Here is a 113114-nt window from a genome sequence, read left to right as displayed (position 1 = left end):
CGCCATTCTGCTCTACCTCGCCGAGAAGTTCGGCCACTTCCTGCCGAAGGACCCGGCCGCCCGTACCGAGGCACTGAACTGGCTGTTCTGGCTGCAGGGTTCGGCCCCCTATCTCGGCGGCGGGTTCGGGCATTTCTACGCTTATGCGCCCGAGAAGTTCGAATATCCGATCAACCGCTTCACCATGGAGGTGAAGCGCCAGCTGGACGTGCTGGACCGGGAACTCTCCGCTCGCCGGTACCTCAGTGGCGACGATTACACCATCGCCGACATGGTCACGTTTCCCTGGTATGGCAATCTGGTGCTGGGCCAGGCTTATGGCGCGGGCGAGTTCCTGCAGGTCGAAAGCTACAAGAATGTTCGCCGCTGGGCCGACGAGATCCTCGCGCGTCCGGCCGTCCGGCGCGGGCGGATGGTGAACCGCACCTGGGGCGACCCGGCCGGACAACTCCACGAGCGCCACGACGCGTCGGACTTCGATCTGAAGACCCAGGACAAGCTGGCGCCTGAAAACGCCGCCTGAAACGACCGATCAAGACGGCCCGGTCTCTCGTCGAGGCCGGGCCTTCGCGCGCCTGTCCAGTGAGCCTTCCCGGGCGGGAGCGACGCGCTGTTGCTTATCGCGGGTGCATCCAGGGGAACGTGATGTGGCAACCGCAGCAAGCCGGAATCAGTCGTCCCACTCGATCCCGAACGTACTGACGAGATCCCTTACTTGCGTGTCGGTCAGCCCGATCGGGTTGGCGCCGCGAGTGAGCAGGGCGAGCCTGGCCGTCTCCTCCAGTTCCTCGATGGCGCAGACCGCGGCCTCGAGATCCTTTCCGGCGACGACCGGTCCGTGGTTCGCGAGGAGCACGGCGGAGCGCCGGCCGCCAAGGCTCCGGACCGCGTCGCCCATGGCCGGGTCGCCGGGACGGAAATAGGGGAGCAGCTTGACCTTGCCGAGGCGCATCACGGAATAGGCGGTCAGCGGCGGCAACAGGTTGTCGGGATCCCCGCCGGGCAGGAGCGACAGCGCGACCGAATGGGTTGCATGCAGGTGCACCACGGCGCCGGTCCGTTCGCCGCGGGTCCCGTAGAAGGCGCCGTGCAGCGGCATTTCCTTCGTCGGCGCGTCGCCCGCGACCAGGCGGCCCGCGGCATCGAAGCGGCTCAGCCGGTCGGGGTCGAGGCGCCCGAGGCTCGCGCCGGTCGGCGTGACCAGCAGGCCACCGTCCGGACAGCGGGCCGAGATGTTGCCGGACGCCCCCCCGGTCAGGCCACGCTCGAACAGCGAGCGGCCATGACGGCAGATCTCCTCGCGGAGGCGGGCCTCCTCGCTCACGCCAGCATCCCGAGAGCCTTCGCGAAGAAATCCTCCGACCCGAAGTTCCCCGACTTCAGCGCCAGCGCAAGATCGGGGCCGTCGACGGAACGGGTCCAGGGAACGCCGGGGTCGATCTCCTGGCCTATCGTCAATTGCCGGACCCCGAGCGCGGCCATGACGGCGCCGGAGGTCTCGCCGCCAGCCACGACGATCCGCCGGGCGCCGGCGCCGACAGCGGTTTCGGCGAGCCGGGCGAGGGCGGATTCCACCAGGCTGCCGGCGCGTTCCCGGCCGAGCTTCCGCTGCAGGAGTTCGACCAGATCCGGCGTGGCGGAGGAATAGACGAGCAGGGGACGCGATCCGAGATGATCCCGCACCCAGGCGCAGGCGCGGTCGATCTCCGCCGGATCCTCGTGCAGGCGTCTGGCATCGATCTGCAGGTGCGGCATGACCGCTCGTGCCGCTTCGACCTGGGCTCGGGTCGCCGCCGAACAGCTCCCCGCCACGACGATCGCGGGGCCCGCAGGCGCCTCGATCGCGGCCTCCCGGGCCGGGCCCTGCAGCAGACCCCGGGCGCGCCATGCCGCCGGCAGGCCGAGGGCGACGCCCGAGCCGCCGGTGACCAGCAGGCTGTCGGCCACCGCGGCGCCGATAACCCGAAGGTGACCGTCGCTGATGGCGTCAACGATCATCAGGCGCCTGCCGGCATCGGCGGCCGCGCGCAGCGCGTCGGCGACGGCTTCGGCGCCGGCCTCGACCGTCTCGCAGGAAACCAGCCCGACCGGCCCCCGGCTCTGTCGCTGGAGCACGGCCACGAGGTTGCTGTCGAGCATCGGCGTCAACGGATGGTCGCGCATGGGCGAGTCGGAGAGCAGCCGGTCGCCGATGAAGAGATGCCCGCGATAGACGCTTCGCCCGTTGGCCGGGAAGGCGGGGCAGGCGATCGCCAGTGGCGCGCCGAGCGACTCGAGCAGAGCCTCGGCGACCGGGCCGATATTGCCGCGGTCGCTGGAATCGAAGGTCGAGCAATACTTGAAGAAGAACCGCCGGGCGCCCGCCGCCCGCAACCAGTCGAGGGCTGCCAGAGACCAGGAAACGGCCTCCGCCGCCTCGACCGTGCGCGATTTCAGGGCGACCACGATGGCGTCCGCCTCCGGTGCCGGGGCGCATGCCTCGGGCAGGCCGTTCACCTGCACCGTGCGCATGCCTTCGCGTGCCAGCATCAGCGCCAGGTCGGTGGCCCCGGTCAGATCGTCCGCGATACAGCCGAGCAGCACGGTCAGCGCCCCGTTCCGGCGACCGGCCGGGCCGGACCCTGATCGAGCCGCAGCACGAAGTCAGGGCCGCCGGCCGGAGGATCGAAATAGCTGAAGACCAGCGGGTCGTGTCCGGGGATGACCAGCGACGGCTTGTCCGCAAGCGATTGAATGCGGCGGAAGCCATCCAGCATGGCGGCGAGATCGACGACGATGGGGAACGGTTTCGCGCGAAGGAAATTCTCGTAGTAATGCGAGGCGTCGGAGGCAAGGCAAAGCCATCCGGCCTCGGTCCGGACACGCACGACCTGCAATCCCCGGGTATGTCCGCCGATGCGGTGGATGCTCACCCCCGGCGCGACGATGCCGTCGCCGTTGTGGAACTGGACCCGGCCCTCGAACAGCCGCCGGACCATCTGGCAGGCATGTTCCGCGGTGAACGGCTTCCGCAGGTGCTCATGGCACATGCAGGGTCCGGTGACGAAGGCCATCTCCGTTTCCTGGATATGGACCGTCGCCCGGGGAAAGCGGTCGAGCGCGCCAGCATGGTCATAATGCATGTGTGTGATGATCAGGTTTTCGACGGCCATCGGGTCGATGCCGACGGCGGCAATCGCGTCGCCCGGGTCGCGCAGGATGGGGCGGCCGCGGCGCTCGCCCTCGCTCCGGTCATAGCCGGTATCGACGACGATGACACCGGCCGACGACTTCAGGATCCAGATGAAATAGTCCATGGCGTGGGGCGTCGCGTGGTCGTCATCGAGAATGAAGGAGTCCTGACGTGTGCGCCCGTTGCGTTCGGCGTATTTGACCGCGAATACCTGCCAGACGACGTCCATTGCAGCCCCTCCCGCGAGATCCCGCGCCATTTCCGGCGTGCCCCCTTCGCCCTTGTCAGGCAAGCCCGGCGGGCGGCGCCACATGGCTGTTCAGCCAATGACGTATACATAATAAAATTCATTGTCAATTCTCCCGCGCCCGCATATACAAGGATCGGTTCGGCCCACGGACCATCCCGAGGGAGTGGAAGTTCAAGAAGGCAGAGCGCAATCGAGCATGACAGGCGGATCGCAGCGTACGGGCAACCGGCAGAGGGATGTACCGGATCTCGTCGTTGCCGGCATCGGTGCCGGATATTTCAGCCGCTTCCATTATGACGCGTGGCAGCGCATCGAGCACTGCCGGCTGATCGCGGTCGCCGACGTCGACCTCTCACGAGCCCGCGCCGTGGGGGTGGGAGCCTATGACGATCCCGCCCGGATGCTGCGCGAACTGCAGCCGGACGTCGTCGACATCGTCTCTCCTCCCGAAACCCATTTCGACATGATCGCCCTGGCGATCGAGGCCGGTGCCAAGGCGATCATCTGCCAGAAGCCCTTCTGCGGGGACCTGGAGACAGCCGGACGCGCGGTCGCGCTGGCCGAGACCGCCGCGGTGCCGCTGATCGTGCACGAGAATTTCCGCTTCCAGCCCTGGTATCGGCGCATCCGCGAGGAGATCGCTTCCGGCCGCCTCGGCGAGGTCCTGCAGGTGACCTTCCGGCTCCGTCCGGGCGACGGGCAGGGGCAGGATGCCTATCTCGACCGGCAACCCTATTTCCGGCACATGCCGCGTTTCCTGCTGCACGAGACCGGTGTCCACTGGATCGACACCTTCCGTTTCCTGCTCGGCGAGCCGTCCAGCGTTTACGCGGATCTGCGCCGCCTCAACCCGGCTGTCAGGGGCGAGGACGCGGGCTATTTCGTCTTCGGCTACGACAATGGCGCCAGAGCGCTGTTCGACGGAAATCGCCTGCTCGACCATGCCGCCGCCGACCGGCGTTTGACCATGGGCGAGTGCTACGTCGAGGGCACAGGCGGCGAGATCCGTCTGCTCGGCGACGGCGGGCTTGCCGTCCGGGAGCATGGCGCCGCTGCGTGGCGGCCCCTGGCGGAACCTCCGGAAAGCAAGGCCTTCGGCGGGGACTGCGTCGCCGCCCTGCAACGCCACGTCGTGGCCGGCCTTCTCCACGGGGAGACCCTGGAGAACCAGGCGGCTCCCTATTTGCGGAACATGCGGATAGAGTCGGCGCTGTACGAATCAGCGGAACGTGGCCGGAGGATCGAGCTGAATTCATGAGACAGAGCGAAGCATCCCGCGCCGGGGCCGGGCGCGCCCCTGTCGGCGCGGCCCAATCTCCTTCGCAGACACAGCGCGCACTTGTCGCTCTCAGGGAGATGATCGTCAGCAACCGCCTGCCGCCGGGATCGAGCTATCTCGAGTCCGAGCTCGCCGAGATGCTCGACATGTCCCGGACCCCGGTACGGGAGGCCGCCGTCATGCTCGAGGCGCAGGGCCTGGTGGAGATCCGCCCGCGGCGCGGCGTGCGCATTCTGCCGCTGTCGACGCAGGACATGACCGAGATCTACGAGATCCTGACGGAACTGGAGGGGCTGGCGGCGCAACAGGCCGCTGCGCGCAAGCTATCGAAGAAGGAAATCGCGAACGTCGAGGGGGCCCTGAACGAAATGGATGCCGCGCTCGCGACCGACGATCGGGATCGCTGGGCGGCGGCCGACAAGCGGTTCCACGACCTGCTTGTCGCCATGTCGGGCAATCGCCGCCTGCAGGCCCTGGTGGAATCATACAACGATCAGGTTCACCGGGCGCGCATGCTGACGGTTCACCTGAGGCCGTCGCCGACCCGATCGAACAGTGATCACAAGGCCCTGTTCGAGGCCATCGTGGCGGGTGATCAGAAGCGGGCCCGGGCCCTGCACACGGCCCATCGCAAGGAAGCCATGCATCTCATCATCGACCTGCTGCAGAAGCACGGCTTCCATCAGGTGTAGCGGGCCAGTGGCTGCCGCGCCGCGCCCGGCCCGGATCGGCGCCCGGGCTTCCGCGATCGCCTACCTGAAATACTCGACCAGGGTCATCGTCGTCGCCGGGACGTAGGTCACGAGCATCAGCGCGCAGATCGCGACGAGGTAGAGCGGCATCATCGACCGGGCGATCGAGAGAACCCCCACACCGGAAATCCGCGAAGCGACGTAGAGGGTCGCGCCGACCGGTGGCGTGAAGAGACCGACCGCGACGTTGCAGGTCATGATGACGCCGAGATGGACCGGGTCGACGCCGAAGCTGATCGCGGTGGGAACGAACAGCGGTGCCGTCAGCAGGATCGCTGGAACCGGGTCCAGCACCAGTCCGAGGATCAGCAGAACGACATTCACCAGCAGCAGGAAGGTGATCTGATCGGACGACACCGCCTCGACGAAGCGGACCAGTATCTGGGGCATCTGCTCCAGGGTGATTAGCCAGCCAAGCACGCTGGTCGCGCCGATCACGACCATCACGATCGCGCTGGTGACGAAGGAATCGATGATTAGCTTCGGCAGGTCCCGCAGCGAGAAGTCGCGGTAGATGACCACGGTGACAACGAATCCGTAGACCACCGCGAAGGCGGCCGCCTCGGTCGGCGTCATGAAGCCGCTGAAGATCCCGCCGAGAATGAGGATCGGCATGAACAGCGCGGGTGCCGAAGCGATGAAGGTGCGCCACAGTTCCCGCTTGGATACCATGCGGCCGCCCGGATCGCACCCGGTCTTCTTGCCGACGTAATAGCAGACGGCCATGAAGAACAGGCCGAAGATCAGGCCCGGAATGATGCCGCCGATGAAGAGGTCGGCAACCGAGACATTGGCGACGAAGCCGTAGATCAACATCGGGATCGATGGCGGAATGATGATCCCGACCGTGCCGGCGGCGGCGACCAGGCCGCCGGCGAACGACCGCTTGTAGCCCTGTTTTGCCATGTTCGGGATCATCACCGACCCGATGGCCGCGGAATCGGCGATGGCCGAGCCCGATATGCCGCCGAACAGCATGGAGGCGCCGACAACGACGAAGCCAAGCCCGCCCGGCAGGAATCCGAAAGCGGCCCGAGCGAAGTCGATGATGCGTTGTCCCACGCCGCCGCGGCTCATCATCTCGCCGGCGACTATGAACAGGGGGATGGCGATGAAATGGATCGGTTCAACGCCGCCGATGAAGTTGAGATAGACGGCCTGCAGCGGATAGCCGAGGTCGAAGACGAAGATCGGGACGACCGCCGTGATGAGGATTGCCCAGACCAGCGGGATCCCGAGGAAGACGCTGACCAGGAAGAGCGCGCATACGAACAGGAGGATCATTCGAAGTCTTCCCAGTCATTCGCATCCGGCCCGGCGGAGCCGGCGAAGACGCCGGATTTCCGGGCCCGCAGATCGATGAGGAAATTCACGACGTGGAACAGCAGGGTGACGCTCATGCCGACCGGAAGGGAGGCATAGTGCAGGCCGACCGGCCAGTAGAGCACCGTCGTGAGCTGCGCCCAGGTATGCGCCGAGATATTCACCCCGTTGACGATCATGCTGCACAAGAGAACCGCGATGAGCACGTCGATGGCCACCGTGAGCGGCCAGTGCAAGGGCGCTGGAACAAGGTTCGAGACGACCTCCGTGACGCGCATGTGGGCGCCGCGGGCCGAGGCGGCCGCGCAACCCAGAAAAGTCAGCCACAACAGAAGGAACTGGACGACTTCCAGCGACCAGGAGAGGTCGAAACCGGCCGCGCCACGGAGTACGGCGTTGACGAAGACGATGATAACGATGGCAAGCCCGCCGATCGCCAGCATGCCGTCGATGACCATGGATAGCTGCCTGAGGGGAGCCGGATAGCGGCCTCGATAGTCCATAGCCTTGCATACTCTCCGGAGAAGCGACGCGGGAATGGATGTCGATGCGGTCGAGGGGTTGCGCCGCGACTATGCCGCCGATGGACGCAACCCCTTCGTCACACTCAGTTCGCCGGGAATTTCTTGCGAACTTCAGCCGCCTCGGCAAGGACTTCGTCGACCGCGTCGCCATAGACGCCTCGGGCCTTGTCGTAGACCGGGGCGACCGCATCGCGGAAGGGCCCGATCTCGGGCTTCGTCACTGTCGCGCCGGCGGCCTTCATCTCGTCGAGCTGCGAGTCGACCGACTGGCGCACCAGATTGCGGCTGAAAGCGGCGGCTTCCATCGCTGCCTTGCGGACCGCTTCCTTGTCGGCATCGGAGAACTTCTGCCAGGTCTTTTCCGCCACTGTCAGCGGAAGCGGGCTATAGACGTGCCGGGTCAGGGTGATGTTCGGCGCCACTTCGTAGAAGCGCAGGGAACGGATCGTGTCGACCGGGTTCTCCTGGCCGTTGACCGTTCCCTGCTGAATGGCCAGGTAGACGTCCGTGATCGGCATGACGACGGTCTGGAAGCCGATCGCTTCCATCGTCCAGCGGATCATGTCGTTGGGGAATACCCGCATCTTCTTGCCCGCCGCGTCGGCCGGCGAAGTCAGCGGCATCGTGGTGGTGAAGCTGCGGAACCCGGCTTCCCACGTCGAGAGGACGCGGAAACCCTTCGATGGAAGTTCGTCAAAGCGCGCCTGCAGCCATGGGGAGTTGTCGTAGAAGTCCCAGCCCTGCTCGTAGGTGTCGACCAGGAACGGCATGGCCGTCAGGTTGAGCGCCGGCAGGTGGGTCGCATAGCTGCCGGTCGCCGTCACTGTGAAGTCGATGCCACCGAGCTGAAGCTGCTCGATCGCCTTCGGGTCGTTGGCGAGCTGTCCCGCCGGGAAGATCCTGATCTCGTACCGGCCGTCAGTGTAGGTCTTGACCTTTTCCGCGAATACCTCGGCGGCGGCCTGTCGCGAGCCGCCGGGATTGTCGGTATGGCTGAATTTGAGAACGGTCGCGGCATCCGCAACCGAGTACGCCGACAGGGCTGCGCAGAATACTGACGCCGCGATCGCCGCGCTGCGGGCCTTTCTCAAGTTTTGTTCCAAAGACATCGTTCTCTCCCTTGTTATTTCTTCGCGGCGGAGCGCTGCCGTGCGAACGCCGCCCTCTTATTTGGTTGATGGTCGAACTGTGGTATGGGCCGCGGAACCAGATAATAAATGCAATTGCGCATCTGTCAACGTATGCATTAAAGTTCCCGACACGGGCGGAGCGACAGGCGCCGCGCGCCCGGACCGAGAGGTTCGGACCGATCCAGGATGACTGACAGAAGGACCGCCGCGATGAGCGTCCCGCACTACCGCGTTTCTGTAATCAAGGGAGACGGCATCGGCGTCGATGTCGCCGAATCCGCCCTCGCTGTCGCCGAGGCGGCGCAGCGCCGGGTCGGGGGATTCGCGCTCGATCTTCGACCGATCCGTGCCGGTGCGCGGTATTTCGCCGAAACGGGTCGCGACGTGGAGCCGGGCGGGGAAGAGGCGGCGGGCGAGGCGGACGCCATCTTTCTGGGCGCCATCGGGTGGCCGGAGATCCGCCATCCTGACGGGACCGAGATCGCGCCGCATCTTCGCCTGCGCGAACGGTTCCAGCTTTATGCCGGGGTCCGGCCGGTCAGGGCCTATCCGAACGCCCCGCGCCGGCTTGCCGATCCGCGCGCCGCCAATATCGATCTGGTCATCGTGCGGGAGTCCACCGAGGGGCTTTTCTATTCCGCCGCCGTTCATGGCCGCAGTCCCGTCGTGACCGACGACGAGGTTCAGGACGTGCTGCGGATCACTCGGCCGACGACCGAGAAGCTTCACGATTTCGCCTTCGGCCTGGCGCGGAAGCGAAAGGCGCGCGGCGGTGTCGGCCGGGTCACCTGCGTGGACAAGGCGAATGTGTTCAATTCCATGGCCTTCTTTCGCCGGATCTTCGACGAGCGCCGGGCGGACTTCCCCGATATCGAGGTGTCCTACAATTACGTCGATGCCCAGGCGCTCGACCTGGTCCGCCGGCCGTGGGAATTCGATGTGATGGTCACGGAGAACATGTTCGGCGACATTCTCTCGGATCTCGCCGGGGGACTGGTCGGCGGCATGGGCATGGCCGCCTGTGGCGAGATCGGCGAGGCGCACGGACTGTTCCAGCCGGCACATGGTTCGGCGCCGGACATCGCCGGGCGTGACATGGCTAATCCGATGGCGGCAATTCTGAGTGCCGCCCTCATGCTCGATTATCTCGGGGAGAAATCGGGAAACCGCTCGCTTGCGGCGGCGGCGGCGGTCATCGACGGGGCGATCCTCGACGGGTTCACCGCCAACGAGCTCCGGCCGATGGAATTCGGCGGCAACATGGGGACGCGGGACGTGACGCGGCGGCTCATCGAGAGGATCGAGGCCGGCCCGCGCGCCGCGGCCCGGGGCTGAAAGGGGCAGTCATGTACGTCGTCACCGTCCTGTTTGTCGTTGCGCCGGAGCATCGCAAGCGCTTTCGCGCGGCGATGGCCCGGCAGGCCGAGACGTCGCTCGGCCAGGAGCCGGGCTGTCTGCAGTTCGACGTCTGTCATGATCCGGCCGAGCCTGAATCCTGCTTCCTCTACGAGGTCTACGCGGACGAGGCGGCATTCCGGAGGCATCTCGAAAGCACCCATTACAAGGCGTTCGCCGAAACCGTCGACGGCTGGGTTGCCCGGAAGAGCGTCAAGACCTATGAGCGGGCCTGGCCGAAGCCCTAGGCTGGGGCGGATGGGGCGCTCGCGCTGATCCTGTAGAGTTGTTGGAACCGGAACGGTAGCCAGCCCGGCTCCTTGCGACCTTCCGCGCCGTGTCGCCGGCGGGTCAACCGCGGTCAGTCGTCCGCCACCAGGGGATGGGGAGTGTCGGTCGTCGTTCCGCCGCTGCCGTAAGGCCGCGTGATGATCTCCAGGAGATGACCGTTCGGGTCATCCCAATAGACCCCGCGGCCACCGTCCCAGCGGTTGATCCGGTCTTCGTCGCGGCGACCCGGGTCCGCCCAGTAGGGCAGGCCGCGGTCGCGGATACGGCGGAAGATCGCGTCGAACTCCGCCTCGCTCACCAGGAAAGCATAGTGCTGCGGATGGATATCATCCTCCGCCGCGACGAAATCCAGCGAGGTATCGCCAATCCGCACGATGGCGAACGGTCCCACGGTTTGCGGTGACGGCAGGCCGAGGATCTCGCTCAGGAACCGGGCGGAACCGTCGCGATCCCGTGCCGGGACGATCGTATGGTCGAGATGGATGGTCATGGCGCTGTCCTCGTCGTTCTCCCTCGTGCTTCGTCGTGCAACGTTGCCTCAGCTCAGCACGGAAACACCACTCTCGCTTCATGGTTCGCCTGAAACGATCATTCCAGCCGGCTGGCTCACGTTTTTGCGAACTCCGCCGAAAGTGATTGCCGATTCATAAAAGTTCCGTTTAACTGGATGACGTCCCGTGAAATGGAACGAAATCGTTGACAGAGACGCATGGATTCTTAGGTCGGGTTGCGGCGGTCCTCGAGGCCGTGAGCGGCATGCCGCAAGGCGCGACGCTGACCGATGTGATGGCGATGAAGGGGCTTCCGAAAAGCACCGCCCACCGCACCATCAATGCGCTTGTCGATATCGGGTTCCTGGAGCCGGGGCTGGACGCCAGGCACTACCATCTGGGTGCGCGCCTTCTCCGCCTGCTGCATCTCGGTTGCGAGAACGACGTCATCGGCCAGCTGATCGACGCGCCCTTGCAGCGGCTGGCGGATGAAATGGGCGAGGCGACCATTCTTTCCCGGTTCCGCGGCAGCGAGAGTATCGAGATCGCGGTTCTGCGGGCGCCGAAAGAGTCACGGACCAGTTTCGTACAGGTGCAGCTCGGGCCGACGCCGAACCACGCCTGCTCGACGGCCAAGTCGATCCTGGCATTCCAGGCGGTCGATGTCGTCGAGCGCTGCCTCGCCGGCGATCTGTACCGTTACACCGATTCCACCACGACATCCCGGGAAGCGCTGTTGAGCGAGTTGGCCGAAGTCCGGACCAACGGCTACTCGGTGTGCGACCAGGAGATTGATCTCGGAGTCTACAGCATCGCCGTACCGGTCGAGACCCGGCCGCTCGGCGTGATCTACAGCCTTGCTGTCGTCGGCCCGGCGGAGCGAATGAAGAATCGCGATACGAAGACGATCGTCGACGGCCTGATGGTGGCTGCGCGGAATGTCCGTTCCGTCCTCGGCAGGGCCGGGCTGGAACTGGGTAGCGAATCTGGAACCGTCCGATAGAGGCGGATTTTTTTTGCCAAGCTCGAGGAGCGTTGATCTTGGAGCGGCCGGTGAGGCTGTGCGTATAGGAGTGGAAAGCAGATGACAGGCAATCGAGGCGGTTTGATCGGTGAAGAGCAGGTGCGCGCCTACCAGGAGGACGGCATCGTCTGCGTGCGCCAGGCCTTCTCCGCAGAAGAGGTCGACTTTCTGCGCGATGTCGTGACGCGCGACATGGCGGCGCCGAGCCGGATGGGGCGCGAGGCGACACGGGACGGCAGCGGCCGGTTCTTCAGCGACACCTTCGTCTGGAAGCATATCCCCGAACTCGAGGGTTTCCTGCGCACAAGCGCCGCCGCCGATCTCGCCCGTGCCCTGATGAAGGCGGAAAAGACCAACCTGCTGTTCGACCAGTTCCTGGTCAAGGAGCCGGGAACGTCGACGCCGACCGTCTGGCATCACGACATGCCCTACTGGCCGGTCAACGGCGATCAGGTCTGCACCATCTGGATCGCGCTCGACCCGGTCACCAGGGACAGCGGCGCGGTCGAGTATGTGAAGGGCTCGCACCGCTGGGGCCAGCGCTACAAGGCAGAGGCCTTCATCGACAAGGATCTCTACAAGGAGGACCTGCCGCCGGTGCCGGACATCGAGGCGATGCGCGACACGCTGAGCTTCGCCCAGTACGAGATGGAGCCCGGCGATTGCACCCTGCACCACGGCCTGACCGTGCACGGCGCTCCCGGCAACAAGCGGAGCGACCGCGCCCGGCGGGCCTATGTCATCCGCTGGACCGGCGACGACGCCTATTACTATCCGCGTCCCAACCTGCAGCCGATGCTGGAAGATCCCGGGATCGCGCCGGGTGGCCCGCTCGATTGCGACCTCTTCCCCGTCATGCGCGGCTAGGCGGTACTTCTTCGGGAACGATACCCAACCAGTGATCCGGTGCGACCGACGCCGCCTTCGGGGGAGACAGCGTGAGCTACAACTTCAATTTCACGCCGATTTGGAACAACTTCGACCTGTTGCTCCAGGGCGCGTTGGTCACATTGCAGCTATCGGCGACCACGATGGTGTTCGGCCTTCTGGTCGGACTCGTCGGGGCCTCGCTGAAGCTGTGGGGCCCCCGGCCGGGGCGCTGGATCGCAACCGGCTACGTCGATTTCATCCGCAACACGCCGCTGCTGGCGCAGCTCTTCATCGTCTACTTCGGCCTGCCCAGCCTTGGCGTGCGAATTTCGGCCGAGACGGCGGCGGTCATCGGCCTGACGATCTACATGGGCGCCTATGCGACCGAGATCGTGCGGGCGGGGATCACCGCGATCCCGAAGAGCCAGATCGAGGCCGGCCGCTGCCTCGGGATGTCGCACTGGCAGGTCTTCCGCTACGTGATCGTCTTTCCCGCGCTGAAGACGGTCTATCCCGCGCTCACCAGCCAGTTCGTGCTGCTGATGCTCGGGTCGAGCCTGGTCTCGCTGATCTCGGCCAAGGAACTCTTCCATGTCGCGGCCTATCTCGACTCGCGGACCTTCCTGCCGTTCGAGATCTACCTGGTCGTCTCGCTGATGTATCTCGCCATGTCCCTCGGTTTCCGGGTCCTGTTCCGGGTCGTCGGTCACTTCGCCTTTGCAAAAACCTGAACGGGGACCCGGATCGTCATGTTTCGTGATTTCGGAGTGGACGAGGTTGGCCTGCTGCTCAAGGGCGCGCAGTGGACGGTGCTTCTCTCGTTCATCGCCTTCATCGGCGGCAGCATTGTCGGGCTCGTCGTCGCCGCCGTCCGCGTCGTCGGGCCGCGTTCGCTGAACGCGCTGGCCACAGGCTACATCCAGGCTGTCCAGGGCACGCCGCTGCTTGGCCAGATGTTCCTGTTCTTCTTCGGCTTCAGCATCATGGGCCTGGAGGTTTCGGCCTGGGTCGCGGTGTCGGTGTCGCTGATCCTGTTCTCGGGCGCCTTCCTGGGCGACATCTGGCGCGGCTGCATCCAGGCCATTCCGCAGACCCAATGGGAAGCCTCTTCCTGTCTCGGCCTCGGGTTCTTCCAGCAGATGCGCTACGTGATCCTGCCGCAGGCGCTGCGCATTGCCATTCCGCCGACGGTCGGCTTCTTCGTCCAGATCATCAAGAACACCTCCCTGGCCGCGGTCGTCGGCTTCGTCGAGCTGCTGCGCGCCGGCCAGATGGTCACCGCGGCGACCTTCAAGCCCTTCACCGTCTATCTCGCGGTCGCGCTGATCTACTTCGCGCTCTGCTATCCGCTCTCGCTGTGGAGCCGTCACCTTGAAAGGAAGCTCAATGTCGCTCATTCGCATTGAGAACGTTCACAAGAGTTTCGGGGATCTGGCGGTCCTCAACGGGGTCTCGCTGGATATCGAGGAAGGCGAGATCGTTACCATCATCGGGCGCAGCGGATCCGGCAAGAGCACGCTGTTACGCTGCATCAATGGCCTGGAGAAGGTCCAGTCCGGCGAGATCTGGGCCGACGGCGTCCAGGTGAACGATCCTGCGACCAACCTGCGCCTGCTGCGGCAGCGGCTCGGAATCGTCTTCCAGAGCTACAACCTGTTTCCGCATCTGACCGTGGAGCGCAACATCACGCTGGCGCCGCAGGTCGTCCAGAAGCGTGCCGCGGCAGACGTTCGCCAGGTCGCCGTGGACGTGCTGCGGCAGGTCGGCCTCGAAAGCAAGATCGACGCCTATCCGATCCAACTTTCCGGCGGCCAGCAGCAGCGCGTTGCGATCGCGCGCTCGCTCGCCATGGCGCCGAAGGTGATGCTGCTCGACGAGATCACCTCGGCGCTCGACCCGGAGCTGATCGGCGATGTTCTCAAGGTGCTCGAGGATCTCGCCCGGCAGGGCATGACCATGGTCCTGGTGACGCACGAGATGGGTTTCGCCCGGCGGGTCTCCAGCCAGGTCGTGTTCATGCACGAAGGGCGGGTCTGGGAATCGGGCCCGCCGGACCGGATTTTCACCAAACCTGAAACGCCTGAACTGGCCACCTTCATCCAGTCGGTTCTCTGAAAGGCGTCAGAACAGTGGGCAGGGAACGTACCCACCCCAACTAGCAGAGAGGAGCTACGCGTGAAGTACAGTCTGAGTAAGTTCGGCGCCATTGCCGCCGCGGTCGTGTCATTGGCCGTTGGAGGACAGGCCGCGGTTGCCAAGTCGACCCTTCATGAGGTCATCGACCGGGGCAAGGTCATTGTCGGCGTGCCGGTCGACTCCCCGCCGTTCGGCTTCATCGACGAGAATGGCGAGCCGGCCGGCTTCGACATCGATCTCACGAAGCTTCTCGCCAAGCAGCTTGGCGTGGAACTCGAGATGGTGCCGATGACCTCGATCAACCGGATTCCCTACCTGCTCACCAACAAGGTCGACGTGCAGGTCAATCTTTTCGGCGCGACGCCGGAACGGGCCAAGCAGGTCGCCTTCACGTCACCCTATTCGGGCCTGATCATCGGCGTTTACGGCCCGGCGGACGTCAAGGTCACCTCGCCGGAAGAGGTCGGTGACTACCGCATCGCCGTCGGTCGCGGCACGACGATGGATCTGACGCTCTCCGAAATGGTGCCGGACGACAATATCGTTCGCTACGAGGACGAGGCGACGACCATGGCGGCCGTGTTTACCGGCCAGGCAGACATGTGGGCGGCGGTCAACATGCATGTGATCAACGCCAACAAGAAGAACGCTGACCGGAAGATGGAGCTCAAGTTCGTCATGCGGCGGGCGCCGGCCTCGATCGGCCTCAGGCAGGGCGATCCGGACTGGATGCGGTGGCTGGAGACCTTCGTCTATTACAACAAGATCAACGGCGAACTGCAGAAACTGCATCGCAAATGGCTCGACGAAGACCTGCAGAAGGATCTTCCCTCCTTCTGATCGCTACCACGGACGGCCGGGGCGCGACCGCGTCCCGGCCGTTTCCGCGAGATTTTCCCGCTTTTCCATCCAGGACCCGATCATGACCTCCGAGCCCATCGAGTATTTCTATTCCGTGCGTTCGTCGTTCACCTATCTGGGCGCGGCGCGGCTCAATGCGCTTGCAGCGGAATTCGGGCTCAGCGTCGTGCATCGACCGGTCGACCTGCGGGAACTCGTCGATCGCCTGAATTCGGTCGATGACGCCCGCCCGGCCGACCGGCACTATGCCGGGGCCCGGGTGCTGGAGAAGAGCCCCGTCCGGGAAGCCTATACGCGCGCCGAGTACCGGCGCTGGAGCCGCAGGCTCGGGATCCCGATCAACGTTGATCCGGCCCATCACTACGGCCCCCGCGAACTGGCGTCGGGCGCCGTGATCGCGGTGCAGCGGCGCGGCCTCGACGCCGGCGCGATCAGTCATGCCATTCTCGAGGCCCTGTGGCGGGATGACCGCGACATAGCCGACCGGGCGGTCATCGCCGAACTTGTCGATGGCCTGTCGATCGGGGTCGGGGGTGAGGAAATCTGCACCGAGGCCATGACCGCCGACATCCAGGCCGAACTCGCCGCGAATACCCGGCTTGCGGCCGAGAAGGGCGTCTTCGGCTCACCGAGCTATTTCTACCGGGGCGAACTGTTCTTCGGCCAGGATCGGCTCGATTTCCTGCGCGATCTTGTTGCCGGCAAGACCGAGCCGCTTGTGCTCGCCAGCCAGCTCGACTAGCGCCGCGGACCGGATCAACGATCCGGCGCCGGATCCCAGTCCGGACCGAAATCGGGCTTGACCAGCCGCCCGTCCGGGCGGGCCAGTGCGTGGATCCGGCGCATGTCCGGGTCGCTCAGTCGGAAGTCGAAGATATCGAAATTCGACCGCGCATGGTCTTCGCTGGCGGTCCGCGGGATCGCCGCGACGCGGTCCTGCTGAAGCAGCCAGCGGAGGGCGATCTGACCGGCGTTCTTGCCGTGCTTCTCGCCGATCTCGGCGAGCACCGGGTCGGCGAATATCTTGCCCTGGGCGATCGGGCAATAGGCGGTCAGCGCCATGTCGTGGCGTGCCAGCGTGCCGAGTACCGCGGACTGGTCCAGATAGGGATGGTATTCGACCTGGTTCATCACGAGCGGCGCATCCGATAGCGCGGCCGCCTCGTCGATCAGCCGGGTCGTGAAATTGCTGATCCCGACATGCCGGGCGAGCCCGCTGGCAAGGACCTCGTTCAGGGCGCGGATCGTCTGCGCGAGCGGGATTTCGGCGTTCGGCCAGTGCAGCAAAAGCAGGTCGACATAGGGCTGCTTCAGCAGCGCCAGCCGTTCGGCGGCCGCTTTCTGAAAGACACCGTCGGCGAAATTGTCGGGCCAGATCTTGGTCGTCAGCCAGATATCGTCCCGGGCAATACCGCTTTCCGCGATGCCGCGGCCCACCTCGGCCTCGTTGCCATACATCTGCGCCGTGTCGATATGGCGATAGCCGATCTCGAGGGCGCTCCGCACCAAGTGCGTGGCCTCCTTTCCGGCCAGGCGCCAGGTGCCGAAACCGAGCGCCGGGATCGAGATCCCCTGCACGGAAATGGTCTGCATGCGATATGATCCTTATAGGTAACGGGCGAGTATCAAGGTGGAGAGTACGCTGTGCCCCTGCATTTCGAATCGGCAGAATTCGCGTCCCGAAAGACCCGCGCAATAGAAGAAATGGGGCATGAAGGTCTCGAAGCGCTACTCATGTTCCGGCAGGAGAGCCTTTACTATCTGACCGGTTGCGATGGCTCTGCCTATTGCCGCTTCCAGGTGCTCTTGTTGCAGGATAACGGCGACCTCGCACTTCTTCTATACGAGATCGATCTGCCGCAGGCACGCCTGACATCCGGAATCGATGATATCCGCTGCCTGCCCTGGACGGCCACGGCCGATCCGGCGGGCGCGCTCGCCGACGTCCTGCGGGAGAAGGGGCTCGGCGGAAAGCGCGTCGGCATCGAACTCGACGCCTGGGGCATCAACGCGGCGCTCTGGGCAGCGATCGAGCGGACATGCGGAGAGCTTTGTCGTCTTTCCGACGCGTCGCGCCTGATCGACCGGTTGCGCGTGGTGAAGAGCGCGGCCGAGATTGCCTGTGTACGGCAGGCGGCGGCGCTTGCCGACGATTCGCTGGCGGCGGCGATCGCCGAAACCCGTGCCGGTGCCGACGAGGGCGCCATCGCCGCGGCGATGAGCGGTGCGGTGCTGGCCGGCGGCGGCGATCTCGCCAACGGCTTCGTCATGGGGTCCGGTCGTTCGGCGCTGCTGGTGCGCGGCCATGCGGGATACCGAACGCTGGACGCGAACGATCAGTTGCAGCTCGAGTTCGGCGCCGCCTATCGGCGCTATCATGCCTGCCTGATGCGGGTGCTTCTCACCGGCCGCGCCGGGGCGCGCCAACGGGCGATGTTCGACGCCTGCGCGGAGGCGATCGCGGCCTGCCAGGACGCCTGCCGGCCGGGCGCCACGGCCGGCGATATCTTCGACGCCCATGCCCGTGTCTTCGACGCCGCCGGCTACGAGGCCTATCGCCTGAAAGCCTGCGGCTACAGCCTCGGGGCGACCTACGGGGCGACATGGATGGACTATCCGATGCTCTATTCCGGCAACGACGCGCCGGTCCTGCCGGGCATGGTCTTCTTCATGCACATGATCCTGGTCGACCACGACCGCGGGCTCGCAATGTCGCTGGGCGAGACCGCGCTGGTCACGGAACGGGGCTGCGAGACGTTGACCCGCATGCCGCGCGAACTGGTGGAGGCCTAGAGGATGGCGGATATCGCACATTTCCCGCCGGCGGAATTCGCCGCCCGGCAGGCGCGGGCGGTCGCGGCGATGGCAGAGGAGGGGCTTGATGCCCTCGTGCTGTTCAAGCAGGATAGCCGCTATTACCTGACCGGTTACGATTCCGGGGCGCATACCTATTTCCAGTGCCTGCTGCTGACAGGGGACGGGGACCTGGCGCTGCTGTCGCGCTTGCCGGACCTGCGCCAGGCGCGCATCACGTCGGACATTCCCGACATCCGGGTCTGGCTGGACGGGCAGGGACAGGGGCCGGGCGAGATGCTCCGCGATCTGCTGGCCGAGAAGGGGCTCGCCGAGAAGCGGCTCGGCGTGGAACGGGACTGTTTCGGCATGACGGCCTTCGTCTGGCGACAGCTGGCCGAGGCCTGCGGCGGGTTCTGCGACCTGGTTGACGCCTCCCGGCTGGTCGATGGCTTGCGGGCTGCCAAGACCCCGGCCGAGATTGCCCTGACCCGTGCCGCCGCCGCCCGCGCCGACCAGGCGATCGCGACGGCCCGAAGTCTCGCCCGGCCGGATGTGGAGGAGGCCCTGATCGTCGGCCGCATGCAGGCGGACATGCTGCGCGCGGGCGGGATGCCGGCGGCGTGGGAACCGGTGATCGGCTCCGGCCCCGAGGCGGCCGCGCCGAACGGTCATTCGGGGCGACGGGTGCTGGCGGAGGGAGATCCGCTGTTCCTCGGCCTTGCCGGATCGTCGCTCCGCTATCATGCGGGGATCGCGCGGACACTGGTCCTGGCGCCGCGGGACCGCGCGGGGCGGGAACTGTTCGAACGGGTCCGCGCGGCCCAGGAAACGGCCGCCGGCCTGTTGCGGCCGGGGGTCGTGGCCGGCGATGTCGCGGCCGTCGACGCTGGCGACGGCGTCCGCGTATCCGGGCACGGGCTGGGCGCGATCTATGCGCCGAGCGAGGCCGACTGGCCCTATCTTCGGCCCGGCGAAGACGCCTGCCTGCCGGCAGGCGCCTGCGTCTACCTGGAGGCGGCGATCCGCGATCTCGCGGGCAATCGCGTCATGGTGCTGGGCGACAGCTTTCTGGTCGGCGAGGCCGGGGCCGAGCGTCTGACCCGGGCGTCGCAAGCGCCCGAGATCGACGGGTAGCAAGCGAACCGGTCCGGGCGGCCGGTGCCGCCCCGGCCGTGGATCAGGCGACCGCCGCCCGTGCGCGACCGAGCCGGGCGACCCAGTCGCCGACGGCGGCGCGGGCGGCCTCGGGCGTGGCCGGCTCCGCCTCGCTGAAGCGGGCCCGGACAGCCCGCAGGACATGCGGACGCAGGCCGGGCTCGACGTCGAAAACCGCGAGCGCCAGGGCGACGCTTGCCTGCTCGGGCCAGACCTTTTCGAAGGTCCGGCGGCCGTCGCCGAGATCGAAGGCGCCGGCCCGTGCCTTGCGCCCGTCGCGTATCCGCGCCCGCAGGGCGTCGGTTGCCGCGTCATCGACCGCGTCATCGACGATGGTTACGCCGTAGTCGCGCGCGGCGCTTTCGAGGCTCACGAATCCGTCCCGCACATCCTCCAGGACCCGCGCCGGATCCCGCTCCAGCGGGTCGCCGAAGCCGCCGCCGGACGGGGTGATGAGGCGCAGCACGTCGCCCTGCCTGAGGTCGAGAACCTTGACCTTGCCGAGTTCTTCCGGGGCATCGCCGTCCGGGTTGAAGATCGCGGTGCCGGAGGTGCCGGCCGTGCCGCCTTCGAATCCCCAGGGCGCGAAGACGGTCCTGTCCAGACCGCGGACGGTGATCACCGCCTCGACGTCGCCGTTCTCCATGTCGGTGACGACGCCGCCGCCGCCCCGCGTCCGGCCCTTGCCATGCAGATCGGTTCCGAGGCTGTAGCGGCGCATGATCAGCGGCGTTTCGATCTCGACATATTCGAACGGCGCGCTTCTGAGGAAGGCGATCGGTATGTCGGTGCCGTCGATACCGTCCAGCCCGGCGCGGGCGCCGGAGCCGCCGACGATCGGTTCGACGACGCTGACCCGGCGCAGGCCGGTCGTGTGATCGCGTCCCGAGACGGAGATGATGCCGGCCTGCCCGGCACCGGCAGCGGCAAGGCCGCCCGGCACGGCCTGCGCCAGGCAACCGAGGATCACGTCATACATCCGCATCGCGGTGACCCAGCGGTTGCCCATCGCCGCCGGGAATTCCGCGTTCATGATCGTGCCCTTGGGCGAACTGGTGCGGATCGGCCGCATGATCCCGCCGTTCATCGGGATGTCCGGGACTCGGGTATGGATATAGTTGGTGAGCGCCAGGCAGAGGAACGGATGCACGCCGCTGCTGCTAGTGAAATTGAGGGCGTACTGGACCTGCGGATCGCTGCCGGCGAAGTCGATCGAGGCCTGGTCGCCGGCGATCTTCAGGGCGGCGTGGAGGAAGATGAACTCGCCCGGTGAATAGCCCTCCAGATAATCGCTGAAGGCATATTCGCCGTCCGGGATCTCGGCGATGACGCCGCGCGCCTTCAGTTCCGCGAAGTCGAGCACTTCCTCGATCCCGGTCTGGAATTCATCCTCGCCATAGCGGTCGCAGAGCTCGTTGACCCGACGATCGAGCGTCTTCATGCCGGCCAGCATGGCCTTGATGTCGCCCCAGATCAGGTCGGGAATCCGGGAATTGTCGAGAAAGACGTTGAGCACGTCGCTGTTCAGGACGCTCCGGTCGTAGAGCTTCACCGCACGAAGCCGGATGCCTTCCTGGTAGACCTCGGAATTGACCGGTGAAATGCTTCCCGGCACCGCGCCGCCGATGTCGGAGGCATGGATGAACGACCACGCATGGCAGAGCAGCCGGCCGTCGCGGAAGATCGGGCGGATCAGATGCACGTCCATCGTATGCGTGCAGAGGCCCTGAGTGCCGAAGGGGTCGTTGGTGATGATCACGTCGCCGGGCGCCAGGTTGTCCTCGCCGATCAGGTCGACCGTCGTGCGGATGTTCTGCCCGACGCTGGTGGTCACCCCGCTCAGTCTCGGAAAGGCGAAGAAATGGCCGTCTCGTGTCGCCAGCGCGCACTGGAAATCCTGTGTCTGCTTGACGTAGGTCGTGTGCGCCGTGCGATAGGCGATGGAGGCCGCTTCCTCGGCGATCGCAGCGAAGCGGTTCTTCATGATCTCGGTGCGTACGGGGTCCATGTCAGCGCTCCATCGTCAGCATCAAATCGCCGAAGCGTCCCACTTCGGCGTCGTATCCCGGCGGCACCACGATGGTGGCGTCGGCCTGCTCGATGATTGCCGGGCCCTGCAGGCGGTCGCCGGCGGCGAGATCTTCGCGCGCGAAGACCGGCGTTTCGGCAACCGGCCCGGTGCGGAAACGGACCGCGCGGGTCCGCTTCGGCGCCGGCGGCGCGGTCCCGGCGGCGAGCGTCGCGGTCGCCTCGGGCCGTGCCATTGTCGCCACCAGCGTCAGCCGCAAATCGGTGAATTCGACGGGCGCGGTCGGATCGGAATGGCCGAACAGGCGCTGGTGTTCCGCGTGGAACGCCTCGGCGATCGTCGCCATGTCCGGCTGGTCGAGCGCATTCTGCGGCAAGGGCGCGGTGACCTGGAAGGACTGGCCCAGGTAGCGCATGTCCGCCTGCGGCATGTAGGCGACCGACTCGGTCGCATGGCCATGCGTCTGCGTCTCGAGCCAGCGGTCTGCTTCGCCTTTCAGGGCCGCGAAGATCGTCCGCACCCCGGATTCGTCGGGGGTTGCGCCATGCACGCTCTGCACCAGATCGTGCCGCAGTTCCGAGACTAGGCAGCCAAGGGCGCAGAAGACCGACGGCGTGCGTGGCACGATGATCCGGCGGATGCCGACTTCCTCGGCCAGCAGCGGGCCGTGAATGCCACCGGCGCCACCGAAGATCATCAGGCTGAGATCGGTCGGGTTGACGCCGAGCCGGGCGAGGAAGGGCAGGACGCTTGCCAGCATGTTCGAGGTGGCGACCTTGATGCAGGCCTCGGCGGTGTCGGCGACGGACATGCCGAGGGTGGCCGCGATCGGTCCGAAGGCCTGCTCCGCCAGGTCGGCGCGCATCGGCATACGCCCGCCCAGCAGCGAATCCGGGTTCAGATAGCCGGACAGCAGATAGGCGTCCGACAGCGTCGGTTCGGTGCCGCCGAGGCCGTAGCAGGCCGGACCGGGGGTTGCGCCGGCGCTGCCCGGGCCGACCTTGAGCACGGGTCCGTCCATGCGGACGAGCGAGCCGCCGCCGGCGCCGAGCGCCTCGATCGCCGTGACCGGCATCATCAGCGGGAAATCGCCAACCCGCGATTCGGTGGACGTCATGGCCTGGCCGTCGCGGATCAGGGACATGTCGGTGCTGGTCCCGCCCATGTCCATCGTCAGCACGTCGCCGCTGTCGAGCGCGCTTCCGAGATAGCGCGCCGCGCTGACGCCGGCAGCCGGGCCGGAAAGCAGGGTATGGACCGGGAAGCGGCGTGCGTCGCCCGCCGCCATCACGCCGCCGTTCGACTTGGTGATGAACAGCCGGGCGTTGCCGAGGCGCTTCTCCAGGTAAGTCTCGATTTCGCCGATATAGCCGTCCATGACCCGGCGAACGAAGGCGTTCAGCAGGGTCACGATGGCGCGTTCATACTCGCCTTCCTGGGGCCAGACCTCGTGCGAGGCGATGATCTCGACATCGGGGGCCGCCGCCCGGGCAGCGGCGAGGGCTGCCTGTTCGTGCGCCGGGTTCCGAAAGGCATGCAGGAAGCAGATGCCGATCGCCTCGACCCCCTGGGCCACGGCCGTCTTCACGGCGCGCGCCACCTCGTCGGCCTGGAGCGCGCGGTCGATCGAACCGTCGGCCAGGATACGCTCGTCGATCTCGAAGACATGCCTGCGCGGCACCAGCGGCAGGGGGCGCTGGTTGAAGATGTCGACCGGGCGGTCGAGCCTGAGCCGGCCGAGGCCGAGCAGGTCGCGAAAACCCCGCGTCGTCAGGAAGGCCATGCTCGGGCCGCGGCGTTCGATCACCGCGTTCGTGCTGACCGTGGTGCCATGGACGATCGTCACCGGGTCGTCCGGTGCGATCCCGTGGCGGGCGATGATGTCTTCCAGGCCGTTGATGACCGCCTGCGCGAACTCCGGCGGGGTCGACGGAACCTTGTGCGTGGCGATGCTGACATAGCCGGCGGCATCGCCCTGCCAGATGGCGAAATCGGTGAAGGTTCCGCCGATGTCGATGCCGATACGCGTTTCATTCCTGGGCATGCTACTCACCTGATGTTCGGGCCCGGTCGACCCGAAGCCTGGAAGAATAAGTGGATTGTCCGAAGGGTGGGGACGTCAGGCTCTCTCGCAGATATCGAGGATCGAGCGGGTGTAGATCTCGATCATGTCGAGATAGTCCGGTATGTCGACGCGTTCGTCCGGCATGGTGTTGTACTTGCCGCCCGGCCCGCAGACGATGCCCTCCATGCCGGCGCGGTGCAGCAGATGCGCCGCGTCCGTGCCGTAATAGCAGTAGGGCCGGATCGGGCCGGTCGGCAGGGCGCTGCCGCGAACGGCGCGGTGGGCGGCATCGACCGTTCGGACGATCCGGGCATCCTTCGCGACCTCGAACGGCAGCATGCTGATCCGGTGACTGCCGAATTCCTTCCTTACCTCGGCGCGGAGCCCGGGGAAGCGCCGCTGCAGATCGTCGAGCAGCGAACGCAGGTCGGCGAGCACGCCGTCCTCGTTCTGGCTTGGCGCATAGCGGGCGGTCCCGACGAGCCGGGCGAAGTCCGCGACCTGCGGTGGCCGCCAGTCGTGGAAATCGGGGGTGAGGGAGCCGCGGAGCACGCCGACATTGGCCCGGTTGACCGTCCGGTGCTCGTCGTTCGCCGCGCCGGAAAAGGTGATCGCGGCGATTCGCGGTGCCAGGTCGCAGGCGGCGAGTATCGCGTCGACGGCTTCCTCGCGCTTCGAGATATGGCGGGTGATGCCGCGCAGCTCGATCGCGAAGTTGAAGGCGCCGGCATGGAGTGTCAGGCCGTTCAGGTCGGTCGGTTCCATGTTGATGAAATAGTCGGCGCGCACGCCCTGCTCGATCGCGGCGACGGTGCCGATGCCGCCCTGCAATTCGCCGACGACATATTCCAGGACGATGTCGCCCTTCAGCCGCACGCCGCTGTCGAGCAGGGTCTTGACCGCCATGAAGGCGGCCGCGTCGCCGGCCTTCATGTTGGAAACGCCGATGCCGTAGATGAAATCGTCGTCCTGTAGCCCGCCCCAGGGGTCGACGGTCCAGTCGTCGGTCGCCGGATTGGTGTCCAGGTGGCCATTGAAGAGCAGGCTGGCGCCGCCACCTTCGCCTTTCAGCCGGCCGATCGCGTTGAACCGTCCGCCTTCGACAGGCTGCAACTCCGCCGCCATGCCGAGCGACCGCATCCGCTCGACCATGTGCCGGGCCAGGGCTTCCTCGCCCGGCGTACCGGAGTAGCTCTTGTGGCGGATCATGCCGGCGAGGAAGTCGAGTGCCTCCTTGCGCTCGGCGATCGGTATCGATGACCCGGTGCTGTCCACCATAAAACCCCCCAGTTCATGGTCCCGGCTGCCCTTCCGAATGGTCGATGGGCCGTCCGGGGTGTCCCCGCGTGATGCGAGGATACGGGGTTATTGACAGGCCGTGCAAGCGATCGTACCGTATATGGAACATGGTTGCTGTATATGGAACAAAAAATAAAACAGCACCGGACGGGGCGATAAACAGGGCAGGCAGTCGACCGGAGTCATGAGCTCACTCGAAAACGGCATTCGCATTCTTCAATGCTTCTCGGCGGAGCGGTCGGAACTGCGCGTGTCGGAAGTGGCCGAGCACCTGGGACTACCCAAGAGCACGGTCTCGCGGCTCATGAAGACCCTGGCCGAATCCGGCCTGATCGAACCCGATCCGAAGCGGCGCGGTTACGGGCCGGGCATTCTCGCCTTCGAACTCGGCAACTACTTCCAGAAGCGGCTGAAGCTTCTCGATCTCGTCGATGAGGCGCTGAGCCGGCTGGTCGACGAGTATCATGCGACGGGCTATATCGGAGTGCTGAACGGCGCCGACATCGTTCTGATCCGGGTGCGGCAGGGCTCCTATCCCGTGCGCTTGGTCCTCGAGCCGGGATATCGTGGCCAGGCCTTCGCGACGACGATTGGCCGGGTCCTGATGGCCCGCCTGCCGGATGCGGAAGTGCGCGCGCTTCACCCCGATCCGCTCAGCCACCCCGAGGCGGAATACGAGACCGATATCGACAGCCTGTTGTCGGACCTCGCGAACATTCGCCGGGACGGCGTGGCCGCGACATTCAACACGAACTTTTCCGGCTTCTGTGCCATCGGCTGTGCTGTCGAAAGTGCGGACGAGCCGCAAGCCGTGGCCTTCTCGCTCTCCTTTCCGACATCGGCCGCCGATGACGAGATAATCAAGAGAATGAAGAAGAGCATGCTTGTCGAGGCTTGCGAGATCGGACGTCGTGTAAAAGACAAATATTGGCAGGAATTCAGAAGTGTTCCGGAGTTCGACTCAAAAATCGTCGCTGTAGACGGCACAAGATATACCGGGCGAATAGGTTCGATTCCCTGAATTCGGGGTGAGTGATTCAGGGGTTTAAGCTCAACACCAGGCAACAACGGGAGGCCACAAGTAATGAGCAACTATCTGAAGACCTTGATGGATCGTCGGCGCTTTCTCGAAAGCACCGCCATGACCGGGGCGGGCGCCGCGGCGCTGGCCGGCTTCGGCTCCAGCGCCGCCCGCGCGGCGGGAGGCGAGTTGCATATCCTGTTCGCCGGCGGGACCTGGCAGAAGTGGTTCACGGAGACCTTCGTCGACGATTTCGCGAAGGCCGAGGGTGCAAACATCGTCTGGAAGACGGGCCTGTCGTTCGAGCCGCTGGTGATTGCCCAGCGCCGACGCCCGCAGTGGGATCTCATCCACCAGAACCAGAACACCTCCAGCCAGCTCGGCGCCATGGACGCGGTTATCGAATGGACCGAGGACATGATCCCGAACCTGAAGGACATCCACCCGTCCTTCCGCTATCCCTACCTCGCGGGCAAGATCCACACGCCTTACGGCCTCGTGGTCAATACCAAGCGGGTGAAGTCGCCGATCACGAAATGGGCCGACCTGTGGAATCCGGAACTGAAGGGCAAGGTTGCCTTCCCGGCCTGGAACTGGATGGGGCAGGAAGTCTTCCACGCCATCAACCAGCTCGAGGGCGGCTCGCCGGACAATGTCGATCCTGGCATCGCCAAGCTGAAGGCGCTCTACACCGATAACGCGGCGCTCACGATCGAGAACGTGGAGCATACGAAGCAGCTTCTCGTCGAGGAAGAGGTCTGGGTCGCGCCGTATTTCGGAGCCCGTACCGAGCAGGCCGCGGCGGCCGGCGCACCGGTCGAGTTCGTGGTGCCGGAAGAGGGCGGCCTCAGCTTCATCTGGAACACCGCGATCATCAACGGCCGTCCGAAGGAAAGCACGGAGCTGGCGGCGAAACTCGTCAACTACTCGCTTGATCCGGAACGGCAGATCGCCTTCTCGCGACTGACCGGCTATCCGCCGACCAATATCCAGGCGATGAAGAACCTGCCGCCCGACCTGAAGCGTCTCGAGCTGACCGACGAGCAGGTCGAGGGTCTCGGCAAGATCCAGCGCGAATTCGACTACATGGCGATGTTTGCCTATCGCGACGAGATCAAGGATCGCTGGAACAAGGAAGTGCTCGGCAGCTAGCAGCCGAACATTCCCCACTACTGTTAAGTAATCTCCATGGCGGGGGGTCGACCGGTGGCGAATGCAGTTCTTCAGTTGAAGAATATTACCAAGAAGTACGGCAATACGCTCGGCGTAGGCCCCGTCGAATTCGACGTCGAGAAGGGTGAGTTTCTCACCCTTCTCGGCCCGAGCGGCTGTGGCAAGACGACCACGTTGCACATCATCGCCGGACTGTTGTTCCCGACCGAGGGAACGGTGCTGATGGAAGGCCGCGATATCACCAAGGTCGACCCCCCGTACCGGGACATGGGGCTGGTGTTCCAGAACTATGCCCTGTTCCCGCACAAGACGATTTACGACAATGTTGCCTTCGGACTCCGGATGCGAAAGGTGCCGAAAGCCGAGATCCGGGAACGGGTAATGCGCGTTCTCGATGTCGTCGGCCTTCCCGGGGTCGAGGAGCGGCTGCCGAGCCAGTTGAGCGGCGGGCAGCGGCAGCGGGTCGCCCTGGCGCGTGCCGTGGTCATCGAACCGACCGTGCTGCTTCTCGACGAGCCGCTGTCGAACCTTGACGCCGTGCTGCGCAAGCGCATGCGCCTGGAACTGCGCGATATCCAGCAGAAGCTCGGCATCACGACGATCTTCGTGACCCACGACCAGGACGAGGCGTTCGAGATGTCGGACCGCGTCGTGCTGATGAACCGGGGCCGGATCGAGCAACTCGGCCCGCCCGAGGAAATGTACGATCTGCCCGATACCCGTTTCGCGGCGGAGTTCATCGGCGAGACGAACCTGATCGAGGGCCGGGTGGTCAGCGCCAACGGCTCGCTCGTCAATATCGAGATTCCCGGCGGCATCCGCATGGACGCCCGCAAGGGCAACCGCGATTTCGGTGTCGGCGACGACGTCTTCCTCATGGTGCGGCCGGAACGGGTCGATATCCGCGACAAGGTCGAGGGCGAGACGGGCATGGCGGCCAGCGTCGCCAAGCGGGTTTTCTCCGGCGACCTGATCACCTTCACCCTGACCACCAGGGACGGGATCGAATTCGTTTCAACGAAGCCGAGCGTCGAACGCTTCCGGCATCTCGGGCCGGGCGACGACGTCTGGGTGGTGCCCGAGGACTGCCGCGTCCTGCCGAGGGACAACTGACATGCGGACCGGCGGCGAGAAAGCCTTTTCCCGCATCATGCTGGGACCGATCACGATCCTCTATGTCCTGTTCCTGCTGGCGCCGATCAGCTTCTTCCTGCTGATGAGCCTGTTCAAGTACGACGCCTTCAACATGTATGCGCCGGTCGTCACGGGCGAGAATTTCGCCCGCCTGCTGTTCGACGGCTACTACCAGACGATCATCCTGCGGACCCTGAAGATCGCCTTCCTGACCGCGTTTTTCAGCCTCGTGCTCGGTTATCCGCTGGCTTATTTTCTGGCCCGCACGAAATCCGCCTGGCGGGGCGTGCTGATGTTCCTGGTGATCGCGCCGCTGATGACCGGCGTGATCGTCCGGACCTACGGCTGGATCGTCCTGCTCGGCCGCGAAGGTGCCGTCAACAAGGTGCTGATGACGCTCGGCTTCCTGTCAGAGCCGGCCACCATTCTCGGGACCGAACTGGCGGTGCTGCTGGCACTCGTCCACATCCTGATGCCCTACATGGTCTTCCCGTTGTTCTCATCCCTGGCCTCGCAGGACCCGGATGTCGAGCGCGCCGCGAGCACGCTTGGCGCGGGCCGGGTGCGGACCTTCATCGAGGTGACCCTGCCGATGAGCCGGTCGGGGATCATCATGGGCGCCGCCCTGGTCTTCACGCTGACCGCGGGCTCGGTGGTGACGCCGGCGCTGCTGGGCGGCAAGGACGTCCAGATGATCGGTCAGCAGATCTACGAACTCGTCACCTCGACGCTCAACTGGCCGCTCGCTTCTGCGACCGCGTTCGTTCTCGTGTTCTGCCAGTTCTCGATCATCTTCCTGTATTTCCGCGGAGGACGCAGCCGTGCGCAGTAACGCCAGCGAAACGATGCCCGGCGACGACCGCCGTGGCTACACGAAGGGCACGATCTCCCAGCCGACGATGGAGTTCGGATACTTGCGCCGGGTATCGATGGGTATCCTGGTGACCGCGATCTACGTCTTCCTGCTGTCGCCGATCATCATCGTCGTCTTCACCTCCTTCAATCCGACGACCGCGAACACCTTTCCGCCGAGCGGGTTCTCGTTGCGCTGGTACGGCGCATTCTTCGAAAGTTCGGGTTTCACCTCGGCCTTCCAGTTCAGCCTCTGGCTCGGCCTGATCGCCGCCGTCGCGGCAACGGTGATCGGCTTCTTCACCGCCTACGGAATCACCCGGTTCCTGACGAAGAAGCGCGAGCTTGGCCAATCACTGGCGATGCTGCCGGTCATGATCCCGCATATCCTGATCAGCATCTCGCTGCTGCTTCTGCTGACCGTCCTGCCGATCCCCGAAATGACGGCGCTGATCGTCGGCCACACCATCATCTGCCTGCCGTTCACGATCGCCGGCATCACGGCAAGCCTCGAGGGCGTCGACAAGCAACTCGAACTCGCGGCCCTCACCCTCGGCGCCTCGCGCTTCCGCGTTCTCGTCGAAATCGTCATTCCGCTGATCGCGCCCGGCATGCTGTCGGCGCTGATCTTCGCCTTCATCATTTCCTTCGGCGACGTCTATATCGCGCTGTTCCTGTCGGGCCCCGGCATGACGACGCTGCCGATCGAGATCTTCTCGTACATGCAGTGGGAAAGTACCCCGGTGATCGCCGCGATCACGACCTTGCAAATCCTGATGATTGTCGTGCTCGGCCTGGTGATCGAGCGGCTGGTCGGGCTGCGCAAGATCATGCGCGTCTGACTCCGGCCTTCCGAATCACGCCGGCCCCGCCGGCGGTCTTGAAATCCAACACGTAGCGATTGGGACATGAACATGAAAACCATAAGCGTCGGCACCGCGAAATCCACCGGGCCGGGCATCGTCAAGGGAACCCTGCGGGTCGGCAGTCATCCGGACGGCGATCCGGTCGAGATCCCGGTGATCATCGCCCGGGGTGAGACCGACGGGCCGGTGCTCTGGATGCACGGTTGCGTCCATGGCGACGAATACTGCGGCACCTTCATCATCCACGAACTGATGCGGAGCCTCGACCCGAAGAAGATCAAGGGCACGGTCGTCGCCCTGCCGATCCTCAACCTGACGGCGTTCCTGAAGAACCAGCGGATGAGCCCCTACGAGGCGTTCGGCGGCGGCGACCTGAACCGCTGCTTCCCCGGCAAGGTCGACGGCTCGGTCACCGAACAGATGGCCTACGCGATCTACACGCCGCTGAAGGAATATGCCGACTACCTGATCGACTTCCACACCGCCTTCACGCCCGACACCCGCTGGCAGCTGTTCTCGAAGCGCGACGGCAAGGTTGGCGAGATGGCCGAGAAGATGGCGCGCGCCTTCGGCTTCGATTCCACCCTGCCGGCGCCGGCCGACATCCTCCAGGGCGCGGCCATGCAGGTCGCGGCGAACGACGGCATTCCCTGCCTCATCGTCGAATCCGGCGGCATGGGCGCCGGTTTCGATCGCGCCACGCTGGAGGACGGCGCCGAACGCCTGCGCAACGTGATGCGGGCACTCGGCCTGATGGACGGCGCGGTGACCGATTACGGGCCGCTTACCTATTTCTCGAACTTCGCCTGGGTCTCGACGACCGGTGGCGGGCTCTACGAGCCACTCGTCAAGTGCGGCGACCGGATCGAGAAGGGGCAGGTGCTCGGCACCTACTTCAACACCTTCGGAGAGAAGATCGGCGAGGCCAAGGCAACGCACGGTGGCGTGGCGCTGGCCATCCATCCGGGGCCGACCATGCCGCAGGGAGCGACCCTCATTCATATCGGTCTGGATCCGCGCAAGGTCTGACGCAGGCTATTCCGGCGGTGCGGCCTCGAGGGGCCGCCCGTCGAGGGGGAGGATGACAATGGACGAAATTCGCTTGGGCAGCGCGGTATCCACCGCGCCCGGGATTGCTACCGGCAAACTGAAATTCGCGGATTATCCGGACGGACGACCGATGGAGACCCCGGTGGTCATCGTTCGTGGCGCGAAGCCCGGCAAGACGCTCTGGGTGCATGGCTGCGTACACGGCAACGAGTATTGCGGCACCTTCATCATCCTGAAGGCGTTGCGCGCCCTCGACCCGGCAGCGATGTCGGGCACGGTCATCGCGCTGCCGGCGCTCAACATCACCGCGTTCCACCGCGACCAGCGGATGAGCCCGTTCGAGGGCTATGGCGGCGGTGACATGAACCGCTGCTTTCCCGGCGATCCGAACGGCTCGCTGACCATGCAGATGGCCCATCACGTCTACAGCAACCTGAAGAAGCACGCCGACGTGTTCCTCGATTTCCACACGGCGATGACCTCGGACGTGCGCTGGGCGCTTTATGCCGACATGGGTGGCAAGGTCTCGGAAACCGGTCGCGGCGTGGCCCTTGCCTGGGGCTTCCACTCGACGCTGGCGACGCCGCCGCACCTGCTGGCCGGCTCGGCCATGATGACGGCGGCGAAGGACGGCATCCCGGGCTTCATCGTTGAATCGGGCGGCAAGGGCTTCTCCTTCACCAAGGAAGGCGTCGCCGACGGGGCCGAACGCTTCGCCAATGTCATGCGTCACCTCGGCATGCTCGAAGGCAAGGTCGTCGATTACGGCGGAATCGCGGACTTCGCCGATTTCGCCTGGGTAACGGCGCCGCGCGGCGGCCTGTTCATCCGCGCCGTCAACTGCGGCGATGCCCTCGAGGTCGGCACCGTGCTCGGGCATTTCTACAACATCTACGGCGAGCCCGACGGCGTTGCCGAGAGCCCGCACAAGGGCACCGTGCTCGCCATTCATCCAGGCCCGATCATGAACAACGGGGCGACCCTGGTTCATATCGGCCTCAACCCCCGGGAATCATGACATGACGACAACGGCAATCATCGGCGGTCTGCTGGTTGACGGCACCGGTGCCGACCCCGTGCCCGACAGCGTCGTCGTCATCGAGGACGGCCGCATCACCTTCGCCGGCAAGAAGAACGGCAAGGCGATGCCGCGCGCCGACCGGGTGATCGAGGCCAACGGGGCCAGCGTCATGCCCGGCCTGATGGACGTGCATGTGCATATCTCGCTCAGCGCGCCGTCCGACCTGCTGAAGGAAATGACCGCGCGCCCGGTGGGCGAGGCGGCCTTCGAGGTTGCCAACAACCTGGCCGACACCGTTGCCGGCGGGGTGACGACCATCCGCACCGTCAGCGACCTTGCCCACCTCGACATCGCCGCCCGCAACGCGATCGCGCAGGGCAAGATCGTCGGCCCGCGCATCCATCCCTGCGGCAAGGGCCTGACGACGACCGGCGGGCACGGCGACATCATGCCCTGTTGGCTCTGCCAGTCGCATGGCGACATTTCCGAGATGGTCGACGGGCCCGACGCGATCCGCAAGGCGATCCGCGTCCAGGCAAAGACCGGCGCCACCTGGATCAAGCTGTTCCAGACCGGCGGTGTGGTCGATCCGCATGGCAGGATCGAGGCCGAGGAATTCATGCCCGACGAGTTCGACACGGCGGTCTCGACGGCGACCACCATGGGGCTGCCGGTCGCCGTGCATGCGCATAACAAGACGGCGATCCTGCGCAGCATCCGCGCCGGATGCCGCTCGATCGAACACGGCATGCATTTCGACGAGGAGTGCGCCGAGGCGGCCCGCGAGCATGGCACCTTCCTGGTGCCGACGCTGACCGTGATGGACCGCATCATGGTGCACGGCGCCCAGGCCGGAATCGCCGACTTTATGATCGCCAACGTCCGCGAGCGGACCACGAAGCATCATGAATACGTGAAGTATGCCTATGACATCGGCGCCAATATCGCCTGCGGGACGGATGCCGGGTCGCTGCTGACGCCGCACGGCTCGGCCGGCCGCGAGGTCGTGCAGTTCGTGAAATGCGGCCTCGACCCGGTTCAGGCGATCGAGGTCTCGACCCGGAACACCGCCAAGCTGTTGAAGGCCACCGATGTCGGCACGGTCGAGGAGGGCATGCTCGGCGACGTGATCGTCGTCGAGGGCGACGTGGTCTCCAATGTCCGCGTCCTCGAGGTGCCGGGCAACATGCGACATGTGCTGATCGCCGGACAGGAAGTCGCCGCCGGCGGCCGCGCCTTCCGCCACTGAGAAACCCGCAGGGAGTATCGATTATGACGGACAGCCAGAATTTTTCAGTGGGTACGGCAAAGGCCGAGGCCGGCAAGTGGACGACCGGCACGTTGACGCTCGGACATTTTCCGGATGGTCCGATCACCACGCCGGTGAACATCGCCTGCGGCGGGAAACCCGGCCCGGTGCTGTGGGTGCAGTCGGCGATCCACGGTACCGAGATCGGCGGCGCGCTGGGTATCCTCAAGCTCTTCAAGGAGCTCGACCTGAGCCAGATGAGTGGCGCCATCGTCGGCATCATGGCGGCCAATCCGGGCGCCTTCCGGGGCTATACCCGAAACACCCCGCTGGACGGCGAGAACATGAACCGGCTGTTCCCGGGCGATCCGGACGGTCCCCATTCCCGGCAGTCGGCGAACGTGCTGTTCCAGACCGCGATGGAGGTCGCCGACGCGGTGATCGACACCCATTCCGGCGGTGACGGGGCGGTCGTGCCGTTCTACGGCCTCTACTGGGACGACGGCTCGCCGGCCTCGAAGACGTCGGCCAAGCTTGCGCGCGCGGTCGGCTCGCCGGTCGTCTGGCGGTCCGGCGACGACTGGCTGAAGGGGGCAATGTTCGTCAACGTGACGCTGCGGGGCAAGCCGGCGGTAATCGTCGAATGCGGCGGCGGCGGCGCCATGCCGGAAGAGCATATCGACAATTTCCGGGGCGCCGTGAAGGGCGTCGCGCAGACGCTGGGGATCCTGCCCGGCGAGGCGCCGACCTTTCCGAAATACACGGAAGTCACGGAGTGCGAACTCGTCTTCAACCGCCAGGGCGGCTATTTCCTGCCGAAGGCGGAGGTCGGCGACATCGTCGAGAAGGGTACTGTCATCGCCGAGATCATGGATGTCTACGGCAATATCGTCGAGGAGATCCGATCCCCGAACGGACCGGCCTATCTGGCGGCCCTGATCCGGCCCTATTACCCGGTCTATTCCGGATCGATGTGCGCGGAATGCAACCTGGTGGTTTCCCGATAACCGGCGGACCGCCTGCAAGGGCCGCACACGGAGGACGTGACAATGACAATCATGGAACAGCGCCACGGCACGATCGCTGTCGGAACCGCAAAGGCAGAGCCCGGCAAGATCACCCGCGGCGAACTGCTTCTCGGCCATTTCCCGGATTCCCCCATCACCTCGCCGGTCATGATCGCTTGCGGGGCGAAGCCCGGGCCGGTGCTGTGGGCACAGGGCTGCATCCACGGGCCGGAAATCGGTGGGCCGGTGGCCCTGCAGCGGGTCCTTAACGGGATCGACCTGACGACGATGAGCGGCACCATCGTCGCCGTCATGCTGGCGAACCCGAACGGCTTCCGGGAATATTCCCGGAACACGCCGCTGGACGGCGAGAATCTGAACCGCATCTTCCCCGGCGCGCCGGCCGGTCCGCACAGCCAGCAGACCGCGCATTACCTCTTCGAGGCGGCGAGCGCGGTTGCCGATGCCATGCTGGACCTGCATTCCGGCGGGGACCGGTCGCTGGTGCCGTTCTACGCGCTGTACCGGAACGACGGTTCGGCAGCGGCCCGCAAGTCCCATGAGCTGGCCGAGGCGGCCGGCACGCCGGACATCTGGGCGTCGACCGATGGCTGGCTGAAGGGCGCCATGTTCACCAACATGACGGCGCGCGGCATCCCTTCGCTGATCATCGAATGCGGCGGTGGCGGCGGCCTGCCCGAAGCCCATGTGAAGAGCTTCGAGACGGCGATCACCGGCATTGCGACGGCGCTCGGCATCCTGCCGGGCAAGGCGCCGCGCCAGGGCAGCTACCGGGTCATGGACAATGCGCTGCTGGTTTACAGCAAGCTCGGCGGATTCTTCGAGCCCGCGGTCGAGGCCGGCGAGGTGGTCGACGAGGGCCAGGCACTCGGGCGACTTCTCAATCCCTACGGCGACGTCATCGAGACCGTGACATCGCCGATCGGACGCGGCTGGATCGGTTCGATCCGGAAACGCTACATGCCGGTCTATTCGGGCGACCAGATCGCCGAGGTGATCGCCGTACTGGAGGATTGAGGCAAGCCTGTCAGTCGCCGGCGGTCGGGCGCGCCTCCCGCAGTTCGACCAGCGTGCCATGCGTCGCGGCGGCGTCGAGAACGACGATCCGCGTGCCGTCGCGATCGGGCGCCGGCTCGGTCGAGCCGAACGGCCGGGCGCCCTGTTGCAGCAGGCTGTCGCGTGCTTCCTCGAGATTCTCGACCTCGAAGGCGAGGTGGTTGAGCCCACCGGTCGGGTTCAGCGCGAGGAAGCGGGCGGCATAGCTCTTGTCGTCGAGCGGCTGGGTCAGCTCGATCAGGCTGTTGTCCAGCGTCACGTAGGCCATCCGGTAGTTCCGGACAGGCACGTGAAACGGTTCGGAGATTTGTGCGCCCGGGATCGAACGATAGGCTGTCAGGGCGGCGGCGAGATCGGGTACAACGAGCCCGACATGATGAAGGCGAAGCGACATGTTTCGATCCGTGGTTCCGGCTGCGGCGACGGATCGGCAATCTATCACGCAGTGGCTACATCCGATACGACATCGCTCCGCACGGGCATGGTCTACGGGGCGACAGACTGGACGGTTAGAGGAGTTCCGCTATGACGGATATCAAGACGACTTTGAAGGCGCTGGGACTGGATGCATCGACGCTGCAGAAGGGCGAGCTGGAGATTGTCACGCCCGTCGACGGCAGCGTCATTGCCCGGGTTCCCGCCACCCCGGTCGGCGAGGTCGGCAATGTCGTCGCTCGGGCGCAGACGGCGTTCGAGGCCTGGCGGACCGTTCCGGCGCCGCGCCGCGGCGAGCTGATCCGCCTGTTCGGCGAGGAACTGCGTCGCCACAAGGACGATCTCGGCCGGCTCGTGACGTTCGAGGCGGGCAAGATATTCGAGGAGGGCAAGGGCGAAGTCCAGGAGATGATCGACATCTGCGACTTCGCCGTGGGCCTGTCGCGCCAGCTTTACGGGCTGACCATCGCCTCCGAGCGGCCCGGTCACCGGATGATGGAAACCTGGCATCCGATCGGTCCGGTCGCGGTGATCAGCGCCTTCAATTTCCCGGTCGCGGTCTGGTCGTGGAATACCGCGCTCGCCATCGTCTGCGGCGACCCGGTGATCTGGAAGCCGTCGGAGAAGACGCCGCTGACCGCCTTCGCCTGTGCGAAGCTGTTCGAGCAGGCGGTCAAGAAGCTCGGCGATGTACCGGCGAACCTCGTCCAGGTGGTGGTCGGTAAGGCCGACGTGGGCGAGGCGCTGGTCGACGACCCGCGGGTTCCTCTGGTCAGCGCGACCGGCAGCTGCCGCATGGGCCGCGCCGTGGCGCCCCGCGTCGCGGCCAGGCTGGGCCGCAGCCTGCTCGAACTCGGCGGCAACAACGGCATGATCGTCGCGCCCTCGGCCGACCTCGATCTGGTGGTGCCCGGCACGGTGTTCTCGGCGGTCGGCACGGCCGGCCAGCGCTGCACCTCGCTCCGTCGCGCCTTCATTCACGAGGATGTCTACGACCAGCTCGTGCCGCGTCTGAAGAAGGCCTACGGCAGCGTGCGGATCGGCAGCCCGCTGGAGGCCGGCACGCTGGTCGGCCCGCTGATCGACGGGCGGGCATTCGAGTCCATGCAGGCCGCCCTCGACCAGGCCCGCGCCGACGGCGGCAAGGTCACCGGCGGCGAACGGGCGTTGCAGGATCGCTTCCCGAACGCCTGGTACGTGTCGCCGGCGCTGGTCGAGATGCCGTCGCAAACCGAGATCGTCCGCACCGAGACCTTCGCGCCGATCCTCTACCTGATGAAGTATCGCGAGCTGGATGACGCGGTCGCGCGGCACAACGACGTGCCGCAGGGCCTGTCGTCCTGCATCTTCACCACCGACCTGCGCGAGGCCGAGGCATTCATGTCGGCGGCCGGCAGCGATACCGGCATCGTCAACGTGAATATCGGACCGAGCGGCGCGGAAATCGGTGGCGCGTTCGGCGGCGAGAAGGAAACCGGCGGCGGGCGCGAGTCCGGCTCCGATTCCTGGAAGGCCTACATGCGCCGGGCCACCAACACGATCAACTATTCCCGCGAACTGCCGCTGGCGCAGGGCATCAAGTTCGACCTCGGAGACTGAACCGGGCAGGGATCTGTCACCGGTCACGGTGGGCACGGGCGGTGGGGCATCCTCGCCGCCCGTTTCCGTTTCGCCGCTGCAAGCCCGCCCGGAGCGACCCGGTTCAGCGGTTGGCCGCGTCCGATGCCGTTCGTCGCGCGATTGCGGCGTCCAGGTAGGAACGGATCTCCGCGTCGCTGTTCAGGCGTTCCCGGGGATTGGGGACCGCCGTCGCGGTACCGGTCACCGGATCCCACTCGACCGGGCCGTAGCGTCCCCGTGACGGGTCGCCGCTGAGCACGACCTCGTAGGAGTCTCCCTGGTTGTAGTGCCAGAACTCCCACGGATAATCGACGAAGCCATGGCGCTTCATGAGCGCCGTGATCTCCTGACGATTGGCTTTCGCCGCGTCGCTGACGAAGGGCGAACGCATCGGCGTCTTGACGCTGAACTCCAGGTAGGGCGCGCCGCGGTCGACTTCCTCGCCGCTGTCGCGGTGGACGACAGATATGTCCATCGCGGTGCCGCTGATATGGGTGCCTGCCATCGGGCAGTAGGCAATCAGTGCCAGCAACCGGCGGAAAATGAACGCCGAGTCCGGCATGACGCCGTCGGTTTCCCAGAGGACGATTTCGAGGGCCGCGTCGAACAGCTCGGGCGTCGCCTGGAGCTTCTTCTGGATCAGCGGCGTCCGATAGGCATCCTCGACCTTCAGGACCCAGCCGCGATCGTTCATCTCGCGCGCCGCCCCGATGAACGCGGGGATGAGTCCACGACGCAGGTAGAATTGCCGTTCCATGTCCGTGGCGATCGGCTTGTCGCTGAACAGCACCTCGACACCCGCCTCGTCGGCCGATTCCCTCAGGCCCCCGAACGGTTCCAGGTGGTCGGAAATGGTGACGTCGCTGGCTCTCGACATGAAGACGGCGGCGTCTTCCATTGCCGAGGTCCAGTAGTCCTTCTCGCGGGCATTCGTCTCACTCATCTCAGCCGTCTCCAGACAATCGGGTCGATGCGCGGCAGGCGCCTGCCGGTACCGCGTGCGTGCGATCCTGTGGAATTAACAGATATATCAGTTCTATTCAGAAATGCAGGAAGTAGATTGACATGTCAAACTTCAACTGACACGCTTGCTTGCGGAATTGGTGGAAAAGCAATCGCTTAGCTGGGCGGTTGCTGCCTAACAACGCGCGCTTGCCGTGCTTTCGAGGAGACCACGATGATTGCCAAGCTGGGCCTGCGATTACTCCAGAGCGCCTTAATCCTGTCGACCCTGGCGGCCGTGCCCGTCCATGCCGCCGATCCTGTCCCGATCCGGGTCGCGAACCCGGCCGCGGACGACGATCCGATCGGTATCGCCGCCGCGAAATTCGCCGAGCGGGTGAAGGAACTGGCCGGCGACGCGGTCCAGGTCCGGGTCTTCTCGCGCAGTGTGCTGGGTAACGAGAATGTCGCGCTCGAGGCGACGATGGCCGGCAACATCGATGTCGATATCGTCAGCAACTCGGTCCTGCGCGGCGTCGTACCCGAACTCGCGGTTCTCGACGTCCCCTATGGCCTGTCGAGCCCCGAGCATGCCTGGCGCGTCCTTGACGGCGATATCGGCAAGTCCCTCGCGGAGAGCGTGCAGTCCAAGGGCCTGAGGCTCGCCGGCTGGGCCTATGCCGGCAGCCGCTGCATGATGACCCGGGACAAGGCAGTCAGCAGCCCCGACGACGTGGCCGGGATGAAGCTCCGGGTTCCCAACAACCCGACCTATGCGAACATTGCCAAGGCCTGGGGGGCGATCCCGACGACGGTCGGCTGGCCCGAGACCTATCTTGCCCTCTCGCAGGGTGTGGTCGATGCCATCGAGACGGCGCCGGGCCCGTCCTTCGACCAGAAGCACTACGAGGTCGCGAAAAACCTGATACGGACCGATCACCTGATCTATTTCCACATCTGGGTGATTTCCGAGCAGTCCTGGAAGTCCTGGCCGGAGGCCGTGCAGAAGGCTGTCTTCACCGCGGCACAGGAAGCCGCGATGTACAATCGCGGGCTGCGCCTGGAACAGGAAAAGGGCGTCTACGACGAGTTCGCGGCCAAGGGCGTCACGGTGATCGTGCCCGACCGCGAGAAGTTCGCCGCGCGGCTGAAGGATGTCCAGGCCTCGGTGGCCGACGAGCTCAAGCCGATGCTCGCGCGGATCCAGGCGGTCAAGTAAGGCCGTTCCGGGATAACCGCTTTCGTACTGTCGACCAGGCAGGATAGGCGAAATGAATGCACTCCAGGCGCTCTCGGACCGGATGGCCGATCTCGTTCGCACGATTGCCGGGATTCTGCTGGTTGTCGTGGCGACCTCGATGATCGTCGTGATCGCCGGACGTTACGTCGGGTTTGCCACGGCCTGGGCCGATGAGGTTGCTCGCATCACCTTTGTCTGGTGTGCCTGCCTGGGAGCAACCTCCGGCCTTCATCGCGGGCTGCATTTCGTCGTGTTCCAGATTGCGACTGTCCGGAACGAGACGCGGCGGCGGCTGCTCGAGACCCTGTCGCTGCTGATCATGTTCGCGCTATGCGCCATTCTTGCCTGGTCGACGACGAAGTCGATCCCGGTCGCCAGCCTGTCGATGCTGCCGGCGCTCGACGTCAGCAACGCCTGGTTCCATTCGGCGGTGACCTGTTTCGCGCTTCTTTCGCTGTTCTTCATAACGGCCAAGGCCGTTCTCGTCTGGCGTCGGGCCTGAACGGGCGCGGGCAGGGGATCCCACGATGGAAGCCATACTGATCATCGCCGCGGCGGTCTTCACGCTCGCGATCGGCCTGCCGATCGGTTTCATGATCCTGCTGGTCTGCGTGATCCTGATCGCCAACGATCCGTTCGTGAACATGGGCGCGATGCCGGCGATCTTCGTGCAGGGCCTCGATTCCTTCATCCTCATCTCGATACCGCTGTTCGTCCTGGTCGGCGTCATCATGAATTCGGGCGGCATCACCCACCGCCTGATGGAGGTCGCCGTTGTCCTCGTCGGCCATCTCCGGGGCGGTATCGCGCAGGTCAACATCGTTGCCAGCATGATCTTCTCCGGCATGTCCGGGTCGACGACATCCGATGTCGCCGGCCTCGGCCGGATGGAAATCCCGATGATGGTCAAGTCGGGATACAGGCCGGAGACCGCCGCCGTCGTGACCGCCGTCTCGGCCACGATCGGGCCGATCATTCCGCCCAGCGTGCCTTTCATCCTCTACGGCGCCCTGACCAGCACGTCGGTCGGCAAGCTCTTCCTGGGGGGCGTGATACCCGGGCTTCTGCTCGGGATCTGCCTGATGGTCGTGGTCGCGATCCTCGCCCGGAGCGGCCGGATCGCGACAACCGGCATGTCCGACCGGCGGCCGCCGATCCGGCAGATATTGCGCGCGGTGCGGGACAGTTTCTGGGCGCTGCTGACGCCCTTCATCCTGGTCGGCGGCATCGTCACGGGCTACTTCACGCCGACCGAAGCCGCGGGCGTCGCCGTGGTCTACGCGATCTTCGTGACAGGGTTCATCTATCGCTCGATCAATCTCCGGCAACTCTTTGCGATGTTTTGCGAATCCGCCGAGATCGTCGGCGTCATCATGCTGATGGTCGCGGCCGCGAACATTTTCGGCTGGCTGATCACCCAGGCCGGGCTGTCCGACATGATCATGGATTTCGTGACGGCGACCGGGCAGGGGCCGATGGTGACGCTGCTCCTTGTGACCCTTCTGCTGCTCGTCCTCGGCATGTTCATCGAGGCCACCTCGATGATCATCCTGCTGTCGCCGATCCTGTGGCCGCTGGTCCAGCAGACCGGGGTCGATCCGGTTCATTTCGGCGTCGTCTTCACGCTGAATATGATGATCGCGGTGATCACCCCGCCGATCGGGATCTGCGGCCTCATCGCGTCCGATATCGCCGGCGTCTCGATGCGCCGCTATGCGGTCGAGCTTCTGCCTTATGTCGGCGCGATGATCGCCTTCATGCTTTTTATTCTCTTCGTTCCGGAAATCGTTACATTCCTGCCCAATGTCTTTTTCCCGTAAGCGATCATACCGAAGGTTCGCTTCATTCCTTATCGTGCTGTAATTCCTGTGATATTCGAGTGGTAGATGAACGCATCGAAGCAGACGCTATGTGACAAGGCCTATGCGATCCTAGAGGATCTGATCGTCTCCCGGAAGCTGGAGCCCGGCTCGAAGGTCACCGAGGAGCAGCTTTCGAAGCGGATCGGCATCGGCCGCACACCGATCCGCGAGGCACTGCAACTGCTTGCCCGCGACGGCGTCGTCGAGATCCGCCCGCGCTCTGCCAGTGTCATCCTCGACATGACGATCGAGCGGAAGCGGCAGCTTCTCGAGGCCCGCGGGGCGATCCAGGAGCAGACCGTCCGCTATGCCTGCCGGCGCGCCGATGTCGATCAGCGGACGAAGATGCTGCTGCTTGCGCGCGCCGTCGAGGACGCCGGGGCGATCGGCGATATCGAGCTTTACCTGCGGATCAGCCGCGACATTCACAACATCCTGTGCGAGGCGGCACGGAACGAGTTCCTGTCACGCTTCATGCACAGCCTCTACACGCTGTCGAGACAATTTGCCTATACCCACCTGATGGCCGGCGAGGGCGACATGCAGCGCTTCGCGGCGAGCCATTCCGGCATTCTGCGCGCCGTCGCCGCCCTCGACGAGGAGGCGGCGGTCGCCGCCTCGGAGACCATGATGCGGTTCATGCAGGAATTCGTCGACCAGATGCAGGACGACGACGGCGTGGCCGCGGTGGACCAGCTGGGTCGGGCGGGCCGGACCGGCTAGCGCCGCCCCTGCTGACATCGTCGCCCGTATCACGCCGCCTCGTTGGTTCGCCCGAAGGCCATCGTCGCCAAAAGGGCCTGTCCGGCTGACCGTGCCGGCGCCCTTGTGGACGCCGGCATCGACAGTCAGTCGGCGCGTGGCGGTTGCCTTCCGAACAGATACTTGAGCAGTGCGGCGATGCCGAGGACGAGCAGCAGCAGGACGAGCAGCCACAGGATCCCCATGCCCCACATCATGGCGCCGCCCATCGAGTCCATCATGTCAGCGCCGCCCATCGGATCCGCTCCTGTTTCCGGGTGCCTTGTTCATCGTCTCGACCCTTTCTATTCGACCGAATAGAGCTGCGGCCGGCCGTCGCCGATCGCATAGATCGTGAACGGCTCGGTCTTGGTGCCGCTCATGCCGGGCGACCCCATGGGCATGCCGGGCAGGGTCACGCCCTTGATGTCGGGACGCTCTTCGAGGAGCCGGTTGACCGTCTCGACCGGCACGTGGCCACTGACCGCATAGCCATCGACAAGGGCCAGGTGGCAGCCCTGAAAGGCATCGGGAATGCCCGCCGCCCGGCTCATGGCGGTCAGGTTCTCGGTCGGCTTGACGGTGACCGTGAAGCCGTTCTCACGCAGGTAGTCGGCGTAATCCTCGCAGCAGCCGCATTGCGGGGTCTTGTAGAGCGTGACGTCCTCGGCGAGGGCCGGGCGGCCGATTGTCAGGTAGGCCGTGCCGGCCAGGGCAATGGCGACGATGGCCATGATTGTCTTGTGCATGTTCCAGTTCCTGTTGGCGTGTCGGACCGCATCGATCGTCGGGATCGACGTCGCGGTCCCGGATTCGGGAAAAGCGGGTGGGCCGCAGACTGCCGAGGCGATGCCGGTCGGGCAGGCGGCGGATCAGGCCAGTGGTCTGGGCGGGGCAAGATCCGGCCGACAATGTCGTCCGCTCGCGCGATCGCCATTTCGGGTGGCGCGCGTGAGCGAGAATGTCGGGACGCCGAAGGGGTCGTCGTCGATCACGCCGGCGAACGGCGACGAGGCACAGGCGGCGTCGCAAGCCGCGTCGGCGTCGTCGTCCATATGCCCCGGCCCGCAATCGGTGCAATCGGCCATGTCCATGCCGCCGCCGGCAAGGGCCATCCTGATCGACATCGCCGTGGCGTCGGCCGCATGCGTGATCATCCCGGTGGCGAGAACGGCCAGCAGGGCGAGCAGGAGGATGCGGAAGCGTCCGGACATCCGGTGATGGTAGGGCACCTGTCTCGTGGCTGTCCATGCGACAAATGTTGCCGCCGGACGCGCCAGGGAGAGCATTAGCCCGCGTCTTCCGGCCGGTCGTCGTCTCCGGTGTAATATTGCGGGAAATGGCGCTTCACGACGGGGCTGTCCAGCGCCCAGGAATGACAGCCGTCGAGAAAGAACGGTTTCTTCGGCGCCGGTTCGCCGTCACCGGTCTGCGGCGCATCCCACTGGACGGGAAAGGTCTGGAAAGCCACCGTCGCGATCCCGAACAGCATCTCCTTCAGATGCGTGCAGCCCCGTGTCCCGCCGAGGTTGAGCTGCAGCGTCCGGCGCCAGTCACGGCCGAGGCGGGCGCCGATCAGGCCCTGCGCACCGGCGCCGGCCGCCCCGCAGAACGCGAAGGGAACGGCATCCATGCCGATCTCGACTTCGTGGATCTTCATCTCCTTGTCGATGGTGACCCGCGCAAGCATATTGTGCACCGGCTCGCCGGGCGCCATCAGTCCGCGCTCCCGATCCTGAAAGGGTGATGCCTTCTCGTCGCGCAGTTCTCCCTCGATATCCCAGAGCCCGTCCTCGCGCTCGAAACTCCGGTAGACGATGGTGCGCTGGTGGCTGGGGCGCCGGGAAACCGGCTCGGATAATGACATGGTCGTTCCTCGGGATGGTGGATGCGCGGGCTTTCCCGCTCGCCATGGCGGGACGTCGCCGACTGCTTGCGCCGAAACGTGACACGGCACCGGCCGCGCGCCAAGCCGGGCCACCATACACGCTGATCCCGCGCCTGGCGACGGGCGCTTCCGCACGGCGTTGCCCGCGTCTTGTCGTTGCCAGGGCGCTCGGATATGTCTCGCAAGGGCAGAGCGTTGAAGGAGGTGCGGCATGAGCTGGCTACCCGATCAGGATCCCGTCCCGGGCGACAGGCGAAGTTGCGACGCGCTCGAGATGATCGTCGTGCCCCGGGCGCGCAGCATCGGCGATTTCGATGTCCGGCGCGCCTTGCCTTACGCCAGGCGCCGGATGGTCGGACCGTTCGTGTTCCTCGACCAGATGGGGCCGGTTCGGCTGGCGCCCGGTCGGGGCATGGACGTTCGCCCGCATCCGCATATCGGACTGGCCACGGTCACCTACCTGTTCGGCGGCCAGGTCATGCATCGGGACAGCGCCGGCCATGTACAGGAGATCACGCCGGGGGCGATGAACCTGATGACCGCCGGTCGCGGCATCGTCCATTCTGAGCGGACGCCGGATTCCGCCCGCCCGGACGGGCCGTCGATGTTCGGCCTGCAAAGCTGGATCGCCCTGCCGGAGCGGCATGAGGAGACGACGCCTGCCTTCGAGCATTTCCCGGCCGGCGACCTGCCGGTGGTCGAGTCCGCGGGCGTCGCCGCCCGTGTCATCGCCGGCTCGGCTTTCGGCAAGACCTCGCCGGTCGGGCAACTCTCCGACTGGTTCTATGTCGAGGTCACGGCCGCCGCCGGCGGCAGCATTCCGCTCGACCCCGATCACGAGGAGCGGGCCATCTATCTCGTTGACGGCGGGATCGAGATTGCCGGCGAGGCGTTCGAGGGGCCGCGCCTGCTGATCTTCCGTCCCGGCGACCGGATCACCGTCAAGGCCCTGCGCCCGACCCGCATGATGTTCCTCGGCGGTGCCGCGCTCGAGGGGCCGCGACATATCTGGTGGAACTTCGTTTCGTCCCGAAAGGAACGGATCGAACAGGCCAAGGAGGACTGGAAGGCGGGCCGCTTTCCGTCGGTGCCCGGCGAAACCGAGTTCAACCCGCTGCCGGACGCCTGACGGCCCGCGACAGCGGCGCGATCATGCCCCCTGCATCGAAAAAACTGATGCCCCGCATTGCTATTTCGTATTGTTCCGATGCATTCGGGCACGGCTATAGTTTTCAAATGGTCGGTCGCGCGGATTTCCGCGAGAAAGCGGGAGTCACAAGGTCTGAAATAACGAGCCCGGACAGTTCGGGTAGTGCGACAATGACCTGGGGTTCTTTAAGGCGAGCAGGGAGAATAATGGTGCGGACAGGGATCGAGAAAACGTTGCGAAAGGTCGCGCTTGCGGCATTCGCGGCCACCGTGGCCGGCACGGGCATGAGTGCCGATGCCAGCGCGGACGACAAGACCGTCTATCTTCTGAGTTGGGGCGGCACGATCCAGACTTCCTTCGAGAAGGAAGGCTGGGCCGAGAAGTTCAAGGAAGCAACCGGCTACGAGATGGTTCTCGTGCCGAAGGCGACGTCGTCCGAGATCATCGCAACCGCGATCGCCCAGAAGGACAAGCCGCAGATCGACGTGGTTCTGTGCGACTATGCCGCCTGGCTGCAGGGTCGGCATCAGGACATCTTCGACGAGGTCGACACGGCCAGCGTTCCCAACCTGAATGGCCTCTACGACTATGCGCCGATCCGGGTCGGCGACGCCATCCTGGGCTCCTATACCTATACCGACACGCTCGGCATCATCTATCAGCCGGACATGTTCAAGAAGAACGGCTGGGCGGAACCGACCGGCTGGGACGACCTGCTGCGGCCGGAATTCAAGGGCAAGATCTCCATTCCGCCGGTCAGCAACACCTACGGTCTCTACACCCTGATTCATTTCGCCCGTGCCAACGGCGGCGGCGAGAACAACATCGACCCCGGCTTCGAGACCCTGGCGAAGATCGCCCCGGGTGTCGTCGACTGGACGACCACCTTTGCCAAGCTCGGCGGCTATCTGCAAAGCGAGCTTGTCGCGATCTCGGTTTTCGGCGCCAACTCCGGCTTTGAGATCCAGAAGCGCGGCATCCCGGCCGGTGTCGTCATCCCGGATCCCGACTATCTCAGCCCGACCGCGGTCGGCGTCATGAAGGATGCCCCGAATCCCGAAGGGGCGCGGGCGCTGATGAACTTCATCCTTGGTGCCGAGTTCCAGTCCTTCCGCGCGGAACGCTTCGGCAGCAACGCGATGAACAAGTCGATCACGGTGTCCGACGAGGCGAAGAAGTACCTGCTCACGCCCGAGCAGATGGCGCGGCTGACGACGGTCGATTACGAAGTCGTCACGCAGAATCGTGCCGAGTGGAACGAGCGCTTCGAAAAGGAAATTGCCCCGATCCGCTGAACGGCGGGGTCGGTTCGCAACGCAGATGGGTGTTTCGCGTAGCTTTTGAAAGCGTACCATCTGCGTTGCGTTTTTCCGCCAGGTCCAATTCAGCGTGAAATTTCTCTGGCCGCTTGAGGGGGCAGTTGGATGTCGCTTGAGATCCATGGTTTGCGTAAGACATTCGGCTCGGTAGTTGCAGTAAACGACATCGATCTGACCGTCGTCGAAGGGGAGTTCTTCTCCCTTCTGGGTCCGTCCGGATGCGGAAAGACAACACTCCTGCGCTCGATCGCGGGAATCTATGAACCGGACGCGGGCGAGATATTGCTCAACGGCCGGAACATCGGCTCACTGCCGATGAGCGCACGCAACACCGCGCTGGTGTTCCAGAATTACGCGCTGTTCCCGCATCTCACCGTTTTCGACAATATCGCCTTCGGGCTGAAGATGCGGCGCCGCAGCAAGGCGGAGATCCGCCAGCGGGTGGATAACGTCCTCGGGCTGGTCCATCTCGGCGGCTTCGAGGCCCGCTACCCGGGGCAGTTGTCCGGCGGCCAACAGCAGCGCGTGGCGCTCGCCCGGGCGCTTGTCGTCGAGCCTGAACTCCTGCTTCTCGACGAGCCGCTCAGCAATCTCGACGCCAAGCTTCGCGAGACCATGCGGCACGAGGTGCGCGAGATCCAGCAGAGCGTCGGGATCACCACGATCCTCGTCACCCACGATATTCACGAAGCCTTCGCGATGTCGGACCGGATCGCCGTCATGAAGGACGGCCGGATCGAACAGATCGGCACGCCGGTCGAGATCTACGCCAGTCCGAAGACCGCCTTCACGGCGGAGTTCTCCGGCCAGGTCAACCGCCTCGACGGGCAGATCCGGGCGGTCGAGGGCGAAGTCGCCGTGGCCGAGACCGCGGGAGGCCTGACCGTCCGCCTGAGCCAGCTCAACGGCTCGGCCGAGGTCGGCGCCGCGGTTCGTCTCATGCTGCGCCCGGAACGGGTGCGGGTGGGAACCGACAAGGCCGGCTTCACGAACTGCTTCGAGGCAACCGTCGAGACCAGGACGTATCTCGGCAGCACGATCCTCTACAAGGTGCGCGTCTCGGAGACCGAGTTCCTCGTCCAGGCGGCGAACCGAGGCGAAGCCGGCTACGGCACGGGCGAGCGGGTCTTCATCGAATGGAACGACGACGATGTCTTCGTCCAGCAGTGAAGCCGGGGCAATGCCCGGAACCGGGAGGGAAAGCCTGATGGCTCGCCTGACCGGACGCTGGCTGCCGGTGACCTTCACCGCGCCGCTCGTCATCCTGATGCTGCTGTTCTTCGTCTGGCCACTGCTGGAGAGCATCGTCAACAGCTTCCACGGCTACTCCCTGGCCGGGATCGATACCAGCGTCTGGACGCTCGCCAACTATACCAAGCTGATGGAGCCGTTCTATCTCGGCATCCTCTGGCGCACGATCCGGGTCAGCCTGACGACAACCCTGCTGACCGCGGCGCTGGCCTTCCCGATCGCCTGGTATATCGCCGAACTGAAGGGGCGGGCGCAGGGCTACTGGCTGCTGCTCTTCGTCACGCCCTGGCTGATCAACGTCGCGGTCAAGGCCTTCGGCTGGACGCTGATCCTGAGCGCGACCGGCGTCATCAACACGACCTTGCGCGGGCTCGGCATCATCGATTCCCCGTTGCAGCTCATGTTCAACGAAACCGGTATCCTGATCGGCCTGGTGCATGGCCATTTCATGTTCATCCTGCTGCCGCTCTGGGCCGCGCTCGCCGGCCTCGACCGCTCGCTCATCTGGGCGGCGAAGAACCTCGGGTCCGGACAGATAAGCGTCTTCACCCGCGTCGTGCTGCCGATGGTGCTGCCGGCCTTGCTTGCCGGGATGATCATCAATTTCACGATGAACATGGCGGCCTTCGCGACCCCGGCGCTGCTCGGCGGATCGCGGGTCAGGGTCATGTCCTACCTGGCCTACGAGATCAATCTGGTCGATCTCAACTGGCCGTTCGGCGCCGCCATGGCCGTGCTTCTCCTGGTGGTCACGATGGGGCTCGTCCAGATGTCCCAGAAGGTCACGGCGAGCGGCAAGCGAAAGGTGCTTTTCGAATGAAACTGTTCTTTCGCCTATATGCCTACGCGATCGCGGTCTTCATGCTGGCGCCGCTCGTCCTGATCGTCTGGATGTCGTTCACGCCGGACGAGTTCTTCAAGCTGCCGTTCAACGAGTTCAGCCTGCGCTGGTACGGCCAGATCTTCGAGCATCCGGGGTTCGTCGACGCCTTCTTCCTGAGCGTCCGGCTGGCGGTCCTGTCGTCGCTGATCGCCACCGCGTTCAGCTTCCTCGCCGCCTATTCGCTGGTTCGCTTCGTGTTTCCCGGGCGCCGCATCCTCGATGCCTTCTTCATGTCGCCGCTGCTCATCCCGGCGGTGGTGTTCGGCATCGCGATGCTGCAGTTCCTGAACCGGATGGGGCTCTACAACTCCTTCACCAGCCTGGTGCTCACCCATGTCATCGTGGTGACGCCGTTCGCCATCCGGGCAATCGACGCGGCGCTTCGCGATGTGCCGCGCGAACTCGAATGGGCAGCCATGAATCTCGGGGCCAGCCGCCTGCGGGCGATGTGGCTGGTGACGCTTCCGATGTCGCTGCGCGGCGTCGCGGCCGGCTTCATCTTCGCCTTCATCATGTCCTTCGACGAGGTGACGGTGACGATCTTCATGACCGGACCGGCGCACCAGACCCTGCCGATCCGGATCTACAACTACCTGTCCGATCAGGTCGACCCCACCGTCGCCGCGGTGTCCGCCCTGCTGATCCTGATGTCCCTGGCCCTGGTGCTGGTCCTCGATCGCATCGGCGGCCTGAAAACCTTCACCAAGTAACTCCTGCGAAAGGACGATGACGGTGTCTTTCGACAATATACTTGTGACTCACGACGATGGCGTCACGACGATCACCATCAATCGGCCGCCCTTCAACCTGGCGACCCCGGGGCTGATCGACGACCTGATGGCGGCCTTCGACGAATTGGAAGGCCGCGACGAAACACGGGCCATCGTGCTTCGCGGGGCCGGCGAACGGGCGTTCTGCGCCGGCGCCGATATCGGCCATGAGAAGGGCCCGGCCGGCGAGGGGCGGGGGCTTCGTGACGCCGGCCGGGCGCTGGTCGAACGGATCGAGATGTTCCCGAAGGTGATCATCGCCGCGATCCGCGGCTGGTGCATCGGCGGCGGCACCGGGATCGCCTGGCCCTGCGATATCCGCATCGCCTCCGATACCGCGAAGTTCCGCGCCGGCGACGTCTATCTCGGCATCATCCCGTCGTGGAGCGTCGGCATGGTCCGCCTGGTCAATTATCTCGGCCGCAACCGCACGCTGGACCTCCTGTTGCTCGGCGAGGACATCTCGGCCGAACGCGCGCTCGAGCTCGGCATCGTCAGCCGGGTCGTGCCCGACGCGGCGTTCGAGGCCGAGGTCGATCGGGTCGCCAAGCGGCTGGCCAGCGGCGCGCCGATGCCGATCCGGGCGATCAAGGAAGCGGTTCGCGCGCAATGCCGGGAAGGCTTCGACCGCGCGGCGCTGCTTGAAGAGGCATGGGCCCAGAAGATCTTCGCGTCCCAGGACGCGAAAGAGGGCCTTGGCGCCTTCATGGAGAAGCGCAAGCCGGTATTCACCGGTAAGTGAGCAAGGGAAGGACGCGGCGTTGGACATGCAGGATCTCGATCGCCTGAAAGACGGCATCCAGGAAGAAGCGCGCGAGCGCATCGCCAGATATGTCGCGCCGATCGCGGCCTCGAAGGGGCCGGGCGAGCGCCTCACGAACGCGGAAATGCGCAAGGTCTACAAGGCGCTGGCGCCGATGGGCTATCTCGGCAGCACGATCCCGAAGGAGGCCGGCGGCGCCGGTCTCTCCTACGTGCAGTACGGCCTGCTGCTCGAGGCGCTTGCGCATTCGCCGGTACTGGTCGGCGAGATCGTTCCGCCGCGCTCGATCTTCTATCTCGGCAACGAGGCGCAGAAGGAACGGTGGCTGCCGAGGCTGCTGGCCGGCGATCTCGTTGCCACGGCGGCGATCACCGAGCCGCAGGCCGGATCGGACCTGCGTGGCATGACCACCGAACTGGTCGAGAAGGACGGCGGCAAGCGTCTGGTCGGGCGCAAGAAATGGATCAAGCTCGGCGGTATCGCCGACGCCATGACGGTGCTCGTCATCACCGACCCGACGGCCAAACCGAAGCTGATGAGCCGCCTGTTCATCGAGCGCGCCGAGGTTCCCTGGGTGGCGACCGAACTGCCCTGCATCGGTATCCGCAACCAGTCGTTTGCCGAGGTCGCCTTCAACGACCTGCCGATTCCCGATGGCTCGCTGCTCGGTGACAGCGGGGCCGGGGTCGAGGGGTTCAAGCGCGGCATCGAGGCCTCGCGGGCGCTGCTCGGCATGCAGGCGGCGGGACTTGGCCGCGAGGCAGTCCGCCTTGCCATCGAGTATGCGAAAGACCGCACCGCCTTCGGCCGGCCGCTTGCCAAGTTCCAGGGCGTGCAGATGAAACTCGCCGATGCGGCGTCGGCGATCGAGGCCGCGCGCGCACTTTCGATCGAATCCCTGCGTGTGCTCGACAGTGGCCGCCGTTGCCCCCGCGAGGCATCGATGGCGAAGGTCTATGCCACCGAAGCCGCCGTTTCCGCCTGCACCGCGGCCATGAGCACGATGGGTGCATATGGCCTCTCGGAGGCGGCCGGCGTCGAGCGCCTGTTGCGCGAAGCCATGATGCTCACCGTTATCGACGGCACCTCCGATATCCAGCGCCTGATCGTCGGGCGCGAGGAATTCGGCATGTCCGCGCTGGTTTGAGGAGTAACCCGATGTCCCGGCAGGCCGAATACCGCCTCGACGCGTCCCGCATTCTCCGGCCCCGTTCGGTCGCCGTCATCGGCGCCAGCGAGGACGTCGGGAAGTTCGGCGGGCGGGTCATGTATTACCTGACCAAGCACGGCTTCGAGGGCCGGATCGTGCCGGTCAATCCGAAACGCGAGACGGTCTTCGGCGTGCCCTGCGTGCCGCATATATCCGCCTCGGGAGAAGCGGTCGACGTCGCCCTGCTGGCGCTGCCGCCGGAAACCCTTGTGGACGCGGTCGAGGATTGCGCCAAGGCGGGGGTCGGGGCCTGCATCGTCATGACCACGGGCTTCGCCGAGGCCGGCGAGGAGGGCGAGAGGCGGCAGGACGAACTGCTCGACATCGTCCGGCGTACCGGCATGCGGATCGTCGGCCCGAACTGCATGGGCCTGATCAGTCCGCATCACCGCATGGCGCTGACCTCGTCGCTGGTGCTTGAGACCGACCATCTGCAGGCCGGCCCTATCGGGCTGATCTCGCAGAGCGGCGCCCTGATGGTGTCGATGTACAACCGTGCCGACGATTCCGGGATCGGCTTCAGCGCCTGCGTATCGCTCGGAAACCAGTCCGATCTGGAGATCTGCGATTTCCTCGAATTCCTGATCGCCGACGAGGCGACGCGGGCGATCTGCATCTACATGGAGGGGCTGCGCGATCCGGCCCGCTTCCTCGAACTCGCCGATGAGGCCCGGCGCGCCGGCAAGCCGCTGCTGCTGGTAAAGACCGGTCGCACCGAGGCCGGAATCGCCGCCGCCAAGTCGCACACCGCGAGCCTTGCCGGTTCCTACGACGTCTTCTCGGCCGCCTGCCGCGACCACGGGGTGGTGCTGCTCGACGATCCGGACGGCATGATCCAGCTTGCCCATTGCCTGGCGCAGTGGCCGACGCCGAAGAACGGAAAGATCGCGGTCTTCTCCAGTTCGGGCGGCGGGGCCGGGATCGGTGTCGACCGGGTATCCGAGGCGGGCCTGCCGCTCGCCCGACTGGGCGAGGAAACGCGGGCGAAACTGCGCGAGATCCTGCTGCCGCCCCAGGCCAACAACCCGATCGATCTGGGCGGTCGCACCATCGCCGACCCCTTCGAATGCGCGAGCCGGGCCTACGGGATCATGGCCGGTGACGAGGACGTCGGGATGCTCTGGATCGTCCTGACGACCGCGCCCTTCTACGAGCGGACGGCGGAGGTCATCGGCAAGGCGGCGCTGGCCTCGGGCAAGCCCTTCGTGTTCGTCGTCACCCCGGGCAGCGCTGCGGACGGCCCCCGACGCGTGCTCCGCGAACTCGGCTGTCCCTATTTCGACAGGGTCGACGACTGCATCCGCGTTCTCAAGGGCGCCGACAGCTATTACCGCTTCGGGACGCGGCAGGCCGACAGGGCGGCACGCCCGGCGACATTGCCGAAGCAGGTTTCGCCGCTCGCGCCCGCGCGCGGGTCGAACCTGCTGACCGAGCCGGAAGTGAAGGATCTGCTGGAGCGCTACGGGATCGCGACGACCGGCGACATCGTCGCAACCGATGCCGCGAAGGCGGTCGCGGCGGCGGAGAAGATCGGCTTCCCGGTGGTGATGAAGGCGGTTGCCCGCGGCCTGATCCACAAGAGCGACATCGGCGCGGTCAAGCTCGGCCTGGGCGAAGCCGATGCCGTCGCCGCGGCTTTCGCCGAGATCGAACAGGCGGTCGCCCGGGCGGCACCCGGGATCCTGTTCGAGGGTTGCGTCGTCCAGGAGATGTGGGCGCCGGAACTCGAACTGATCCTCGGCGTGAAGAACGACCCGCAGTTCGGACCCGTCGTCATGTGCGGGGCCGGCGGCACCCTCGTCGAACTGATGGACGACGTGGTCCTGGCGCTCGCGCCGGTCAGCGTCGACCGGGCCCGGGAACTGCTCGGCACGCTCCGGGTCTCTCCCCTGTTCGGGAGCTTCCGGGGGCGCGCGCCGCTCGACATCGACGCGGCCGCGGAGGCGATGAGCGCACTGAGCTGGCTCGCCCACGATCATGCGGCACGGATCGTCGAACTCGACATCAATCCGCTGGGCGTCGGCCTGTCGGGACAGGGCGTGCGGGCCCTCGACGCCCGTGCCGTCGTGGTTCCGGATGATGCAAGGCAGGTCGCTGAATAGGAAAAGTGGAAGCAGGGATTAAGTTTTTAATATTCAACAAATACCCCTGCTTCTTCTAGGCTTTAGTGGTTCATGGCAAAAGGTGAACCGCCTCATGCAGCAGCCAATAGCAATGCGTAGTCCTGTCGCAAAGGACGACTTTCTGGATGGCATGCGTCGCGCCGCGACCGGTGTGACCATCGTTACCACGAAAGGGCGCGACGGTATCGAAGGTGCGACCGTCAGCGCCATGGTTCCGGTCAGCGCCGACGTCGCCTCGTTGCTCGTATGCGTCTATTACGAGAGCCGGACTGCCAAGGCGATTCTCGCCAACCGCTGCTTCGCGGTCAGCCTGCTGCGGGACAGCCAGTGGATGGTGGCGGACGATTTCGCCGGTCGGACCGGCAAGTCGCCAGCGGCGCGCTTCGCGGACTGGGAATGGGATGCCGCCGTCACCGGGAGCCCGATGCTGCGCGACGCGCTTGTCGGCTTCGATTGCCGGCTCACGGAGAGCGTCGTCCAGGGGACCCACTCGATCTTCATCGGGGAAGTCGCCGCCATCCGCGTCGCCGATGGCTGTCCGCTGGTCTATTCGAACCAGAATTATTGTCGGGCGATGGCACTCAGCCCGTAATCGACGCGCCACGAGAAACAGAGAAACCAGAATTCCGGATCGGGAGCAGTAAAGAAGATGATCAGAACGGGCGAGGAGTACAGGGAGTCGATCCGCGACGGGCGCGAAGTCTGGATCGGCGGCGAACGGGTCAAGGACGTCACCAGTCATCCGGCGTTCAAGCCGATCGTCGATGTTCGGGCACGCATCTACGACATGGCCCATGACGAGCAGCATCAGGACGTCATGAGCTACGTGGAAGAGGAGACGAACAGCCGCAACGCGATCGGTCTCCGGCTGCCGCACGAGCGCCAGGACTGGGAAGACAAGCGGGTTGCCGTCGACACGGTCATGAAGGATATCGGCGGCGTGGTCATTCGCGTCGGCGACGAAACCATCGGCGAGGTCTGGTCGCTGTACGACGGCAAGGAAGTGCTCGACGCCGTCGATCCGCAGTTCACCCGCAATATCGAGAAGCATATCTCGCGCGCGCTTCGGGCCGATCCGTTCCACGTCTCCGGCAACACCGATCCAAAGGGCGATCGCTCGAAGCGGCCGCAGGACCAGGATCCCGACATGCTGCTGCATGTCGTGAAGGAGACCGATGCCGGCATCGTCGTGCGCGGCGCCAAGTACGAGACGGCGGCGGCTTACGCCAACCAGGCATTCGTCAAGCCGACGATCGCGAACTGGGGCGACGACGCGCTGTCGGACTACGCGGTCGGCTTCATCATGGACCTGGGGGCGAAGGGCCTGCGGCATATCTGCCGGAGCGGCTTCGCCGGCCGCGGGACGGCGAAGGACTATCCGCTCGCCAACCGCTTTGACGAGATCGACGCCCTGGTGATCTTCGACAATGTCCTGATCCCGTGGGAGGACGTGCTGTTCTACCGCCACACCAAGGCGGCGACCTTCATCCGCAGCACGTTGCATCGCTACAGCGCCTTCCCGTTTGTCCAGCGCGTGCTCACCCTCGCCGACATGATGATCGGAACGGCGCTCCACAACGTCCGGCAGACCGGCCTCGACAAGCAGCAGGCGGTCCGCGAGAAGCTGGCCACGCTGGCCTGCTGGCGGGAGACCATCAATGCCCATCTGACGGCGTCGATCGCGCTCGCCGAGAAGAGCCCGGCCGGCCTGCTGATGCCGAACCAGTCGCTGCTCTATACCGGGCGTGTGCAGGCGATCAGCAAGCTGCCGGAGATGATGCATCTGGCCCGCGAGCTTTGCGGCGGCCAGATCTGCCTGACGCCGGACAGCTCGGCCTTCGACGATCCGGAACTGGCGCCCTGGCTGGCGAAATACTACTCGGTGAACGAGAACTGGGTCGCCGAGGACCGGCGCAAGCTCCTGGCCTATGCACGCGACCTACTGAACTCGGACTACGCGGGCCATCGCCTGACCTTCGAGCTTTTCGCGCAGTCGCCGCCATTCGCCCATCTGAACGCGGTCTACAACAATTTCGATTTTTCCGGCCCGCTCGATTTCGTTCGCCGCTCGGCGGACCTCTCCGATCGCGTCATGGGCGTGAAATAGGCGGCAGGACAGAATGGCGCACGATCGCTTTCGCAAGTTCAATACCAGGGACACCTACCCGGACCAGGATCTCGACAACGATCTGTGCCAGGTCGTCCGGGCGGGAAACATCGTCTTCCTGCGCGGCCAGGTCGGGACCGATTTCGACGGCAATCTCGTCGGCGGAAACGATCCGGGCGCGCAGGCCGAACAGGCGATGACGAATGTCGAGACCCTGCTTGGCGATGCCGGCGCCGAGCTCGGTGATATCTGCAAGATCACCATCTATCTCACTGATCCGAAAAACAGGGAGCCCGTTTACAGGGCTGTCGGAAAGCGGCTCAAGGGGGTATATCCGGTGTCGACCGGTGTCGTGGTGAGCGCGCTCGCAAAGGCCGAATGGCTGATGGAGATCGACGTGATCGCCGTGATCCCGGATCGACGTGACTGAAAGGAAGACCGGATGACATTCTCGATCGCGGCCCGGTGCCCGGATACCGGCATGCTGGGGGTCGCGGTGACGTCCTCCAGTATCTGCGTGGCGAGCCGCTGTGCCTTCGCCCGTGCCGGGGTCGGGGCGGCATTGTCGCAGAACGTGACCGATCCGCGCCTGGGTCGTCGCGCTCTCGACATGCTCGAGGACGGGGTCGGCGCCGGCGCCGCCATGCAGGCCCTCGTGGCGAGTTCCGGGCATGGCGAATGGCGCCAGCTCGCGCTCGTCGACGCGAAGGGCGAGACCGCGCATTTCACCGGCGGCAAGGCGCTCGGCCTGAGCGCCAGCGCCGAGGGGCCGGGATGCGTGTCGGTCGGGAATCTCTTGTCGAACGACGGCGTGCCGGGGGCGATCGTCGCCGGCTTCCTCGCCTCGAAGGGCCATCTCGGCGCCCGCCTGATCGCCGGGCTCCGGGCCGGGCTCGCGGCCGGCGGCGAGGAATCGCCGGTCCGTTCCGCCGGCGTCATGGTGGCCGACCGCGCGCGCTGGCCGATCGCCGATCTCAGGGTCGACTGGGATGACGATCCGCTCGGCCGGATCGCCGCCAACTGGACCGAGTACGAGCCGCAGATCGAGGCCTATCTGGTTCGCGCGCTCGATCCAGATCGGGCCGAATCCTTCACCGCCGCCGACGCCCGATGAGCGCCTTCCCGGACCGCGCGGCGGCGATCCTCGATCGCCTGGTCGCCTTCGACACGACCAGTCACAAGCCGAATATCGAACTGATCGAATATGTCGCCAGCTATCTCGGTGAGCATGGCGTCGAGGCACGGGTCGTGTCCGGACCCTCGACCGGCAAGGCCGACCTGCTGGCGACGATCGGCCCGCGCGATGTCGCGGGCATCGTACTTTCCGGCCATACCGACGTGGTTCCCGCCGTGGCCGAGGACTGGACGGACCCGCCGTTCCGGCTGGCCGAGCGGGACGGCAAGCTGTTCGGGCGCGGCACCGCCGACATGAAGGGCTTCATCGCGCTGGTTCTGGCGCGGGTGCCGGAGCTCCTTGCGAGCGACCTCAAGGCGCCGGTCCACCTGGCCTTTTCCTATGACGAGGAAGTCGGCTGCCTCGGCGTTCGCGAACTCATTCCCGTCCTCGCGACCCTGCCGGTACGGCCGCGGCTCTGCATCGTCGGCGAGCCGACCGGGATGTCGGTGGTCAACGGCCACAAGGGCAAGTTCGCCTTCAGAACCCGGGTTCGCGGCCTCGGCTGTCACTCGGGCCTGGCGCCGCAGGGGGTGAACGCGGTCGAGTATGCCGCCGAGCTTATCGCGCACATGAAGCAGATGGCGCGCCGCTTTGCAGCCGACGGGCCGTTCGAGGAGGGCTTCGGTGTGCCGCATTCGACCGTGCATGTCGGCACGATCCAGGGCGGAACCGCGCTCAATATCGTGCCCGACGAATGCGTCTTCGACTGGGAGATCCGCTACATCCCGGCCCATGACGGGGCGGCGATCGCCGAGGATGTCCGGAGCTTCGCGCGCGACAGCCTGGAGCCGCGCATGCAGACCGTCTCGAAAGCCTGCGGCATCGACTTCGACACCACCATCGATTATCCCGGCCTGCAGATCCCGGCCGACGATGACGCGGTCCAGTTCGTCCAGGGGCTGGCCGGCACGAATGCGCTCGGCAAGGTCGATTTCGGCACCGAGGCCGGCCTGTTCCAGCGCGACGCCGGGATCCCGACGGTGGTTTGCGGGCCGGGCTACATTTCCGACGCCCACAAGCCTGACGAGTTCATCGCGAAGGATCAGTTCGCCGCCGGCGACCGCTTTCTCGAGCGCCTGACCGCGCGGCTGATCGCGGGCGGCGTCCCGCGCTAGCCGTCCTAGGCCCGGATCTCCTCGTCGCCGATCGAGCTGCGGCAAAAGTCGACGAAGCTTGCCGCCTTGCGCGTCAGCTTAGCCTCCGACAGCCGCACGATGCCCAGCCGGAGCGCCGGTGGGTCGTTCTCCAGCGGAATGCAGCGATAGGGCTTGCCGTCCGGGGCGAGCGTCATGGCGACGCGCGAGTTGAGCAGCGAGAAGCCGAGACCGTTGGCGACGAGGCCGCGGACCATTTCCAGCGACGTGGTCTGGTAGGCGATCTTTGGCCGCAGGCCGGCATTGAAGAACAGCGAAAGGAAATAGTCCCGCGACAGCGGCAGATCGAGCAGGATCAGCGGCTCGTCGACCAGTTCGGCGAGGTCGAGCGAGGCCCGTTCGGCGAAGCGGTGATCCTCGCTCACGATCACGTAGGCGGGAAGGGTCAGCAGCGGCTCGAAGACGACCGCCTGGTCGATATGCAGGTCGTAGGTGATCGCGATCTCGAAGCGGCCGTTCGTCAGCCCGTTCAGCAGAAATTCCTGGTGGCCTTCATGAAGGACCACCGTGACATCCGGCTGCTCGACCGCGAAGCCCTTGATGCGGCTCGGCATGTAGGCCGGGCCGGCGGTCGGGAAGCAGCCGATGTCGAGCCGCCCGGTCAGCCGCCCGTTCAGTTCGACGCCCAGTTGCTGCAGGTCGCGGGCATTCGACAGGAACTGCTGCGCCTCGACGAACAGTTGCCGCCCGGACGGGGTGAGCGACAGCCCCTGCGCGTGATGGCGGATGAAGAGCTGGATGCCGAAGACCTGCTCGAGATGGGCGATTGCCGCCGAAATCGAGGGCTGCGAGACGTTCAGCGTCTGCGCCGCCTTCGTGACGCTGCCGGTACGGCCCACAGCGACGAAATAGCGGACATGCTTGACGGTGAACTTTATCGGGAAATTATTGTCTATGTCGTGCATGGTTCCGGAATACTGATGCAAGGGCCGGCTCGGGCGCAAGCGCGAAGTCGGCGGGCGGGCAGTATTCCGAACGGGAAGGGGGCGGCGCCACCGTCCCCGGGAAAGGGGTCGTCTTCAATGAGGCGCTGCCTCGAGTGTGGTTCGTGTCACGTCGCGCCGTCGGCGTCCGACAGCCGGTCGATCTGGTAGTTGATGAGATTGTAGATGCCATGCTCGAGGGTGGAGAGCCGCCCCGGCACGAATTTCCGGGAATAGGCGCCGCGCTGCAACGAGGTCACCAGATCGCGGTCTTCCTCGATCACCTGCCTCTGGAAATCGGCGTAGATCCCGAGCTTTGCCTTGAAGTCGTCGCGCTTGAAAAGGTCCTTCGGGAACAGGATGTTCAGATGCAGGATCGTCCGATCCGGGTTGATCGGCCAGATGGCGTCCCAGACCGCGTTGTCACAGCGGCCGAACAGCTGCAGATTCGGCGGCAGGTGGCCGAGACAGGCGAAGGTCGATGGCTTGTCCTCCAGCCATGGCATGTTGCCGAACAGGCTCTGGCCGCCGGGAACGAGCGCCGAGGAATTGTATTCGCCGAACAGGCCGTCCTGCCCGGGCAGATCCTTGAAGTAGTCGACCGTGTCCCGGTATTTTCCGAACGATTTCGCATGGGCGACGCGGGCGTGGTAGGCGTCCAGGAGATTCTCGGCCACGAATTTCCAGTTGCACGGCAAGTCGAACTCGATCCGCTCCGCCAGACGGCAATCCTGCAGTCTCAGATAGTCGAACTCCTCGGCGAATCGTCCGATGAAGTCGCTGAACGGCATCGGCTCGTCCGCGAGGTTGATGAAGACGAAGCCACCCCACAGGCCGACGCCCAGCTGCGGCATGCGGCAGGTCTTGGGGTCGAAGCCGGTGGCTTCGCCCATATGCGGCGCGGCGACGAGCTTGCCGTCGAGATCGTAGGACCAGGCATGATAGGGGCAGGAGAAACGTTTGCGGTTGCCGCGCCCCTGGACGACGGCCACGCCGCGGTGCTGGCAGACATTCGAGAAGGCGCTGACGTTTCCGGCCTCGTTCCGCGCAACAACGACGGGTTCGTCGATGATGTTCAGGGTCAGGAAGTCGCCCGGCTCGGCGATTTCCTCCTCGCGCGCCACGCAAATCCAGTCGCGCATGAACAGGCGTTCCTGTTCCAGTCGGAAGATCTCGGGGGAAGTGTAGTAATCGGATGGGAGATGAGATGCCTCAGTCAGAGGTTGTCTGATAGATGAGATTTCAATTTTTAAGCGTGATCCATCCGATCCAGCTTCAATAGTCATATCGATTTACCCCCGTACCCGATAAACGACAGCCTCCTGTGCTTAAGATATTGGGATATCAAAACCTTAAGTTGGTGTTGGAGGCGCGCCAGATGGTATATCATGCCAAACCGATGAGTTGAATACAAATACTTTTTGCTAGTAATTTGTTGATAAAATGTTTGAACATGATGACATTCTCAGTTTAGGATTGTCATACAAAAAATGGGCTGGTGCGAGGCCCTAAATCAATCAGGAGGCGTTTGGGATGCGATTCAATCGACGCGAAATCATGCTCACCGGCGCGGCCAGCCTGGCGGCGGCGATGGCCCCCGTCGGCTTTGCACGGGCGGCCGAACCCTACCGGATCGGTGCGCTCAATCCGATTACCGGCGCGGGCAGCCCGTATGGCAGCGGCACGCAGAAAACCATTCTGTTCGCGGCACAGGAAGTCAACGATGCGGGCGGCGCGGCCGGCCGCATGTTCGAGGTCTTTGCGGAAGATACCCAGACCGCGCCGGAGGCCGGTGTGCTCGCCGCCAAGAAGCTGATCGAGGTGAACAAGGTCGACGCGATATTCGGGACATGGTCGTCGGGCGTCACCCTTGCGATCATGCCGCTGACAGATGCAGCGAACGTCATCCTGATGACCAACTCGGGCGCCGCGTCGATTTCGACGCTCGATACGAAGGATCTCGTCTATCGCTATTCGACGACGGGTATTCGTAGCGGCCGGGCGATCTCCGGCGTCATCGAGAAAGAGGGACTGACCCGGGTCGCCACCATGGCCTTCAACAATGCCTCCGGCCGCGATCTCGTCGCCGGCGTGAAGTCCGGGTGGGAGGAGAAGGGCCATTCGCTGGTCGCGGAGGTGGTCTACGAGCCCAATCGACCGGGTTATCGATCGGAGCTGCAGCAGATCCTGGCAGCCAAGCCCGAGATCATCATGCTCGGTTCCTACCTGCCGGACACGACGATCATCGTGCGGGAGGCGCGGCAGATGGGTTCGGATGTCCGGTTCATCGGTCCGGGCTACGCGATTGCGCCGAAGCTTTCCGAATCGCTCGGCGCCGAGGCGGTCGAGGGGCTGATGGCGGTGGACTATGTCTCGTCGCTCGACAGTTCCGCCTATGCCCATTTCTCGAAGCGTTACCAGGACGAGATGGGGAGCGACGTCGGCGAGAATTTCTACGCGTCCTGCGCCTACGACATGGTTCAGTGCACGGCGCTGGCGATCGAGGCGGCCGGCCCCGGCGCCGACAACACCAAGATCGCCGCCAATCTCCGGAAGGTGTCCAATCCGGGCGGCAAAGTGGTGAGCGGTTTTGCCGAAGGCAAGAAGCTGCTCGCCGCGGGCGAAGAGATCAATTACGAGGGTGCGTCCGGCCCGCTCGACTTCGACGAACATGGCGACGTGAAACCGCTCTTTAAACTGTCCAAGTTGCGGAGCGGCGCGCTCGAGTACCAGTACATGCTGTCGCTTTAGTGCGGGTATGGGGTACGCGTACTATGTAGGCCTCGCGATCAACGGCGCGGTCGAGGGGCTGACAATCGGCCTCGCGGCGCTGGCCATCAACCTGGTGTTCGCGGTCGGACGTTTCCCGAACGCGACCACCGGCGATCTCATGACGGTCGGCGCCTATGCCGGGATCGCCGTGCAGCAGTCCGGCCTGCGCAGTCTCTGGCTGCAAGGGCTGGCTGCCGTCGGCGCCAGCATGGCCTTGTCACTGGCCCTGTATCTGTTCGTGTTCCGCGCGTTGCGCGGTCGCGGCATGCTGGCGCCGCTGCTGGCCTCGATCGGGCTGGCGATCCTGGTGCGCAGCGTGCTGTCGTTCTTCGCCGGACACGACCAGTATGTGTTCCAGCTTCCGATCGTGCGGCCGATCATGATCGCCGGCATACCGGTGCAATCCTACGATCTCTGGCTCGGCGGGGTCGCGCTCGTCTGCGTCCTGCTGGTCATGGCGATCCTCTTCCTGTCGCCCATCGGTCGGCAGATGCGGGCGGTGGCCGACGATCTGACGCTCGCGCGGACAAGCGGCATCAACGTCGACCGGGTTTATCTCGTCATGTGGCTGCTGGTCGGTTTCGTCACCGGTGTCGCCGGAATGGTCCTTGGCGTGCGCACCGTGGTGATGCCCGAAATGGGGTGGAACATGTTGCTGCCCGCCTTCGCGGCTGCCGTTCTCGGCGGCGTGGGGAGCCCGGCCGGCGCGGTGCTGGCCGCCATGGTCGTCGGCATTGCCCAGGAGATGTCGACGCCGGTGCTCGGCTTCACCTACAAGATCGGGCTGGCCTTCATGGTGCTGGTGGTGATCCTGGCGGTCAGGCCCGCGGGTCTGTTCGGTCGCGTGGAACGGGTGCGCTGATGCTGGCCTATATTACAGCTGTCGCCATCGTCTTCTGCATCTACGCGCTGCTGACACTCAGCCTCAACCTGCATTTCGGCTTCACCGGGCTGATCAATTTCGGCCATGTCGGCTTCTTTGCGATCGGCGCCTACGCGGCGGCGCTCTGCTCGCTGAACGGCATGCCCTATGTCGTCGGCTTTACGGCCGCCGCGGCCCTCGCCGCGCTGGCGGCCTGGCCGCTCGGTCTTCTCGCGCTGCGCCTTCGCGAGGATTACCTGGCAATCGTCACCCTTGCCTTCTCGGAGATCGTCAGGGTGGTCATCACGGCCGAGGAATGGCTGACCAACGGGGTGCAGGGCCTGCCCGGCATTCCGCGCCCCTTCGCCTCGCTGGGAATCGGCGGCAACGCGGAACTCGCCTATCTCGCCCTCGTCGTGACGGCGGTGGTACTGGCGATCCTGCTGATCCGCCATCTGGTGCGGAGCCCGTTCGGCAGGCTGATCCAGGCGATCCGGGACGACGAGGTGGCCGTCAAGGCGCTGGGCAAGAACCCGGCCGGGGTCAAGGTGCGCGTCTTCATGATCGGGGCTGCCATCGCCGGTATCGCCGGTGCGCTCTACGCCCATTACATGAATTACATCGTTCCCGATCAGTTCCTGCCGCTGGTGACCTTCTACGTCTGGATGGCGATGATCCTGGGCGGGGCCGGGTCGATCAGCGGCTCGCTCGTGGGGGCCGGGGTGCTGATCGGTATTCTGGAAGGCTCGCGCGTCGTGCGCGATCTGCTGCCGAACGTCATGCAGGTCGAGATGGCCAGTCTGCGCCTCGCGCTGGTCGGACTCCTGCTCGTGCTTTTCGTGCTCTACCGGCCGAACGGGCTGATGGTGAAGCGGGACGAGTCATGAGCCTGCGGATCAGCAACGTCGACAAGTGGCTGGGCGGTGTCCGCGTCCTCGACAATGTGTCGATGGAAGTGCCGGATGGCGGGCTCATTGGCCTGATCGGACCCAATGGGGCCGGCAAGAGCACACTGTTCGCCGTGGTCAGCGGGTTCGAGCCCGCCGACGGCGGGGAGGTCCGTTTCGCCGACAGCCCCTTGGGAAGCACCGGGCCGGTCGCGCGGGCACGCCGCGGGCTGATGCGCACCTTCCAGGTTCCACGCCCGTTCAGCAAGTTGACCGTTCGCGAGAATCTCGCCGCCGCCGCACCGGGTCAACGTGGCGAGACGCTTTGGGGCGCCTTTTTCGGCGCCGGCGCCGCCCGGGCCGAACAGGCCGCGATCCGCGAGCGGGCCGATGCCATCATCGATTTCCTCAATCTGAACGCGGTTCGGGATTCGCTCGCCGGCCAGGTCTCGGGCGGCCAGAGAAAGCTGATCGAGCTGGGTCGGGTGCTGATGGCCGAGCCGAAGATGATCCTGCTCGACGAACCGTTCGCCGGCGTCAATCCGGTGTTGCAGGAGGAGATCTCCGACCATATCCGCACCCTGAACGGGCAGGGCATTGGTTTCCTGATCGTCGAGCACAACCTGGCGGCGCTGTCGCGACTGGTCGGACATCTCTACGCGATGGACCGGGGGCGCATGCTCATGGACGGCACGCCGGCCGATGTGCTGGCTGATCCGGTTGTTCGCGAAGCCTACACGGGAGGTGCGGTTTGAGCCTGCTCGAACTCAGGGACATCGCGGCCGGCTATGGCGAGATCGACATCGTCAGCGGGATCGCGATCCATGTCGAGGCGGCCGAGATCGTCACCGTCGCCGGGACCAACGGGGCGGGCAAGTCGACCGTTGCCAAGACGGTCACCGGGATCATTCCGCGCTGTCGCGGGGTCGTCGAATTCGACGGCCGAGATATCATCCGCCTAGCGCCGGAGACCCGGGTCTCGCTCGGGCTTGGTTACGTGCCACAGGTCGCCAATGTCTTTCCGTCACTGACGGTGCTGGAGAATCTCCAGGTCATGGCCGGCGTCCGGAACCGGAAGTCCCGGGTAGCCGAGATGATGGCGCTGTTCCCCGGCCTCGCCGAACGGCGGATGGTCCGCGCCGGCGCGCTGTCGGGCGGCGAACGCCAGCAACTGGCCTTTGCGCGGGCGCTTATGCCGAATCCCAAACTGCTGGTTCTCGACGAGCCGACGGCGGCGCTCTCGCCGGCGCTCGCGGCCCAGGTCTTCGATCATATCAGGCGACTGCCGGGTCTGGGTGTCGCGGCCCTGGTGATCGAACAGCGCGCCCGGCAGAGCCTGGAGATCAGCGATCGAGGCTACATCCTCGATCTTGGCCGCGTCGTCATGCAGGGCAAGGCGAGCGACATTCTGGCAAATCCGGATATGGCTGCCCTCTATCTCGGCCAGGACGGATCGACACACTGAACGGAGCGACTGGTATGACGGGATTCTCACCGCATGGTCCGGCGCTGCAGCGGGCAGCGCATCTCCTGGTCACCGACCACATGGCGCTCTCGGCGGGCGAGGGGCTGCTGCTCACCGCCGACACGTCGACCGACATGGCGGCGATCGAGGCGATCATGAACGCCGCCGCCAATGCCGGCGGCCGGCCGATGCTGGCGATGATCCCCAAGCTGCCGTTCCAGGGAAAACTCGCTGATCCCTATGTCCCGGATACCCTTGCCGCGGCCATGAAGGAGGCGGATGCCTGGATCGACCTGACGCATCCGTTCCTCGCCGGCTCGGACGCGCATGACCTCGCACTCAAGGCCGGGCGGGTCCGTTGCCTGGGCGCAGGCGGGGTCGACGGCGCGGCGCTGGCCCGGCTCTATGGCGGGGTCGACCTTGACAGCCTGTTCGCCCTGCAATCGGCACTCGACGAATTGATCGCGAAGGCCGAGGGCAAGGAGTGCCGGGTCACCGATCCGCTCGGCACCGACGTCAGTTTCGTGTTGTCGAAGGGCACCCAGGGCAAGAGGCGGCAGGCGAATGTGCCGGGCATGAACACGGTGCCCGGTTCCGTCGTGCTGTTGCCCGAACTGGAATCGGTGCGCGGGACCATTCGCGTGACGGCGGCCATGCACGAATATTACACGCCGCTTGCCACGCCGTTGACGCTCGAGGTCGACGGGCTGGTCCGCGGTATTGCCGAACGGGGACCCGAGGCTGCCGTGATGGATCGGGCGCTACGCCGCGCCGGCGGGGGCGACGGCTACGGCTACGTGATCCATTTTTCCGTCGGGCTCAATCCTGCCGCGCGCTATCGCGGCAATTGCTTCATCGAGGATATCCGGGTGCCCGGCGCCAACGCGATCGGCCTCGGCAAACCCTGGTGGGAGCCGGGCGGCGGCGAGAACCATCCGGACGGAATCATCATGCGCCAGACCCTGGTCATCGACGGCAAGACCATCCTCGAGAATGGCATCATTGTGGGCCCGCCGGCGCTGGCCGAACGTGCCCGGGCAGTCCAGCTGATTTACTCGTGATTGAAAGGCTCTTCCGATGATCTGCTATCCCATCGCGGTCGGTCCGGTCGTTACCCGGCTTTTCGTTGCCGGCACCGAGGGTCCGCCGGTTTTCCTGATCCACGGCCTGACCTCGCGCGCGGATCGGCTCAAGGCGACGGCGGAAAAGATCGCCGCCCAGGGGTATCAGGTTTACGTCCCCGACATGCCGGGACACGGGTTCGCGACCAAGAACCCGGCGCACGGCCAGTCGATCGGTGGATACCGCGATTTCGTCCTGGGGCTGATGGATGTCCTCGGCATCGAGAAAGCCGTGCTGATCGGCACGTCGGTCGGCGGCCATGTCGTGGGTGCGCTGGCCTGCGCCCATCCGGAACGGGTCACGGCGCTGACCATGATCGGCAGCCTCGGCTTCTACCCGATCCCGCCGGAGCGCCCCGTCGCGGTCAAGGCCGGTATCGCCGACATGAGCCTCGAGGCCATGCGTTCCCGGTTGCTGCGGGTCTTCACCGATCCGAAATTCGTGACCGACGAACTCGTGCTCGAGGACGTGAAGGTCAATACCTCGCCGGGTGCGGTCGATTCGCTCAATGCCTTCGCGGATTACATGGCGGCCGGCTACAACGACGATCTGGTTCTCGACGGGCTCGCGAAACTCCAGGGCCGTTTCCCGCTGCTGCTGATCTGGGGCGAGGATGACAAGTCGGTGTCGGTCGAAGAGGGACGGAAGGCACGCGCGGTGCTGACGAAGGCCGACCTCGTTGTGCTGAGCAACGTCAACCACACGCCCTATATCGAGCGGCCCGACTGGTTCGAGCCGATCATCCTGGATTTCCTCGCCGGTCATACCCGTCGCTTCCAGGCCCCGGGCGTCACCTGGAGCTGACCGGGCGCGGGCGATCCTGGTCCGACACCAGCAGGGCGAGGATATCGTCGGCACGGGTCCAGAGGATCGCGCTGCCGGCGTCCTCGTCCTCGGTTCGGGTCGCCCGGGCAAGCCGCGCCGCGAGCGTGCGGCCAAAATCGGGCGAATGGACCGGGCTGGTGTCCAGGGCGCCGTACCAGAGGTCGACGGGCACCCCGATCTCCCCGGATGTGAACGGCCAGCGGCCGAGCGCGTTCGCGGTGTCGCGCGCATAGCCGGCCGCGCCCTGTCGGAATCCCTGTTCCAGCGCGGTCCGGTAGAGACCGGAGAATTCCGGCGACAGGTAGATGCGGCGGTCGGCCTCGGCGCTCATCGCGGAGATCATGCCCCACAGCCAGTCGGCGCTCGCCACGCCAGCAAGATGATCGACGAAGCCGTCGGCATCGTCGCGCGCGGAGGCAACGAGCCTCTGAACCTCGGCCGGCAGGAGTGGATAGAGCGCGGGATCGCCAAGGTCGTCCTGTCCCGAGACGACGGCGATCCGCTCGACGACGCCCGCGGCGGCCAGCGCCAGCGCGAAGGGCGCGCCCTGCGAGAAGCCGACCGCGCGACATGTTGCGAGTGACCGGGCCTTCGTCATTTCGGCGATGTCCGCCGACCAGCTCTTCAGCGACTTGCCCGGATGCGGACTTGAGTCCCCCAATCCAGGCCGATCGACGGCGAGCAGCCGGACACCGAAATGACGCAGCGCGTCATGGCCGAAGCCGAGCGCACCGCTCATTCCAGCGCCGGTGCAGAAGATGACCGGCAGGCCGTCTTCGGAGCCCCATTCGTGCCAGGCGAGGGTCCGCCCATCACTCAGGCGCAATTGCTCCCGCCGCTCCGCCGGCCGAACGAGGCTGCCAAGCTTCCGCATACGGTAGCGCCGCAGCGCGACCCCGCCGCGGCTGACGGTCTCGGGCGCCTCGACATGAAACCCCTGACGCTCGAAGAACGGGCGCGCCAGTTCGCTTGCCTCGGTGTGGAACGCGGTCACGCCAAGGCGCTTCAGGCGGGTTTCCGCATCGCGATAGAGTGCCGTCGCTATGCCCCGGCGCGGGAAAGCCGGGGACACGAACAGCAGGTCGATGTGACCATCATCGGCGTAGCCGATGAAGCCGGCCAGCTCGCCGTCGAGTTCCGCGACAAGGACCGTGATCTCGTCCAGCCGTCGCCGCCATGCGTCATGATCGGGCGGTTGCGGCGCCCAGGCGGCGAGCTGTGCGGGGCGATAGCGGGTATGCGCGAGGCCGTGCACCGACGCTGTATAGAGTTCGGCGAGGCGGCCGGCATCCCGGGGGTCGTAGGCGCTGATCTTCATGTCGGTTTCCAGGGCAACATCGGTCGCGGAACCGCATAGCCGATTCGTCGGGCGTGTCAATCGACCGCGTTCGTTCACGGGATCGTGCGCAGGGCCCCGGTACAAGGCCGGGGGCATCGCTGCCTAAATGAAGGGGCGTCATTCCGATTCGGAAACAGGAGGAAATCCATGCCCCTCAACGAACGACAGATCAGACTCTGCGACGAGAACCGCAGCGACTATTCCGGGCTCCGCGCCGTGGTCGTGAACTGCTCGCTCAAGAAACAGGCGGAACAGTCCCACACCCGCCTCCTGCTCTCGGTGGCCGAGGAAATAATGAGCCGGAACGGCGTTTCCGTGGAGCATATCCACGCCGCCGGGCACCAGATCGCCTACGGCGTCTATCCGGACATGACCGAGCATGGCTGGGAACGCGACGACTGGCCAACGCTATGGGAGAAGATCCGACAGGCCGACATCCTGATCGTCGGCACGCCGATCTGGCTGGGCGAGGAGAGCTCGGTTTGCCGGATCGTCATCGAACGGCTCTACGCGATGTCAGGGATGCTCAACGACAGGGGCCAGAGCCTGTTCTACGGCAAGGTCGGCGGCGTTGTCGTTACCGGTAACGAGGACGGGGTCAAGCATTGCGCCATGAGCGTGCTCTACGCCCTGCAGCATCTGGGCTACGTCATTCCGCCGCAGGCCGATTGCGGCTGGATCGGCGAGGCCGGCCCGGGGCCGTCCTACGGCGACGAACTGGACAACGGTCCGGCCGGGTTCGACAACGAGTTCACGCAGCGCAACGCCACGATCATGACCTGGAACCTGATGCACCTCGCGCGAATGCTCAAGGAACTTGGCGGAATCCCGAACCACGGCAACGACCGCGAGGCCTGGAAGGCGGGCTGCCGCTTCGACTACGAGAATCCCGAGCACCGGGCCTAGCGGTCGGGCGACCGCGCGGCGATCAGCGATAGAGTTCCGGCCGGCGATCGGCGAGATAGGTGGCGACCGCCTTCCAGCGGTCCAGGTCGTCGCTGTGGTAGACCACGTCGGCGGCGGCGATGCCGTGGCTGTGGCCGAGCGAAGCCAGGATCCTGCCGGACGGCGCGACGACGCAGGAATGGCCGATCGAATCGAATTCCCACTCCGGACCGACGCAACTGGCCATGGCGAGCCAGACCCCGTTCTCGAGCGCCCGGGTCGCGGCGAGGGACTGAACGGTCGGGCCGCTCCAGCCCCAGACGTCGCGCTGGAAGTCGTTGGTGATCCAGTTGGTGCTGTTGAGGATGATGTCGGCGCCGAGGTCGACCAGTCGCCGGACATATTCCGGAAACAGCAGGTCGTAGCAGATCGTCAGGCCGATCCGGCCGATGTCGGTCTCGACCACCATCGGGGTGTCGCCGGCGCTGAACCATTCGCGCTCGGCCGAAAACAGGTGGGCCTTGCGATAGGTCGCCAGACGCCGTCCTTCCGGGCCGAACAGGAGCTGCGCGTCATAGATCTTCCCGCCGTCCGCCAGCACGAAACCGACCGTGAGGTAGAGGCCGGCGGCCTTCGCGATTGCCGCCAGCCGGATTGCCGTCGGGCCATCCTCCGGCTCCGCGAGACCGTCGAGGCGGTCGGCGATGAAATATCCGGTGGTCGCCATTTCCGGCACGACTAGGAGCTTCACGCCGTCGCGGGCAGCTAGTTGCGCCAGCGCCTCGATGGTGGCGAGATTGGCGTCGACATCGCCGGGCACGCAATGCATCTGCCCGGCCGCGACGCGCACCGGCCCGGCCGGAAGACGCGTTTCAGTTCCCATTGTTTTTCTCCATGACTTCCGCGCCGCCCGAAGCGGCGAGCAGGATCCTCATGTCGTCCGCTTCCTCGACGGGCATTTCGGCGACGAAGCAGCGCTCGTGCATGACGACGATACGGTGGGCGAGCGCCAGCAGTTCCTCGGTTTCGGACGAGACCACCAGGATGGCGACGCCGCTTGCCGCGAGGTCACGCAGGATCTCGTGAATTTCCGCCTTGGCGCCGACATCGATGCCGCGCGTCGGCTCGTCGCAGACCAGCACGCGGGGCTCGGTCAGGAGGGCGCGCCCGATCAGCACCTTCTGCTGATTGCCGCCGCTCAGCTTGCCGATCGGTGCGCCGAGACTGCTGGCCACCAGGCGGAGCCGCGTCAGCATGTCCGATGCCGCGGCCTTTTCCCGCCGGACATCACGCAGCGGCCCCCGTCCGAGGCGGTTCAGCGCCGAGGCGGTCGCGTTGGCGACGATGTCGAGTTCGGTGAAGATACCGTCGCGCTTCCGGTCCTCGGTGATATAGACGAACCCCTCGCGCATCGCCGCGCGGGGGGAGGCGAAGCGGAAGCTCTCGCCGGCGCGCCGGATGTCGGCGATGGCAGTCGGCAGCGGATTGCCGGTGAGCGCCTTGGCAAAGGTCGTGCGGCCCGATCCGACCAGTCCGGCGACGCCAACGATCTCGCCGGCCGCGAGGGTGAGCGTGCTGGTTCCGGTGTCGGCCTGGTAGCTGACGAGATAGGGCGGTTCGTCGCGCATGGTGCGGGGCGCGGCCGCCTTGTCGAAGGCGCCGCTCGCGCCGGTCATCGTCTCGACGAGTGCATCGACGGTGAGCCCTTTCGTGAGGCGCGTCGCGATCTTCTCGCCGTCCCGGAGCACCGTCACCTGATCGGCGATCGCCAGTACCTCCTTCAGGTAGTGCGAGACATAGAGGATCAGCATGCCGTCGCGCCTGAGCTGGCGAATGATCGCGAACAGGTTTTCCTGTTCGGCCAGCGACAGCACGGCGGTCGGCTCATCCAGGATCAGGATGCGGCCCTCGAAGGAGAGGGCGCGGGCGATTTCGACGAGCTGCTGTTCGGCCACGCTCAGCGTCGAGACCTCGGCATCCGGGTCGAGCTTCAGCCCGAAGCGTTCCAGTAGCGCGATCGTTTGCGTCCGCAGTGCCCGACCGTCGATCAGGCCCAGCGCGCCCTTCGGCTCGCGGCCCAGATAGATATTGCGGGACACGGACAATTGGGGGACCAGGCTGAACTCCTGGTAGACGGTAGCGATCCCCTGTTCCTGCGCCGCCGACGGGCCGGCGAACTGCATCGACTGGCCGGCGATGCGGATCTCGCCGCCGCTCGGTGACTGGGCGCCGGACAGCAGGTTCATCAGGGTGGATTTTCCCGCCCCGTTCGCGCCCACGAGGGCGTGGACCTCGCCCGCATCCGCGGTGAGATCCACGCCGTTAAGCGCCACGACGCCCGGATAGCGTTTGGATAGCGCGCTAACCGAAAGGAGGGGCGTGTGACCGTGGTTCATTACGTGACGTACTCGTTACTGCTTCGGCAGGAACTCGGCAGGAAGCTCGCTCGACCACCAGTCGTCGGGCGCCTCCATGTCGGCGTACTTGGAGATCTCGGCCGGTGAGATGTAGACCGACGGGACCGCCACGCCGCGCTTGACCGGCTCGCCCTTGAGGATCGCCATGCCGATCTTGACCGCTTCCTGGCCGGCGCGGGTCGGGAAGGTCACGGCACCGCCCTGGCCATGCTTGGCAACCCATTTCAGCCAGCCGTTGTACTCGTCGCCCGGGGACATCGTGACTTCACCGAGGCGGCCTGCCTCGTCGAAAGCCTCGGCGATACCGATCGACATCTGACCGGCGGGCGAGAACACGCCGTCGATCTTCGGGAAGCGCTGCAGCAGGTTCTCGGTGATCTGCTTGGCCTTGGCGCGGTTCCAGTCGCCATATTCGGTGCTGACGAGTTCCACGTCCGGGAATTCCTTCAGGACCGTCTGAAGCGCGTCGAGCTGGTCGACGGCGGCGGTGGTGCCGGCGATCGGCAGCATGGCGATGATCTTGCCCTTGCCGCCGAGGTCGGCCATCAGCTTGCGGGCGACCATCTCGCCGAGCGTCCACTGGCTGATGTAGGCATTGGAGACGGTGCCCGGGGTGTCGCTGAAACCGCCGCCCGCCTGCACGGTCGGAACGCCGGCATCGACCGCCCGCTTGAGCACGCTGGCGATCGCGCTGTCATCGACCGGCCAGTAGATCAGCAGGTCGATGTCCTGGCGCAGCAGATCCTCGATATCGGAGATCTGCTTGGTTGGGTTGAAGGAGGCGTCGGTCACGATGACGTTGGTGACGTCCGCATGCTTCGAGGCTTCCCAGCGGACGTGCTGGAGGGCGAAGACGACCCAGGAATTGGCCAGGTAGCCGGCCGAAACGCCGATCTTGTAGGGGCCGTCCTTCTTGAAGGCGCTGGTGTCGACCATCTCGGCCGCCTTCTTGGTCTGCGCCGCGTCCGATGCCTGGTCGGCATGGCCCGGGCCGGCCATCAGGCCGAGCGCGGCCAGGGCGCTGATGGAGAGAAATAGGCGTCGCGCGATTCTCATGGTGTGGCACTCCCTCTGCTTCTGGTTTGACTGAACGCGTTAACCCGACCTGGCGCTGATCTGACCGTAAACCGCCGAGGCAAGGATGATGATCGTGCCCATCACGACGAGCTGCATGGCATAGGGCAGCCCGCTGATATTCACGAGGTTGAAGGCAATCACGAGGACGAGCACGCCGGCGATCGTGCCGGCGATGCCGCCGCGGCCGCCTTCGAATGTCGTGCCGCCGAGAACGACCGCGGCGAGAACCTGGAACTCCAGGCCCTGGCCGGACAGGGTGTTGGAAACGCCCGACCGGGCGAGCAGGGCGATCCCGGCGAAGGCGCCGAACAGCCCGGACAGGGCATAGGCGAGCACCGTGACCCGGGCGGTCGGCAGGCCCGACAGGTTGGCCGCGCGGCGGTTGCTGCCGACCAGGAAGAGCTGCCGGCCGAAGATCGTCTTGTGCTGGATCAGCAGCCCGACCGCCGTCAGGGCCGCCAGGGCGAGCGCCAGGACCGGGACGATGCCGCCGATCCGGAAATTGAAGAACTCGCGGAACCCGGGGGCGACGATGCCGCGCGCGGTGCCGCCGGAATAGATCTGCGTCAGCCCGAGAACGGCAATCCCGGTGCCGAGCGTCAGGATGAAGGGGGAAACCCGGGTAAAGGCGGCCGCGATGCCATTGACCGTGCCGATCGCCGCGCCGATGGCGCAGGCGGCGAGCAGGGCGAAGGCGGTGTTGTCGGCGTCGCCGCCCATCTGCACGGCGCAAAATACCGAGGTCAGCGAGATCACCGCGCCGACCGATAGATCGACGCCGCCCAGGATCATGACGAAGGTCACGCCGATGGCGGCGATGCCGACCGGCGCGACCTGGCGCACCACGTTGAAGATGTAGAGCGGCTGCAGGAAGGCGTCGGAGATCGCGACCGCCAGGCAGAAGACCAGCAGCAGGACCGCGAAGATCGCGTTCCGCGCCAGGAAGCGGGTCGTTGCCTCGTTCCGGAGCAGATCGAGCGTGCTCATGGGTTTTCCCGCCGCGGCTGGTTGACGAGGATCGCGACGACGACGATCAGTCCCTTGACGAACATCTGCACGAAGGCCGAGACGCCGAGCAGGTTGAGAACGTTGGAGATAATGGCGAGCGCGAGCACCCCGGCGATCGAGCGGACGACGCTGCCGCGGCCGCCCGCCAGCGCCGTGCCGCCGAGGACCACGGCGACGATGGCGTCGAGTTCGAGGCCGCTGCCCGCGAGCGGATAGCCGGTTCCGAGGCGGCCGGCCAGCAGCAGGCCGGCGAGGCCGGCGAAGGCGCCCGAAATGACGAAGCAGGCGAGCCGGATAGCCGCGACATTGATGCCGGCGCGGCGCGCGCTCTCGGGATTGCCGCCGGCGGCGACCAGGTGATAGCCGAAGCGGGTCCGGGTGAAGGCCAGATGGGACAGCACCAGCACGACCGCGAGCAGGATGGTCGAGAGCGGGATGCCCCACAGGCTGTCATTGGCGATCGATTGCAACAGCGGCGAGGCGCTGCCGACGCTCCGATCGGTGAAGGTGAAGATCAGGCCCTGGAGGATCGAGAGCATGCCGAAGGTGAGGATCAGCGGATGCAGCTTCAGCCGGTTCACCAGCGTGCCGTTCACGAGCCCGACCGACGCACCAAGCAGGATCATCATCGCCGCGACGGCGAGCGTGTAGGCGATCGACGGATCGGCTTCGAGCAGCCAGCAGGCGAGCACGACGACGAGCCCGGTCAGCATGCCGATGCTCAGGTCCAGCATGCCGGCCGCGATCACGAAGGTTTGGCCGATGGCGAGAATGCCGAGCACGCTCGACTGGCGCAGGACGTTGACCAGATTGGCCGGGTCGCGGAAGGTCGGGATGGTCACGGCGGCCGCCAGTACCGCGCCGGCCAGCAGAAGCCAGACGCCCGTGGATTCCAGATCGAGGCGGGCGCACCCGCGGGCTAGAGCCACGACAGGACCGTCTCGGTGTCGGCGACCCAGCCGAACTTCATGCCGAAGTTCGTGAGCGCCGCGTCGTGCAGGTCTGGCGCGAAGGACGAAACCGCATCGCTCACCATCGTCGTGCGATAGCCGTGATGGAAGGCCTCGCGCGCCGTTTCCTCGACGCATATCTGGGTGACCGTGCCGGTGACCAGCAGCGAACCGACGCCGAGCGCGCGCAAGCGGCTATCGAGGTCGGTCCCGTGAAAGGCGCCGTAGCCGTACTTGTCGATGATGATCTCGTCCGACTCGGGCGCCAGTTCGTCGATGACGTCGGCGCAGCCGAGCAGGTCCCGGGTATCGCCGTAGGCGCGGCGATGGTCTTTCCAGCAGCACTTCGTGTCCGGCCGGCATTGCGGCGACCAGAGCCAGAGCAGGTCGGGCTCTTCCCGGGCAAGAAAGCGGGTGAACACGACCGGGCGGCGTCGCGCGCGGAACGCATCGAGCAGACGCCGGATCGGGGCGATCGTGGCGATCGCGTCGGGCACTTCGAGCGGCGCGCCCGGGCGCACGAAATCGTTCTGCATGTCGACGATCAGCAAGGCCGGATCGCGCAGCCGCTCCGCCGGCGCGACATCCGCTGCGATTGCCGGTTCGCTTGCCACCAATTGGACCTCCAACAATCGTTTTGTTCTCTGTGTCCGATCACCGATCCGGCATTACCCGGACCGGCCTTTGCAGATCACCATGGGGTAGGCTAAATAAGGAGTCAATGATGTCCAACCGTTTGGTTGATCGATGGCAAACAAGCTAGCAGGAAGCGGGCAACCGCCCGGCCGAAGCGACGGATCGGCCGAGAATTCGCGGGAGAATCTGCTCACGGCGGCGCGGGCGGCGTTCGCCGCGGGCGGCCTGCAGGGCGCGCGGGTGCATGACATTGCCCGTCGGGCGAATATCAACAAGCAGCTCGTGTACCATTACTTCGGCAGCAAGGAAGGCCTCTACACCGCGGTGCTCGAGGACATCTATCGCGAAATCCGGGAGCGCGAGCAGGCGCTGGAACTGTCCAGCCTGCCGGCCGAGACGGCGCTCCGCCGGCTGATCGAGTTTTCCTTCGACTATCTCGCGGAGAATCCGGAGTTCGTCGCGCTTGTTGCCGACGAGAATGCCCATGGCGCCCGGCATCTGAACGACTCGGTCCAGGTTGGCGACCTGAACCGGCCGATCATCGAGATCCTTTCGGAAACGCTCAGGCGGGGCATGGACGAGGGTGTATTCCGGCAGGGCCTGGATCCGTTGCATGTCTATCTGTCGATGGCCGGAATGGCCTTCTTCTACTTTGCCAACAATCACACGTTGAGCCGGGTTTTCTGCCGGCCGCTCGGCTCACCCGAGGCGATCGCCGAAAGGCGCGCACAGATCGTCGAGTTCGTGCTTCACGCCGTCGGCGCTCGCTAGGCCCGCGCCGCTTCCCGGAAGGTCGCCATCCTGGCGCGCTTCTCGTCCCACAGTGCGAAGCCAAGCGCCCGCTGGCCCTGCCAGAAGGAAAGGGTCGGGATGTCCCGGCCCACGGCGATGCGGTCATGGCATTCCTGCAGCCGGTAGTTCGGCACGCCCGGGTTCAGGTGGTGGACATGATGGAAGCCGATGTTGCCGGTGAACCACTGCAGGATGCGTGGCAGGCGAAGACAGGTCGCGCTCTGCATGGCCGCGGTCGTGGCGTCCCAGGCGTCGTGCCGGAACCAGCGGATCGTCTCGCCACGATGCTGGACCGCGAACAGCCAGACCCCGGCGATCGCCGCGAGTGTCAGCACCGGCAGCTGAACGATTGACACCCGGTCGTAGCCGAGAAGCTGGCCGAGGCCGATCAGCATGGCGACCAGCGCCAGGCTGGTGAGATGCACCATCCTGCGTTCCTTGCGCCACGGCTTCGGCATGTCGAACGGAAGCCGGTAGAGCAGCATGAAGACGAGCGGCGGCAGGAGCACGTTGGCGACCAGCGGATGGCGGGTTGCCCGATACCAGAAGCGTCCGCCGCGGCTCAGCCGGCGATACTCGGCAATCGTCAGGCAGGACGAATAGATATCGGCACCGCTTTCCCGCCGGTCCAGGTTGTTCCAGACCGCGTGATGGCCGGCGTGCTGGCGCCGCCAGGAGGCGTAGGGGGCCAGCGTCAGCAGGCTGCAGGCCGTCCCGACGAGGGTGTTGGCGCGGCGCGACCGGAAAAACGAGAGATGTCCGCAATCATGCTGGATGATGAAGATGCGGACCAGGAAACCCGCGGCGAGCGGGGCCAGCGCGAGCGCCAGCCAGCAGGAAACGTCGACCAGTCCGTACATGGCCCCGCAGGTCGCGAAGAAACCGCCGAACGAGGTGGCGACCTGGAACAGGCTTCGCCGCAGGCTGGGCGTCTGAAACCGTGCCACCTCCCGTCGCAACGCCAATTCAGCAGTCATGCGCAGCCTCCCGCTGCCGAGTGGCAGCCGCCGGCCCCCCTGCGTTGCAGACTACACGATCCGTGCCCTGTCTGCCGCAACTTCGCGCATCGGGCCAGTCCGGGTCCGCCGGCCCGTGCCCTCAGGACCGATCCGCCTCGTCGTCGGAAGCCGGGTGCGCGCGCGAGGTGCGCAGAACATCCGCCAGCGCCCGGCGCAGGCCGTGCACCTGGTCGAGCAGGCCGAGGATCACGCCGACTCCTTCGTCGTTCACGCCGAGATCCCGCTTCAGTTCGTGGATCAGCTGCGCCCTGGCCAGATCGGCCTCGGAGAACTGCGGTTCGTCAGCCGCCAGGCGCGGCATCAGCCACTCCTCGGCCAGCCAGACATCGAGGGTCTGCTGATCGAGATCCGAGCGAACGAGGAATTCGACCTTGCTGATGATCATGGCTGCATGTCCCGTCTTGGGTCATCGTCCCGTTGCGGCGTCCATCCGGCCAGGAAGCTTTCCAGTTCCGGTTCGGGCCCGCTCGGCAGCACGACCTTCAGGCGGATGAATTCGTCGCCCTGGCCGCCGGCCCGACGGCGGGCGCCCTTGCCCTTCAGGCGCAGCACCGAACCGTTGTTCGAGCCCTTAGGGATCGTCAGGACGACGGAACCGGATGGCGTGGGCACGCGGACGCGCGCGCCGAGCACGGCTTCCTTCAGGGAAATCGGCAGCTCGAGGTGGATATCGTCGCCATCGCGGGTGAAATGACGGTGCGGCCGGATCGAGATCTCGACCAGCGCGTCGCCGGGCTTGCCCTCGCCGCGGGACGGCGCGCCCTTGCCGCGCAGCCGGAGGATCTGGCCGTCCTGGACGCCCGGCGGGATTGTCACGTCGATCGATCCGCCCTGCGGCAGGGTCAGGCGCCTGGTGGCGCCGTTCACTGCATCCAGAAAGTCGATCGCAAGGCGGAAATAGAGGTCGGCGCCGGGCGCGCGCCGGGCCTGTTCGGCCTGGCGCCGGAACAGTTCGGCGAGGATGTCGTCGGTCTCGGCGAAGTCGGCGAAGCCGGACGGATTGGCATAGGCGTCGTCCGCCCCGGCACCGGCCCCGGCATAGTCTCTGTAATAGCGCTGGCGTTGCTGCTCGGCGCCGGATTCATCGATCTCGCCGGCGTCGAACCGTCGGCGCTTCTCCGCGTCGGAGAGCAGGGAATAGGCGCTTGAAGCTTCCTTGAAGCGCGCCTCGGCGGCCGCGTTCCCCGGGTTGAGGTCCGGGTGCAGCTTCTTCGCCAGACGCCGGTAGGCCTTGCGGATCTCCTCCTGCGAAGCCGTCCGCTCGACGCCCAGCGTTTCATAGGGATCTGCCACGTCACCTCCGACATCTCCGACGGTACGCGCGACCGGACACCGGTCTCCGCGCTACCCGGTTGCCGACCTGATGTAGGTGCTTTCCGCCGATATCGCGAGACTCGGCGGGGAAAAAATCCGCCGTGCGACAATCCGTCCGGTCAGTCCGGAACGCTACAGGCGGGTCCGTCGGTCCCGTCGTCGCCGGCGCCGTCGGCCATCCGGGTATCGTTCAGGAGCGACATGATCTCGGCGCCGAGGCGGAGGTCGGAGACATGTCCGAAGACCTGGCGTCGCAGGTTCCCGGCCCGGTCGTAGAGCAGCAGCGTCGGAGTGCCCTGCATCCCGTAGGCGCGCATGGTCTGCGGCATCGGGTCGCCGCCGGTGCCGGGGGTGTCGATGCCGACCGGGAAGCCGATCCGGTACTCATGCAGGAAAGCCTTGAGCGCCGTCGGCGTCATGGCCGCATGATGCTCGAACACCGTATGCAGCCCGACCACGGTCACGCCGAGCGGAGCGAAGAGCTGGTGCGCCTCCTTCATCTGCGGCAGCGCGTGCGAGACGCAGCCGGGGCAGAGCATCTGGAAGGCGCAGGCGACCACCACGCGGCCGCGCTGCGCTTCCAGCCGGAGCGGCTCGGGACTGTTCAGCCATTCGCTGATGCGCCACTCCGGTGCGGTCACTTGTTCACCCGTCCCGGCAGCGAGAGATCGCCCGAGGCCACGTCGAAGACGTCGGTGACGCAAAGCAGCGGGGCATGGACGCTCTGGTTGACGCGGAGCCCGGCGGTCACCCCGTCGAAGCCGGCGGCCTCGACCACGCCGATATCGTCGAAGGGGACGCGGACCTCCACCGTATCGCCGGTGATCACCGGCGACCAGCCGGGGCTGTCGATCAGGATGGGCAGGCCCGGCCAGGTGCGGGGGAGGCGGGGCCGGGTGCCTTCCGGGATGTCCCGGACCTTGAGACTGCCGGGGCCGCAGGCCTCGTCGGGGACGAGCACGACCCAGTGGCTGTGCCAGAGGTCGCCGTCGTTATCGAGCTTGCCGTCGCCATTCTCGTCGAACAGCGGCGTATCGTCGAAATCAGGATGGGCGGTCACGGCGAAAGACAGGATACCGGCTCCTTTCTCGAAGCCGACTTCGGCGGCGTCGATCGTGGTTGGCCAGACATAGGAGAACACCTCCGATCCGGCGAGCTTGCCCGACGGTGCCGGCGTCGAACTTCCGGCCTTGCCCGACACGGCCATATGAAACACCGCCAGGCTGCCCTCGGTCGAGATCTTTGCATGGACGATGTCGAAGGGCGCCGTGACGCCGGCCCCGGACGGCGCGGTGATGCCGCCCGGCCCGTGGGCAAATGCGGTGCTGGCGCCGAGGCCGAGGACGCCGGCGATCAGGCCGGTCCGAAGAAGGGTTTGCCGTTTCATAGAATAGGACTCCTAATCAAATGGGACATGAACAGGGGAGATCGGGCCATGCGGTCCGACGGCGGGTAACGACTTCAGGCGGCAGCCACGTGTTCAGGGCAATCGACGCGGAGATGGCGGTCGGCCATCGGGGCATCGACGAAGGCGCAGCGATGCGGCTCGCCCGATCCGGGCGCCACATTCTCGCGGAAATACTTGCAGGTGACGCAACTGCGCTGCGGCGCGATCAGGTTCCGGCGGTGCAGGTGGCGGATCATTTCCATCACCAGATGGAGCATTGCCTCCTGGTCGTCGGCATCGAGCCCGGCGACGACCGGCGCGTAGGATGCCGGCCAGCGGGCCGCGAGAGCCTGCCCGTCACGGGTGGCCTTCAGCAGGATCGCGCGGCCGTCGCTCGCGTCGGACTGTTTCCGGACCAGCGCCTTGCGTTGCAGCGCCGTTACCGCGTCGCTCGCCGTCGCGCTGCGGACCCCGGCATGGCCCGCTGCCGCGGCCAGCCGCACACCCGCCGGGCGGCTCGCCACGAACCGCAGGATATCGGCTTGCGTGGGTGTCAGGCCCTCGGCCTCCGCGGCCTGCCAGTCGATCTGGCGGGCGACCGCGCCGAGCCGGGAAAGACCGTCGGCAAGGCGCTGGGCGAGGGGCTCGGAGATGGCGTCGAACGTGCTCATGAGTAGGACTCCTAAATAAAATCCCCCTGCATGTCAACATTTCCCTGCGATGGTCATGCGGGCGGCATGGAAACCGCCCGCGAGAGGAACCGGGGACTAGCGGCCGAGGTTGTAGAACTCGTCGTTCGGCCGCATGCTGGAAACGTTGGCGAGGCGGTTCGATAGGCCGAAGAAGGAGGCGATCGCCGCGATGTCCCATATGTCGTCCTCGTCGAAGCCGTGCCCGGCGAGGGTGCTGAAGTCCGCGTCGCCGACTTCCTGGGCCCGCGCCGATACCTTCATGGCGAAATCGAGCATCGCCTTCTGGCGTGCCGTGATGTCGGCCTTGCGGTAGTTGCTGGCGATCTGGTCGGCGACGAGCGGGTTCTTCGCCCGGATCCGCAGGATCGCGCCGTGGGCAACCACGCAATACTGGCACTGGTTGGCGGCGCTGGTGGCCACGACGATCATCTCGCGCTCGGCCTTCGTCAGGTTGCCGGGCTTGTCCATCAGCGCGTCGTGATAGGCGAAGAAGGCGCGGAACTCGTCCGGCCGGTGCGCCAGTGCCAGGAACACGTTCGGGATGAAGCCGGACTTCTCCTGCACGGCAAGGATGCGCTCGCGTATGTCGTCGGGCATGTCCGCGATGTCGGGCACCGGGAAGCGGCTGATCGGGAAGGCGGGCTCTGACGTCATGTGACACTCCGTATGAGTTGCGCGATCGAAGTCGCGACGGCGGCGATCGGCGCTGTGCATGTCGGGATCACCCTATAGCATGGCCGGAGCACAGCGATCACCCGTTCGCCCGGACGATCACTCGGCGGGGATGCCAACCGCGGCGATCGCCCCGGCGAGCAGCGTCAGGAAGGCGAAGAATCCGACCCGGAGCAGGCCGCCGGGGCGCTTCCGGGCGCCCAGCGCGGTCATCGTCGCGACTGCCGCCTGCAGCGCGTAATAGACGGCGAAGGCCCGCGAGGCATAGCTGATGATCTCGAAGATGTCGGCGACCCAGACGAGGACGATCGCGAGGCCCGTGATGAGGACGTAGGCCGCCGTGGCCCGGAAGCGCGCGCCGGACATCTCCTCGAACAGGCCGCCGCCGCCGTTGGTGTCGGCGAGCGCGGCGCTCAGTTGCGCGGCCAGCGCCGCGACGATCAGCAGGACCGGCAGGATCGGCGCGACCACCCGCGTCAGGTCGATGATCGCGGTTTCGCTGACATTGCTCGCGATGCCGGGGAACACGGCGGAACTGAGCGCGATATAGACAAGGTAGATCGCGGTGGCGATGAGCTGGGCGTTGCGCATGGTGCGGATGCGTGTCTCGGCATCGTATTCGGCGCCCAGGTAACGCGAGGTCTCGAAGCCCTGCACGGTGATCAGCAAGCCGAAGCCGACAAGGATGCCATGCCGGTCAAGTGTCGGCAGCGACGGTTCGGGCAGGGTGCCGCCGCCGTTCAGTTCGACCAGGTAGAAGGCGAGTCCGACGATCAGGCCGGCGATGATGCCGAGCTTCAGGCCAACCGCAACCTGCTCGACATGTTCGAGCGCGCGCAGGCCCCGGATCAGGCCGTAAAGGCCGATTGCGGCGAGCACCGCTGTCGTGACCAGTCTGGCATGTTCGGCGTCGTTGACCGGTGTCAGTTCGACCGCGAAGGATCCGAACAGCCGGACGTAATAGGCGACCGAGACGACATAGGCGAAGGCCAGCGCCCAGGAGGAGAGCCGGTCCAGGCGCCCGGCCACGCGGCCGATTCCGGTCTCGCTTGCCAGTTGCCGGATGTTGAAACGGATCGCGCTGCCGAAGGCGTAGGCGGCCGCGCACAAGAGCGCCATCGCGAGCACCGCGTAGGCACCGTAGGTCCGGTCGAGCAGCGGGCCGAGAATGAGAAATCCGCTGCCGATGATCGAGGCGAGAGGCGTCACCGTGGCCCGCCAGGCCGACGACCCGACGATACGCGGCTGGAACAGGATGAACGTCGTGACGGCGGTAACGCCGATGACGGCAATGCTGTTGGCGATGGTGGCGGTCATTCGGAACACTGACTGGACGGGCGCCTCGGCGCGCGGCGCGCAGGGGTACGACGAAAATACCCGTCCGGGTCATGGAGTCACGAGGTTCCGCCCCGCTGCCGCTCAGCCCTTCTTGTCCGGCAGGCCCGTTCGTTCCGTGGAGGCGAGTTCCTCCAGCTCCTCCTCGGTCATCGAATCGTACATCGACTTCGCGGCTCCGACCAGGTTGCCGACCTTCTCCTCGCCGCGCTTGGCGGCGAGCGCGGCACCGGCCGCCTTTTGCTGGGCTTTCGATTCAGCGGGCATTGCGTCCTCCATCGGCGTTGCTTGCCATTGCCCTTCACGGGTAACGGTAGCAACAGGCAGGCGTGCGTTTCGTTCCGGGGCGATGCCCGCCGGATGGTCTGCTAACATTTCCGGAATGGCCCTTATCGCCGCGATGCGGCGCGGGGAGGATTGCCGGCCGGCCAGCAGGGCCGGGGCTCATTCGTGCAGGCACAAGTGGCGGATCTGTTCACGGCCGATTACAAGGCGGAACCCTACTGGTGGGAGCGGTCGCCGCGACCGCGCCTCGATGCGCCATCGTTGCCGTCAAGCGTCGATGTCGCGATCGTCGGCTCGGGCTACACCGGGCTTTGTGCCGCGCTTGAAACGGCGCGTGCAGGCCGTTCGACTCTCATCCTGGATGCCGAGGACGCGGGCTGGGGCTGCAGTTCGCGGAATGGCGGGCAGATCAGCACGTCGATCAAGCCGGGCTACGAGGAACTGAGCCGCCTGCACGGGCCGGAGGCGGCCTTCGCGATCCTGAAGGAAGGGCACAACGCGCTTGCCTGGATCGGCGAATTCATCGCGGCCGAGAAGATCGATTGCGACTTCACCGTGCCTGGCCGATTCCACGCCGCGCATAACCCGCGACAGTACGAGTTGATGGCGCGCGCCGTCGGCGCCCAGCCGAAGGGCCTGGAAGTCCCGGCCCATGTCGTGCCGCGGGCCGAGCAGGGCCGCGAGACCGGCAGCGAGCGCTATCACGGCGGCGTGGTCTACGAGAAGCACGCCTCGCTCGACCCCGGCCGCTATCACCAGGGCCTGCTCGAGCGGGCCCGGGCAGCAGGGGCGACCATCATCCCCCATTGCCGGGTAAACGGGATCGATCGCGAAGGCGGCGGCCATCGCCTTTCGACCGCGAAGGGGTCGGTTCTGGCCCGCGATGTCGTCGTCGCGACCAACGGTTATACCGGCCGGCCGACGCCCTGGCTGCGGCGCCGGGTGATCCCGATCGGCAGCTACATCATCGCCACCGAACCGCTGCCGAAGGCGGTCATGGACCGGGTCATGCCGACCGACCGCATCGTCAGCGACAGCCGGAAGGTGGTCTATTACTACCGGCCGTCGCCGGACCGGACGCGCATCCTGTTCGGCGGCCGGGTGACCAGCGGCGAGACGGATCCGAGGCGGAGCGGCACGCTGTTGCACCGGGACCTGGTGCGGCTGTTCCCGGAACTCGCCGGCAGCCGGGTCAGCCATTCCTGGATGGGGCTGGTCGCCTATACCTTCGACACGCTCGCCCATACCGGCAGCCGTGACGGCGTCCATTACGCGATGGGCTATTGCGGCTCCGGCGTGTCGATGGCGGGCTATCTCGGCACCCGTGTCGGGCAGAAGATCCTCGGCCGGGCCGAGGGGCGCACGGCGCTCGACGGGATCCGCTTCCAGACCCGTCCGCTGTACAACGGCAAACCGTGGTTCCTTGCCGCGTCCGTTGCGTTCTATCGCTGGCGTGACGGCCTCGGGCTCTGACACCACCCCTTCGGCGCACTGAAAGATCGCCGGTATTGCCGCCGCACGCGGCGGCATCGCGCTGATCTCTGCTGTTTCATCAAAATTGTGGCAATTGCAATCTCTACAAAAAGCAGACAATGTTATAAGAAGAGCTGTGCAATATGCTTGACTGTTTTCGGCCCGCCAGCGGGCCCGGATCGGGGGATTTGGCGATGGATGAGGCGCGACCCGGAAACGATGTGGACGCAAACGCCCGGCTGGCGGCGTTCACCGCCCTCGATGATCTGTCGGGGCTCACGCCGGCCGGCTGGGAGACGGCGACGCGCCAGATTGCCGACACCGTTGCGGTCGGCTGGGCAGGCAGTGCCGCCGATGGCGTTGCTGAGGCGACCGAACTCGTGCTCGCCGAAGGGGGTAGGCCGGCCGCCCGGATCTGGGGCCGGGGCGAGAGGGTGTCGGCCGCCCAGGCCGCTTTCGTCAATGGCGTCGCCGCCGCCGCCCTCGATTTCGACAGCGTTCACCAGTCGTCACTTCTCCATCCGGCGGCGATCACCGTGCCGATCGCCCTCGCGCTCGGCGCCGACATCGGCGCGAGCGGAGAGCGGATCGTCCAGGCGCATATCGTCGGAAGCGAGGTGATGAGCCGGGTATCGCTGGCCACGCCGCGCAGGTCGAACTGGTTCACGCCGTCGATCTACGGGATCTTCGGCGCGACCGCGACGGCAGCGCGGCTGCTCGGGTTGAGCGCCGAGCAGACCCATAACGCGTTCGGCCTGGCGCTCGCCCAGACCTCGGGTACCAAGCAGGCGATTTTCGAGCCGGCACTCGCCAAGCGATTCCAGACCGCGTTCGCGATTCGTGCCGGATTGCTCGCCGCCCAACTCGCCGAGCGCGGCGTTACCGGCGCGCGCCGGTACCTGGACGGGGCGGCCGGCTTGTTCGCGCTTTACGAGGAAGGCTCGCCGACGGCGGTCGTCGAGGGCATTGGCACGGCGTTCGTCTTCGACCAGGCGGTGATCAAGAAATATCCGGCGTGCCTCTGCACGCATGTCGTGATCGATGCCGCGCGCCGTCTGAAGGAACAGCATCGGATCGACCTCGACGATACCGCGTCGATCGGCATCACCGTGACGGATTACATGCATCGCCTGATCGGCGGGCCCTACGATCCCGGGCGCGATCCGCAGGTTGCCGCGCAATTCTCGGCCGCCTACGCGGCGGTCTGCGCCCTCGATGGCGGGGGCATGACGCTGGCCGATATCGAGCCGGGCAAGGCGGCTGCGGCGGAAAGGGTGCGCCGTGCCCAGGCGATCGAGGTCGGCATCTTCGATGACCTCAAGGGACATGTCGCCCCGGCGACGGTGTCGATCACGCTCAAGGGTGGCGAGAATTTCTCGCTGCATGTCGCCGACGTGCCCAATGCGGCATTCGGAGACGATGCCGATGCGGCGCTACGCCTGAAGGCGCTGGATTGCCTGGGGCGCGGCCACCAGCCGCTCGGTACCGCCGCCGCCGAGAACTGCCTGCAGCAGTTGCTCGGCCTGCGCGACGGGCATGCGTCGGCCTTGTTCGACGACGCGGTTTCGTAATCACAAAACTGGGGGAGAGACGAGATGAGTGGCATGTTGGACGGCAAGGTCGCCTGGGTGGTCGGCGCGGCCGGCGCGATCGGAGCGGAGACCTGCCGTCGCTTCGCGGCCGAAGGCGCCTCCGTTGTACTCTCCGGTCGAAATGAGGCGTCACTTGCCGAGGTCGCCGACGCGCTGCCGGCAAGTGCCCGGGCCACGGTGTCCGTCATCGACGTGACCGATCGTCCGCAAGTCGACGCGGCGGCGGCTGACCTGATCGGCAAATTCGGCCGGATCGATATCCTCGTCAATTCGACGACCTGCCCGATCTTCGCCGAACTCGACAAGCTGTCGGACGACGACTGGATGGCCGTTCTGGACGCGAAGGTGCTTGGCTACATGCGGACCGCCCGTGCCGTGCTGCCGCACATGTCGAAGCAGGGCACCGGGTCCATCATCAATGTCTCCGGTCGCGGCGGGCATCAGCCGAATTCGCCATCGCATCTGGCGGGGAGCTGTTCGAACGGCGCGGTCAACACGCTGACCAAGGGGCTGGCGAACATTTACGGCCCGCGCGGCATTCGCGTGAACGCGATCGCGCCGGGCCCGGTGCGATCGCCGCGCTACGAGGTGATTGCCGCGGCCAACCGGGCGATCGCCGCCAAGTCCGGAAACCCGGAACGCAGCGGGTCAAGCGCGGCCAATCCGCTGGGCGAGATGTCGGAGGTCGGTGATATCGCCGATGCCGCGCTTTACCTCGCGTCGGGCCTGTCCGGCTTCGTGACCGGCATCGTCCTGCAGGTCGACGGCGGCGGGACGGCGTCGCTCTAGGACCGCCCTGGCGGCCGGGACTTCCGTCGAGGCGGAAGTTTCCGGCCCGTCAGGCGTCTGGGCCACCCTTCCGGGATCGGGCGAGGCGACGGGACGTGGCGTTCAGTTCGCGCGCCCGGTTGAGGCCGGCCTCGAGGCCGTCGGTCTCGCTGACGGTGATGAGTTCCTTGATCCAGGCGAAGATCTGCGGATCGCCGGCACCGGAGCTTTCGGCCCAGCGCAGGGCCTCGTCCCTTGCCGTGCCGGCCGGAACAACGGCATTGGCGAGGCCGGCAGCCATCATGTCGGCGGCGCTGTAGCGACGGCCGAAGGCCAGGAACTCGAAGGCCTTGCGGCGGCCGGCACGCTGCACGAGGTTGGGCGTCACCAGCGCCGGCATCAGGCCGCGGGTAATTTCCGGGTAACCGAAGGTCGCCTCGCTGCCGGCGACGATGATGTCGCAGGCGAGCGCGAGGCCGCAGCCGCCGCCCAGCGCATAGCCCTCGACGGCGGCGAAGGTCGGCTTGCTCATGCGGTTCAGCGTGAGGAACAGTTCGGCGACCCGCCCGGCGTGCGCTTCGAACTGGGGCTCGTTCTCGAGTTTCGCGGTTTCCTTGAGATCGACGCCGGCCGAGAATGCCTTCGGCGAGCCGGTCAGAAGGATGTTCACGATCGCCGGATCCCGCTCGGCGCCGACCAGCGCCGCGGTCAGGCCCTCGACGAGGGCACGGTTCAACGCGTTGAGCTTGTCGGGCCGATTGATCGTGAGGATCCGGGTCCGGCCGAGATCCTCGACGATCAGGTAATCTTGCATTTCCGACACTTACGTCTCCCAAGCCTCGAGGGCGCTGGCTTCGCGCCCGGCGATCCAGCCGCCGACGACGCATTCGGCGAGATTGCCGCCGCTCACATAGAGATGCCCGAAAACGCTGCCCAGTTCGCCGGCCGCATAGAGGCGCGGGATCGGCTGGCCGAAGGGGTTGACGATTTCCTGGCGCACATTGTGCCGGGGGCCGCCCTGGGTATTGATCACCACCGGGTAGACACGACCGAAATAGTAGGGCGGCGTGTCGATCGGGACCATCGTGTCGGGCTGCCGCCCGTGATCCGGGTCGAAGCCGGCGGCGACATGGGCGTTCCAGTCCTCGATCGTCTTCGCCAGTGTCCCGGGGTCGACGTTCATGAGGTTGGCGAGTTCCTCGAGGCTGTCCGCCTTCTCGAAGATGCCGCGCGCGACTTCCTCGAGGTTGTCGGCGCTCCAGTCGAAATGCGCGTCCGGATCGTTGTAAGCCGTGCGGCCCATGGCGTACATCTTCCGCCCGTTCTCGTCGAAGATCATGTGGGCGGGAATGCGGGGGAACTTCTGGCGCTTCGAATCGTAGGCATCGAACGGACGGACGCCCATGTCGCCCGGATAGGGCGGGTATTCGTCCATGAAGCGCCGGCCGTCCTGGTCCACAACGATCCACGCCATCCTGGCGAGCGCCTTCTGCGACAGCGGCTTGCCCTTGTTGTCGACGATGCCGAGGTCGGAGACGCTGTCGGGATAGCCGGGCGTCCACATCGGCACCGCCTTCAGATACAGCGCGAAGGGGAACTCGCCGGTCGGATCCTTCATGCCGTAGGGGCCGTGGTAATGCCACATGTGCCAGAGGTCGGCGCCGGCCGCCTGGGCCATGCGGATCCCGTCACCGGTATTCCCGGCGAACGAACCGGTCAGGACCGGCTTCGCCTGGAGATACTGCCGCTTCATCTCGTCGTCGTTCTCGAAGCCGCCACAGGTCAGGATTACCGCCCGGGCGGCCCGGATATTCAGCATCCGGCCGTCCGATTCCGCGACCACGCCGCGGACCGCGCCGTCGCCGTCGACGATCAGTTCCTTCGCCGCCGTGCGGTAGTGGACGGGAATGCCGCGGCTCTCGACATTGTCCTCCAGCAGCTTGAAGAGCCGGCCGCCGTTCTTGGTCGCGTGCGTCGCGTGGTAGCGGTCGCCGTTCTCGAGTTCTGGAACGACGGAAACCTCGCAATAGGCGAGCGATTCGCAGCCGGGCAGGGGATAGTTGCCGAGCGCCGGCGTGACCTTGATCGTGGCCCCGTTGAGCGCGGCGAGACGGCGCAGGTAGTCCGGCACCTCGACCATGCCGTCGGCGAGCACGCGGAGCATGTCCTCCGGGGTGCGATCCTCGCAGATCGCCCGCAGATAGCGGAATGCCTCGTCGGCATTGTCCGAGACCCGGATGCCGCCGGCGGAGACCGCCGACAGCCCGCCCGGAAAGGCCATTTTCTCGAGCACCATGACCTCGGAGCCGTGGTCGTGCGCCTCGATCGCCGCGACCCCGCCCGCCGCGCCAAAGCCGATGACCAGGACCCCGGTTTCGAGGTCCCAGCGCTCGATCTGCGACAGCCTCATGGCGCCGGACTTCCGCGATCGGCGCCGATCAGCATTGTTTCGCGGCCATGCCCGGCAGCGGCGTCTGGCCGAGCGCCGCGTAGTTGCCGTCGTGATAAAGCAGTGGCGGGCCGTTCTCCGCGCGGCGGAGCGCCACGACGCGGCCGAAATAGATGGTATGCGTTCCGACATTCACCTCGGATTCGACCTCGCAGTCGAAATTCACCAGGGCACCGGCAAGCGCCGGTGCGCCGGTCGCGAGCGTGTCCCAGTCGCAGGTCGTGAAGCGCTCGCTCGCGACCTTCGACATGAAATGATGGGCGGTTTCGAACTGGTGCTCGGCGAGAACGCTGACACCGAAATGCCCGCGCTCCCGGATCGCCCGATGCATCGAGGCGCTCTGGTTGACGCAGATGAGCAGCGTCGGCGGTGCGGCGCATACGGAGCAGACCGCTGTCGCCAGCATGCCGTGCGGCGAGCCGTCCGCCATCACGGAAATGACGTTCACCGCGGCCGCGAGCTGCCGCATTCCCATCTTGAAGTCTTCCGCGGATACATCCGTCACCGGGCACCACTTTCTGATTGATGTCGTCGCCCGTCATGCGATCACGGAGCCGATGACGACCGTTGATGGACCAAAATGTATCGCAACTTGTATTGACAATAAATGCCAAATTGGGCGTTATTGATAGGTACAATGTTGTGATTGCTTTTGTGTCAGATCGAACCGTGCGGCGGGCCGCCGGACATCAGGAGGCAGCGTGGATTTCGCGTTAACCGATCGTCAGCGTGAGCTCGTGGAGGCCGCGCGTGAGGCCTATCGCCGCGTGCTCGAACCCTATGCCGCGGATGGCAGCGTCGAGGGCGTCCGGGCGCTGCGGCGGGTCATGGCCGAGCAGGGCCTCCTCGGTCTCAACATGCCGGCGGAGCTTGGCGGCGTCGGGCTGCCGCTCCTTGACACCCTGCTGGTGATCCAGGCGCTGCATGCCTGCTCGCCGCTTTGTGGCGGCCTGGCGCACCGCACCTCGACCGGCGCCTGCGGCGCGATCGAGGCCTACGGCACGGCGGAGCAGCGCGAGAAATACATTCGCGGCATCTGTTCGGGCGAGATCGGCATTTCCATCGGCATGACCGAGCCGGAGGCGGGCTCGGCGGCGACCGCCATGCGGACACGCGCGGAAATCGTCGGTGACGAGGTCGTCATCAACGGCTCGAAGCAGTTCGTCAGCGCCGTCAACGTCAACGACTACACGGTGCTCTATTGCCGCTTCGGCACGACCGGGCGGGCGTCCGACATCGGCGCCGTGATCGTGCCGCACGACGCGCCGGGCTTCCAGCATTCGAAGGGCACCGTCAACATGGCGGACGAACTGCTGTTCGAGCTCTATTTCGACGATTGCCGGGTGCCGAAATCGAACATCCTGCTCGACGGCAATGCCTTCGGGAAACTGATCAGCGTCTATAACGCCGAGCGGCTCGGCAGCATCTCCCGCATGCTGGGTTCGGCACAGGCGTCATACGAATATGCCCTCGACTATTCCCAACAGCGGCGTCAGTTCAACCGGGAGATCTGCGATTTCCAGGGCATCCAGTGGATGCTCGCGGACATGCGGGTCAAGCTCGACGCGGCGCAGTTGCTGACTTACCGGGCCGCCGCGACGGCCCAGGCGACCGGGCTGCCGGAAGCGCTCGAAACCTCGATCGCCAAGGTCTTCGTCGCGAAGGCGGCCAAGGAGATCTGCGACGACGCGATCCAGATCCTCGGGGCGAACGGCTACACCAAGGAATATCCGCTGGCGCACCGCTACGCCGAGGTCCGCGGCGGCTCGATTTACGGCGGCACCATGCAGATTCACAAGAACATGATCGCGGCGCGGATCCTCGATCGAAAGATCAGCCAGTGGAAGAAGGATTGAGCGTGCGTCATGACTGAGATCGACCGTTCGCTTATCGGTTCGGAATTCGGCCCCTACACGGTCGAGGTGGAGAAGGGGGCGATCCGCAAGTTTGCCGAGGCGATCGGCGATCCGAACCCGGTATACCGCGACGCTGCGGCCGCACAGGCGCAGGGTTACGCCGGGATCATCGCGCCGCCGACCTTCCCGGTTACCTTCTATCCGCCCGAGGAACCGGTCTGGACGCGCGATCTCGACCGCCGGCGGATCCTGGCCGGCGAGCAGCATTTCACCTATTCGCGCCCGGTCGTGGCCGGCGATGTGCTGACCTGCCGGGTGATCTTCCGCGATGTCCAGGAAAAGTCGGGCAAGTCGGGCCGGATGGAGATCCTGCACCAGGAGATCCGTGGCGAGGATGCCGACGGCAAGCATGTCTTCTCCATCGCGCGGAGCACCGTCTATCGTGAGGCGGGCAACGAACTGAAGAAATGACGCGGTCCGTCGCCGGCGCTTCGGGGCCGGACGGATCGGAAAATTGTTCCCATTGTTTGACTTGCAATGGGCACAATATCGATGCAAAGGTCGGACCTGACAGTTTGACCCGGTTGCGGCGTGCAGGGCAGACCCATTCGGCGGCTGCTGCCGCCTGGGTCTTCGCGGACGTCGGGCCGGAAGGGGCATGAGGGAAGCTATGATCGGACTGACAGCCTTCGGCGGCTATATCCCGCGACTGCGCTTGTCGCGGAAAAGCATCGCAGAGGCCAACGGCTGGATACAGCCGGGACTGCGCGGGCTTGCCAAGGGCGAGCGCAGCATCTGCAACTGGGACGAGGACGCCGTGACGCTCGCGGTCGAGGCCGCCCGCGACTGCCTGTCGTGCGAGAGCGGCGGGCCGCTCGCCGCGATCTACCTCGGCTCGACCACGCTGCCCTTCGCGGATCGCCAGAACGCGGGGATCGTCGCCGCGGCGCTCGACCTGGACGAGGATCTTTCGACGATCGACATCACCTCGTCGCAACGGGCGGGAACAGCCGCGCTGGTCGCCGCGCTCGATGCCGGCGGAACGACCGGGAACATCCTTGTCGTCGCGAGCGAAACCCGGCGCACGCGGGCCGCGGCCCAGCAGGAGATGATCTTCGGGGACGGCGCCGCGGCCTTCACGGTCGGCACTGACGACGTTGTTGCCGAGCTCCTGGCGCGTCATTCCACGTCGGTCGACTTCGTCGATCACTATCGGGGACAGAACAGGGACTTCGACTACAACTGGGAAGAGCGCTGGATCCGCGACGAGGGCTATCTGAAGATCATGCCGCGGGCGATCTCGGCGGCGCTGGAGAAGGCCGGGATCGACGGTGGCGCGGTCGATGTCCTGATCGCGCCCGCGACACTGAAACGGGTGCCCGAGAAGATCGCGCAGATGACCGGGATCGCCCCGGAGAAGCTCGCGGACCCGCTTGACGGCGCCGTCGGCATGACCGGCTGTGCCCATCCGCTCGTGCTGCTGTCGCGCGCGCTCGAGGATGCCGCGCCCGGCCAGGTGCTGGTCGTCGCTTCGTTCGGGCAGGGCTGCGACGTCCTGGTCTTCCGGGCCACCGAACGGATCGCCGACCGCAAGCCGGCAAACGGCGTTACCGGCTATCTGGCGCGGCGGCGGGAAGAGACGAACTACAACAAGTTCATGTCGTTCAACGAACTGGTCGACCGGGAAAAGGGGATGCGTGCCGAACTGGACAACCAGACGGCGCTGACCCAGCTCTACCGGCGCCGGGACATGCTGTTCGGCCTCGTCGGCGGCGAGTGCGATGCCTGCGGCACGCACCAGTTCCCGCGCTCGCGCGTTTGCGTCAACCCGAACTGCAACAAGACGAACACGCAGAAGCCGTTCCGCTTCGCGGATGTGCCGGCAAAGATCATGACCTGGTCGGCGGACCACCTGACCTATTGCCCGGATCCGCCGCTTCACTACGGCATGATCCAGTTCGACGGTGGCGGCCGGTTTCTCGCGAATTTCACGGACGCCGATGTCGGAGGCGTCGCGGTCGGACAGGACGTCCGCATGATGTTCCGGATCAAGGACTTCGACAATCAGCGCGGGTTCCGGCGCTATTTCTGGAAAGCCGCGCCAGTGCAGGCGGGCGAGGGGGCGATCGATGGCTAGCGGTATCAAGGACAAAGTCGCAATCATCGGCATGGGCTGCTCGAAATTCGGCGAGCGCTGGGATTGCGACTCGGAAGACCTCATGGTCGAGGCCTTCGAGGAATGCATCGCCGATGCCGGGATCGACTACAAGGAGATCCAGGCGGCATGGCTGGCGACGGCCATCGAGGAGATCCATGTCGGCAAGGGCGGCATCCCGCTTTCCGTCGCCCTGCGATTGCCGTTCATCCCGGTGACCCGGGTCGAGAATTTCTGCGCCAGCGGATCCGAAGCGCTGCGCGGCGCGGTCTATGCCGTTGCCTCGGGCGCCTGCGATATCGCCCTGGCGCTTGGCGTGGAGAAGCTCAAGGATACCGGTTACGGCGGCCTGCCGCAGCGCAGCCGGGGCACGCTCAACTCGATGTGGTGGGCGAACTACTCGGCGCCGGGCTCCTTCGCCCAGCTCGCGACCGCCTACAGCACCAAGCACGGCATCGACCCGGCCGAGCTCAAGCGGGCGATGGCGCACATCTCGGTGAAAAGCCACGCCAACGGGGCCAAGAACCCGAAGGCCCATCTTCGCAACAAGATCACCGAGGAACAGGTGCTGCGCGCGCCGACGGTTGCCGAGCCTCTCGGCATCTTCGATTGCTGCGGCGTCAGCGATGGCGCCGCCTGCGCCATCGTCACCACGCCCGAGATCGCCAAGGCGCTCGGCAAGAAGGACATGATCACCGTCAAGGCGCTGCAGCTCTCGGTTTCGAACGGTACCGAGGCCGGCCACAATTCCTGGGACGGCAGCCATTTCATGACGGCACGGATCGCGAGCAAGCGGGCTTACGAGGAGGCGGGCATCCGCAATCCCCGGAAGGAGATCGATCTCGCGGAGGTGCATGACTGCTTCTCGGTGACCGAACTGGTCACCATGGAAGACCTCTACCTGTCGCCCGAGGGCGGTGCCGTGAAGGACGTGCTCGACGGCTTCTATGATTCCGACGGCGACCTGCCCTGCCAGATCGACGGCGGCCTGAAATGTTTCGGACACCCGATCGGGTCTTCCGGCCTGCGCATGGTCTACGAGCTCTATCTGCAGATGCTCGGGCGGGCCGATCAGCGCCAGGTCGAGAGCCCGAAACTGGGCCTGACACACAATCTGGGCGGTGCGCCGCACCAGAATGTCTGCTCGGTCGCGATCATCGGCCGGATGGGCGTCTAGTCCGCGGACAGACGGAACGGGGCGCCGTCGCGCACGGCGCCCGTTTCGTCACCGTTATGCCATCCGTTGCGGCCTCGACGGTCGAACGGCCGGTGCCGCCCGTCCCGCGTGGCGTCAGATGACGGCCAGGCGCGGGCTGGGCTTTTCCTCGGCGATCCGGCGGAGAATGCGCAGACCGTCGAGCAGCACGTTGACGCTCGCCTGCGGGTTCAGGGATATCCTGACCGCGCGCGGCGGCTCCGTCGAACCGATATGGAAATGTTCGGCGCGCGCGACCGAAACGCCGGATTTCTGAGCCGTCTCGGCGAATTCCGCCGACGTCCAGTGCCCGGGCAACTGCAGCCAGGAGAAGAAAGCCGCCGGGTGGCTGCGCAGATCCAGGCCGCCCAGTTCCTCCCGGGCCATCACGTGGCGGCGCGCCAGTTCGCGGGTGTTCTGTTCGGCGATGGCCGCGGCGCCGCCCCCCATGATCAGCAGCGACGCCGCTTCCAGGGTCAAAGGCGACATCGCGAGCGCGAGCGAGTGAAGCGTGTTCGACAGTTGTTCGGCGAGCTTCGGCGGCGCCGCCATGAAGCCCACGCGAAGGGCCGGGCTGACGCATTTGGACAGGCTGGTGATGTAGATCGTCCGTTCGGGCGCAAGGGTCGCGATCGGCATGGGGCGATCGGTCAGGCCGGCGGCGGCGACATCGTCCTCGATCAGGATGAGATCGTTGGCCCGGGCCACCGCGGCGATCTTTTCGCGCCGCTTCTCGGACATCGAATGACCGGTCGGGTTCTGAACCGTCGGCTGGATATAGACGATCATGCCGCCGGATGTCTTGGCGGCCTCGTCGAGGGCTTCCGGGATCATGCCCTCGGCATCCATCTCGACCCCTTCCAGTTCGAGGTTCTGAAGTGCCGCGAGGGACTTGAAGCCCGAATAGGTCACCTGCTCGGTGAGGACCGGACCGCCAAGGCCGGAAAGGGCAAAGAGCGCCGTCAGGATCGCCTGCTGTCCGCCGTTGCAGGCGATGACCTGTTCGGGCGGCACGTCGAGGCCGCTGCGCTTGATCCAGGTGGCGCCGGCCGTCCGGTGGGTGATGTAGCCGGCTGGCGGCGGATAGTCGATGAGCGGCAGCAGGACCGTGTGATCGGCGACATCGGCGATGACGCCGGAGATCGTTTCGGGAATCTCGTCGACGGGAATGCGGTAGCACGCCAGGTCGATCATGCCGGGTTTGCGTTCGGGGATGTAATTGCCGAATGTGCTCTTGCCTGCGTGGCCGCGCACGAAGGTGCCGCGGCCGACTTCGCCCGAGACCAGCTCGCGTTTCTTGGCCACCATGTAGGCGCGCCCCACCGTCCCGACGGTAACGCCGAGCTTTTCGGCCAGGTCCCGTTGCGGCGGCAGTTGCGCCCCGGCCGGAAGTTCGCCGTTGTTGATGGATTCCGCGATCGCGCTCGCCAGGGCAAGATATCGCGGTCCGCCGATCGTCGAGATGTCAGGTACCCACATGACTCGGTCAAGGCTCAATAGAGGTTCCTCCATATGCGGTGCTATTGTAACTACCGCAATCTCGATAAATTATAACCACCTTGATTGTGACATTGCGCCCTAATTGAAACCGCCATATGATGTGACAACGAAGGGCGAGGGACGCAAGAATACTCTGTAACCCTAGCTAAACTCGGGAAATATATCAGAAACCGAGAAAATGGGCAATCTTCTGCAATGTGTCGTCATCGAGATGGCGAGTCGTTCGTACGGAAGAGGTGCAAATTTCGCGGGCCGGGCCGAATGCGCGTATCGCGTGCATCTTTCGCGCCCTGCGCCTCGCGCCCTCGTGTAAACAGCGCTTTTGCCTTCGAATGTCAAGGTTGGCTCCGTCGGTGAAAGCGTGTCGGTTGCCGGGCTGAACGCCGAAGCTCGATTTCGCCGGCCCGTTCCGGATGTGCCGCGAAACGATGAACGTACAGTCGTTCGATTTGCTGAAGCGCGTCCCGGCCGACCCAGGAGTATTGGCAAGGGCCTGAGGGGCAGCGTCGTGAATCCGTTCCGAGATCTGACATACGCGGAGAGCATCTCACTTGTCGCCGAGCGTTACGGCGACCGTGAGGCGGTCGTCTTTCGCGACGAGCGCTACTCGTTTGCCGATGTGAAGGTCCAGGTCGACCGGGCGTCGGCACGCTTCGCCTCGCTGGGGCTGCGGCCGGATGACAAGGTCGCGATCCTGTTGCCGAACCGGCCTGAATTCATCTGGTACTGGCTGGGCGCCTCGCAGATGGGCCTGGTCGCCGTCATGCTCAATACCCGTCTCCGGAAGGATGAACTCGCCTACCAGCTGGCGCAGTCGGACAGCCGGGCGGTCATCGTGCCGGGCGACGGTGCGTTTCGCGATGTTCTCGGCGAATTGAGCGAACTGGCGCCCGCCCTTCTGACCGGAGAGCCCGGCAAGCTCGGCAGCGAACAATTGCCCGAACTCGCCTATGTGATCGCCGTCGACCCGTTCGATGAGCGGTATTCGGGCGCTCTCGACTGGTCGAAGCCCGGTCCGGCCGATTTGCCGATGCCGCCGATGGAACGCGACGGCAGCAAACCCGGAAGCATCGTCTACAGTTCCGGGACCACGGCCCTGCCCAAGGGCGCGATGATCACCCACTGCGTCTGGCGGAAGGCCTGGGATATCGGCGATCGCGTCGATCTCACCGAGGACGACGTCCTTTACATGGCGATTCCGCTGTTCGGCTCCATGGCGACGCTTAACGGCGTGCTGCCGTATCTCGTTCGTGGCGCCCGGCAGGTGATCGGCGAGCAGTTCGATGCCGGCGCCTGTCTCCGCGCGATCGAGAAGGAGAAGGTCACCGGCATCCATCTGCTCGCGCTCTCCGTCGATCAGCTGATCAGGCATCCGGATTTCGACAAGTATGACCGGTCGTCGCTGCGGATCTCCTACACGCTCTCGATCGATCCGGCGGTCCTCGACGCCGTCGCCGACGTCATCGGCGTTCCCGGCGTGATGACCGGCTACGGACTGACCGAAACCACCACGGTGGCGACGCGCAACCGCTGGGACGATCCGCGCGATATTCGCCACACGACTCAGGGTTGGGCGCTGCCCGATGTCGAGATCAAGATCGTCGACAGCGAGACGCTCGACGAACTGCCGCCCGACAGTCCGGGCGAGATCTGGGTGCGCGGCTATTGCACGATGGCTGGATACTACAAGAAGCCGGCGGAAACCGCCGCCTGCCTGAGGGACGACGGCTGGTTCCGGACCGGCGATCTCGGGCAACTGGACGCGACCGGCCGGGTCCGCCTTTTCGGGCGCCTGGGCGACGGTTACAAGTCGCGCGGCTTCAACGTTTTCCCGGAGGAGATCGAGCAGGTCGTCAACCGCCATCCGGCGGTCGCCGCGTCGTCGGTCGTCGGTGTGCCCGATCCGCTGGCCGACATGATCGGCGCGGTGTTCGTCATCCTGAAGGATGGCGCCGGTCTGACCGCGGACGAACTGATCGCCTTCCTGAAGCCGAAGCTGGCCGGCTTCAAGATGCCGGGCCATGTCTTCTTCGTCGATACGTTCCCGCTGACCTCGGGCACCGGGAAAGTGCAGAAGTTCAGACTGCGCGAAATGGCGGCCGAACGTCTCGGCCTGCCGGCGCCGGTCGGCCGGAACAAACAACAGACCCAGCGCGCCGGCGCATGAACGTCCTCGGCGACGCCATGTCGGGCCGCGATGTCTGACGCCCCGGCCCTTTCCGATCCGCCGAGTCTGGCGCAGGCCGCGCCGGTTGCCGTCCGCGATTATGTCGCGACGTCATTGCTTCTTCTCTGCGTTTCCCTGACGACCGTCGGCCTGTTGTGGAAACTTCCTGTCGCGACAACCGCGGCCACGCTTGCGCTTGGCGCCTTCGCCGCCTTCGAATTCGTCCGCGTGCCCCGGCTGCATCTGATGACGGGGGCGATTCTCGGTACGGTCGGTCTCCTGGCGGTGTTTCCATCGGGCGACTACCTCGCCGTCGTGAAACGCGCCGCCGAGGGGACCCTGATCTTCGGCGCATTGTTCGCGTCGGTCGCCTTTCTTCAGTATCCGGCCGTCAACAGCCCGTCGATCCGGGCAGCGCGCGAGTTCGTCGTCAACCAGCCCGCTGGCCGGCGCTACGCGACCTTGACCTTCGCGGCGCATTTTTTCGGCGCAGTGACGAATTTCGCGACGCTCAGCCTGCTCTCGACCTTCCTGATCGGACAGAAGGACCAGGAGGCCCGCGAGCGCATGGCCTGCGCGATGATCCGCGGCTTCGCGCTCGCCGCCTTCTGGTCGCCGCTCTTCGTCGCCATTGCCGTGGTCATGTACGTGTTGCCGCAACTCGGATGGCTTGAACTGGCGGTCCCGGGAATGCCTCTCGCTTTCCTGCTGCTCGGCTATGGCTGGCTGTTCGACCGGGTCATGAACCGTCCGGGCCGGGACAGCAAGGGCGCCGCCGCCGGTCCGACGCCGGCCGCCGTGCCGGCGAGGAGGCTCGAAGGCCCGGTCATCGCGCGGATCGGGTTCCTGGCCTTTGTCATCGTCGGCCTGATCCTGATCGCGTCGGAGAGCTTGTCGATCTCGACGCCGATCGCGCTGTTCCTTGTTCTGCCGCTCATCTCGATCGTCTGGCAGTGGCTCCTGGTCCGTTCGGCGTCCGGTGGCACCATGTCCCGCATGGCGGACAGAGTGATCGTGAACGTCTGCAATCTCCGCGCCGAGATCGTGCTTTTCTTCTCAGCGAATTTTCTCGGCTATGCCCTGGCGACGGCGATCGACCCGGAGATGGTAGCCACGTTGCTGCTGGATCTCGGCATTGTCGGCTGGCTGGCGATCTACCTGCTGCTGGCGGTGATGCTGGTCTGCACGATGCTAATGATCCATCCGCTGGTGCTGATCGTGCTGCTCGGGCAGGTCTTTCCGGGCGAGGCGATCGGCGTTCACGATGTCAGCCTGGGGCTGTGCATGGGGCTGCTCTGGGGCGTCGGGACCGCCTCGACGCCGACGTCCGGACTGACGCTTTTCATGAGCCGGATTCTGGAGCGCTCGCCCTGGTATGTTTCGTGGCGCCTGAACGGGCTCTATTCGTTCGGCGGCCTGATCGTCGGCGCGGCCTATATCTCGGTGCTCAACCGCTGGCTCCTGTGAGGCGGGCAGGGCGGCGTCCGGACGCCTTCGTCGCGCCCGGCGCCGCGCCCTATTTCGCGCTCCGCGGCGGAATGTCCCTGGTACGGCTGTAGACAAGCGTGATCGCTAGGTAGACCGCTGCCATGTAGGCGAAAACGAGACGATAACCGGCCACCGACCCGGTGACGGTCGGGTCGTCGGTGACCGCGTCGATCAGGCTGCCTGTCAGGTACTGGTTCAAGAACACGCCGGATATCGAGAACAGGTTGACGAGGGATACGACCCGGTTGGCGTACTCCGGCGGAAACATCACCTGGCTGTGCACGAGAACGACGACGAAGAAAGGCGCTACCACGGTGATGACGAGGAAGAGCGTCGCGGACAGCCAGACGCTGGAATAGCCGAATAGGGCCACTGACAGAAATCCCGCGGAGATCAGCCCCGTTGCGGCGAGGATCACGTTGCGCCGCGTGTTGAAGAAGCGTTCGATCGGGCCGTAGAACAACATCCCGAAATTCGAGCCGAGCACCATCATGAGCAGGATGTAGCTGCGGTCGATGGCGCCGATCTGGTGCACGTCCTTGAAAAAGGGCCCGGCCCAGAGGCCGATCAGAACCTGCAGCGGGCTGTAGAGGAACGGCGCGATCATCAGCGCCGGCCAGATCCGGCGATCCTTGAGCACGACCCAGAGCCCGAGGACGCTGCCGATCAGCGTCTTCTGCGGCGCTGCCACGTCCGGGACGTCGTCATCGGGCGAATCGCGGACGACGACGAAGGTGAAGATCGTCGCGACAAGGGTGATGCCGCCGAGGACCAGAAAGACGGAACGCCAGTCGAAGACCTCGATCAGCCAGGCCAGCGGGAACGTCGCGAGCAGCGCCCCGGTGCCGCCGAAGAACAGGAAACGGCCGGTAACGGTGCCGATGAGTTCGGGTGTCGTCCAGCGGACGAAGACGGAATAGGAGCCGAGCATCGAGGTCGCGAAACCCACGCCGAGAAGCGCGCGGCCGATCAGCACCAGAAACCAGCTCTCTGCCAGGCCGATCAGGAAGCAGCCGACGACCGCGGCCAGCGCCATTGTCGGCAGCACGCGACGGGTCCCATAACGGTCCAGCAGAACGCCCGACGGAACCTGCAGCAGGCCCTGGACGATGAACATCCCGCCGATGACGAGGCCGACCTGGGCGGCGCTCAGCACGAATTCCTCTACGAATACCGGCGACAGCACGGCGCCGGCGCTGCGGTGAAACTGGCCGAGCGAGAACAGGACGCAAAGCACGATGAACATCGTCACGAACTGGCTGCTGCGGAGCGGCGATACAGCCTGCTTCGTGGATTTTTGAGGCTCGGTGAGCAAGATCAGGTCTTCCGTACGCGTATTTGGATGATTACAATATTGACATCAATTGCTACAATGAACGAGTCATTAGATGAGAATCGCTACGATAATTGGGTCGCAGGAGCCTGAGGCGTGACATTCCGGGGCGATGCCGGCGAGGCCGGCGATCACGTTGTTTTGCAGGACGAGGGCGCCGGCGCGAACTCTTCGCCGCTGTCGCCGATCGGCGATGTCATCGCCGACATCCGGCAGGGTCGGATGGTCATCCTGATTGACGACGAAGACCGCGAGAATGAAGGCGATTTCATCATCGCCGCCGAGTTCGCCGATGCCGCCGCGATCAATTTCATGGCGCGCCACGGGCGCGGACTGATTTGCCTGTCGCTGACCAGCCAGCGGGTCGCCGAGTTGGCCCTGCCGCCCATGTCGCCCAATTCGGGCGGTCGATACGGCACCGCTTTCACGGCGTCGATCGAGGCGCGCGAGGGTGTCACGACCGGTATCTCGGCGGCTGACCGGGCGCGTACCATCTCGGTCGCGATCGATCCGACAAAGGGGCGGAACGACCTGGCGAGGCCAGGCCATGTCTTCCCGCTTCAGGCGCGGGACGGCGGCGTTCTGGTTCGCGCCGGCCATACCGAGGCGGCGGTCGACCTCGCGCGGCTGGCGGGGCTCGTGCCGGCCGGCGTGATCTGCGAGATCATGAACGATGACGGAACGATGGCGCGCCTGCCGGACCTGATCAAGGTTGCCGAGCGACATGGCCTGAAGATCGCCTCGATCGCGAATCTCATCGCCTATCGGCGGCGCAACGAGAAGCTGATCAGGCGGGTTGTCGAGCGCGAGGTGGACAGCCGGCACGGCGGCCGTTTCAAGCTGGTGGTCTATCTCAACAGCGTCGATGGCGTCGAGCATGTCGCGCTGATCAAGGGCGATCCCGATCCTGCCCGCCCGACCCATGTGCGCGTCCATGCGGTCAACCTGTTCGACGATATCGTGGGTGACCTATCCTACGAGAACGGCGGCGAACTCTACCGGGCGATGGAGAGAATCGGCGAGATCGGCTGCGGTGTGATTGTCCTGATCCGCGAAGCGCACAACCACAGCCCGTCGGAGGTGCTTGGGCAGCGCGAGACAATGCTGCAGAAAAGCGGCAGCAATCTGCGCGACTACGGCACCGGGGCGCAGATTCTCGCCGACCTTGACGTGCGGGAAATGGTGCTGTTGACGAACAGCAGCCGGACAATTGCCGGGCTTGAGGGATACGGACTGACGGTCGTCGGCCGCGAAGCCATATGAACCCCGATCCTGTGGCTGCCGGGCTTGCCTCGGTCAAATGATCCTATTTGAGGCGTGACATTGCATACAAATAGTGTTGCAATATAGGGGTACATTATGCGCCGGATTCGGTAATCACCCCGAGTGTCGGTCGCGTGCGTCAGGGTGATAGAAAAAGTAACGGATGAGGCAACGTGATGGGTAATCGGTTCGCGGGCAGGACAGCGGTGGTGACCGGTGGCGGTGGGGGTATCGGTCGGGAGACCGCGGCGACGTTCGCACGTGATGGCGCCAATGTGGCGATCCTCGATCTCGACATCGCGACCGCGCAGGCGGCGGCGGAGGCGATCGCCGCCGAGCATGGCGTGAAGGCCATGGCCTTCGAGTGCGATGTCGCCGATCCGGCCCGGGTCGACGCGACGTTCGACGAGATCGTCAAGCAACTCGGCGGCCTCGACATCCTCGTCAACAACGCCGGCGTTACCCGGGACAACCTCATCTTCAAGATGCAGGAAGATGACTGGGACACGGTCATGAACGTCCATCTGCGCGGCGCCTTCGTCTGCTCGCGCGCGGCGCAGCGGGTCATGGTCGACAACGCCTATGGCAAGATCGTCAATATCTCCTCGACCTCGGCGCTCGGCAATCGCGGCCAGGTCAATTACTCGACGGCGAAGGCCGGTCTCCAGGGCTTCACCCGGACACTCGCGCTCGAACTCGGTCGCTACAACATCAACGTCAACTGCGTCGCGCCGGGTTTCATCGACACGGAGATGACCCGCGCCTCGGCACGCCGGCGCGGCTTCGACCCGGAGGACTTCAAGGCGGAGCGCGCCAAGAACATCGCGGTCAGGCGGGTTGGCAAGCCGGAAGACGTCGCCAATGTCGTCGCCTTCCTGTGCAGCGACGAGGCCGGATTCGTCAGCGGCCAGATCGTCTACGTCAGTGGCGGCCCGGAAACGCGCCGCTAGGCGAGCGGGCTGAGAGGAGAGACCGAACCGTGTCGACCGACTGGCGTACGAAGACCTTCTGGGATGCCCTGAAATGGGGCGCAGGCGAGCATGGAGAGCGGACCGCGATCGTTGCCGGTGAGCAACGGTTGAGTTTCGCCGATCTTGCCGCCCGCGCGAGGGCGATGGCACGGGGCATGATCGAACTGGGGGTTCGTCCGGGCGATAATGTCGCGCTTTGGGCACCCGACTGCCTGGAATGGCTGATCGCACGCTGGGCGATCCCCGCCATGGGGGCGACGCTGGTACCGGTGAATACCCGTTTCCGGGACGAGGAAATCGGCTTCATTCTCTCGCAGAGCCGGGCCACGACGCTGATCATGTCGGCCGGCATCGCAACGGTCGACTACTATGACATCCTCGGCAAGGTCGATCCCGACCATGCCGGGTATGTGCGTAACGGCTGGCAGAGCGAGGTTCTGCCTGATCTGAAGCGGGTCATCGGCTTCGGCGACCGTATTCCGGAGAGCGTCACCCCCTTCGAATCCGTCGAGGAACTCGGAAGCGTGCTGGGCGAGCGGGATTCGGTTTTCGAAACGATCGCCGGCCGGGTCGCGCCCGACGATATCGCGCAGATCATGTACACCTCCGGCACGACGTCGTTCCCGAAGGGCGCCCAGGTGCGCCATTCGGCGCTGCTGCAGAACAACTTCAATACCATCGCGCGGATGGGCCTCGGACCAGACGACCGCTACCTGGCGTCGGTTTCGCTGTTCAGCGCGACCGGAACGTCGTTCACGCTGTCTCCCTTTCTCGCCGGCGGCGCCATCGTTCTCATGGGCGATGGCTTCGACGCCGCGCGCTTCTGCGAGACGGTGGAAGCCGAGAAAATCACGATGAGCTTCTATGTCGAGCCCATCGTGCGGGATCTCCGGAATTTCGCCTCGCGCGACCGTTACGACCTTTCGACCCTGCGCACCGGCACGGGAGCGCCGCTCAGGCGGGATTCGTTCCAGTGGCTGGTCGACTATCTCGGCGTGGCGCATCTGACGAACGTCTACGGGCTTTCGGAGACGTCGAATGCCGTTTGCCGGAGCTTCTGGAGCGATCCGATCGATGTGCGTATCGAGACCTGCGGCCTGCCGATGCCCGAGGTCCGGATCCGCATCGCCGACGCCGATACCGACGCCGAACTCGACATCGACACGATGGGCGAAATCCAGGTCAACGCCTACACGGTGACGCCCGGCTACTACAACCTGCCCGAGGAGACGGCCGCCTCGCGCACCGCCGACGGCTGGCTCAAGACCGGCGATATCGGCGTCATCCGGGACGACGGGCGGCTGATGTTTCGCGGCCGCATCAAGGAAATGATCAAGCCCGGCGGTTTCAATGTGGCGACCCTTGAGGTCGAGAATTTCATCAAGAATTTCCCCGGAATCCGCGAGGTCGCCGTGGTCGGCGTGCCGGACGACCGCATGGGGGAGGTGGCCTATGCCTTCGTCGAGGTCGAGCCGGGCGCGACGGTCGACGGGGATGCGGTGATCCAGCACTGCCGGGCGCATATCGCCAGCTACAAGGTGCCCCGCTTCGTCGATTTCATCGACGAATGGCCGATCACCGGCAGCGGCAAGATCAAGAAGCTCGCGCTCAAGGACCGCGCCACCCGGGAAAGCCAGACCGGCTAGTTCGGCGGCCTTCAGAGAAACATCGTCTGCAATTGCAGTATCCAGGGAGAAGACAATGATCGACCCGGTCGAGGCGCTGAACAGTGCGCCGATCCAGGAACTTCATCGGATGTCCGTCGAGGAGTTCCGTCCGCGCGGCCGCAAGTACGACGAGAATGCGGACATGCCGGACGAGAATATCCAGCAGCTGTTCGAAGGCGGCTGGCTGACGACCACGCTCTCGAAGGAGCGGGGCGGCAAGGGCTCCAATCTCGATACCGACGATCCCGCGACCTACCTGCAGGCGATTCGCGTCATTGCCCGCGGCTGCAGCGGCACGGCGCATTGCTGCCAGGTCCAGAACCACGTCGTCTGGGCGATGGACCTGATGGCGACCGACGACCAGCGCAAGCGGTACCTGGAACCGATGATGGAGAAGCCCTTCCTGAGCTCCTTCGTCGGTTCCGAGGCCAAGCGCCGGCACATGTACAAGATGAACACGACGGCGACGCCGACCGATGGCGGGTTCATCGTTCGCGGCGAGAAGAATTACGCCACGAACGGCCCGACGATGGCGTTCGCGATCATCTTCGCCGCGATCGCCGGGGTCGAGGACTACCTGGACAACCACCAGATGATTCTCGTCAGGCCCGACATGAAGGGCGTGAGCATCGATCTGGACTGGTATCGGCCGGCCGGTATGCGGACGGCATCGAGCCCGATCATCACCCTCGACGACGTGTTCATCGAACAGAAGGATGTGTTCGGCGGGCCGGGCGCGTTCCCGCGGAGCCGGTTGCAGGGCAAGTTCCACCTGGGGTTCGCGGCGAACTATCTCGGCACCGCGGAAGGCATGTTCGACTGGTACATCGATTATGTCGGCGGCAGGGGCAAGGGCAGCGACGGCATCATCCAGCTTCGGACCGGTGAAATGAGCATCGCGCTCAAGGCCGCGGAAGCGCTGTTCCACGATGCGATCCGGGCCTGGAAGACCAAGAGCGTCGTCGAGGCGGAGTTGCTGTCGATCGCCGCGAAATCGATGGCCGCCCAAGTCGCCTTCGAGAATTCCCACAAGATCATTCACGCGGCCGGCTCGACGGCGATGTTCGACGAGTTCCCGCTCAGCCGCTACATCCGGGATCTGGAAACCCACGTGCTGCACGCCGGTCACGACCGCTCGGCGCAGATCCTCGGCCAGGCGGCGTTCGGCGAGGGCTTCGATTCAACCTTGCAGCGATAGGGAGGGCCTGCGCGATGACATCCGGGCAAACCGAAAGGCGCAGTTTCGAGGCGGTCAATGTCGGCGATCGTTTCGAGTTCTCCAAGCCGCCGGTGACGACGATGCAGCTCGCGATGTATGCGGGCGCATCGGGCGACTTCAACCGCATTCATTATGATCACCATTTCTCGATCGAGGCCGGCCTGGGCGGCGTGATCGCCCACGGCATGCTGACGATGGGCATGCTGGCCCAGGCGGTGACCGAATGGGCCGGGCCGGGCGCCCTGGTCAGGGACATACGCAGTCGCTTCCTGTCCCCGGTCAGGCCAGGGGATGTGGTCGTGTTCAAGGGCAACATCACCGAGAAGAACGGATCCCCCGTCAACGGGGACTGCCGGCTGGAACTCGACGGCTATGTCGTCGACAGGCTTGTCATCCGGGGGGCGGCCACCGTCCGACTGCCGGCCGCCTGATATCCGTCATCTGACCTCACGAACGGCCGCAAGATCAATGTTTTGCCGGCCTGAACGGAGATTCGTCATGAAGAAAGTCCTGGTCGCCAATCGTGGCGAGATCGCCTGCCGCATCATGCGAAGCTGCCGGGAGGCGGGCATCGCGACGGTGGCGGTCTATTCCGAAGCCGACGCCTCGGCCCTGCATGTCGCGTCGGCGGACGAGGCCGTCCTGGTTGGCGAGGCGCCGGCGGCGAAAAGCTATCTCGATGTCGATGCGATCCTGAACGCAGCGGCGCGGACAGGGGCCAGCGCGATCCATCCGGGCTATGGATTCCTGTCGGAGAACGCGGCCTTCGCCGAAGCGGTCGAGGCGGCCGGCCTGGTCTGGATCGGCCCGGCGCCGGAGACCATCCGCAAGATGGGCGACAAGGAACGGGCGCGCTGGATCGCGCATGCGGCCGGCGTTGCCGTGCTGCCGGCCAGCGAGCCGTTCGACGGCGGCGACATGGACGCGCTGCTCGGCGCCGCGGCCGGGATCGGCTTTCCGCTTCTCGTGAAGGCGGCGAATGGCGGCGGCGGCATCGGCATGCGGCGGGTCGACGATCCCGCCAAGCTCGCGGCCGCCGTGAACGCCACGCACGGGCAGGCGGAGCGGCTGTTCGGCGACGGCAAGGTCTATCTCGAACGGTTCATTCGCCGGGCCCGGCATGTCGAGGTCCAGGTCTTCGGCACCGGCGACGGCCGGGCGCAGGCTTTCTGGGAACGGGACTGCTCGGTGCAGCGGCGTTTCCAGAAGGTGATCGAGGAGGCGCCCGCCGCCGGCTTGTCCGAGGCGCGGCGCGTGGCCATGTGCGAGGCCGCGGCGGCATTGGCCCGGGCGGAGAACTATCGTGGCGCCGGCACGGTCGAGTTCATCGTCGACGATGACAGCGGCGATTTCTATTTCCTGGAGATGAATACCCGGATCCAGGTCGAACATGGCGTGACCGAGATGATCCTCGGTATCGATCTGGTCGCCCGCCAGCTCGCCCTGGCATTCGGTGAGACCTCCGACGCGCTGCTGGAGTCGCAGGCGCCGAACGGCGTCGCCATCGAGGCGCGGCTCTACGCCGAGCGGCCGGAGAAGGGCTTCCTGCCCCAGCCGGGGACGCTTGAGACGCTGGTCCTGCCGACGGAGATGGCCGGCGTGCGGGTCGACAGCGGCGTCCGCCAGGGCGACGCGGTCAGCCCCTATTACGATCCGATGATCGCCAAGGTGATCGCCTACGGCGCCGACCGTGCGGCCGCGATCGCGAAACTCGAGGCCGCCTTGCGGGCGACGCGGATCGAGGGGCTGTCGAGCAACCTCGGCTTTCTCCTGAATATCCTCGGCCACGCGGACTATCGGGCCGGCGCGGTCTGCACGAATTTCGTGGAGACCAACTTGGGCGAACTCGTCCGGGCGCGCGTGGACGCCTAGGCGGCGTTCCCGAGGATGAGCTGGCTGGCCTTCTCGCCGGTCATGATCGCCGGCGCGTTGGTGTTGCCGGACGGCAGGGTCGGGAAGATAGAGGCATCGGCGACGCGGATGCCGTCCAGTCCATGCACCCGCAACGTCGGATCGACCACCGAATCCGCCGGGTCGGGGCCCATCCGGCAACTGCCCGCCGGGTGAAACACGGTGACGCCGTGGGCGCGCGCATGGGCGAGCAGGGCCTCGTCGTCGTCGCCGTGCGGGCGGGGTTCGATCTCCTCCGCTATCAGCCGTTGCATCGTCGGTGTCGCCGCCAGCCGGCGCAGGAATCGGAGGCCCTCCAGAACCTCCTGCCGGTCATGCTCGGTGGCCAGGTAGCCCGGGCGGATCTCCGGGCTCTCTGCGGGGTCGGCCGAGCGGAGCCGAAGCAGCCCCCGGCTCGTCGGCCGGCAGGCCGAGACGCTGATATTGAAGGCCGGGTAGGGATCCGGGTTCATCAGCGGCCGCGTCCCCGGCGGCGCCTTGAGATAGCTGAGCGGCGAGAAATAGACCTGGACGTTGGGCCGGGCCAGACCGGGCCGGCTGCGGATGAAGCCGCCCGCCTGGTTCAGGCTGAGCGCCAGCGGGCCGCCCCGGGTCAGCAGGTAGCGCGATCCGGCCCAGTATTTGCCCCACCAGGGATGGAGCTGGTTGTTGAGCGTCGGCACGGTCGAACGGTAGATCAGGCCGACGTCGAAATGGTCCTGCAGATGGCGGCCGACCGCCGGGCTGTCGAGCAGCGGTTCGATCCCGAGCGAACGCAGTTCGTCCGCCGGGCCGACGCCGGACAGCAGCAGCAGCTTCGGCGTGTTCACCGCACCGGCGGCGAGAATGATCTCGGCGCCTGCCCGGGCGTGCTCGGTCCGCCCCCGCCGGACATATTCGATGCCGCTTGCCCGGCGTCCGTCGAACAGGATCCGCGTCGCCTCGGCCCCGGTCACGATATGCAGGTTCGCCCGACGCCGCGCCGGCCAGAGATAGGCGCGCGAGGCCGACATCCGCATGCCGTCCTTGACGGTGATGTGAAAGGTGCCGACGCCTTCCTGGCTGGCGCCGTTGAAGTCCGGATTGCGGCTGAGGCCGGCTTCCTCGCAGGCGGCGAGGAAGTGCTCGCAGATCGGGTGCAGTTCGGTCGTCGGCGCCTTGATGTGGAGCGGGCCGGCGCCGCCGTGATAGTCGCTCTCGCCCCAGGCGTGGCTTTCCATGCGCTTGTAGAGCGGCAGCACGTCGTCCCATCCCCAGCCCCGGTTCCCGGCCGCCTTCCAGTCCTCGAAATCCTCGGCCTGGCCGCGGATATAGACCATGGCATTGATCGAGCTGGACCCGCCGAGCACCTTGCCGCGTGGCCAGTAGCTCGCCCGGCCGGCGAGTTCCGGCACCGGCTCTGTCATGTACATCCAGTTGACGCGGGGGTCGTAGAACGACTTGCCGTAGCCGACCGGGACCTGGATCCAGAAGCGACGATCGTCGGGACCGGCCTCCAGCAGCAGCACCTTGTTGCGGCCGCTCTCGGTCAGCCGGGCGGCCAGTACCGATCCCGCCGAGCCGGCGCCGACGATGATGTAGTCGTATCGTGCCATCTGCGGCCTATTCGCTCGACCGGTCCCGCTGGATCAGGATGGATATGAGTGCGAGCAGGCCGGAGCCGACGATCAGGAAGAAGGAGACCGCGTTCAGCACCGGTGTCGAGCCGACCTTGGCCATGCGGTCGAACATCGTGATGGTGAGCGGCGATTCCGATCCGACCAGGAACAGCGTCGTATTGAAGTTCTCGAACGAGACCAGGAAGGCCACGATCCCGGCCGCGATCATCGCCGGGCGCAGGAAGGGCAGGGTGATCGTCATCAGCACGCGCGCCCGGCTCGCCCCGAGGTTGAGCGCGGCCTCTTCCATCGCCCCGTCGAACTTCTTCAGCCGGGCGATGATCACCAGCGTCGTGATGGTGGTGATGAAGGAGAACTGGCCGAGCACGACGAGCAGGATGCCCGGCCGCATGAATTCCAGCTCGATCCCGTAGCTTTCCTCGATCCCGTTGGCGATCGAGCTGACGAAGACCAGGATCGAGATGCCGAGAATGACGCCCGGAATAACGAGCGGGACGATCATCATGATGTAGAAGAAATTCTTCGCCGGGAACTCGCGCCGCGTGAACAGGAAGGCGTTGCAGGTGCCGACGAAGACCGACAGCCCGGACACCGCGGTCGCGATGATGAAGGAATAATAGAGGCCGCGCAGCAGGCGGCGGTCGTGGAACATGCCGAGCTTCGGTTCGGTGTCGTTGAAGAACCAGTCGAAGGTGAAGCCTTGCCAGGGGAGGGCCGGGAACAGCGAGTCGTTGAACGCGAAGGTGCCGGCCGCGACCAGCGGCGCCGCGAGGAAGATGAAGAAGGCGAGCACGTAAAGGCGGTAGCCGAGCAGCATCCCCCAGTTCTTTTCCTGATCGAGCATCCGGCCGCCCCCCTCAGTTCCGCGCGACCGTGCCGGCCAGCGTCTGGCCTGAGAGCTTCAGGCCGAGCCAGACGACGAACGAGGTGAAAGCGAGCAGCAGGAAGCCGAACGCGGCTCCGGATTCCCAGTTGTAGCGGGTGATGAACTGCTCGTAGATCGTCTCGGTGAACCAGCTCGAATTCTTGCCGCCGAGCAGGATCGGCGTCAGGTAGCTGCCGGCGGTCAGCATGAAGACGATGATGCAGCCGGAAATGATGCCCGGCATGGCATAGGGAACGATGATCCGCCGGAGCACCGTCCAGCCATTGCCGCCGAGGTTGTAGCCCGCCTCGATCATCGCGTTGTCCATGCCGTCCAGCGTCGAGACCAACGGCACGATCATGAACAGGATCACCGTGTAGACCAGGCCGATCACCACCGTGATGTCGTTGTAGAGCATCTCGACCGGGGCATCGACGAGGCCCAGCCACAGCAGCGTGCTCGACACCACCCCGGTCTCGCGGAGCAGCAGGATCCAGCCAAAGGCGCGGATCAAGTCGCTGACCCAGAGCGGGATCAGGCAAACCAGGAACAGCGCCCCGCGCGAGCGGCGGCCGGCGATCTTGGCGATGTAATAGGCGATCGGGAAGCCGGCGATCAGCGCCAGCGCGGTGACCAGCAGCGACATCGAGCCGGTGCGGAACAGGATGTTCCAGTAGATCGGCTCCATGGCGAAGTCGATGAAGTTGCCGAAGCCGAATTCATAGACCCGCGGCCCGACCTTCTCGCGCAGCGCCAGGACGCCCATGCCGATATGGGGCAGGATGATGAGCAGCAGGATCCAGAGCGCGAACGGCATGAACAGCAGGATCAGCGAGAGCCGCTTGAAATCCGCCTGGTTCATCGCGGGGCCGTGCCGACCGCGAAGCAGAGTGCCTGGTCGGGCGACCAAGACAGGCGGACCGTCTCGCCGGGACGGATGTCCTCCGGTCCGCCGGTCAGCGTGATGTCGGCCTCGATCGGTTCTCCCTGCGGTGGCCGGACGAGGGCGCGGCTGTTGGCGCCGTTGAACAGCAGGCTGTCGACGATCCCCTCGAGACCGTCGTCACCCGCCCCGTCGTTCGCCGCGTCCTGCCCGTTGCGGGCGCTGGTGCGGATGAATTCCGGGCGGACGAAGATCTCGACCGCATCGCCGGGACGAAAGGTCTGGCCGGACCCGGGCGTGCAGGTGAGGGTCAGGCCGGCGCTCGTCTCGACCCGGGCGCGGCCGTCGCGGGCCTCGGCGACCCGGCCGTTCCAGCGGTTGGCATCGCCGACGAACCCGGCCACGAAGGCGCTTGCCGGCTTGTGATAGAGCTGTTGGGGCGTGCCGATCTGTTCGAAGCGGCCCGAGTTCATCACCGCGACATGGTCGGACATGACGAGCGCTTCGGACTGGTCATGGGTGATGTAGACGAAGGTCGTGTTGAACTGGTGCTGCAGCAGTTTCAGCTCGATCTTCATGGCCTCGCGCAGCTTCAGGTCGAGCGCGCCGAGCGGTTCGTCGAGCAGCAGCACATCGGGATCGAGTACCATGCAGCGGGCAATCGCGATGCGCTGCTTCTGGCCGCCGGAAAGCTGGTGGATCTCGCGTTCGCCGACGTCGGGAAGGGCGATCCGTTCCAGCACGTCCTTCACCTTGGTCGCGATCTCGGCCTTTCCGGCGCCGGCGCAGCGCAGGCCGTAGGCGATATTCTCGTAGACGTTCATCATCGGGAACAGCGCGAGGTGCTGGAACACCATCTTCACGTTCCGCCGGTTGGGCGGCGTGCCGAGCACGGACATGCCCTTGATCCGGATGTCGCCGGCGGTCGGGTTCTCGAATCCGGCGATCATCCGCATCAGCGTCGTCTTCCCGCAGCCCGAAGGGCCGAGGATCGAGAAGAAGGAGCCGCTCGGGATTTCGAACGAGACGTCATCGACCGCGCGCACCGGGCCGAAGGTCTTCGATACATTGCTGCATTCGAGATCGAAGTCAGGCTTGGAGGTCATGGGCTGGTCCGTCGATAGGGCAGGGATCCCCGAAACGGCGAGAATGCCGCCCCGACCGGGGCCGGGGCGGCATTCCGCGTTCTCGATGCCGGAAGATCAACCGCCGGTCGCGGCCTTGATCTTCTCTAGCGCCTTGCCTTCCATGTCCTCAACACCCGGAGGAATGTTAGCGAAGAACTGCAGGTTCGCGATGTCGGCGTCGGTGAACGCGGCATTGATAGCCGCCTTCTTTTCCTCCGGCATCAGGTCCTTGCCGCCCTTGATCGCGGCAATGGCGCCTGTGCTGGCGGACATCAGCTTCACGATTTCCGGCTGCAGGACGAAGTTGATCCACTTGTAGGCGGCGTCGTCGGCCTTGCCCTTGCGCGGCAGGGTGAAGGTGTCGATCCACGCGAGCGCGCCAGTCTTGGGCGGCACGAACACGATGTTCGGGTTCTCGCCGTAGAGCTTGTAGGCGGTCGAGTCCCAGGTCTCGGACGCGACCACTTCACCAGACAGCATCAGCGCGGACAGGTCGTCGCCGCCCTTCCAGTAGGCCTTGATGTTGTCCTTGCAGGTGATCAGCTTGTCGACCACCTTGTCGAGGATCTTCTGGTAGCGGTCGAGGTCGGAATAGGCCTCGAACGGGTTCTCGCCCATCGAGAAGGCGGTGCCGAGCAGGATCGTGCGCTTCAGGCGCATCGAGGTCTTGCCCTTGTAGGCCGGATCGCAGAGATCGCCCCAGCCGCTGACATCCGGCGCCTTCGACTTGTCCGCCATCAGGCCGGACGTGCCCCACTGGTGCGGTACGGAATAGACCTTGCCGTCGATGGTCGTGTTGGCCTTGACGCCGTCCAGCAGCTTCTCCTGCATGACCGAGGTATCGATCTTCGACAGGTCGAGCGGCTTGTAGATGTCGTACTCGAGCTGGGCGGCATAGACCCGGTCGTGGCTCGGCTGGGCGAGGTCGAAGCCGGCGCCGCCGGTCGCGCGCAGCTTGGCGATCATTTCCTCGTTGTTGGAGAAGGTCACCTCGACGTCGATGTCGGGATACTTCTCCTCGAACATTTTGATCACTTCCTCTG

Annotated in this window: 111 protein-coding genes (2 of these 111 only partly in view); 66 read left to right on the top strand and 45 right to left on the bottom strand. The window is 65.6% G+C overall.

Going from position 1 to position 113114, the window contains the following annotated elements:
* On the top strand, positions 1 to 523 hold the 3' portion of the coding sequence (gene yghU / locus OCH7691_RS14730; protein ID WP_085884289.1) for a glutathione-dependent disulfide-bond oxidoreductase. The gene continues 353 nt to the left of window position 1, outside the view; the window shows 523 of its 876 coding nt (coding positions 354-876); its start codon lies off the left edge, out of view; the stop codon is at positions 521 to 523.
* Positions 524 to 670: 147 nt separating this feature from the next.
* Here the strand turns inward: yghU and otnC are convergent, their stop codons facing one another.
* Genes otnC through OCH7691_RS14715 form a run of 3 tightly spaced genes read right to left on the bottom strand, consistent with a single transcriptional unit; the run spans position 671 to position 3401 of the window.
* Positions 671 to 1324, bottom strand: coding sequence for a 3-oxo-tetronate 4-phosphate decarboxylase (otnC, locus tag OCH7691_RS14725; RefSeq protein WP_085884288.1), 654 nt, complete (start codon positions 1322 to 1324; stop codon positions 671 to 673).
* Positions 1321 to 2583 carry a 3-oxo-tetronate kinase gene (gene otnK / locus OCH7691_RS14720; protein ID WP_085884287.1) on the bottom strand — a complete coding sequence of 421 codons (1263 nt, stop codon included), beginning with the start codon at positions 2581 to 2583 and terminating at the stop codon, positions 1321 to 1323. Before otnK ends, otnC begins: the two co-directional genes overlap by 4 nt.
* 2 nt (positions 2584 to 2585) lie before the next feature.
* Complete coding sequence (locus OCH7691_RS14715) at positions 2586 to 3401, bottom strand: N-acyl homoserine lactonase family protein (protein WP_085884286.1); 816 nt, start codon at positions 3399 to 3401, stop codon at positions 2586 to 2588.
* Between the two features lie 217 nt (positions 3402 to 3618).
* Here OCH7691_RS14715 and OCH7691_RS14710 point away from each other — a divergent pair, with 217 nt between their 5' ends.
* The gene (locus OCH7691_RS14710; RefSeq protein WP_085884285.1) at positions 3619 to 4680 is read left to right on the top strand and encodes a Gfo/Idh/MocA family protein; all 1062 of its coding nucleotides are present in this window, start codon (positions 3619 to 3621) and stop codon (positions 4678 to 4680) included.
* Complete coding sequence (locus OCH7691_RS14705; protein WP_085884284.1) at positions 4677 to 5393, top strand: GntR family transcriptional regulator; 717 nt, start codon at positions 4677 to 4679, stop codon at positions 5391 to 5393. Before OCH7691_RS14710 ends, OCH7691_RS14705 begins: the two co-directional genes overlap by 4 nt.
* A gap of 60 nt (positions 5394 to 5453) precedes the next feature.
* On the opposite strand, the gene OCH7691_RS14700 is transcribed toward OCH7691_RS14705, so the two are convergent.
* The 3 genes from OCH7691_RS14700 to OCH7691_RS14690 all read right to left on the bottom strand — a co-directional run bounded on the left by OCH7691_RS14700 (position 5454) and on the right by OCH7691_RS14690 (position 8391).
* Positions 5454 to 6737 (bottom strand): TRAP transporter large permease, encoded by a 1284-nt coding sequence (locus OCH7691_RS14700; protein WP_085884283.1) that lies wholly within the window; start codon positions 6735 to 6737, stop codon positions 5454 to 5456.
* The gene (locus OCH7691_RS14695; RefSeq protein ID WP_085884282.1) at positions 6734 to 7279 is read right to left on the bottom strand and encodes a TRAP transporter small permease; all 546 of its coding nucleotides are present in this window, start codon (positions 7277 to 7279) and stop codon (positions 6734 to 6736) included. Before OCH7691_RS14695 ends, OCH7691_RS14700 begins: the two co-directional genes overlap by 4 nt.
* Positions 7280 to 7383: 104 nt before the next feature.
* Positions 7384 to 8391: a TRAP transporter substrate-binding protein gene (locus OCH7691_RS14690; protein ID WP_217808015.1), complete on the bottom strand. Its 1008-nt coding sequence runs from the start codon at positions 8389 to 8391 to the stop codon at positions 7384 to 7386.
* Positions 8392 to 8616: 225 nt separating this feature from the next.
* On the opposite strand from OCH7691_RS14690, the gene OCH7691_RS14685 reads away from it, so the two are divergent.
* Positions 8617 to 9765, top strand: a complete 1149-nt coding sequence (locus OCH7691_RS14685) for an isocitrate/isopropylmalate dehydrogenase family protein (RefSeq protein ID WP_217808012.1) — start codon at positions 8617 to 8619, stop codon at positions 9763 to 9765.
* Positions 9766 to 9776: 11 nt separating this feature from the next.
* Positions 9777 to 10073 carry a putative quinol monooxygenase gene (locus tag OCH7691_RS14680; RefSeq protein WP_085884279.1) on the top strand — a complete coding sequence of 99 codons (297 nt, stop codon included), beginning with the start codon at positions 9777 to 9779 and terminating at the stop codon, positions 10071 to 10073.
* Positions 10074 to 10186: 113 nt separating this feature from the next.
* On the opposite strand, the gene OCH7691_RS14675 is transcribed toward OCH7691_RS14680, so the two are convergent.
* On the bottom strand, positions 10187 to 10606 hold the full coding sequence (locus OCH7691_RS14675; RefSeq protein WP_085884278.1) for a VOC family protein: 420 nt from the start codon (positions 10604 to 10606) through the stop codon (positions 10187 to 10189).
* Between the two features lie 206 nt (positions 10607 to 10812).
* On the opposite strand from OCH7691_RS14675, the gene OCH7691_RS14670 reads away from it, so the two are divergent.
* The 7 genes from OCH7691_RS14670 to OCH7691_RS14640 all read left to right on the top strand — a co-directional run bounded on the left by OCH7691_RS14670 (position 10813) and on the right by OCH7691_RS14640 (position 16240).
* A complete protein-coding gene (locus OCH7691_RS14670; protein ID WP_139839710.1) occupies positions 10813 to 11610 on the top strand; it encodes an IclR family transcriptional regulator in 798 nt (265 codons plus the stop codon).
* An 81-nt stretch (positions 11611 to 11691) separates the two neighbouring features.
* Complete coding sequence (locus OCH7691_RS14665) at positions 11692 to 12498, top strand: phytanoyl-CoA dioxygenase family protein (protein WP_085884276.1); 807 nt, start codon at positions 11692 to 11694, stop codon at positions 12496 to 12498.
* Positions 12499 to 12569: 71 nt separating this feature from the next.
* Positions 12570 to 13232 (top strand): amino acid ABC transporter permease, encoded by a 663-nt coding sequence (locus OCH7691_RS14660; protein WP_085884275.1) that lies wholly within the window; start codon positions 12570 to 12572, stop codon positions 13230 to 13232.
* Between the two features lie 18 nt (positions 13233 to 13250).
* Entirely contained in the window at positions 13251 to 13907 is a 657-nt protein-coding gene (locus OCH7691_RS14655) for an amino acid ABC transporter permease (RefSeq protein ID WP_085884274.1), read from the top strand.
* The gene (locus OCH7691_RS14650; protein WP_085884273.1) at positions 13888 to 14616 is read left to right on the top strand and encodes an amino acid ABC transporter ATP-binding protein; all 729 of its coding nucleotides are present in this window, start codon (positions 13888 to 13890) and stop codon (positions 14614 to 14616) included. The genes OCH7691_RS14655 and OCH7691_RS14650 overlap by 20 nt, the downstream gene beginning before the upstream one ends.
* Before the next feature lie 60 nt (positions 14617 to 14676).
* Positions 14677 to 15477: a transporter substrate-binding domain-containing protein gene (locus tag OCH7691_RS14645; protein WP_085884272.1), complete on the top strand. Its 801-nt coding sequence runs from the start codon at positions 14677 to 14679 to the stop codon at positions 15475 to 15477.
* Positions 15478 to 15559: 82 nt separating this feature from the next.
* Positions 15560 to 16240 carry a 2-hydroxychromene-2-carboxylate isomerase gene (locus OCH7691_RS14640; RefSeq protein WP_085884271.1) on the top strand — a complete coding sequence of 227 codons (681 nt, stop codon included), beginning with the start codon at positions 15560 to 15562 and terminating at the stop codon, positions 16238 to 16240.
* Between the two features lie 14 nt (positions 16241 to 16254).
* Here OCH7691_RS14640 and OCH7691_RS14635 read toward each other — a convergent pair whose 3' ends face one another.
* A complete protein-coding gene (locus tag OCH7691_RS14635; RefSeq protein ID WP_085884270.1) occupies positions 16255 to 17091 on the bottom strand; it encodes an aldo/keto reductase in 837 nt (278 codons plus the stop codon).
* Positions 17092 to 17142: 51 nt separating this feature from the next.
* Between OCH7691_RS14635 and OCH7691_RS14630 the strand changes: the two genes are divergently transcribed.
* Positions 17143 to 18291 carry a M24 family metallopeptidase gene (locus OCH7691_RS14630; protein WP_085884269.1) on the top strand — a complete coding sequence of 383 codons (1149 nt, stop codon included), beginning with the start codon at positions 17143 to 17145 and terminating at the stop codon, positions 18289 to 18291.
* A gap of 3 nt (positions 18292 to 18294) precedes the next feature.
* Positions 18295 to 19428 (top strand): M24 family metallopeptidase, encoded by a 1134-nt coding sequence (locus tag OCH7691_RS14625; protein ID WP_085884268.1) that lies wholly within the window; start codon positions 18295 to 18297, stop codon positions 19426 to 19428.
* Positions 19429 to 19471: 43 nt separating this feature from the next.
* Here OCH7691_RS14625 and OCH7691_RS14620 read toward each other — a convergent pair whose 3' ends face one another.
* The 3 genes from OCH7691_RS14620 to OCH7691_RS14610 all read right to left on the bottom strand — a co-directional run bounded on the left by OCH7691_RS14620 (position 19472) and on the right by OCH7691_RS14610 (position 24821).
* Positions 19472 to 21457: a hydantoinase B/oxoprolinase family protein gene (locus OCH7691_RS14620; RefSeq protein ID WP_085884267.1), complete on the bottom strand. Its 1986-nt coding sequence runs from the start codon at positions 21455 to 21457 to the stop codon at positions 19472 to 19474.
* Between the two features lies 1 nt (position 21458).
* Entirely contained in the window at positions 21459 to 23522 is a 2064-nt protein-coding gene (locus OCH7691_RS14615; protein WP_085884266.1) for a hydantoinase/oxoprolinase family protein, read from the bottom strand.
* A gap of 75 nt (positions 23523 to 23597) precedes the next feature.
* On the bottom strand, positions 23598 to 24821 hold the full coding sequence (locus OCH7691_RS14610; protein WP_085884265.1) for a M20 family metallopeptidase: 1224 nt from the start codon (positions 24819 to 24821) through the stop codon (positions 23598 to 23600).
* Between the two features lie 205 nt (positions 24822 to 25026).
* On the opposite strand from OCH7691_RS14610, the gene OCH7691_RS14605 reads away from it, so the two are divergent.
* The 10 genes from OCH7691_RS14605 (at position 25027) to OCH7691_RS14560 (ending at position 35253) form a co-directional block, all read left to right on the top strand.
* Positions 25027 to 25863: an IclR family transcriptional regulator gene (locus OCH7691_RS14605; protein WP_085884264.1), complete on the top strand. Its 837-nt coding sequence runs from the start codon at positions 25027 to 25029 to the stop codon at positions 25861 to 25863.
* Between the two features lie 63 nt (positions 25864 to 25926).
* Positions 25927 to 27015 (top strand): ABC transporter substrate-binding protein, encoded by a 1089-nt coding sequence (locus tag OCH7691_RS14600; protein ID WP_085884263.1) that lies wholly within the window; start codon positions 25927 to 25929, stop codon positions 27013 to 27015.
* Between the two features lie 75 nt (positions 27016 to 27090).
* Complete coding sequence (locus tag OCH7691_RS14595; RefSeq protein ID WP_217808008.1) at positions 27091 to 28149, top strand: ABC transporter ATP-binding protein; 1059 nt, start codon at positions 27091 to 27093, stop codon at positions 28147 to 28149.
* Position 28150: 1 nt separating this feature from the next.
* Positions 28151 to 29002: an ABC transporter permease gene (locus OCH7691_RS14590; protein WP_085884261.1), complete on the top strand. Its 852-nt coding sequence runs from the start codon at positions 28151 to 28153 to the stop codon at positions 29000 to 29002.
* On the top strand, positions 28992 to 29864 hold the full coding sequence (locus OCH7691_RS14585; RefSeq protein WP_139839709.1) for an ABC transporter permease: 873 nt from the start codon (positions 28992 to 28994) through the stop codon (positions 29862 to 29864). The genes OCH7691_RS14590 and OCH7691_RS14585 overlap by 11 nt, the downstream gene beginning before the upstream one ends.
* A gap of 72 nt (positions 29865 to 29936) precedes the next feature.
* The gene (locus tag OCH7691_RS14580) at positions 29937 to 30917 is read left to right on the top strand and encodes a succinylglutamate desuccinylase/aspartoacylase family protein (protein WP_085884490.1); all 981 of its coding nucleotides are present in this window, start codon (positions 29937 to 29939) and stop codon (positions 30915 to 30917) included.
* Positions 30918 to 30975: 58 nt separating this feature from the next.
* Positions 30976 to 31956 carry a succinylglutamate desuccinylase/aspartoacylase family protein gene (locus tag OCH7691_RS14575; RefSeq protein WP_085884259.1) on the top strand — a complete coding sequence of 327 codons (981 nt, stop codon included), beginning with the start codon at positions 30976 to 30978 and terminating at the stop codon, positions 31954 to 31956.
* Between the two features lies 1 nt (position 31957).
* Complete coding sequence (locus OCH7691_RS14570) at positions 31958 to 33208, top strand: metal-dependent hydrolase family protein (RefSeq protein WP_085884258.1); 1251 nt, start codon at positions 31958 to 31960, stop codon at positions 33206 to 33208.
* Between the two features lie 23 nt (positions 33209 to 33231).
* On the top strand, positions 33232 to 34215 hold the full coding sequence (locus OCH7691_RS14565) for a M14 family metallopeptidase (protein WP_085884257.1): 984 nt from the start codon (positions 33232 to 33234) through the stop codon (positions 34213 to 34215).
* Between the two features lie 42 nt (positions 34216 to 34257).
* On the top strand, positions 34258 to 35253 hold the full coding sequence (locus OCH7691_RS14560) for a M14 family metallopeptidase (RefSeq protein WP_085884256.1): 996 nt from the start codon (positions 34258 to 34260) through the stop codon (positions 35251 to 35253).
* A gap of 10 nt (positions 35254 to 35263) precedes the next feature.
* Here OCH7691_RS14560 and OCH7691_RS14555 read toward each other — a convergent pair whose 3' ends face one another.
* Positions 35264 to 35686: a VOC family protein gene (locus OCH7691_RS14555; protein WP_085884255.1), complete on the bottom strand. Its 423-nt coding sequence runs from the start codon at positions 35684 to 35686 to the stop codon at positions 35264 to 35266.
* Between the two features lie 131 nt (positions 35687 to 35817).
* Here OCH7691_RS14555 and amaB point away from each other — a divergent pair, with 131 nt between their 5' ends.
* Positions 35818 to 37326, top strand: a complete 1509-nt coding sequence (gene amaB, locus OCH7691_RS14550) for an L-piperidine-6-carboxylate dehydrogenase (RefSeq protein WP_085884254.1) — start codon at positions 35818 to 35820, stop codon at positions 37324 to 37326.
* 103 nt (positions 37327 to 37429) lie between these two features.
* On the opposite strand, the gene OCH7691_RS14545 is transcribed toward amaB, so the two are convergent.
* Complete coding sequence (locus OCH7691_RS14545) at positions 37430 to 38290, bottom strand: M15 family metallopeptidase (RefSeq protein ID WP_085884253.1); 861 nt, start codon at positions 38288 to 38290, stop codon at positions 37430 to 37432.
* A 234-nt stretch (positions 38291 to 38524) separates the two neighbouring features.
* Here OCH7691_RS14545 and OCH7691_RS14540 point away from each other — a divergent pair, with 234 nt between their 5' ends.
* From OCH7691_RS14540 to OCH7691_RS14525, 4 genes are all read left to right on the top strand, one after another.
* Entirely contained in the window at positions 38525 to 39508 is a 984-nt protein-coding gene (locus OCH7691_RS14540) for a TRAP transporter substrate-binding protein (RefSeq protein ID WP_085884252.1), read from the top strand.
* A 52-nt stretch (positions 39509 to 39560) separates the two neighbouring features.
* Positions 39561 to 40031 (top strand): TRAP transporter small permease, encoded by a 471-nt coding sequence (locus OCH7691_RS14535; protein WP_085884251.1) that lies wholly within the window; start codon positions 39561 to 39563, stop codon positions 40029 to 40031.
* A 25-nt stretch (positions 40032 to 40056) separates the two neighbouring features.
* Entirely contained in the window at positions 40057 to 41349 is a 1293-nt protein-coding gene (locus OCH7691_RS14530) for a TRAP transporter large permease (RefSeq protein ID WP_085884250.1), read from the top strand.
* Positions 41350 to 41415: 66 nt separating this feature from the next.
* Positions 41416 to 42114: a GntR family transcriptional regulator gene (locus tag OCH7691_RS14525; RefSeq protein ID WP_085884249.1), complete on the top strand. Its 699-nt coding sequence runs from the start codon at positions 41416 to 41418 to the stop codon at positions 42112 to 42114.
* A gap of 125 nt (positions 42115 to 42239) precedes the next feature.
* Here OCH7691_RS14525 and OCH7691_RS23335 read toward each other — a convergent pair whose 3' ends face one another.
* From OCH7691_RS23335 to OCH7691_RS14510, 4 genes are all read right to left on the bottom strand, one after another.
* Complete coding sequence (locus OCH7691_RS23335; protein WP_176245016.1) at positions 42240 to 42389, bottom strand: hypothetical protein; 150 nt, start codon at positions 42387 to 42389, stop codon at positions 42240 to 42242.
* A gap of 48 nt (positions 42390 to 42437) precedes the next feature.
* Complete coding sequence (locus tag OCH7691_RS14520; protein WP_085884248.1) at positions 42438 to 42881, bottom strand: DUF411 domain-containing protein; 444 nt, start codon at positions 42879 to 42881, stop codon at positions 42438 to 42440.
* Between the two features lie 123 nt (positions 42882 to 43004).
* On the bottom strand, positions 43005 to 43364 hold the full coding sequence (locus tag OCH7691_RS14515; RefSeq protein WP_139839708.1) for a hypothetical protein: 360 nt from the start codon (positions 43362 to 43364) through the stop codon (positions 43005 to 43007).
* Between the two features lie 56 nt (positions 43365 to 43420).
* Positions 43421 to 43999: a DUF2889 domain-containing protein gene (locus OCH7691_RS14510; protein WP_176245071.1), complete on the bottom strand. Its 579-nt coding sequence runs from the start codon at positions 43997 to 43999 to the stop codon at positions 43421 to 43423.
* A gap of 232 nt (positions 44000 to 44231) precedes the next feature.
* Here OCH7691_RS14510 and OCH7691_RS14505 point away from each other — a divergent pair, with 232 nt between their 5' ends.
* From OCH7691_RS14505 to argE, 13 genes are all read left to right on the top strand, one after another.
* Positions 44232 to 45149, top strand: a complete 918-nt coding sequence (locus OCH7691_RS14505) for a pirin family protein (protein WP_085884245.1) — start codon at positions 44232 to 44234, stop codon at positions 45147 to 45149.
* 227 nt (positions 45150 to 45376) lie between these two features.
* On the top strand, positions 45377 to 46465 hold the full coding sequence (locus OCH7691_RS14500) for an extracellular solute-binding protein (protein ID WP_176245070.1): 1089 nt from the start codon (positions 45377 to 45379) through the stop codon (positions 46463 to 46465).
* A gap of 150 nt (positions 46466 to 46615) precedes the next feature.
* Positions 46616 to 47659: an ABC transporter ATP-binding protein gene (locus OCH7691_RS14495; protein ID WP_176245069.1), complete on the top strand. Its 1044-nt coding sequence runs from the start codon at positions 46616 to 46618 to the stop codon at positions 47657 to 47659.
* Positions 47660 to 47696: 37 nt separating this feature from the next.
* Positions 47697 to 48560 carry an ABC transporter permease gene (locus tag OCH7691_RS14490; RefSeq protein WP_085884242.1) on the top strand — a complete coding sequence of 288 codons (864 nt, stop codon included), beginning with the start codon at positions 47697 to 47699 and terminating at the stop codon, positions 48558 to 48560.
* Entirely contained in the window at positions 48557 to 49333 is a 777-nt protein-coding gene (locus tag OCH7691_RS14485; RefSeq protein WP_085884241.1) for an ABC transporter permease, read from the top strand. The genes OCH7691_RS14490 and OCH7691_RS14485 overlap by 4 nt, the downstream gene beginning before the upstream one ends.
* A gap of 16 nt (positions 49334 to 49349) precedes the next feature.
* Positions 49350 to 50135 (top strand): enoyl-CoA hydratase/isomerase family protein, encoded by a 786-nt coding sequence (locus OCH7691_RS14480; protein ID WP_085884240.1) that lies wholly within the window; start codon positions 49350 to 49352, stop codon positions 50133 to 50135.
* A gap of 25 nt (positions 50136 to 50160) precedes the next feature.
* Positions 50161 to 51303: an acyl-CoA dehydrogenase family protein gene (locus OCH7691_RS14475; protein WP_085884239.1), complete on the top strand. Its 1143-nt coding sequence runs from the start codon at positions 50161 to 50163 to the stop codon at positions 51301 to 51303.
* A gap of 11 nt (positions 51304 to 51314) precedes the next feature.
* Complete coding sequence (locus OCH7691_RS14470; RefSeq protein WP_085884238.1) at positions 51315 to 53468, top strand: acetate--CoA ligase family protein; 2154 nt, start codon at positions 51315 to 51317, stop codon at positions 53466 to 53468.
* 112 nt (positions 53469 to 53580) lie between these two features.
* Positions 53581 to 54081, top strand: a complete 501-nt coding sequence (locus OCH7691_RS14465) for a flavin reductase family protein (RefSeq protein ID WP_176245068.1) — start codon at positions 53581 to 53583, stop codon at positions 54079 to 54081.
* A gap of 57 nt (positions 54082 to 54138) precedes the next feature.
* Positions 54139 to 55596, top strand: coding sequence for a 4-hydroxyphenylacetate 3-hydroxylase family protein (locus OCH7691_RS14460; RefSeq protein WP_085884236.1), 1458 nt, complete (start codon positions 54139 to 54141; stop codon positions 55594 to 55596).
* A gap of 13 nt (positions 55597 to 55609) precedes the next feature.
* A complete protein-coding gene (locus tag OCH7691_RS14455) occupies positions 55610 to 56026 on the top strand; it encodes a RidA family protein (RefSeq protein WP_085884235.1) in 417 nt (138 codons plus the stop codon).
* 12 nt (positions 56027 to 56038) lie between these two features.
* The gene (locus tag OCH7691_RS14450; protein ID WP_085884234.1) at positions 56039 to 56710 is read left to right on the top strand and encodes a DUF1028 domain-containing protein; all 672 of its coding nucleotides are present in this window, start codon (positions 56039 to 56041) and stop codon (positions 56708 to 56710) included.
* The gene (gene argE / locus OCH7691_RS14445; RefSeq protein WP_085884233.1) at positions 56707 to 57888 is read left to right on the top strand and encodes an acetylornithine deacetylase; all 1182 of its coding nucleotides are present in this window, start codon (positions 56707 to 56709) and stop codon (positions 57886 to 57888) included. The genes OCH7691_RS14450 and argE overlap by 4 nt, the downstream gene beginning before the upstream one ends.
* Before the next feature lie 5 nt (positions 57889 to 57893).
* Here argE and OCH7691_RS14440 read toward each other — a convergent pair whose 3' ends face one another.
* The gene (locus tag OCH7691_RS14440; protein WP_085884232.1) at positions 57894 to 58832 is read right to left on the bottom strand and encodes a LysR family transcriptional regulator; all 939 of its coding nucleotides are present in this window, start codon (positions 58830 to 58832) and stop codon (positions 57894 to 57896) included.
* Positions 58833 to 58978: 146 nt separating this feature from the next.
* Positions 58979 to 59992, bottom strand: coding sequence for an aromatic ring-hydroxylating oxygenase subunit alpha (locus tag OCH7691_RS14435; protein WP_176245067.1), 1014 nt, complete (start codon positions 59990 to 59992; stop codon positions 58979 to 58981).
* 391 nt (positions 59993 to 60383) lie between these two features.
* On the opposite strand from OCH7691_RS14435, the gene OCH7691_RS14430 reads away from it, so the two are divergent.
* From OCH7691_RS14430 to OCH7691_RS14400, 7 genes are read left to right on the top strand one after another with little or no spacing between them, the layout of a single operon-like run.
* On the top strand, positions 60384 to 61601 hold the full coding sequence (locus tag OCH7691_RS14430) for an ABC transporter substrate-binding protein (protein ID WP_085884230.1): 1218 nt from the start codon (positions 60384 to 60386) through the stop codon (positions 61599 to 61601).
* A 7-nt stretch (positions 61602 to 61608) separates the two neighbouring features.
* Positions 61609 to 62484: a branched-chain amino acid ABC transporter permease gene (locus OCH7691_RS14425; RefSeq protein ID WP_085884229.1), complete on the top strand. Its 876-nt coding sequence runs from the start codon at positions 61609 to 61611 to the stop codon at positions 62482 to 62484.
* Positions 62484 to 63371, top strand: a complete 888-nt coding sequence (locus tag OCH7691_RS14420) for a branched-chain amino acid ABC transporter permease (RefSeq protein ID WP_085884228.1) — start codon at positions 62484 to 62486, stop codon at positions 63369 to 63371. The genes OCH7691_RS14425 and OCH7691_RS14420 overlap by 1 nt, the downstream gene beginning before the upstream one ends.
* Positions 63368 to 64126 (top strand): ABC transporter ATP-binding protein, encoded by a 759-nt coding sequence (locus tag OCH7691_RS14415; RefSeq protein ID WP_085884227.1) that lies wholly within the window; start codon positions 63368 to 63370, stop codon positions 64124 to 64126. Before OCH7691_RS14420 ends, OCH7691_RS14415 begins: the two co-directional genes overlap by 4 nt.
* The gene (locus tag OCH7691_RS14410) at positions 64123 to 64836 is read left to right on the top strand and encodes an ABC transporter ATP-binding protein (RefSeq protein WP_085884226.1); all 714 of its coding nucleotides are present in this window, start codon (positions 64123 to 64125) and stop codon (positions 64834 to 64836) included. The genes OCH7691_RS14415 and OCH7691_RS14410 overlap by 4 nt, the downstream gene beginning before the upstream one ends.
* A gap of 14 nt (positions 64837 to 64850) precedes the next feature.
* Positions 64851 to 65897, top strand: coding sequence for a 2,5-dihydroxypyridine 5,6-dioxygenase NicX family protein (locus tag OCH7691_RS14405; protein ID WP_085884225.1), 1047 nt, complete (start codon positions 64851 to 64853; stop codon positions 65895 to 65897).
* A gap of 16 nt (positions 65898 to 65913) precedes the next feature.
* Complete coding sequence (locus tag OCH7691_RS14400; RefSeq protein ID WP_085884224.1) at positions 65914 to 66762, top strand: alpha/beta fold hydrolase; 849 nt, start codon at positions 65914 to 65916, stop codon at positions 66760 to 66762.
* On the opposite strand, the gene OCH7691_RS23330 is transcribed toward OCH7691_RS14400, so the two are convergent.
* The gene (locus OCH7691_RS23330; protein ID WP_217808006.1) at positions 66749 to 68101 is read right to left on the bottom strand and encodes a GNAT family N-acetyltransferase; all 1353 of its coding nucleotides are present in this window, start codon (positions 68099 to 68101) and stop codon (positions 66749 to 66751) included. The two genes, OCH7691_RS14400 and OCH7691_RS23330, sit on opposite strands and share 14 nt — an antisense overlap.
* A 168-nt stretch (positions 68102 to 68269) precedes the next feature.
* Between OCH7691_RS23330 and OCH7691_RS14390 the strand changes: the two genes are divergently transcribed.
* Positions 68270 to 69028 carry a flavodoxin family protein gene (locus OCH7691_RS14390; protein ID WP_085884222.1) on the top strand — a complete coding sequence of 253 codons (759 nt, stop codon included), beginning with the start codon at positions 68270 to 68272 and terminating at the stop codon, positions 69026 to 69028.
* 22 nt (positions 69029 to 69050) lie between these two features.
* On the opposite strand, the gene OCH7691_RS14385 is transcribed toward OCH7691_RS14390, so the two are convergent.
* The 6 genes from OCH7691_RS14385 to OCH7691_RS14360 all read right to left on the bottom strand — a co-directional run bounded on the left by OCH7691_RS14385 (position 69051) and on the right by OCH7691_RS14360 (position 75073).
* The gene (locus OCH7691_RS14385; RefSeq protein ID WP_085884221.1) at positions 69051 to 69890 is read right to left on the bottom strand and encodes a carbon-nitrogen hydrolase family protein; all 840 of its coding nucleotides are present in this window, start codon (positions 69888 to 69890) and stop codon (positions 69051 to 69053) included.
* Positions 69880 to 71325, bottom strand: a complete 1446-nt coding sequence (locus OCH7691_RS14380) for a sugar ABC transporter ATP-binding protein (protein WP_176245066.1) — start codon at positions 71323 to 71325, stop codon at positions 69880 to 69882. Before OCH7691_RS14380 ends, OCH7691_RS14385 begins: the two co-directional genes overlap by 11 nt.
* Positions 71326 to 71418: 93 nt before the next feature.
* Positions 71419 to 72480, bottom strand: a complete 1062-nt coding sequence (locus OCH7691_RS14375) for a substrate-binding domain-containing protein (RefSeq protein ID WP_085884219.1) — start codon at positions 72478 to 72480, stop codon at positions 71419 to 71421.
* 39 nt (positions 72481 to 72519) lie between these two features.
* Entirely contained in the window at positions 72520 to 73488 is a 969-nt protein-coding gene (locus OCH7691_RS14370; protein ID WP_085884218.1) for an ABC transporter permease, read from the bottom strand.
* Complete coding sequence (locus OCH7691_RS14365) at positions 73485 to 74438, bottom strand: ABC transporter permease (RefSeq protein ID WP_176245065.1); 954 nt, start codon at positions 74436 to 74438, stop codon at positions 73485 to 73487. Before OCH7691_RS14365 ends, OCH7691_RS14370 begins: the two co-directional genes overlap by 4 nt.
* Positions 74429 to 75073 carry a cysteine hydrolase family protein gene (locus OCH7691_RS14360; RefSeq protein ID WP_139839706.1) on the bottom strand — a complete coding sequence of 215 codons (645 nt, stop codon included), beginning with the start codon at positions 75071 to 75073 and terminating at the stop codon, positions 74429 to 74431. The genes OCH7691_RS14365 and OCH7691_RS14360 overlap by 10 nt, the downstream gene beginning before the upstream one ends.
* Before the next feature lie 133 nt (positions 75074 to 75206).
* Between OCH7691_RS14360 and OCH7691_RS14355 the strand changes: the two genes are divergently transcribed.
* On the top strand, positions 75207 to 75866 hold the full coding sequence (locus OCH7691_RS14355) for a TetR family transcriptional regulator (protein WP_085884216.1): 660 nt from the start codon (positions 75207 to 75209) through the stop codon (positions 75864 to 75866).
* Here the strand turns inward: OCH7691_RS14355 and OCH7691_RS14350 are convergent.
* The 9 genes from OCH7691_RS14350 to OCH7691_RS14310 form a co-directional block, all read right to left on the bottom strand.
* Positions 75863 to 76864, bottom strand: coding sequence for a fatty acid desaturase (locus OCH7691_RS14350; RefSeq protein WP_085884215.1), 1002 nt, complete (start codon positions 76862 to 76864; stop codon positions 75863 to 75865). The genes OCH7691_RS14355 and OCH7691_RS14350 overlap by 4 nt on opposite strands.
* Positions 76865 to 76985: 121 nt before the next feature.
* On the bottom strand, positions 76986 to 77291 hold the full coding sequence (locus OCH7691_RS14345) for a chaperone modulator CbpM (RefSeq protein ID WP_217808004.1): 306 nt from the start codon (positions 77289 to 77291) through the stop codon (positions 76986 to 76988).
* Positions 77288 to 78199 (bottom strand): DnaJ C-terminal domain-containing protein, encoded by a 912-nt coding sequence (locus tag OCH7691_RS14340; protein ID WP_085884214.1) that lies wholly within the window; start codon positions 78197 to 78199, stop codon positions 77288 to 77290. Before OCH7691_RS14340 ends, OCH7691_RS14345 begins: the two co-directional genes overlap by 4 nt.
* 140 nt (positions 78200 to 78339) lie before the next feature.
* A complete protein-coding gene (locus tag OCH7691_RS14335) occupies positions 78340 to 78861 on the bottom strand; it encodes a redoxin domain-containing protein (protein WP_085884213.1) in 522 nt (173 codons plus the stop codon).
* Positions 78858 to 79607, bottom strand: coding sequence for a hypothetical protein (locus OCH7691_RS14330; RefSeq protein ID WP_085884212.1), 750 nt, complete (start codon positions 79605 to 79607; stop codon positions 78858 to 78860). The genes OCH7691_RS14335 and OCH7691_RS14330 overlap by 4 nt, the downstream gene beginning before the upstream one ends.
* Before the next feature lie 74 nt (positions 79608 to 79681).
* A complete protein-coding gene (locus OCH7691_RS14325; RefSeq protein ID WP_085884211.1) occupies positions 79682 to 80278 on the bottom strand; it encodes a MarR family winged helix-turn-helix transcriptional regulator in 597 nt (198 codons plus the stop codon).
* 96 nt (positions 80279 to 80374) lie between these two features.
* Positions 80375 to 80953: a peroxidase-related enzyme gene (locus OCH7691_RS14320; protein ID WP_085884210.1), complete on the bottom strand. Its 579-nt coding sequence runs from the start codon at positions 80951 to 80953 to the stop codon at positions 80375 to 80377.
* A 117-nt stretch (positions 80954 to 81070) separates the two neighbouring features.
* Positions 81071 to 82288, bottom strand: coding sequence for an Aq_097 family APC-type transporter (locus OCH7691_RS14315; protein WP_085884209.1), 1218 nt, complete (start codon positions 82286 to 82288; stop codon positions 81071 to 81073).
* A 102-nt stretch (positions 82289 to 82390) separates the two neighbouring features.
* The gene (locus OCH7691_RS14310; RefSeq protein WP_085884487.1) at positions 82391 to 82573 is read right to left on the bottom strand and encodes a DUF3008 family protein; all 183 of its coding nucleotides are present in this window, start codon (positions 82571 to 82573) and stop codon (positions 82391 to 82393) included.
* Positions 82574 to 82756: 183 nt separating this feature from the next.
* On the opposite strand from OCH7691_RS14310, the gene OCH7691_RS14305 reads away from it, so the two are divergent.
* The 3 genes from OCH7691_RS14305 to OCH7691_RS14295 all read left to right on the top strand — a co-directional run bounded on the left by OCH7691_RS14305 (position 82757) and on the right by OCH7691_RS14295 (position 86445).
* Positions 82757 to 84064: an NAD(P)/FAD-dependent oxidoreductase gene (locus tag OCH7691_RS14305; RefSeq protein ID WP_217808003.1), complete on the top strand. Its 1308-nt coding sequence runs from the start codon at positions 82757 to 82759 to the stop codon at positions 84062 to 84064.
* Between the two features lie 194 nt (positions 84065 to 84258).
* Positions 84259 to 85635, top strand: a complete 1377-nt coding sequence (locus OCH7691_RS14300) for an MmgE/PrpD family protein (protein WP_176245064.1) — start codon at positions 84259 to 84261, stop codon at positions 85633 to 85635.
* Positions 85636 to 85659: 24 nt separating this feature from the next.
* The gene (locus OCH7691_RS14295; protein ID WP_085884207.1) at positions 85660 to 86445 is read left to right on the top strand and encodes an SDR family NAD(P)-dependent oxidoreductase; all 786 of its coding nucleotides are present in this window, start codon (positions 85660 to 85662) and stop codon (positions 86443 to 86445) included.
* A gap of 49 nt (positions 86446 to 86494) precedes the next feature.
* Here the strand turns inward: OCH7691_RS14295 and OCH7691_RS14290 are convergent, their stop codons facing one another.
* From OCH7691_RS14290 to OCH7691_RS14280, 3 genes are read right to left on the bottom strand one after another with little or no spacing between them, the layout of a single operon-like run.
* On the bottom strand, positions 86495 to 87238 hold the full coding sequence (locus OCH7691_RS14290) for an enoyl-CoA hydratase/isomerase family protein (protein ID WP_245826576.1): 744 nt from the start codon (positions 87236 to 87238) through the stop codon (positions 86495 to 86497).
* A 9-nt stretch (positions 87239 to 87247) separates the two neighbouring features.
* Positions 87248 to 88834: an FAD-dependent oxidoreductase gene (locus OCH7691_RS14285; protein ID WP_085884205.1), complete on the bottom strand. Its 1587-nt coding sequence runs from the start codon at positions 88832 to 88834 to the stop codon at positions 87248 to 87250.
* Positions 88835 to 88862: 28 nt separating this feature from the next.
* Positions 88863 to 89378, bottom strand: coding sequence for a flavin reductase family protein (locus tag OCH7691_RS14280; protein WP_217808001.1), 516 nt, complete (start codon positions 89376 to 89378; stop codon positions 88863 to 88865).
* Positions 89379 to 89574: 196 nt separating this feature from the next.
* Between OCH7691_RS14280 and OCH7691_RS14275 the strand changes: the two genes are divergently transcribed.
* The 4 genes from OCH7691_RS14275 (at position 89575) to OCH7691_RS14260 (ending at position 94061) form a co-directional block, all read left to right on the top strand.
* Positions 89575 to 90729: an acyl-CoA dehydrogenase family protein gene (locus tag OCH7691_RS14275; RefSeq protein ID WP_085884204.1), complete on the top strand. Its 1155-nt coding sequence runs from the start codon at positions 89575 to 89577 to the stop codon at positions 90727 to 90729.
* A 9-nt stretch (positions 90730 to 90738) separates the two neighbouring features.
* On the top strand, positions 90739 to 91200 hold the full coding sequence (locus tag OCH7691_RS14270) for an FAS1-like dehydratase domain-containing protein (RefSeq protein WP_085884203.1): 462 nt from the start codon (positions 90739 to 90741) through the stop codon (positions 91198 to 91200).
* Positions 91201 to 91399: 199 nt separating this feature from the next.
* Entirely contained in the window at positions 91400 to 92866 is a 1467-nt protein-coding gene (locus OCH7691_RS14265; RefSeq protein WP_085884202.1) for a hydroxymethylglutaryl-CoA synthase family protein, read from the top strand.
* Positions 92859 to 94061: an acetyl-CoA acetyltransferase gene (locus OCH7691_RS14260; RefSeq protein ID WP_085884201.1), complete on the top strand. Its 1203-nt coding sequence runs from the start codon at positions 92859 to 92861 to the stop codon at positions 94059 to 94061. Before OCH7691_RS14265 ends, OCH7691_RS14260 begins: the two co-directional genes overlap by 8 nt.
* A gap of 114 nt (positions 94062 to 94175) precedes the next feature.
* On the opposite strand, the gene OCH7691_RS14255 is transcribed toward OCH7691_RS14260, so the two are convergent.
* On the bottom strand, positions 94176 to 95576 hold the full coding sequence (locus OCH7691_RS14255) for an aminotransferase-like domain-containing protein (RefSeq protein WP_176245063.1): 1401 nt from the start codon (positions 95574 to 95576) through the stop codon (positions 94176 to 94178).
* A gap of 511 nt (positions 95577 to 96087) precedes the next feature.
* On the opposite strand from OCH7691_RS14255, the gene OCH7691_RS14250 reads away from it, so the two are divergent.
* Together OCH7691_RS14250 and OCH7691_RS14245 are read left to right on the top strand one after the other, a co-directional pair.
* Positions 96088 to 97746 (top strand): class I adenylate-forming enzyme family protein, encoded by a 1659-nt coding sequence (locus OCH7691_RS14250; protein WP_176245062.1) that lies wholly within the window; start codon positions 96088 to 96090, stop codon positions 97744 to 97746.
* Positions 97747 to 97776: 30 nt separating this feature from the next.
* A complete protein-coding gene (locus tag OCH7691_RS14245; RefSeq protein ID WP_085884198.1) occupies positions 97777 to 99213 on the top strand; it encodes a hypothetical protein in 1437 nt (478 codons plus the stop codon).
* Between the two features lie 49 nt (positions 99214 to 99262).
* Here OCH7691_RS14245 and OCH7691_RS14240 read toward each other — a convergent pair whose 3' ends face one another.
* Positions 99263 to 100549, bottom strand: coding sequence for an MFS transporter (locus tag OCH7691_RS14240; protein WP_176245061.1), 1287 nt, complete (start codon positions 100547 to 100549; stop codon positions 99263 to 99265).
* Between the two features lie 159 nt (positions 100550 to 100708).
* Between OCH7691_RS14240 and ribB the strand changes: the two genes are divergently transcribed.
* From ribB to OCH7691_RS14210, 6 genes are all read left to right on the top strand, one after another.
* Positions 100709 to 101830 (top strand): 3,4-dihydroxy-2-butanone-4-phosphate synthase, encoded by a 1122-nt coding sequence (gene ribB / locus OCH7691_RS14235; protein WP_370853120.1) that lies wholly within the window; start codon positions 100709 to 100711, stop codon positions 101828 to 101830.
* 176 nt (positions 101831 to 102006) lie between these two features.
* The gene (gene fabG / locus OCH7691_RS14230) at positions 102007 to 102780 is read left to right on the top strand and encodes a 3-oxoacyl-ACP reductase FabG (RefSeq protein ID WP_085884195.1); all 774 of its coding nucleotides are present in this window, start codon (positions 102007 to 102009) and stop codon (positions 102778 to 102780) included.
* 29 nt (positions 102781 to 102809) lie between these two features.
* The gene (locus OCH7691_RS14225; RefSeq protein ID WP_176245060.1) at positions 102810 to 104447 is read left to right on the top strand and encodes a class I adenylate-forming enzyme family protein; all 1638 of its coding nucleotides are present in this window, start codon (positions 102810 to 102812) and stop codon (positions 104445 to 104447) included.
* A 55-nt stretch (positions 104448 to 104502) separates the two neighbouring features.
* Positions 104503 to 105666 carry an acyl-CoA dehydrogenase family protein gene (locus OCH7691_RS14220; RefSeq protein WP_085884193.1) on the top strand — a complete coding sequence of 388 codons (1164 nt, stop codon included), beginning with the start codon at positions 104503 to 104505 and terminating at the stop codon, positions 105664 to 105666.
* Positions 105667 to 105680: 14 nt separating this feature from the next.
* The gene (locus tag OCH7691_RS14215; RefSeq protein ID WP_085884192.1) at positions 105681 to 106118 is read left to right on the top strand and encodes a MaoC/PaaZ C-terminal domain-containing protein; all 438 of its coding nucleotides are present in this window, start codon (positions 105681 to 105683) and stop codon (positions 106116 to 106118) included.
* Between the two features lie 67 nt (positions 106119 to 106185).
* Entirely contained in the window at positions 106186 to 107559 is a 1374-nt protein-coding gene (locus tag OCH7691_RS14210) for an acetyl-CoA carboxylase biotin carboxylase subunit (RefSeq protein WP_085884191.1), read from the top strand.
* Here the strand turns inward: OCH7691_RS14210 and OCH7691_RS14205 are convergent.
* The 5 genes from OCH7691_RS14205 to OCH7691_RS14185 all read right to left on the bottom strand — a co-directional run.
* The gene (locus OCH7691_RS14205; protein WP_085884190.1) at positions 107556 to 109172 is read right to left on the bottom strand and encodes a GMC family oxidoreductase; all 1617 of its coding nucleotides are present in this window, start codon (positions 109170 to 109172) and stop codon (positions 107556 to 107558) included. The two genes, OCH7691_RS14210 and OCH7691_RS14205, sit on opposite strands and share 4 nt — an antisense overlap.
* A gap of 7 nt (positions 109173 to 109179) precedes the next feature.
* Entirely contained in the window at positions 109180 to 110040 is an 861-nt protein-coding gene (locus OCH7691_RS14200; RefSeq protein ID WP_085884189.1) for an ABC transporter permease, read from the bottom strand.
* Between the two features lie 13 nt (positions 110041 to 110053).
* On the bottom strand, positions 110054 to 110923 hold the full coding sequence (locus tag OCH7691_RS14195) for an ABC transporter permease (RefSeq protein ID WP_085884188.1): 870 nt from the start codon (positions 110921 to 110923) through the stop codon (positions 110054 to 110056).
* Positions 110920 to 112050, bottom strand: a complete 1131-nt coding sequence (locus OCH7691_RS14190; protein WP_085884187.1) for an ABC transporter ATP-binding protein — start codon at positions 112048 to 112050, stop codon at positions 110920 to 110922. The genes OCH7691_RS14195 and OCH7691_RS14190 overlap by 4 nt, the downstream gene beginning before the upstream one ends.
* Before the next feature lie 96 nt (positions 112051 to 112146).
* Positions 112147 to 113114, bottom strand: partial view of an extracellular solute-binding protein gene (locus OCH7691_RS14185; protein ID WP_085884186.1) — the 3' portion only. Its footprint extends 109 nt past the window's final position; the window shows 968 of its 1077 coding nt (coding positions 110-1077); its start codon lies beyond the right edge, outside the window; the stop codon is at positions 112147 to 112149.

This window comes from Oceanibacterium hippocampi, assembly GCF_900172325.1.
GTDB lineage: Bacteria > Pseudomonadota > Alphaproteobacteria > Sneathiellales > Sneathiellaceae > Oceanibacterium > Oceanibacterium hippocampi.
Note: the sequence above shows the minus strand (reverse complement) of the source record. Positions and strands in the feature narration are given on the sequence as shown.

Excerpts from the sequence above, each read along its gene's own strand:
- OCH7691_RS14715 (WP_085884286.1), bottom strand. The coding sequence starts at position 3,401 with ATGGACGTCGTCTGGCAGGTATTCGCGGTCAAATACGCCGAACGCAAC.
- OCH7691_RS14710 (WP_085884285.1), top strand. The coding sequence starts at position 3,619 with ATGACAGGCGGATCGCAGCGTACGGGCAACCGGCAGAGGGATGTACCG.
- OCH7691_RS14705 (WP_085884284.1), top strand. The coding sequence starts at position 4,677 with ATGAGACAGAGCGAAGCATCCCGCGCCGGGGCCGGGCGCGCCCCTGTC.
- OCH7691_RS14700 (WP_085884283.1), bottom strand. The coding sequence starts at position 6,737 with ATGATCCTCCTGTTCGTATGCGCGCTCTTCCTGGTCAGCGTCTTCCTC.
- OCH7691_RS14695 (WP_085884282.1), bottom strand. The coding sequence starts at position 7,279 with ATGGACTATCGAGGCCGCTATCCGGCTCCCCTCAGGCAGCTATCCATG.
- OCH7691_RS14685 (WP_217808012.1), top strand. The coding sequence starts at position 8,617 with ATGACTGACAGAAGGACCGCCGCGATGAGCGTCCCGCACTACCGCGTT.
- OCH7691_RS14680 (WP_085884279.1), top strand. The coding sequence starts at position 9,777 with ATGTACGTCGTCACCGTCCTGTTTGTCGTTGCGCCGGAGCATCGCAAG.
- OCH7691_RS14675 (WP_085884278.1), bottom strand. The coding sequence starts at position 10,606 with ATGACCATCCATCTCGACCATACGATCGTCCCGGCACGGGATCGCGAC.
- OCH7691_RS14665 (WP_085884276.1), top strand. The coding sequence starts at position 11,692 with ATGACAGGCAATCGAGGCGGTTTGATCGGTGAAGAGCAGGTGCGCGCC.
- OCH7691_RS14655 (WP_085884274.1), top strand. The coding sequence starts at position 13,251 with ATGTTTCGTGATTTCGGAGTGGACGAGGTTGGCCTGCTGCTCAAGGGC.
- OCH7691_RS14650 (WP_085884273.1), top strand. The coding sequence starts at position 13,888 with ATGTCGCTCATTCGCATTGAGAACGTTCACAAGAGTTTCGGGGATCTG.
- OCH7691_RS14640 (WP_085884271.1), top strand. The coding sequence starts at position 15,560 with ATGACCTCCGAGCCCATCGAGTATTTCTATTCCGTGCGTTCGTCGTTC.
- OCH7691_RS14635 (WP_085884270.1), bottom strand. The coding sequence starts at position 17,091 with ATGCAGACCATTTCCGTGCAGGGGATCTCGATCCCGGCGCTCGGTTTC.
- OCH7691_RS14625 (WP_085884268.1), top strand. The coding sequence starts at position 18,295 with ATGGCGGATATCGCACATTTCCCGCCGGCGGAATTCGCCGCCCGGCAG.
- OCH7691_RS14620 (WP_085884267.1), bottom strand. The coding sequence starts at position 21,457 with ATGGACCCCGTACGCACCGAGATCATGAAGAACCGCTTCGCTGCGATC.
- OCH7691_RS14615 (WP_085884266.1), bottom strand. The coding sequence starts at position 23,522 with ATGCCCAGGAATGAAACGCGTATCGGCATCGACATCGGCGGAACCTTC.
- OCH7691_RS14610 (WP_085884265.1), bottom strand. The coding sequence starts at position 24,821 with ATGGTGGACAGCACCGGGTCATCGATACCGATCGCCGAGCGCAAGGAG.
- OCH7691_RS14605 (WP_085884264.1), top strand. The coding sequence starts at position 25,027 with ATGAGCTCACTCGAAAACGGCATTCGCATTCTTCAATGCTTCTCGGCG.
- OCH7691_RS14600 (WP_085884263.1), top strand. The coding sequence starts at position 25,927 with ATGAGCAACTATCTGAAGACCTTGATGGATCGTCGGCGCTTTCTCGAA.
- OCH7691_RS14590 (WP_085884261.1), top strand. The coding sequence starts at position 28,151 with ATGCGGACCGGCGGCGAGAAAGCCTTTTCCCGCATCATGCTGGGACCG.
- OCH7691_RS14580 (WP_085884490.1), top strand. The coding sequence starts at position 29,937 with ATGAAAACCATAAGCGTCGGCACCGCGAAATCCACCGGGCCGGGCATC.
- OCH7691_RS14575 (WP_085884259.1), top strand. The coding sequence starts at position 30,976 with ATGGACGAAATTCGCTTGGGCAGCGCGGTATCCACCGCGCCCGGGATT.
- OCH7691_RS14570 (WP_085884258.1), top strand. The coding sequence starts at position 31,958 with ATGACGACAACGGCAATCATCGGCGGTCTGCTGGTTGACGGCACCGGT.
- OCH7691_RS14565 (WP_085884257.1), top strand. The coding sequence starts at position 33,232 with ATGACGGACAGCCAGAATTTTTCAGTGGGTACGGCAAAGGCCGAGGCC.
- OCH7691_RS14560 (WP_085884256.1), top strand. The coding sequence starts at position 34,258 with ATGACAATCATGGAACAGCGCCACGGCACGATCGCTGTCGGAACCGCA.
- OCH7691_RS14555 (WP_085884255.1), bottom strand. The coding sequence starts at position 35,686 with ATGTCGCTTCGCCTTCATCATGTCGGGCTCGTTGTACCCGATCTCGCC.
- amaB (WP_085884254.1), top strand. The coding sequence starts at position 35,818 with ATGACGGATATCAAGACGACTTTGAAGGCGCTGGGACTGGATGCATCG.
- OCH7691_RS14545 (WP_085884253.1), bottom strand. The coding sequence starts at position 38,290 with ATGAGTGAGACGAATGCCCGCGAGAAGGACTACTGGACCTCGGCAATG.
- OCH7691_RS14540 (WP_085884252.1), top strand. The coding sequence starts at position 38,525 with ATGATTGCCAAGCTGGGCCTGCGATTACTCCAGAGCGCCTTAATCCTG.
- OCH7691_RS14535 (WP_085884251.1), top strand. The coding sequence starts at position 39,561 with ATGAATGCACTCCAGGCGCTCTCGGACCGGATGGCCGATCTCGTTCGC.
- OCH7691_RS14530 (WP_085884250.1), top strand. The coding sequence starts at position 40,057 with ATGGAAGCCATACTGATCATCGCCGCGGCGGTCTTCACGCTCGCGATC.
- OCH7691_RS14525 (WP_085884249.1), top strand. The coding sequence starts at position 41,416 with ATGAACGCATCGAAGCAGACGCTATGTGACAAGGCCTATGCGATCCTA.
- OCH7691_RS23335 (WP_176245016.1), bottom strand. The coding sequence starts at position 42,389 with ATGGGCGGCGCTGACATGATGGACTCGATGGGCGGCGCCATGATGTGG.
- OCH7691_RS14520 (WP_085884248.1), bottom strand. The coding sequence starts at position 42,881 with ATGCACAAGACAATCATGGCCATCGTCGCCATTGCCCTGGCCGGCACG.
- OCH7691_RS14510 (WP_176245071.1), bottom strand. The coding sequence starts at position 43,999 with ATGTCATTATCCGAGCCGGTTTCCCGGCGCCCCAGCCACCAGCGCACC.
- OCH7691_RS14505 (WP_085884245.1), top strand. The coding sequence starts at position 44,232 with ATGAGCTGGCTACCCGATCAGGATCCCGTCCCGGGCGACAGGCGAAGT.
- OCH7691_RS14500 (WP_176245070.1), top strand. The coding sequence starts at position 45,377 with ATGGTGCGGACAGGGATCGAGAAAACGTTGCGAAAGGTCGCGCTTGCG.
- OCH7691_RS14490 (WP_085884242.1), top strand. The coding sequence starts at position 47,697 with ATGGCTCGCCTGACCGGACGCTGGCTGCCGGTGACCTTCACCGCGCCG.
- OCH7691_RS14485 (WP_085884241.1), top strand. The coding sequence starts at position 48,557 with ATGAAACTGTTCTTTCGCCTATATGCCTACGCGATCGCGGTCTTCATG.
- OCH7691_RS14480 (WP_085884240.1), top strand. The coding sequence starts at position 49,350 with ATGACGGTGTCTTTCGACAATATACTTGTGACTCACGACGATGGCGTC.
- OCH7691_RS14475 (WP_085884239.1), top strand. The coding sequence starts at position 50,161 with ATGCAGGATCTCGATCGCCTGAAAGACGGCATCCAGGAAGAAGCGCGC.
- OCH7691_RS14470 (WP_085884238.1), top strand. The coding sequence starts at position 51,315 with ATGTCCCGGCAGGCCGAATACCGCCTCGACGCGTCCCGCATTCTCCGG.
- OCH7691_RS14465 (WP_176245068.1), top strand. The coding sequence starts at position 53,581 with ATGCGTAGTCCTGTCGCAAAGGACGACTTTCTGGATGGCATGCGTCGC.
- OCH7691_RS14460 (WP_085884236.1), top strand. The coding sequence starts at position 54,139 with ATGATCAGAACGGGCGAGGAGTACAGGGAGTCGATCCGCGACGGGCGC.
- OCH7691_RS14455 (WP_085884235.1), top strand. The coding sequence starts at position 55,610 with ATGGCGCACGATCGCTTTCGCAAGTTCAATACCAGGGACACCTACCCG.
- OCH7691_RS14450 (WP_085884234.1), top strand. The coding sequence starts at position 56,039 with ATGACATTCTCGATCGCGGCCCGGTGCCCGGATACCGGCATGCTGGGG.
- argE (WP_085884233.1), top strand. The coding sequence starts at position 56,707 with ATGAGCGCCTTCCCGGACCGCGCGGCGGCGATCCTCGATCGCCTGGTC.
- OCH7691_RS14440 (WP_085884232.1), bottom strand. The coding sequence starts at position 58,832 with ATGCACGACATAGACAATAATTTCCCGATAAAGTTCACCGTCAAGCAT.
- OCH7691_RS14435 (WP_176245067.1), bottom strand. The coding sequence starts at position 59,992 with ATGCGCGACTGGATTTGCGTGGCGCGCGAGGAGGAAATCGCCGAGCCG.
- OCH7691_RS14430 (WP_085884230.1), top strand. The coding sequence starts at position 60,384 with ATGCGATTCAATCGACGCGAAATCATGCTCACCGGCGCGGCCAGCCTG.
- OCH7691_RS14425 (WP_085884229.1), top strand. The coding sequence starts at position 61,609 with ATGGGGTACGCGTACTATGTAGGCCTCGCGATCAACGGCGCGGTCGAG.
- OCH7691_RS14420 (WP_085884228.1), top strand. The coding sequence starts at position 62,484 with ATGCTGGCCTATATTACAGCTGTCGCCATCGTCTTCTGCATCTACGCG.
- OCH7691_RS14415 (WP_085884227.1), top strand. The coding sequence starts at position 63,368 with ATGAGCCTGCGGATCAGCAACGTCGACAAGTGGCTGGGCGGTGTCCGC.
- OCH7691_RS14405 (WP_085884225.1), top strand. The coding sequence starts at position 64,851 with ATGACGGGATTCTCACCGCATGGTCCGGCGCTGCAGCGGGCAGCGCAT.
- OCH7691_RS14400 (WP_085884224.1), top strand. The coding sequence starts at position 65,914 with ATGATCTGCTATCCCATCGCGGTCGGTCCGGTCGTTACCCGGCTTTTC.
- OCH7691_RS23330 (WP_217808006.1), bottom strand. The coding sequence starts at position 68,101 with ATGAAGATCAGCGCCTACGACCCCCGGGATGCCGGCCGCCTCGCCGAA.
- OCH7691_RS14390 (WP_085884222.1), top strand. The coding sequence starts at position 68,270 with ATGCCCCTCAACGAACGACAGATCAGACTCTGCGACGAGAACCGCAGC.
- OCH7691_RS14385 (WP_085884221.1), bottom strand. The coding sequence starts at position 69,890 with ATGGGAACTGAAACGCGTCTTCCGGCCGGGCCGGTGCGCGTCGCGGCC.
- OCH7691_RS14375 (WP_085884219.1), bottom strand. The coding sequence starts at position 72,480 with ATGAGAATCGCGCGACGCCTATTTCTCTCCATCAGCGCCCTGGCCGCG.
- OCH7691_RS14370 (WP_085884218.1), bottom strand. The coding sequence starts at position 73,488 with ATGAGCACGCTCGATCTGCTCCGGAACGAGGCAACGACCCGCTTCCTG.
- OCH7691_RS14355 (WP_085884216.1), top strand. The coding sequence starts at position 75,207 with ATGGCAAACAAGCTAGCAGGAAGCGGGCAACCGCCCGGCCGAAGCGAC.
- OCH7691_RS14350 (WP_085884215.1), bottom strand. The coding sequence starts at position 76,864 with ATGACTGCTGAATTGGCGTTGCGACGGGAGGTGGCACGGTTTCAGACG.
- OCH7691_RS14345 (WP_217808004.1), bottom strand. The coding sequence starts at position 77,291 with ATGATCATCAGCAAGGTCGAATTCCTCGTTCGCTCGGATCTCGATCAG.
- OCH7691_RS14330 (WP_085884212.1), bottom strand. The coding sequence starts at position 79,607 with ATGAAACGGCAAACCCTTCTTCGGACCGGCCTGATCGCCGGCGTCCTC.
- OCH7691_RS14325 (WP_085884211.1), bottom strand. The coding sequence starts at position 80,278 with ATGAGCACGTTCGACGCCATCTCCGAGCCCCTCGCCCAGCGCCTTGCC.
- OCH7691_RS14320 (WP_085884210.1), bottom strand. The coding sequence starts at position 80,953 with ATGACGTCAGAGCCCGCCTTCCCGATCAGCCGCTTCCCGGTGCCCGAC.
- OCH7691_RS14315 (WP_085884209.1), bottom strand. The coding sequence starts at position 82,288 with ATGACCGCCACCATCGCCAACAGCATTGCCGTCATCGGCGTTACCGCC.
- OCH7691_RS14310 (WP_085884487.1), bottom strand. The coding sequence starts at position 82,573 with ATGCCCGCTGAATCGAAAGCCCAGCAAAAGGCGGCCGGTGCCGCGCTC.
- OCH7691_RS14300 (WP_176245064.1), top strand. The coding sequence starts at position 84,259 with ATGGATGAGGCGCGACCCGGAAACGATGTGGACGCAAACGCCCGGCTG.
- OCH7691_RS14295 (WP_085884207.1), top strand. The coding sequence starts at position 85,660 with ATGAGTGGCATGTTGGACGGCAAGGTCGCCTGGGTGGTCGGCGCGGCC.
- OCH7691_RS14290 (WP_245826576.1), bottom strand. The coding sequence starts at position 87,238 with ATGCAAGATTACCTGATCGTCGAGGATCTCGGCCGGACCCGGATCCTC.
- OCH7691_RS14285 (WP_085884205.1), bottom strand. The coding sequence starts at position 88,834 with ATGAGGCTGTCGCAGATCGAGCGCTGGGACCTCGAAACCGGGGTCCTG.
- OCH7691_RS14270 (WP_085884203.1), top strand. The coding sequence starts at position 90,739 with ATGACTGAGATCGACCGTTCGCTTATCGGTTCGGAATTCGGCCCCTAC.
- OCH7691_RS14265 (WP_085884202.1), top strand. The coding sequence starts at position 91,400 with ATGATCGGACTGACAGCCTTCGGCGGCTATATCCCGCGACTGCGCTTG.
- OCH7691_RS14260 (WP_085884201.1), top strand. The coding sequence starts at position 92,859 with ATGGCTAGCGGTATCAAGGACAAAGTCGCAATCATCGGCATGGGCTGC.
- OCH7691_RS14245 (WP_085884198.1), top strand. The coding sequence starts at position 97,777 with ATGTCTGACGCCCCGGCCCTTTCCGATCCGCCGAGTCTGGCGCAGGCC.
- fabG (WP_085884195.1), top strand. The coding sequence starts at position 102,007 with ATGGGTAATCGGTTCGCGGGCAGGACAGCGGTGGTGACCGGTGGCGGT.
- OCH7691_RS14220 (WP_085884193.1), top strand. The coding sequence starts at position 104,503 with ATGATCGACCCGGTCGAGGCGCTGAACAGTGCGCCGATCCAGGAACTT.
- OCH7691_RS14215 (WP_085884192.1), top strand. The coding sequence starts at position 105,681 with ATGACATCCGGGCAAACCGAAAGGCGCAGTTTCGAGGCGGTCAATGTC.
- OCH7691_RS14210 (WP_085884191.1), top strand. The coding sequence starts at position 106,186 with ATGAAGAAAGTCCTGGTCGCCAATCGTGGCGAGATCGCCTGCCGCATC.
- OCH7691_RS14205 (WP_085884190.1), bottom strand. The coding sequence starts at position 109,172 with ATGGCACGATACGACTACATCATCGTCGGCGCCGGCTCGGCGGGATCG.
- OCH7691_RS14200 (WP_085884189.1), bottom strand. The coding sequence starts at position 110,040 with ATGCTCGATCAGGAAAAGAACTGGGGGATGCTGCTCGGCTACCGCCTT.
- OCH7691_RS14195 (WP_085884188.1), bottom strand. The coding sequence starts at position 110,923 with ATGAACCAGGCGGATTTCAAGCGGCTCTCGCTGATCCTGCTGTTCATG.
- OCH7691_RS14190 (WP_085884187.1), bottom strand. The coding sequence starts at position 112,050 with ATGACCTCCAAGCCTGACTTCGATCTCGAATGCAGCAATGTATCGAAG.